This is a genomic window from Cupriavidus sp. 01L43, from assembly GCF_056399925.1.
Genome location: NZ_JBFTSH010000007.1, coordinates 111677 through 222809 on the forward strand (window position 1 = coordinate 111677; position 111133 = coordinate 222809).

At 67.4% G+C, this 111133-nt stretch carries 112 protein-coding genes, 1 pseudogene and 1 riboswitch (1 of these 114 only partly in view); of the genes and pseudogenes, 61 read left to right on the top strand and 52 right to left on the bottom strand.

Going from position 1 to position 111133, the window contains the following annotated elements; translation table 11 throughout:
* The first annotated feature begins 55 nt into the window (after positions 1-55).
* The 8 genes from flgE to flgL all read left to right on the top strand — a co-directional run bounded on the left by flgE (position 56) and on the right by flgL (position 9252).
* Complete coding sequence (flgE, locus tag AC1DP9_RS14145; protein WP_477105326.1) at positions 56-1279, top strand: flagellar hook protein FlgE; 1224 nt, start codon at positions 56-58, stop codon at positions 1277-1279.
* A gap of 31 nt (positions 1280-1310) precedes the next feature.
* Positions 1311-2054 (top strand): flagellar basal-body rod protein FlgF, encoded by a 744-nt coding sequence (gene flgF, locus AC1DP9_RS14150; protein WP_092295826.1) that lies wholly within the window; start codon positions 1311-1313, stop codon positions 2052-2054.
* A 36-nt stretch (positions 2055-2090) separates the two neighbouring features.
* Positions 2091-2876 (top strand): flagellar basal-body rod protein FlgG, encoded by a 786-nt coding sequence (gene flgG, locus AC1DP9_RS14155; protein ID WP_092295824.1) that lies wholly within the window; start codon positions 2091-2093, stop codon positions 2874-2876.
* 11 nt (positions 2877-2887) lie between these two features.
* Positions 2888-3586: a flagellar basal body L-ring protein FlgH gene (gene flgH / locus AC1DP9_RS14160; RefSeq protein WP_244844726.1), complete on the top strand. Its 699-nt coding sequence runs from the start codon at positions 2888-2890 to the stop codon at positions 3584-3586.
* 7 nt (positions 3587-3593) lie between these two features.
* The gene (locus tag AC1DP9_RS14165) at positions 3594-4787 is read left to right on the top strand and encodes a flagellar basal body P-ring protein FlgI (RefSeq protein WP_092295818.1); all 1194 of its coding nucleotides are present in this window, start codon (positions 3594-3596) and stop codon (positions 4785-4787) included.
* Positions 4787-5800 (top strand): flagellar assembly peptidoglycan hydrolase FlgJ, encoded by a 1014-nt coding sequence (gene flgJ, locus AC1DP9_RS14170; RefSeq protein WP_441592637.1) that lies wholly within the window; start codon positions 4787-4789, stop codon positions 5798-5800. Before AC1DP9_RS14165 ends, flgJ begins: the two co-directional genes overlap by 1 nt.
* Before the next feature lie 253 nt (positions 5801-6053).
* The gene (flgK, locus tag AC1DP9_RS14175) at positions 6054-7973 is read left to right on the top strand and encodes a flagellar hook-associated protein FlgK (RefSeq protein WP_477107698.1); all 1920 of its coding nucleotides are present in this window, start codon (positions 6054-6056) and stop codon (positions 7971-7973) included.
* Positions 7974-8016: 43 nt separating this feature from the next.
* Entirely contained in the window at positions 8017-9252 is a 1236-nt protein-coding gene (gene flgL, locus AC1DP9_RS14180; protein WP_092295805.1) for a flagellar hook-associated protein FlgL, read from the top strand.
* Positions 9253-9321: 69 nt separating this feature from the next.
* On the opposite strand, the gene AC1DP9_RS14185 is transcribed toward flgL, so the two are convergent.
* The 6 genes from AC1DP9_RS14185 to msuE form a co-directional block, all read right to left on the bottom strand.
* Positions 9322-9525: a hypothetical protein gene (locus AC1DP9_RS14185; protein WP_477107699.1), complete on the bottom strand. Its 204-nt coding sequence runs from the start codon at positions 9523-9525 to the stop codon at positions 9322-9324.
* Between the two features lie 65 nt (positions 9526-9590).
* Positions 9591-10358 (bottom strand): type I methionyl aminopeptidase, encoded by a 768-nt coding sequence (gene map, locus AC1DP9_RS14190; protein ID WP_477107700.1) that lies wholly within the window; start codon positions 10356-10358, stop codon positions 9591-9593.
* Positions 10355-10564, bottom strand: coding sequence for a ParD-like family protein (locus tag AC1DP9_RS14195; protein WP_477107701.1), 210 nt, complete (start codon positions 10562-10564; stop codon positions 10355-10357). Before AC1DP9_RS14195 ends, map begins: the two co-directional genes overlap by 4 nt.
* Before the next feature lie 128 nt (positions 10565-10692).
* Positions 10693-11718 carry a methionine synthase gene (locus AC1DP9_RS14200; RefSeq protein WP_092295793.1) on the bottom strand — a complete coding sequence of 342 codons (1026 nt, stop codon included), beginning with the start codon at positions 11716-11718 and terminating at the stop codon, positions 10693-10695.
* An 89-nt stretch (positions 11719-11807) separates the two neighbouring features.
* On the bottom strand, positions 11808-12791 hold the full coding sequence (locus tag AC1DP9_RS14205; protein ID WP_477107702.1) for a DUF1852 domain-containing protein: 984 nt from the start codon (positions 12789-12791) through the stop codon (positions 11808-11810).
* A 43-nt stretch (positions 12792-12834) separates the two neighbouring features.
* Positions 12835-13416, bottom strand: coding sequence for an FMN reductase (msuE, locus tag AC1DP9_RS14210; protein WP_092295787.1), 582 nt, complete (start codon positions 13414-13416; stop codon positions 12835-12837).
* 224 nt (positions 13417-13640) lie between these two features.
* Positions 13641-13891, top strand: a riboswitch (cobalamin riboswitch).
* Positions 13892-14011: 120 nt separating this feature from the next.
* On the opposite strand from msuE, the gene AC1DP9_RS14215 reads away from it, so the two are divergent.
* The 3 genes from AC1DP9_RS14215 to cobW are packed head-to-tail and all read left to right on the top strand — an operon-like array spanning position 14012 to position 18707.
* On the top strand, positions 14012-16135 hold the full coding sequence (locus AC1DP9_RS14215) for a TonB-dependent receptor (RefSeq protein WP_477107703.1): 2124 nt from the start codon (positions 14012-14014) through the stop codon (positions 16133-16135).
* 10 nt (positions 16136-16145) lie between these two features.
* Positions 16146-17594 carry a PepSY domain-containing protein gene (locus tag AC1DP9_RS14220; RefSeq protein ID WP_477107704.1) on the top strand — a complete coding sequence of 483 codons (1449 nt, stop codon included), beginning with the start codon at positions 16146-16148 and terminating at the stop codon, positions 17592-17594.
* Positions 17595-17642: 48 nt separating this feature from the next.
* Positions 17643-18707 (top strand): cobalamin biosynthesis protein CobW, encoded by a 1065-nt coding sequence (cobW, locus tag AC1DP9_RS14225; RefSeq protein ID WP_477107705.1) that lies wholly within the window; start codon positions 17643-17645, stop codon positions 18705-18707.
* A 102-nt stretch (positions 18708-18809) separates the two neighbouring features.
* Here the strand turns inward: cobW and AC1DP9_RS14230 are convergent, their stop codons facing one another.
* From AC1DP9_RS14230 to AC1DP9_RS14240, 3 genes are all read right to left on the bottom strand, one after another.
* Positions 18810-19709 (bottom strand): LysR family transcriptional regulator, encoded by a 900-nt coding sequence (locus AC1DP9_RS14230; protein ID WP_441592631.1) that lies wholly within the window; start codon positions 19707-19709, stop codon positions 18810-18812.
* A gap of 252 nt (positions 19710-19961) precedes the next feature.
* On the bottom strand, positions 19962-20699 hold the full coding sequence (locus AC1DP9_RS14235; protein ID WP_477107706.1) for a CbtA family protein: 738 nt from the start codon (positions 20697-20699) through the stop codon (positions 19962-19964).
* Between the two features lie 12 nt (positions 20700-20711).
* Positions 20712-20924: a CbtB domain-containing protein gene (locus tag AC1DP9_RS14240; RefSeq protein WP_441592629.1), complete on the bottom strand. Its 213-nt coding sequence runs from the start codon at positions 20922-20924 to the stop codon at positions 20712-20714.
* Between the two features lie 187 nt (positions 20925-21111).
* On the opposite strand from AC1DP9_RS14240, the gene AC1DP9_RS14245 reads away from it, so the two are divergent.
* Positions 21112-21687: a histidine phosphatase family protein gene (locus AC1DP9_RS14245; RefSeq protein ID WP_477107707.1), complete on the top strand. Its 576-nt coding sequence runs from the start codon at positions 21112-21114 to the stop codon at positions 21685-21687.
* Here AC1DP9_RS14245 and AC1DP9_RS14250 read toward each other — a convergent pair.
* Both AC1DP9_RS14250 and AC1DP9_RS14255 read right to left on the bottom strand, forming a co-directional pair.
* Positions 21678-23183 (bottom strand): DASS family sodium-coupled anion symporter, encoded by a 1506-nt coding sequence (locus AC1DP9_RS14250; RefSeq protein WP_477107708.1) that lies wholly within the window; start codon positions 23181-23183, stop codon positions 21678-21680. The two genes, AC1DP9_RS14245 and AC1DP9_RS14250, sit on opposite strands and share 10 nt — an antisense overlap.
* 143 nt (positions 23184-23326) lie before the next feature.
* On the bottom strand, positions 23327-24271 hold the full coding sequence (locus AC1DP9_RS14255; RefSeq protein ID WP_441592626.1) for a lactate/malate family dehydrogenase: 945 nt from the start codon (positions 24269-24271) through the stop codon (positions 23327-23329).
* Between the two features lie 189 nt (positions 24272-24460).
* Between AC1DP9_RS14255 and AC1DP9_RS14260 the strand changes: the two genes are divergently transcribed.
* The 4 genes from AC1DP9_RS14260 to AC1DP9_RS14275 all read left to right on the top strand — a co-directional run bounded on the left by AC1DP9_RS14260 (position 24461) and on the right by AC1DP9_RS14275 (position 29120).
* The gene (locus AC1DP9_RS14260) at positions 24461-25099 is read left to right on the top strand and encodes a 4Fe-4S dicluster domain-containing protein (protein WP_454758136.1); all 639 of its coding nucleotides are present in this window, start codon (positions 24461-24463) and stop codon (positions 25097-25099) included.
* A 14-nt stretch (positions 25100-25113) separates the two neighbouring features.
* Positions 25114-26763: an FAD-binding protein gene (locus tag AC1DP9_RS14265; protein WP_477107709.1), complete on the top strand. Its 1650-nt coding sequence runs from the start codon at positions 25114-25116 to the stop codon at positions 26761-26763.
* A gap of 19 nt (positions 26764-26782) precedes the next feature.
* Entirely contained in the window at positions 26783-28027 is a 1245-nt protein-coding gene (locus tag AC1DP9_RS14270) for a complex I 51 kDa subunit family protein (RefSeq protein ID WP_477107710.1), read from the top strand.
* A gap of 64 nt (positions 28028-28091) precedes the next feature.
* On the top strand, positions 28092-29120 hold the full coding sequence (locus AC1DP9_RS14275) for a hypothetical protein (protein ID WP_477107711.1): 1029 nt from the start codon (positions 28092-28094) through the stop codon (positions 29118-29120).
* A gap of 46 nt (positions 29121-29166) precedes the next feature.
* Here AC1DP9_RS14275 and AC1DP9_RS14280 read toward each other — a convergent pair whose 3' ends face one another.
* From AC1DP9_RS14280 to gcvA, 6 genes are all read right to left on the bottom strand, one after another.
* A complete protein-coding gene (locus AC1DP9_RS14280; protein ID WP_441592623.1) occupies positions 29167-30132 on the bottom strand; it encodes a Bug family tripartite tricarboxylate transporter substrate binding protein in 966 nt (321 codons plus the stop codon).
* Between the two features lie 132 nt (positions 30133-30264).
* Positions 30265-31773, bottom strand: a complete 1509-nt coding sequence (locus AC1DP9_RS14285; protein ID WP_477107712.1) for an FAD-dependent oxidoreductase — start codon at positions 31771-31773, stop codon at positions 30265-30267.
* Positions 31770-32078, bottom strand: coding sequence for a (2Fe-2S)-binding protein (locus AC1DP9_RS14290; RefSeq protein WP_218158036.1), 309 nt, complete (start codon positions 32076-32078; stop codon positions 31770-31772). Before AC1DP9_RS14290 ends, AC1DP9_RS14285 begins: the two co-directional genes overlap by 4 nt.
* Complete coding sequence (locus AC1DP9_RS14295) at positions 32062-33204, bottom strand: NAD(P)/FAD-dependent oxidoreductase (protein WP_477107713.1); 1143 nt, start codon at positions 33202-33204, stop codon at positions 32062-32064. The genes AC1DP9_RS14290 and AC1DP9_RS14295 overlap by 17 nt, the downstream gene beginning before the upstream one ends.
* 176 nt (positions 33205-33380) lie before the next feature.
* Positions 33381-34304 carry a LysR substrate-binding domain-containing protein gene (locus AC1DP9_RS14300; protein ID WP_477107714.1) on the bottom strand — a complete coding sequence of 308 codons (924 nt, stop codon included), beginning with the start codon at positions 34302-34304 and terminating at the stop codon, positions 33381-33383.
* 79 nt (positions 34305-34383) lie between these two features.
* A complete protein-coding gene (gene gcvA, locus AC1DP9_RS14305; protein WP_477107715.1) occupies positions 34384-35268 on the bottom strand; it encodes a transcriptional regulator GcvA in 885 nt (294 codons plus the stop codon).
* Between the two features lie 98 nt (positions 35269-35366).
* Here gcvA and AC1DP9_RS14310 point away from each other — a divergent pair, with 98 nt between their 5' ends.
* From AC1DP9_RS14310 to AC1DP9_RS14320, 3 genes are read left to right on the top strand one after another with little or no spacing between them, the layout of a single operon-like run.
* Positions 35367-36209: a DMT family transporter gene (locus AC1DP9_RS14310; RefSeq protein WP_092295739.1), complete on the top strand. Its 843-nt coding sequence runs from the start codon at positions 35367-35369 to the stop codon at positions 36207-36209.
* A 48-nt stretch (positions 36210-36257) separates the two neighbouring features.
* Positions 36258-37019: an SDR family oxidoreductase gene (locus tag AC1DP9_RS14315; RefSeq protein ID WP_477107789.1), complete on the top strand. Its 762-nt coding sequence runs from the start codon at positions 36258-36260 to the stop codon at positions 37017-37019.
* A gap of 54 nt (positions 37020-37073) precedes the next feature.
* A complete protein-coding gene (locus AC1DP9_RS14320) occupies positions 37074-38405 on the top strand; it encodes an aminotransferase-like domain-containing protein (protein WP_454757561.1) in 1332 nt (443 codons plus the stop codon).
* A 3-nt stretch (positions 38406-38408) separates the two neighbouring features.
* Here the strand turns inward: AC1DP9_RS14320 and AC1DP9_RS14325 are convergent, their stop codons facing one another.
* Together AC1DP9_RS14325 and AC1DP9_RS14330 are read right to left on the bottom strand one after the other, a co-directional pair.
* Entirely contained in the window at positions 38409-39167 is a 759-nt protein-coding gene (locus AC1DP9_RS14325) for a sulfite exporter TauE/SafE family protein (protein ID WP_477107716.1), read from the bottom strand.
* 112 nt (positions 39168-39279) lie between these two features.
* A complete protein-coding gene (locus AC1DP9_RS14330) occupies positions 39280-40206 on the bottom strand; it encodes a LysR family transcriptional regulator (RefSeq protein ID WP_477107717.1) in 927 nt (308 codons plus the stop codon).
* 91 nt (positions 40207-40297) lie between these two features.
* Here AC1DP9_RS14330 and AC1DP9_RS14335 point away from each other — a divergent pair, with 91 nt between their 5' ends.
* The 3 genes from AC1DP9_RS14335 to AC1DP9_RS14345 are packed head-to-tail and all read left to right on the top strand — an operon-like array spanning position 40298 to position 42997.
* Entirely contained in the window at positions 40298-41278 is a 981-nt protein-coding gene (locus AC1DP9_RS14335) for a Bug family tripartite tricarboxylate transporter substrate binding protein (RefSeq protein WP_477107718.1), read from the top strand.
* Between the two features lie 5 nt (positions 41279-41283).
* Positions 41284-42255 carry a hydroxyacid dehydrogenase gene (locus tag AC1DP9_RS14340; protein WP_477107719.1) on the top strand — a complete coding sequence of 324 codons (972 nt, stop codon included), beginning with the start codon at positions 41284-41286 and terminating at the stop codon, positions 42253-42255.
* Between the two features lie 40 nt (positions 42256-42295).
* Positions 42296-42997 (top strand): RraA family protein, encoded by a 702-nt coding sequence (locus AC1DP9_RS14345; RefSeq protein WP_255370865.1) that lies wholly within the window; start codon positions 42296-42298, stop codon positions 42995-42997.
* 19 nt (positions 42998-43016) lie between these two features.
* Here AC1DP9_RS14345 and AC1DP9_RS14350 read toward each other — a convergent pair whose 3' ends face one another.
* Entirely contained in the window at positions 43017-43484 is a 468-nt protein-coding gene (locus tag AC1DP9_RS14350; RefSeq protein WP_092295717.1) for a cupin domain-containing protein, read from the bottom strand.
* Between the two features lie 162 nt (positions 43485-43646).
* Between AC1DP9_RS14350 and ydfG the strand changes: the two genes are divergently transcribed.
* Complete coding sequence (gene ydfG / locus AC1DP9_RS14355) at positions 43647-44396, top strand: bifunctional NADP-dependent 3-hydroxy acid dehydrogenase/3-hydroxypropionate dehydrogenase YdfG (RefSeq protein ID WP_092295714.1); 750 nt, start codon at positions 43647-43649, stop codon at positions 44394-44396.
* Between the two features lie 54 nt (positions 44397-44450).
* Here the strand turns inward: ydfG and AC1DP9_RS14360 are convergent, their stop codons facing one another.
* On the bottom strand, positions 44451-45260 hold the full coding sequence (locus AC1DP9_RS14360; protein WP_477107720.1) for an IclR family transcriptional regulator domain-containing protein: 810 nt from the start codon (positions 45258-45260) through the stop codon (positions 44451-44453).
* A gap of 181 nt (positions 45261-45441) precedes the next feature.
* On the opposite strand from AC1DP9_RS14360, the gene AC1DP9_RS14365 reads away from it, so the two are divergent.
* From AC1DP9_RS14365 to AC1DP9_RS14395, 7 genes are all read left to right on the top strand, one after another.
* On the top strand, positions 45442-46434 hold the full coding sequence (locus tag AC1DP9_RS14365) for a Bug family tripartite tricarboxylate transporter substrate binding protein (RefSeq protein ID WP_477107721.1): 993 nt from the start codon (positions 45442-45444) through the stop codon (positions 46432-46434).
* Between the two features lie 59 nt (positions 46435-46493).
* The gene (locus tag AC1DP9_RS14370) at positions 46494-47396 is read left to right on the top strand and encodes an SDR family NAD(P)-dependent oxidoreductase (RefSeq protein WP_477107722.1); all 903 of its coding nucleotides are present in this window, start codon (positions 46494-46496) and stop codon (positions 47394-47396) included.
* Positions 47397-47406: 10 nt separating this feature from the next.
* A complete protein-coding gene (locus AC1DP9_RS14375) occupies positions 47407-48291 on the top strand; it encodes a MaoC family dehydratase (RefSeq protein ID WP_477107723.1) in 885 nt (294 codons plus the stop codon).
* A 23-nt stretch (positions 48292-48314) separates the two neighbouring features.
* Positions 48315-49856, top strand: a complete 1542-nt coding sequence (locus AC1DP9_RS14380; protein WP_477107724.1) for an AMP-binding protein — start codon at positions 48315-48317, stop codon at positions 49854-49856.
* 67 nt (positions 49857-49923) lie between these two features.
* The gene (locus AC1DP9_RS14385) at positions 49924-51045 is read left to right on the top strand and encodes an acyl-CoA dehydrogenase family protein (protein WP_477107725.1); all 1122 of its coding nucleotides are present in this window, start codon (positions 49924-49926) and stop codon (positions 51043-51045) included.
* Positions 51046-51067: 22 nt separating this feature from the next.
* Entirely contained in the window at positions 51068-52228 is a 1161-nt protein-coding gene (locus AC1DP9_RS14390; protein WP_477107726.1) for an acetyl-CoA acetyltransferase, read from the top strand.
* Positions 52229-52230: 2 nt separating this feature from the next.
* Positions 52231-52641: a Zn-ribbon domain-containing OB-fold protein gene (locus tag AC1DP9_RS14395; RefSeq protein ID WP_477107727.1), complete on the top strand. Its 411-nt coding sequence runs from the start codon at positions 52231-52233 to the stop codon at positions 52639-52641.
* 23 nt (positions 52642-52664) lie between these two features.
* Here the strand turns inward: AC1DP9_RS14395 and AC1DP9_RS14400 are convergent, their stop codons facing one another.
* Together AC1DP9_RS14400 and AC1DP9_RS14405 are read right to left on the bottom strand one after the other, a co-directional pair.
* The gene (locus tag AC1DP9_RS14400; RefSeq protein WP_477107728.1) at positions 52665-53033 is read right to left on the bottom strand and encodes a cupredoxin domain-containing protein; all 369 of its coding nucleotides are present in this window, start codon (positions 53031-53033) and stop codon (positions 52665-52667) included.
* Positions 53034-53037: 4 nt separating this feature from the next.
* Positions 53038-53925: a metallophosphoesterase family protein gene (locus AC1DP9_RS14405; protein WP_477107729.1), complete on the bottom strand. Its 888-nt coding sequence runs from the start codon at positions 53923-53925 to the stop codon at positions 53038-53040.
* Between the two features lie 231 nt (positions 53926-54156).
* Between AC1DP9_RS14405 and AC1DP9_RS14410 the strand changes: the two genes are divergently transcribed.
* Together AC1DP9_RS14410 and AC1DP9_RS14415 are read left to right on the top strand one after the other, a co-directional pair.
* Positions 54157-54780 (top strand): RNA polymerase sigma factor, encoded by a 624-nt coding sequence (locus tag AC1DP9_RS14410; protein WP_441592615.1) that lies wholly within the window; start codon positions 54157-54159, stop codon positions 54778-54780.
* Positions 54767-55579, top strand: a complete 813-nt coding sequence (locus tag AC1DP9_RS14415; RefSeq protein WP_441592614.1) for an anti-sigma factor family protein — start codon at positions 54767-54769, stop codon at positions 55577-55579. The genes AC1DP9_RS14410 and AC1DP9_RS14415 overlap by 14 nt, the downstream gene beginning before the upstream one ends.
* Positions 55580-55595: 16 nt before the next feature.
* Here the strand turns inward: AC1DP9_RS14415 and AC1DP9_RS14420 are convergent, their stop codons facing one another.
* Entirely contained in the window at positions 55596-56042 is a 447-nt protein-coding gene (locus AC1DP9_RS14420) for an Ohr family peroxiredoxin (RefSeq protein ID WP_477107730.1), read from the bottom strand.
* 227 nt (positions 56043-56269) lie between these two features.
* On the opposite strand from AC1DP9_RS14420, the gene AC1DP9_RS14425 reads away from it, so the two are divergent.
* Positions 56270-56731, top strand: coding sequence for a MarR family winged helix-turn-helix transcriptional regulator (locus tag AC1DP9_RS14425; RefSeq protein ID WP_092295696.1), 462 nt, complete (start codon positions 56270-56272; stop codon positions 56729-56731).
* A gap of 90 nt (positions 56732-56821) precedes the next feature.
* Complete coding sequence (locus AC1DP9_RS14430; protein ID WP_177219940.1) at positions 56822-57409, top strand: PAS domain S-box protein; 588 nt, start codon at positions 56822-56824, stop codon at positions 57407-57409.
* Positions 57410-57429: 20 nt separating this feature from the next.
* Here the strand turns inward: AC1DP9_RS14430 and AC1DP9_RS14435 are convergent, their stop codons facing one another.
* A complete protein-coding gene (locus AC1DP9_RS14435; RefSeq protein ID WP_092295693.1) occupies positions 57430-58254 on the bottom strand; it encodes an IclR family transcriptional regulator in 825 nt (274 codons plus the stop codon).
* A gap of 178 nt (positions 58255-58432) precedes the next feature.
* Here AC1DP9_RS14435 and AC1DP9_RS14440 point away from each other — a divergent pair, with 178 nt between their 5' ends.
* From AC1DP9_RS14440 to AC1DP9_RS14480, 9 genes are all read left to right on the top strand, one after another.
* Complete coding sequence (locus AC1DP9_RS14440) at positions 58433-59440, top strand: TRAP transporter substrate-binding protein (protein WP_477107731.1); 1008 nt, start codon at positions 58433-58435, stop codon at positions 59438-59440.
* 42 nt (positions 59441-59482) lie between these two features.
* Positions 59483-59926, top strand: coding sequence for a type II 3-dehydroquinate dehydratase (locus AC1DP9_RS14445; protein ID WP_092295687.1), 444 nt, complete (start codon positions 59483-59485; stop codon positions 59924-59926).
* Between the two features lie 15 nt (positions 59927-59941).
* Positions 59942-60526 carry a TRAP transporter small permease gene (locus tag AC1DP9_RS14450; RefSeq protein WP_454757569.1) on the top strand — a complete coding sequence of 195 codons (585 nt, stop codon included), beginning with the start codon at positions 59942-59944 and terminating at the stop codon, positions 60524-60526.
* Positions 60523-61803, top strand: a complete 1281-nt coding sequence (locus tag AC1DP9_RS14455; protein WP_092295681.1) for a TRAP transporter large permease subunit — start codon at positions 60523-60525, stop codon at positions 61801-61803. Before AC1DP9_RS14450 ends, AC1DP9_RS14455 begins: the two co-directional genes overlap by 4 nt.
* Before the next feature lie 78 nt (positions 61804-61881).
* A complete protein-coding gene (locus AC1DP9_RS14460) occupies positions 61882-62751 on the top strand; it encodes an IclR family transcriptional regulator (RefSeq protein WP_092295678.1) in 870 nt (289 codons plus the stop codon).
* 253 nt (positions 62752-63004) lie between these two features.
* Positions 63005-63784, top strand: a complete 780-nt coding sequence (locus tag AC1DP9_RS14465) for an enoyl-CoA hydratase/isomerase family protein (RefSeq protein WP_477107732.1) — start codon at positions 63005-63007, stop codon at positions 63782-63784.
* Between the two features lie 51 nt (positions 63785-63835).
* On the top strand, positions 63836-65425 hold the full coding sequence (locus tag AC1DP9_RS14470) for an AMP-binding protein (RefSeq protein WP_477107733.1): 1590 nt from the start codon (positions 63836-63838) through the stop codon (positions 65423-65425).
* A 63-nt stretch (positions 65426-65488) separates the two neighbouring features.
* Positions 65489-66514 carry a tripartite tricarboxylate transporter substrate binding protein gene (locus tag AC1DP9_RS14475; RefSeq protein WP_477107734.1) on the top strand — a complete coding sequence of 342 codons (1026 nt, stop codon included), beginning with the start codon at positions 65489-65491 and terminating at the stop codon, positions 66512-66514.
* 70 nt (positions 66515-66584) lie between these two features.
* Positions 66585-67394, top strand: coding sequence for an enoyl-CoA hydratase/isomerase family protein (locus AC1DP9_RS14480; protein ID WP_477107735.1), 810 nt, complete (start codon positions 66585-66587; stop codon positions 67392-67394).
* A gap of 14 nt (positions 67395-67408) precedes the next feature.
* Here AC1DP9_RS14480 and AC1DP9_RS14485 read toward each other — a convergent pair whose 3' ends face one another.
* Positions 67409-68155 carry a transporter substrate-binding domain-containing protein gene (locus AC1DP9_RS14485; RefSeq protein WP_477107736.1) on the bottom strand — a complete coding sequence of 249 codons (747 nt, stop codon included), beginning with the start codon at positions 68153-68155 and terminating at the stop codon, positions 67409-67411.
* Between the two features lie 195 nt (positions 68156-68350).
* On the opposite strand from AC1DP9_RS14485, the gene AC1DP9_RS14490 reads away from it, so the two are divergent.
* Entirely contained in the window at positions 68351-68761 is a 411-nt protein-coding gene (locus tag AC1DP9_RS14490; protein ID WP_477107737.1) for a cupin domain-containing protein, read from the top strand.
* Between the two features lie 27 nt (positions 68762-68788).
* On the opposite strand, the gene AC1DP9_RS14495 is transcribed toward AC1DP9_RS14490, so the two are convergent.
* The 4 genes from AC1DP9_RS14495 to AC1DP9_RS14510 form a co-directional block, all read right to left on the bottom strand.
* Positions 68789-69268 (bottom strand): MEKHLA domain-containing protein, encoded by a 480-nt coding sequence (locus AC1DP9_RS14495; RefSeq protein ID WP_477107738.1) that lies wholly within the window; start codon positions 69266-69268, stop codon positions 68789-68791.
* A 58-nt stretch (positions 69269-69326) separates the two neighbouring features.
* Positions 69327-69707, bottom strand: coding sequence for a VOC family protein (locus tag AC1DP9_RS14500; RefSeq protein WP_092295655.1), 381 nt, complete (start codon positions 69705-69707; stop codon positions 69327-69329).
* 56 nt (positions 69708-69763) lie between these two features.
* Positions 69764-70840, bottom strand: a complete 1077-nt coding sequence (locus AC1DP9_RS14505; protein ID WP_477107739.1) for a porin — start codon at positions 70838-70840, stop codon at positions 69764-69766.
* A gap of 333 nt (positions 70841-71173) precedes the next feature.
* The gene (locus AC1DP9_RS14510; protein WP_477107740.1) at positions 71174-72997 is read right to left on the bottom strand and encodes a cytochrome c biogenesis protein DipZ; all 1824 of its coding nucleotides are present in this window, start codon (positions 72995-72997) and stop codon (positions 71174-71176) included.
* A 483-nt stretch (positions 72998-73480) separates the two neighbouring features.
* Between AC1DP9_RS14510 and AC1DP9_RS14515 the strand changes: the two genes are divergently transcribed.
* The 4 genes from AC1DP9_RS14515 (at position 73481) to AC1DP9_RS14530 (ending at position 75718) form a co-directional block, all read left to right on the top strand.
* Positions 73481-73822 (top strand): hydroxyquinol 1,2-dioxygenase, encoded by a 342-nt coding sequence (locus AC1DP9_RS14515; protein WP_092296206.1) that lies wholly within the window; start codon positions 73481-73483, stop codon positions 73820-73822.
* An 84-nt stretch (positions 73823-73906) separates the two neighbouring features.
* Positions 73907-74326, top strand: a complete 420-nt coding sequence (locus AC1DP9_RS14520) for an organic hydroperoxide resistance protein (protein ID WP_092295645.1) — start codon at positions 73907-73909, stop codon at positions 74324-74326.
* A gap of 212 nt (positions 74327-74538) precedes the next feature.
* A complete protein-coding gene (gene ycaC, locus AC1DP9_RS14525; protein WP_092295642.1) occupies positions 74539-75165 on the top strand; it encodes an isochorismate family cysteine hydrolase YcaC in 627 nt (208 codons plus the stop codon).
* Between the two features lie 61 nt (positions 75166-75226).
* The gene (locus tag AC1DP9_RS14530) at positions 75227-75718 is read left to right on the top strand and encodes a flavodoxin family protein (protein ID WP_092295639.1); all 492 of its coding nucleotides are present in this window, start codon (positions 75227-75229) and stop codon (positions 75716-75718) included.
* An 18-nt stretch (positions 75719-75736) separates the two neighbouring features.
* Here AC1DP9_RS14530 and AC1DP9_RS14535 read toward each other — a convergent pair whose 3' ends face one another.
* Both AC1DP9_RS14535 and AC1DP9_RS14540 read right to left on the bottom strand, forming a co-directional pair.
* Positions 75737-75958: a hypothetical protein gene (locus tag AC1DP9_RS14535; RefSeq protein WP_143093907.1), complete on the bottom strand. Its 222-nt coding sequence runs from the start codon at positions 75956-75958 to the stop codon at positions 75737-75739.
* Positions 75955-76881 (bottom strand): LysR family transcriptional regulator, encoded by a 927-nt coding sequence (locus AC1DP9_RS14540; RefSeq protein WP_477107741.1) that lies wholly within the window; start codon positions 76879-76881, stop codon positions 75955-75957. The genes AC1DP9_RS14535 and AC1DP9_RS14540 overlap by 4 nt, the downstream gene beginning before the upstream one ends.
* Before the next feature lie 114 nt (positions 76882-76995).
* Here AC1DP9_RS14540 and AC1DP9_RS14545 point away from each other — a divergent pair, with 114 nt between their 5' ends.
* Positions 76996-77985 (top strand): zinc-dependent alcohol dehydrogenase family protein, encoded by a 990-nt coding sequence (locus AC1DP9_RS14545; RefSeq protein ID WP_477107742.1) that lies wholly within the window; start codon positions 76996-76998, stop codon positions 77983-77985.
* Between the two features lie 5 nt (positions 77986-77990).
* On the opposite strand, the gene AC1DP9_RS14550 is transcribed toward AC1DP9_RS14545, so the two are convergent.
* Positions 77991-78884, bottom strand: coding sequence for a LysR family transcriptional regulator (locus AC1DP9_RS14550; protein WP_477107743.1), 894 nt, complete (start codon positions 78882-78884; stop codon positions 77991-77993).
* Between the two features lie 106 nt (positions 78885-78990).
* On the opposite strand from AC1DP9_RS14550, the gene AC1DP9_RS14555 reads away from it, so the two are divergent.
* The 3 genes from AC1DP9_RS14555 (at position 78991) to AC1DP9_RS14565 (ending at position 81412) form a co-directional block, all read left to right on the top strand.
* Complete coding sequence (locus tag AC1DP9_RS14555) at positions 78991-79671, top strand: RraA family protein (protein WP_477107744.1); 681 nt, start codon at positions 78991-78993, stop codon at positions 79669-79671.
* A 61-nt stretch (positions 79672-79732) separates the two neighbouring features.
* Entirely contained in the window at positions 79733-80746 is a 1014-nt protein-coding gene (locus AC1DP9_RS14560; protein WP_441592605.1) for a Bug family tripartite tricarboxylate transporter substrate binding protein, read from the top strand.
* Positions 80747-80764: 18 nt separating this feature from the next.
* Positions 80765-81412, top strand: coding sequence for a 4-carboxy-4-hydroxy-2-oxoadipate aldolase/oxaloacetate decarboxylase (locus AC1DP9_RS14565; RefSeq protein WP_477107745.1), 648 nt, complete (start codon positions 80765-80767; stop codon positions 81410-81412).
* 3 nt (positions 81413-81415) lie between these two features.
* On the opposite strand, the gene AC1DP9_RS14570 is transcribed toward AC1DP9_RS14565, so the two are convergent.
* The gene (locus AC1DP9_RS14570; RefSeq protein WP_477107746.1) at positions 81416-82225 is read right to left on the bottom strand and encodes an SDR family NAD(P)-dependent oxidoreductase; all 810 of its coding nucleotides are present in this window, start codon (positions 82223-82225) and stop codon (positions 81416-81418) included.
* Between the two features lie 145 nt (positions 82226-82370).
* On the opposite strand from AC1DP9_RS14570, the gene AC1DP9_RS14575 reads away from it, so the two are divergent.
* Positions 82371-83312 carry a GlxA family transcriptional regulator gene (locus tag AC1DP9_RS14575; protein ID WP_477107747.1) on the top strand — a complete coding sequence of 314 codons (942 nt, stop codon included), beginning with the start codon at positions 82371-82373 and terminating at the stop codon, positions 83310-83312.
* A gap of 30 nt (positions 83313-83342) precedes the next feature.
* On the opposite strand, the pseudogene AC1DP9_RS14580 reads toward AC1DP9_RS14575, so the two are convergent.
* The 3 genes and pseudogenes from AC1DP9_RS14580 to AC1DP9_RS14590 all read right to left on the bottom strand — a co-directional run.
* Positions 83343-84140, bottom strand: a pseudogene (locus tag AC1DP9_RS14580) (YoaK family protein); the annotation flags it as partial.
* 116 nt (positions 84141-84256) lie between these two features.
* Entirely contained in the window at positions 84257-84694 is a 438-nt protein-coding gene (locus AC1DP9_RS14585) for a nuclear transport factor 2 family protein (protein ID WP_477107748.1), read from the bottom strand.
* Between the two features lie 105 nt (positions 84695-84799).
* The gene (locus AC1DP9_RS14590) at positions 84800-86005 is read right to left on the bottom strand and encodes an NnrS family protein (protein WP_092295609.1); all 1206 of its coding nucleotides are present in this window, start codon (positions 86003-86005) and stop codon (positions 84800-84802) included.
* Between the two features lie 400 nt (positions 86006-86405).
* Between AC1DP9_RS14590 and AC1DP9_RS14595 the strand changes: the two genes are divergently transcribed.
* A complete protein-coding gene (locus AC1DP9_RS14595; protein ID WP_092295606.1) occupies positions 86406-88043 on the top strand; it encodes a methyl-accepting chemotaxis protein in 1638 nt (545 codons plus the stop codon).
* On the opposite strand, the gene AC1DP9_RS14600 is transcribed toward AC1DP9_RS14595, so the two are convergent.
* A complete protein-coding gene (locus tag AC1DP9_RS14600) occupies positions 88033-89676 on the bottom strand; it encodes a hypothetical protein (RefSeq protein ID WP_477107749.1) in 1644 nt (547 codons plus the stop codon). The two genes, AC1DP9_RS14595 and AC1DP9_RS14600, sit on opposite strands and share 11 nt — an antisense overlap.
* Before the next feature lie 182 nt (positions 89677-89858).
* On the opposite strand from AC1DP9_RS14600, the gene blaOXA reads away from it, so the two are divergent.
* Positions 89859-90728 carry an OXA-1206 family carbapenem-hydrolyzing class D beta-lactamase gene (gene blaOXA / locus AC1DP9_RS14605; protein ID WP_477107750.1) on the top strand — a complete coding sequence of 290 codons (870 nt, stop codon included), beginning with the start codon at positions 89859-89861 and terminating at the stop codon, positions 90726-90728.
* Positions 90729-90742: 14 nt separating this feature from the next.
* Here blaOXA and fliR read toward each other — a convergent pair whose 3' ends face one another.
* From fliR to fliL, 7 genes are all read right to left on the bottom strand, one after another.
* Positions 90743-91528, bottom strand: a complete 786-nt coding sequence (fliR, locus tag AC1DP9_RS14610; protein ID WP_477107751.1) for a flagellar biosynthetic protein FliR — start codon at positions 91526-91528, stop codon at positions 90743-90745.
* A gap of 12 nt (positions 91529-91540) precedes the next feature.
* Entirely contained in the window at positions 91541-91810 is a 270-nt protein-coding gene (gene fliQ, locus AC1DP9_RS14615) for a flagellar biosynthesis protein FliQ (protein ID WP_149138747.1), read from the bottom strand.
* Between the two features lie 13 nt (positions 91811-91823).
* Positions 91824-92615, bottom strand: coding sequence for a flagellar type III secretion system pore protein FliP (gene fliP / locus AC1DP9_RS14620; protein ID WP_477107752.1), 792 nt, complete (start codon positions 92613-92615; stop codon positions 91824-91826).
* Entirely contained in the window at positions 92612-93130 is a 519-nt protein-coding gene (gene fliO / locus AC1DP9_RS14625; protein ID WP_092295588.1) for a flagellar biosynthetic protein FliO, read from the bottom strand. Before fliO ends, fliP begins: the two co-directional genes overlap by 4 nt.
* Entirely contained in the window at positions 93127-93615 is a 489-nt protein-coding gene (gene fliN, locus AC1DP9_RS14630) for a flagellar motor switch protein FliN (RefSeq protein ID WP_092295585.1), read from the bottom strand. Before fliN ends, fliO begins: the two co-directional genes overlap by 4 nt.
* A complete protein-coding gene (gene fliM / locus AC1DP9_RS14635; RefSeq protein WP_477107753.1) occupies positions 93608-94621 on the bottom strand; it encodes a flagellar motor switch protein FliM in 1014 nt (337 codons plus the stop codon). Before fliM ends, fliN begins: the two co-directional genes overlap by 8 nt.
* Before the next feature lie 148 nt (positions 94622-94769).
* Entirely contained in the window at positions 94770-95258 is a 489-nt protein-coding gene (gene fliL, locus AC1DP9_RS14640) for a flagellar basal body-associated protein FliL (protein ID WP_092295579.1), read from the bottom strand.
* Positions 95259-95752: 494 nt separating this feature from the next.
* On the opposite strand from fliL, the gene AC1DP9_RS14645 reads away from it, so the two are divergent.
* The gene (locus AC1DP9_RS14645) at positions 95753-98344 is read left to right on the top strand and encodes a bifunctional aconitate hydratase 2/2-methylisocitrate dehydratase (RefSeq protein WP_092295576.1); all 2592 of its coding nucleotides are present in this window, start codon (positions 95753-95755) and stop codon (positions 98342-98344) included.
* Positions 98345-98460: 116 nt separating this feature from the next.
* Here the strand turns inward: AC1DP9_RS14645 and AC1DP9_RS14650 are convergent, their stop codons facing one another.
* Both AC1DP9_RS14650 and AC1DP9_RS14655 read right to left on the bottom strand, forming a co-directional pair.
* Positions 98461-99132: a GntR family transcriptional regulator gene (locus AC1DP9_RS14650; RefSeq protein ID WP_092295573.1), complete on the bottom strand. Its 672-nt coding sequence runs from the start codon at positions 99130-99132 to the stop codon at positions 98461-98463.
* 143 nt (positions 99133-99275) lie between these two features.
* Positions 99276-100292 carry a Bug family tripartite tricarboxylate transporter substrate binding protein gene (locus AC1DP9_RS14655; protein WP_477107754.1) on the bottom strand — a complete coding sequence of 339 codons (1017 nt, stop codon included), beginning with the start codon at positions 100290-100292 and terminating at the stop codon, positions 99276-99278.
* Positions 100293-100498: 206 nt separating this feature from the next.
* Here AC1DP9_RS14655 and AC1DP9_RS14660 point away from each other — a divergent pair, with 206 nt between their 5' ends.
* The 3 genes from AC1DP9_RS14660 to AC1DP9_RS14670 are packed head-to-tail and all read left to right on the top strand — an operon-like array spanning position 100499 to position 102694.
* Complete coding sequence (locus tag AC1DP9_RS14660) at positions 100499-101485, top strand: NAD(P)-dependent oxidoreductase (protein ID WP_477107755.1); 987 nt, start codon at positions 100499-100501, stop codon at positions 101483-101485.
* 7 nt (positions 101486-101492) lie between these two features.
* On the top strand, positions 101493-101861 hold the full coding sequence (locus AC1DP9_RS14665; protein ID WP_477107756.1) for a RidA family protein: 369 nt from the start codon (positions 101493-101495) through the stop codon (positions 101859-101861).
* A 50-nt stretch (positions 101862-101911) separates the two neighbouring features.
* Positions 101912-102694, top strand: a complete 783-nt coding sequence (locus AC1DP9_RS14670; protein WP_477107757.1) for a class II aldolase/adducin family protein — start codon at positions 101912-101914, stop codon at positions 102692-102694.
* A 12-nt stretch (positions 102695-102706) separates the two neighbouring features.
* Here the strand turns inward: AC1DP9_RS14670 and AC1DP9_RS14675 are convergent, their stop codons facing one another.
* From AC1DP9_RS14675 to pcaB, 3 genes are read right to left on the bottom strand one after another with little or no spacing between them, the layout of a single operon-like run.
* Positions 102707-104101 (bottom strand): class II fumarate hydratase, encoded by a 1395-nt coding sequence (locus tag AC1DP9_RS14675; protein WP_477107758.1) that lies wholly within the window; start codon positions 104099-104101, stop codon positions 102707-102709.
* Between the two features lie 5 nt (positions 104102-104106).
* Positions 104107-105093: a tripartite tricarboxylate transporter substrate binding protein BugD gene (locus AC1DP9_RS14680; RefSeq protein ID WP_454757582.1), complete on the bottom strand. Its 987-nt coding sequence runs from the start codon at positions 105091-105093 to the stop codon at positions 104107-104109.
* A gap of 60 nt (positions 105094-105153) precedes the next feature.
* Positions 105154-106527, bottom strand: coding sequence for a 3-carboxy-cis,cis-muconate cycloisomerase (gene pcaB, locus AC1DP9_RS14685; protein ID WP_477107759.1), 1374 nt, complete (start codon positions 106525-106527; stop codon positions 105154-105156).
* A 164-nt stretch (positions 106528-106691) separates the two neighbouring features.
* Here pcaB and AC1DP9_RS14690 point away from each other — a divergent pair, with 164 nt between their 5' ends.
* On the top strand, positions 106692-107426 hold the full coding sequence (locus AC1DP9_RS14690) for a GntR family transcriptional regulator (protein WP_477107760.1): 735 nt from the start codon (positions 106692-106694) through the stop codon (positions 107424-107426).
* Positions 107427-107487: 61 nt separating this feature from the next.
* Positions 107488-107865, top strand: a complete 378-nt coding sequence (locus tag AC1DP9_RS14695; RefSeq protein ID WP_441592590.1) for a potassium channel family protein — start codon at positions 107488-107490, stop codon at positions 107863-107865.
* A 12-nt stretch (positions 107866-107877) separates the two neighbouring features.
* On the opposite strand, the gene AC1DP9_RS14700 is transcribed toward AC1DP9_RS14695, so the two are convergent.
* Both AC1DP9_RS14700 and AC1DP9_RS14705 read right to left on the bottom strand, forming a co-directional pair.
* Complete coding sequence (locus AC1DP9_RS14700; RefSeq protein ID WP_477107761.1) at positions 107878-109266, bottom strand: ATP-binding protein; 1389 nt, start codon at positions 109264-109266, stop codon at positions 107878-107880.
* Between the two features lie 2 nt (positions 109267-109268).
* Positions 109269-111133, bottom strand: partial view of an ATP-binding protein gene (locus AC1DP9_RS14705; protein WP_477107762.1) — the 3' portion only. It continues 1060 nt past the right edge of the window; only the last 1865 of its 2925 coding nucleotides appear in the window; the start codon falls outside the window, past its right edge — the gene reads right to left on this strand; the stop codon is at positions 109269-109271.

Consider the following 111133-nt stretch of genomic DNA (forward strand, 5'->3'; position numbering starts at 1 on the left):
CGGTCCGGCATACGCGCGGGCAATTCACGAACGACAGCCTTATTAGGGGAAAATCATGGGTTTTGGTCAAGGGGTAAGCGGCCTGAACGCCGCCGCGTCCAACCTGGACGTGATTGGCAACAACATCGCTAACGCCAACACGGTTGGCTTCAAGCAATCCACCGCGCAGTTCGCGGACGTGTACGCCGGTTCGAAGATCGGCCTGGGCACGCGCGTGAACGCCGTGGTGCAGTCGTTCACGAACGGCAACATCGCCTCGTCGGGCCGTAACCTGGACGTGGCCATCAGCAACGGCAACGGCTTCTTCCGCCTGACCAACACCGATGGCTCGGTGTTTTACTCGCGTAACGGCCAGATGCAACGCCTGGACGACGGCCGCCTGGTCAACGCCACGGGCCTGCAGGTCACGGGCTACCCGGCTGGCACCACCGCCGGTGGCGTGGCCCCGCAGCCGATCACCATCAGCAACGCCCAGATGCCCCCGCGCGCCACGCAGACCGTGACGGCGCAGTTCCAGCTCGACTCGCGCAGCACCGTGCCGACCACGGCCTTCGCCAGCGCCCCGGGCGCGCTGCCGACCTCGGACATGTTCAACTACAGCACGGCGATCAGCGTTTATGACTCGCTGGGCAACAAGCAGCAGGTCACCGCGTATTTCTCCAAGTCGGCTGCCGCGCCGACCGTGCCGGGCGGCACCAACTGGAACATGTACCTGACCGATTCCGCGGGTAACACGCTGGCCGGCATGCCGGTCTCGATGGCCTTCGACAGCAACGGCGTGATGCAATCGACGACGCCGGCGAACCCGACGCTCGCACTGCCGGCCGCCAACGGCGCCGCCGCGCTGACCGCCAACCTGAACCTGACCGGTTCCACGCAGTTCGGCTCGGACAACGATCCGAAGAAGATCGTGCAGGACGGTTACGCCTCGGGCGCGCTGCTGGGCTTCTCGGTGCAGGAAGACGGCACGATCCTCGGTTCCTACTCGAACGAGAAGACGCTGTCGCTGGGCCAGATCGCCATGGCGACGTTCGGCAACGTGGAAGGCCTGAAGCCGGAAGGCGACAACGTGTGGTCCTCCACCGGCGCCTCGGGCCAGGAGCTGCTCGGCACGGCTGGCGGCGCCATGGGCACGCTGAAGTCGAACGCCGTGGAAGAGTCCAACGTGGACCTGTCCGGCCAGCTGGTCAACCTGATCGTCGCGCAGCGTAACTATCAGGCCAACGCGCAGACCATCAAGGCGCAGGACACCGTCCTGCAGACCCTGGTGAACATCTGATCCACGCTGATCTCTCCGCCGGAACGCCGACATGGACCGCATGATTTACACCGCCCTCTCGGGCGCCAAGCAGATACTCGACCAACAGGCCGCGGTATCGAACAACCTGGCCAATGCCTCCACGCCGGCGTTCCGCGCGCAGATCAACCTGTATCGCGCTGTACCGGTGGTGGGGCAGGAGACGCAGACCCGCGCCTTCACGCTGGCCTCCACGCCGGGCGCCGACATGAAGGCCGGCCCGCTGACGTACACGGGCCGCGACCTCGACGTCGCCCTGCAAGGCAACGGCTGGCTGGCGGTGCAGATGCCCGACGGCTCCGAGGCGTACACCCGCGCCGGTGCGCTGCAAATTTCGGCCGACGGCCAGCTCCAGACCTCGGTCGGCCGGCCGGTGCTGGGCGATGGCGGCCCGATGGCGGTGCCGCCGGGCGCCACGGTATCCATCGGTACCGATGGCACCGTGGTGGCGCGTGGCCCGGGCGAGGCCGCCAATGGCCTGGCCCAGGTCGGCAAGCTGCGCGTGGTATCGCCGCCGCCTGAAGGGCTGGCACGCGGTGACGACGGCTACTTCCGCCTGCGTCCCGGCGTGAACGCGCTGGAGCAGGACCCCACCGTGCGCGTGATCTCCGGCGCGCTGGAGGGCAGCAACGTGAATCCGGTGGAGGCGATGGTCGACATGATCGCCAACGCGCGCCGCTTCGAAATGCAGATGAAGATGATTACCGGCGCCGATAGCAACGACCAGCGGGCCAACGCGCTGCTGTCCAACAACTGAAGCGCGTTGCGCTGACACAGAACTCGAAGGAAAACCATGATCCGCTCACTCTGGATTGCCAAGACCGGCCTCGATGCGCAGCAGACGCAGATGGACGTGATCTCGAACAACCTGGCCAACGTGTCCACCACGGGCTTCAAGCGCAGCCGCGCCGTGTTCGAGGAACTGATGTACCAGACCATCCGCCAGCCGGGCGCGCTGTCGTCGGACCAGACCGTGCTGCCCTCGGGCATGCAGCTGGGTACCGGCGTGCGCCCCGTGGCCACGGAACGTATCCACACGCAGGGCAACCCGACGCAGACCGGCAACGCGCGCGACGTGGCCATCATCGGCCAGGGCTTTTTCCAGGTGACGATGCCGGACGGCACCACCACCTACACGCGTGACGGTTCGTTCCAGGTGGACCCGAACGGCCAGCTGGTGACGTCGAGCGGCTTCGTGCTGAACCCGGCCATCACGCTGCCGGCCAACTACACCTCGGTGAACGTAGCCCGCGACGGTACCGTCACGGTGATGCAGCCGGGCCAGACCAACGCCGCCACCGTCGGCCAGATCCAGCTCGCCACGTTCCCGAACCCGGCCGGCCTGGAAAGCCTGGGCGAGAACCTCTACGCGCAGACCGATGCCTCGGGCGCACCGAACACCACCGTGCCGGGCCTGAACGGCGCGGGCACGCTGCAGAACAACTACGTTGAAGCGTCGAACGTGAACGTGGTCGAGGAACTGGTCAGCATGATCCAGACCCAGCGCGCGTACGAAATCAACAGCAAGGCAGTGCAGACGTCCGACCAGATGTTGCAACGCCTGACCCAGATGGGATGATGGGAGTGACCATGGCCGCCAAGCTGCATCGCCTCGGTGTGTTTGCCCTGTACGCCTTTGCCGGCCTGGCCGTGCTGGCGAGCGGCGGCTGCGCACTGATGCCGAAGGAGCCCCTCGTACAGACGCCCACCACGGCACGCGCCGAGCCGCGCGCCGTGGGCGCGCCCACGGGTTCCATCTTCGCCTCGTCCTACGCGGGCAATCCGCTGTTCGAGGACCGGCGGCCACGTAACGTTGGCGACATCCTGACCATCGTGATCAGCGAGAACGTCAACGCCAGCAAGAACTCCGGGACCAATGCCAGCCGCACGGGCAGCACGACGTTGTCGTTCGACGCCGTGCCGCGTGCGCTGGCCGGGCTGTTCAGCGCCAGGTCGAATGCCGATGTCAATGGCAGCAATGCCCTGAAGGCCAGCGGCGGCGCCACCGCCGCCAACACCTTCAACGGCACCATCACCGTCACGGTGCTGGAAGTGCTGGCCAACGGCAACCTGGTGGTGTCCGGAGAAAAGCAGATGGCCATCAACCAGGGGGCGGAGTTCATCCGCTTCTCCGGCGTGGTCAATCCGCGCACGATCACCGGCGACAACGCAGTGCCGTCCACCCAGGTGGCGGATGCACGGATCGAGTACACCGCCAAGGGATACATCGACGAAGTGCAGAACATGGGCTGGCTGCAGCGCTTCTTCCTCAATGTCTTACCGTTCTGATCCCGCCATGTTTCTGCCTCCGATGCCTTTCCACAAGCCAGGCTCGCTATTGGGCACCCCGCCCGGCCTTCCTACCCGCTGGGGTCGCGCGGTCTCTCTTCCGCGCCTGTTGCTCGCGCTCGCGCTGGTCTTCGGACTGGTGGGCGCCGGCACGGCGCATGCGGAACGCCTGAAGAACCTCGTCACGTTCCAGGGCGTGCGGGACAATCCGCTGATCGGCTACGGCCTGGTCGTGGGGCTGGATAACACCGGCGACCAGACCATGCAGACGCCGTTCACCACGCAGAGCATTACGAACATGCTCTCGCAGCTCGGCGTGACATTGCCCGCCGGCAAGAACATGCAGCTGAAGAACGTGGCCGCCGTGATGGTGACCGCCACGCTGGCGCCGTACGCGCAGCCCGGCAGCCAGCTCGACGTGGTGGTCTCGTCGATGGGTAACGCCAAGAGCCTGCGCGGCGGCACGCTGCTGATGACGCCGCTCAAGGGCGCCGACGGCCAGGTGTACGCCATCGCGCAGGGCAACATGCTGGTGGGCGGCGCGGGCGCGTCGGCCAACGGCAGCAAGGTCCAGATCAACCAGCTGGCCGTGGGGCGTATCGCCAACGGCGCCGTGGTGGAACGTGCCGTCGCGGCCTTCCAGCCCGAAGGCGGCTACATGAACCTGGAACTCAAGGATACGGATTTCGGCACCGCCGAGCGCGTGGTCGACGCCATCAACCGCAACCTCGGCCCCGGCACCGCCGCCGCCATGGATGGCCGCGTGGTGCAGGTGCGCGCCCCGCAGGCGCCGACCGCACGCGTGGGCTTCCTCGCACGGATCGAGAACCTCGACGTCACCCCGGCCAAGGCCGCCGCCAAGGTCATCCTGAACGCCCGCACTGGTTCCATCGTGATGAACCAGGCGGTGACGGTGGAAGACTGCGCCGTGGCGCACGGCAACCTGTCGGTGGTGATCAACACCCAACCGGTGATCAGCCAGCCGGCGCCGTTCAGCAACGGCCAGACCGTGGTGGCGCCGGTGTCGCAGATTGACCTCAAGCAGGGTGGCGGCTCGCTCCAGATCGTCAAGGCGGGCGCCTCGCTGGCCGCGGTGGTCAAGGGCCTGAACGCGCTGGGCGCCACGCCGGCCGACCTGCAGACTATCCTCGAAGCCATGCGTGCCGCCGGGGCGCTGCGCGCGGAACTGGAGATCATCTGATGTCGGGCGCCACGCTTTCCTCGCAGACGGACGTCTCGCAGCGATTCGCGCTCGATACGCAGGGCTTCGAGGCGCTCAAGAACCAGGCTCGCGCCGGCAACAACCAGAACACCCTGCAGGCGGCCGCCAAGCAGTTCGAGGCCGTCTTCACGCAGATGGTGCTCAAGAGCATGCGCGACGCCACGCCGCAGGACGGCATGTTCGACAACGAGCAGACCAAGCTCTACATGTCGATGATGGACCAGCAGCTCTCGCAGCAGCTGTCCTCGCGCGGCATTGGCCTGGCCGATGTGATGATCCGCCAGCTGGCGCGTGCCACGGGCACGCAGCTGCCGGACACCATGGCCGCGCCCGGGGTGGGCGGGCGCCCGCAGGATGGCCAGATGGCGGCCCTGCTGGACAGCCGGGGCGCCACCGACGCCGACGGCCCGCCGCCGATCGGCACGGTGCTGCCCGGCAATGCGTGGAACCCCACCGCCGGCGTGCGCCAGTACCAGGGCCAGGCGGACTGGCAGCAGAACGGCCAGTCGCAACTGGGCCAGCTCCCGGACGACTCCCCCGAACACATCAGCAACTTCGTCAACCGGCTGGCCGCGCCGGCCATGGCCGCCTCGCGCGCCTCGGGCGTGCCGGCCAAGCTGATCGTCGGTCAGGCCGCGCTCGAATCGGGCTGGGGCCGCCGCGAGATCACCAACCCGGATGGCTCCACCACCTTCAACGTGTTCGGCATCAAGGCCGGCGCGAACTGGAAGGGGCCGACCGCCGAGGTGCTGACCACCGAATATGTCGATGGCCAGCCGCAGAAGGTGCGGGCCCGCTTCCGTGCCTACGGCTCCTACGACGAAGCGTGCGCTGACTACGCGCGGCTGCTGACCACCAACTCGCGCTACGCGGGCGTGGTGGCCGCCAACAGCGCGGAAGAAGCCGCGCACGGCCTGCAGCGCGCCGGCTATGCCACCGATCCGGCCTACGGCGAGAAGCTGGTCCGGATCATGAAGAAGGTTTCGACCTGACGGATGGGCGGCATGGCAACGCATACGCCGCCCAATCTCCCGTCCCACGCTTCGCGCGGCCCGCTTTCGGTCGCGCTATTGGCGCTTCCAGACTACGTCTTCACGCAAGTGATCGCTCACAACATGCGCGCCGGCCAACACGTGGAAATGGCCGATGAGACGCTAAAGTCCCGCGTGGTTCGCGCCGTTAACTTGCTCATCCACCGCCGCCGGCCGCACGCCGAAGGCTACCAACAGATCCGGGGTCAGACACATGTCTCTCTTTAATATCGGTCTTTCGGGCCTGAACGTGGCGCAGAACGCGCTGACGACGACCGGCCACAACTTCAGCAACGCAGCTACCGCGGGCTATACGCGCCAGAACACGATCATCGCGTCGGCGGGCGGCCAGTACACCAGCTCGGGCTTCTACGGCCAGGGCTCCAACACCATTACCGTGCAGCGCGTGTACGACAGCTTCCTGACCGGGCAGCTGCGTGGCGCCACGTCGGCCAGCGCCCAGCTGGCGACGTACGCGGACCAGCTCTCGCAGATCGACAACCTACTGGCCGACCAGAAGGGTGGCCTCTCGCCGCTGATGCAGAAGTTCTTCGCCGCCGTGCAGGCCGTGTCGGACACGCCGGCAGACACCGCCGCGCGCCAGAGCCTGCTCTCGGCCTCCCAGGCGCTGGCCGGCCAGATCAAGTCCTCCAGCGACTACTTCAAGCAGCTCCAGGACGGCCTGAACACGCAGATCAAGTCGACGGTGACGCAGGTCAACGACTACACCAAGCAGATCGCGAACCTGAACAAGGAAATCACGCGCATGACCGCCGCCGGCGGTGGCCAGCCGCCGAACGATCTGCTCGACCAGCGCGACCAGGCCGTGGCGATGCTGACCGAATTGGTCGGCGCCAAGGTGGTGGTGCAGGACGGTGGCACGTACAACGTGTTCGTCGGCAACGGCCAGCCGCTGGTCATGGGCAGCGATTCGTACGACATGGTGGCGCAGCCCTCGGCCATCGACCCCGGCCGCACGACTGTGGGCTACACGCTGCTGAGCGGCAACATCATCGAAGCCCCCGAGGGCTCGGTGATGGGCGGCTCGCTCGGCGGCATCCTGAAGTTCCGCTCGGACTCCCTGGAGCCGGCGCAGAACGCCATCGGCCGTCTCTCGCTGGCCATCGGCCAGACGTTCAACGACCAGCACAAGCTGGGCATCGACCTGAACGGCGCCATCGGCACGGACATGTTCTCGCTGGGCTCGCCGGTGGTCTACGCCAACAAGAACAACACCTCGGCGGCGATCGCCTCGGCCACCATCACGAACGCCGGCAACCTGACGACCAGCGACTACGCGCTGAAGTTCGATGGCACCAACTACACGCTGACGCGCCTCTCGGACAACAAAGTGGTGGCCTCGCAGGCGGGCGCCCCGACCGCCGCCACGCCGATGGTCGTCGATGGTGTCTCGATCAGCCTCAGCGCGCCGATGAACGCCAACGACTCGTTCCAGATCCAGCCGACGCGCAACGCCGCCGCCAGCTTCGGGACGCTGATCACCGACCCTGCCAAGGTGGCCGCGGCTTCCCCGGCGCGCGCGGACGTCAACAAGAACAACACCGGCACGGGCACCGCCAAGCTCACCAATGTGGCGCAGGGCTTTGCACTGCTGGCGAATGCGCCGATCACGGCCACGTACAACAGCGGCACGGGCACCTACACGTTCACCAACGCGCTGGGCGCGGCAGTCGTGCCGACCAGCACCGCGCCCAACGGCACGGGCACCGACGTGACCTTCAACGGCATGACGTTCACGTTCAACGGCGCGCCGAATAACGGCGACACCTTCACGCTGGCCAACAACACCGGCGCCGTGGCCGACAACGGCAACGCGCTGGCGCTGGCCAAGCTGCAGACGGCCAAGACGATCAACGGCACGTCGAGCTTCAACGACGCCTACGCGCAGCTGGTCAACGACGTGGGCAGCGCGACGAAGTCGGCGACCATCGCCTCGACCTCGCAGGACAGCATCACCAACCAGATCTATGTGGCCCAGCAGTCGGTCTCGGGCGTGAACATGGACGAGGAAACCGTGAACATGCTCAAGTTCCAGCAGCTGTACCAGGCGAACGCACGCGTGATCCAGACGGCCAGCACGCTGTTCGACACCCTCATCGGCATCGGCGCGTAATCGCGGCGGCCAACGATCTCAACGGATACGAAGGAATCTCGCCATGCGCGTCGCAACCTCTACCCTGTACCATCAGGGCCTGGCCTCGATGAACGGCCAGCAATCGGCCCTGCTGCACGTGCAGCAGCAGCTCGGCACCGGCCGCCGCATCCTGACGCCGTCCGACGACCCCGTGGCCGCCACGCGCGCCCTGGGCGTGTCGCAGTCCGGTGCAGTGAACACGCAGTACACCACGTCGCGCAGACAGGCCACGGCCTCCCTCGGCCTGGAAGACAACACGCTGGCCACCGTCACCACGACGATCCAGAACATCCAGACCATGCTGGTGAACGCCGGTAACGGCACGCTGAGCGACAACGACCGCGCGTCGCTGGCCACTGCGCTGCAAGGCCAGTTCGACCAGCTGATGGGCTTGGCCAACGCCGACGACGGCAACGGCAACTACATCTTCGCCGGCCTGCAGTCGGGCACCGTGCCGTTCTCGCTCAACGCGGCGGGCGGTGCGATGTACCAGGGCGATACCGGCCACCAGCTGCTGCAGGTGGATGCCGCGCGCCAGATGGAAGCGGGCAACAACGGTTCGGAAGTGTTCATGAGCGTCACCGGCAACGCCGGCTACGTGCTCAAGGGCAATTCGGCCAATACCGGCACGGGCACCTACAGCGCGATCTCGGTCACGGACCCGACCGACCCGCTGTACGGCCACTCGCTGACGCTGACGTTCCAGACCGACGCCGGCACGGGCAAGATGCAGTACAGCATCATGGACACCACCACCGGCACCGCCGTGGGCACCCCGACGGACTACTCTGAAAACGTGGCCATCAAGGTGGCAGGCGTGTCGTTCTCGGTGAAGGGCGTCCCGGCAGACGGCGACACCATGACCGCCAAGCCGGCGCAGCAGGCCGGCGCGGACGTGTTCGCAAACCTGAAGGCCGTGATCGACGCGCTGAAGGCCCCGATCAACACCGGCCTGAACCAGGAAGCGGCGAACGCCAACCTGCAGAACGTGATCGCCACGGGCATCCGCCAGTTCAGCAACTCCCTGGACAATGTGCTGACGGTGCGCTCGTCGGTGGGCTCGCGCCTGAATGAAGTCGACGCGCTGGACACCATCGGCGAGAACCGCGCGCTGTCCAACGCGCAGACCCTGTCGGGCCTGCAGGACCTGGACTACGCGGCCGCCATCAGCGAGTTCTATCAGCGCCAGACCGCGCTGCAAGGCGCGCAGCAGTCGTTCATGCAGATCCAGGGGATGAACCTGTTCAAGTTTCTGTAAGTGGGAGCCGGGCCGCTAGTCGGCCCGGCGGAAAGCGCTTCGTTGAAAGCCAGCCATCGGCTGGCTTTTTCATTTTCCCTTATCTTTGGTCATGCGGGCCACCAGATGCCGGACCAGATGCCGGACCAGATGCCGGACCAGATGCGTCGGCCCCAGCAGCTTCGACCCTCGCATCGCGTCGATGTCGGATCGGGCGGACTCCATGAACGGCTTGAATACCAGTGAGGCGGCTGTCGTGACCAGGTGATCGATCTTGGGGATGGCGCGAGCCAAGGCTTCGACTTCGGACTCGACCCCAATATCGACACGATGCGTGGTAACCCCTGCCTCAACACGGGTCAGTTCGGCATTCTTTCATCCGCGCGTAGCGTCAGCACTCTGACGCCGTGTCGAGTTACGGCGACTGTGTGCTCGAACTGTGCGGACAGCTTTCCGTCACCCGTCACCACAGTCCAGCCGTCGGCTTCCGTATGAACCGCATGCCGCCCCTGATTGATCATTGGCTCGATGGTGAACACCATGCCTTCTCGCAGCACCAGACCCGTGTTCGGCTTTCCCCAATGCAGGACCTCAGGGGGCTCGTGCATTTCTCGACCGATGCCGTGCCCGCAGTATTCCCGCACGACTGAGTAGCCATTGCGGCGAGCATGTCGCTCAATGGCATACCCCACATCACCTAGTCTCGCGCCTGGGCGAACGGCTTTGATTCCTTTCCACATCGCTTCATACGTTACCCGCACGAGTTGTTTGGCAAGTGGAGAGACTTCGCCGACCAGATACGTCTTACTGGAATCCGCAATGTAGCCATTGTTCTCCAGCGTGATATCGAAATTCACTATGTCGCCGTCCTGGAGGACCTCCGCGGGGGACGGAACGCCGTGGCAAACGACGTTGTTACGGGAGGCATTGAGGGCGTAGGCGTACCCGTACTGCCCTTTGCTGGCTGGGCGCGCGTGGAGTTCGTCGACAATGAAGTTGTCCACCAGATCGTTGACCTGCATGGTGGACATGCCGATCAGATTCAGGCGATCCAGGCGAGAAAAAACCTCTGCCAATAGCCTGCCCGATTCGGCCATCAGGGCAATTTCCCCAGGTTCCTTGGTCACGAAGCCACCCTCAAGCTTTGCGCAACAACACCCGCAGCCCGCAGTTCGCGAGTGACGATCTCATTGAAGCTTTGCGTGGGATTCATTTCGCACAGCATGCCAATCTTCATCCAGAACGCTGCCTGAGYGTTGATAGACCGACATGACACGCCGCTTGCCTTGCGCAACTGATCATGCAGCTCGCCATCGATGTTCACGATGCCCATAGTGCCATCCATATATGAAACATATATGAATCATATAGGCAATCGCGCCGGCGACGCAAGCCCTGTGTCGCTCCACTCCTGGTCAGCCCAACAGAATCCGCGGCCAAGAGCGGACGACCATGTGGGCGTCACGCCGTGGTGAGCCGCTCCTTTGCCAGCCTCGTGCCTGCTGCCAGCGCCTCCAGCTTGCGCCACGCCACATCCCGACCCATCGGCGCCAGGCCGCAATTCGTGCACGGGAACAGCCGCTCCTTCGGCACGAACTCCAGCGCCCGGCCGATGGTGTCAGCCACTTCCTCGGGTGTCTCGACCACGTCGCTGGCCACATCGATCACGCCGACCAGCACGTCCTTACCGGCCAGCAGCCCCATCAGGTCGGGCGGCACATGGGAGTGGATGCATTCCAGGCTCACCTGGTCGATGCAGCTGCGGGCCAGCGCGGGGAACACCGTCTCATACTGGCGCCATTGGTCGCCCAGGGTGCTCTTCCAGTCCGTATTGGCCTTGATGCCGTAGCCGTAGCAGATATGCACCGCCGTCGTACAGGTCAAGCCCTGCGCCGCGCGCTCGAGCGCCTGCACGCCCCAATCGGCGGCATCCTTCATGTAGACATTGAAGGCGGGCTCGTCGAACTGGATGATGTCTACGCCGTCGGCCTGAAGCGCCAGGGCCTCCTGGTTGAGCAACTCGGCGAAGGCGAAGGCCATCTTGACCTTGTCGCCGTAGAAGCGGTCCGCCACGGTGTCGACGATGGTCATCGGGCCGGGCAGGGTGAACTTCAGTTTCTTCTTCGTGTGCGCGCGCGCCAGCTGTGCTTCGAAAGCATGCACGCGGCCCTTCAGGCGCAGGGCCGAAACCACCTGCGGCACCATCGCATCGTAGCGGTTGTCGCGGATGCCCATCTTCACCTTGTGCTCGAAGTCGATGCCCTCGACCTGCTCGAGAAAGCCGTGCACGAAGTGCTGTCGCGATTGCTCGCCGTCGCACACGATGTCCAGGCCTGCGTCTTCCTGGGCCTTGATCCACAGCAACGTCGCGTCGGCCTTGGCCTGGCGAAGCGCGTCGCCTTCAGCCTTCCACTGAGGCCAGAGTTTGTTTGTTTCAGCCAGCCAGCCTGGCTTCGGCAGGCTGCCGGCGATGGAGGTTTCAAACATCTGAGGATTCCTTTCAAGCAACGATGGGTGTGGCAAGCGTACTTCGGGACCGTTTTTCCCGAGCAGCCACGGGATGGCGTGTTATGGGGTCAGAGCGCGAAATTGGCCGACCATTGATCAAGGACGTTCTTGTACGGCTTGATGAAGTTCTCCTCCGCAAATTTCCCCTGCTGGACAGCCAGCTGGCTGCGTTCTTCCCGGTCATAGACAATCTGCGTCAACGAGTAATCCTGGTTCTTCAGGCTCGGTTGATAGCGTTTCCCTGCTGCAGAATTGGCGTTGTAAATCTCGGGGCGATAAATCTTCTGAAAGGTTTCCATTGTGCTGATGGTGCCGATCAACTCGAGATCTGTGTAGTCGCCCAGAAGATCGCCGAAAAAGTAGAAAGCCAAGGGTGCAACGCCATTCGGAGGCATGAAGAAACGAACCTGCATCCCCATCTTTGCGAAGTATCGGTCGGTCGAGGACAGTTCATTCTGTTCATACTCGACACCCAGTACGGGGTGCTGGTTTCCGGTCCGCTGATAGGTCTTGCTGGTCGAGGCACTAATGGAGATGACAGGCGGCTTGTGAAAGCGCTCCTTGTAAGTGCTTGAAGCAGCAAACTGCTTGAACAGCTTTCCATGCAAGTCACCAAAATCGTCTGGCGTGCGGAATTCCGCTCGATCAACGTTGTACCTTGGAAGCAAGACACTGAAGTCGTAATCGCGTACGTAGGAGGAGAAGTTATTCCCCACGATGCCGTCGATGCGTTTGTGCGTTTTCTTGTCGAGAATGCAGGTTTTCAGTATCTCGATCAACGGAAATGCATCGTTGCCGCGCTTGGCGTCGACACTCATCTCCACGGAGATGATCTCGAGCTCGACAGCGTAGCGATCTCCGGTCGGATTGTCCCAATGCGCCAGGTCATTGAAGCGATTGTCAATCATCCTCAACGTGTTGCGCAGATTCTGTTGCCTACTCTTTCCCCGGGCCAGGTTGGCAAAATTGGTGGTTACGCGCGTACTGTCCGATGGCTGATAGTTTTCATCGAAAAGAATGCTCTTGAGGCTAAAGACAAGTTCTTTGTTCATTGCGATCCAGTGACCTAATTTTTGAGAGAAGTCGATTCTTGTTTCAGGCCACAACCACTTCCTCGGCCAGAGCGGGCCTTGCGTGGTGCGTCAGTTCGACCAACGGCAGTGCCCGTTGGATTGCCAGCCTGGCCCGCTCGATGAGGGCCTGGTTCTGCAGGCGGTAGTCGACGAAATCCTTATCGGTCGCGTAGACACCCAGCGGCAATGTGCGCGCCTGGAAGAAGCTGAACAGCGGCCGCAACTGGTGGTCGATCACCAGGGCATGGCGCTCGCTGCCACCGGTGGCAGCCAACAACACAGGCTTGTCGATCAAGGCGTCCTGATGAATGAAGTCGAAGAAGTGCTTGAACAGTCCGGTGTAGGAGCCGCGGAACACCGGTGTTGCCACCACCAGGACGTCAGCTTGCTCAACCGCCGCAAGTTCCCGCTCCACCGTGTCGGGCAAGTGGGTGCGCCAGACCGCACCGGCAAGCCGCGGTGCGAGCTGGCCCAGTTCAACCAAGCGCTGTTCGCACGGAAGTTCGTCTGCGATCAGGTCTAGCAGGTGCTCTGCCAGGGCTGCAGACTTGGAGGGGCGTTGTAGCCCGCCGGAAACCGCTACTAGACGGAGTGGACGTGTCATTTTTGCTTTCATCTGTTGCGAGGCTCACGCGACATGCCAATCGTATGGATGTGCATCGATGAAGTAAAATGGATTTATTTCAACAATCCATGAACAGTAGTCATGTGAGTTATCGGGCGCACCCGCCGGGTCATCCCGCTCTCACGCCTTCGTGCTCCCCAGATCAGCATGTGCGCTTTGTAACCGTCCGTTACGGGTAGAATGCGCACCGCGGCACGTCCCCTGTGCCGCCCGTGATTGCAGGTGCCCGCGATGCTCGTGGGTTAAACGGGAAACAGGTACGTCGCCGAGCCGCGACCAAGCCTGTGCTGCCCCCGCAACGGTAAGCAGGTTCGGGAACTGTCATGTCGATCCATCGGATCGGCGGCCACTGCGCGATTGTCATCGTTGTCATCGCGTGGGAAGGCGACGGATTCCCGGGAGCGCACGCTCCCCGCCTGTCAGCCCGGATACCGGCCTGTTGTCATCATCGAAATCTTTCGCACGGACGGGGTCGTCCGGCTTCACGATGACATACAACTTGTTCGCGCATTCCGCTGGCCGCCCGCGCTCGGCCCAGATTTCGTCACGCCCTGCGCGTGGGCGTCGACCGCGTGTGCTGGCTGCATCACTTGGTGCCGTGGCCGGCCTCAATCTTCCCTGTGCTTTCGCGCAGGAAACCTCCGAACAGAAGGACACGTCACTGCCGCCCGTGGTCGTCAGTGAGGCCGTCGATCCCGGCCTGGCGCTCTCGAAACCCGAATACACGGGCAGCCGCATGGGCCTGACGCCGCTCGAGACGCCGGCCAGCGTCGAAGTCATCAGCGGCGAGACCATCCGCGCGCGGGGCGACCAGAGCGTGCGCGAGGCCGTGACCCGGGCAACCGGCATCACCGGCAATCCGTCGCCGGGCAACGGCGGCACCTCGCTGACCGCGCGCGGCTTCGCCGGGCAGGGCTCGGTCATGCAGCTGCTGGACGGCACGCGCATGTACGTGGCCTCCGGTACGGTGACCTTTCCGTTCGATACGTGGTCGGTAGACCGCATCGAGGTCCTGCGCGGCCCCGCATCGGTCATGTATGGCGAAGGGGCGATCGGCGGCGTGGTCAATGTGGTGCAGAAGAAGCCGATCCGAGGCCCGATCGAGAACGAACTCCAGATCACGGGCGGCACCGAGAAGACCGCGCGCGTGGCCTTCGACAGTGGCGGCAAGGTCAACGACAACCTGTCGTACCGCTTCGCCACGGCCTACAACCGGACGGCTGGCTGGGTGGATCGGGGCGATGCCAACAACCTGATGGTGTCGGCGTCCGTGCGGCTGGACGTGAATCCGGAATTCAACCTGACGCTGTCCTATGACGACGGCACCCAGCATCCGCAGCAATACCTCGGCACGCCGCTGGTCAACGGCAGCCTGGACCGCTCGCTGCGCAAGAAGAACTACAACGTTGGCGATGCCGAGATCAGCTATCGCGACCGCTGGACGCGCTTGAACGCCGAATGGACGCCGAACGACCGCGTCACCGTGCGCAACCAGTTCTACTACCTGACCAGCCACCGTCACTGGCGCGACAGCGAGACCTATACCTATCTGCCGGCCACCTCGCAGGTGCGCCGCGGGGACTACCTGGAAATCCTGCATGACCAGGAGCAGGTGGGCAACCGCGCCGACATGACGGTGCGCAGCAAGCTGTTCGGGCTCGATAACACCACGACGGTGGGCTTCGACGTCAACAAGGTCAACTTCACCCACTCGAACAACTCGCCCTATGGCGGCACCTCCACCGTACCGGCGCGTGATTTCGATCCGGGCCTGTTCTTCAGCCCGCCGGGCGTCGTTACCTCGCCGCGCTTCCGCAGCAACACCACGCAGTACGCGCTGTTCGGTGAGCACCGTATCGCCCTCACGCCGCAGTGGTCGGTCATCGGCGGGGTGCGCTTCGACCATGCTGACCTGACGCGCACCGACCTCGTGGCCGGCTCGGCCTGGGACAAGACCTTCGCCAACACCACGTGGCGCGTGGGCACCGTCTACCAGTTCACCCCGAGCCTGGCCGTCTACGCCCAGTACGCCACCGCGACCGATCCGCTCGGCGCGCTGATCACCACGTCCGACGCGCAGCGCAACTTCAACCTCGCCACCGGCAAGCAGGTGGAAGTGGGCGTGAAGCAGGCGTTCTGGGGCAATCGCGGCGAATGGACCTTCGCGGCGTACGAGATCCGCAAGAACGACCTGCTTTCGCGCGATCCGGTCAATCCGACCATCACCCAGCAGGTGGGCGAGCAGTCGTCGCGCGGGCTGGAAGCCTCGGCCAGCGTGGAAGTGCTGCGCGGGCTGCGGCTCGACGTCAACGGCACCGTGCTGCGCGCGCGCTATGACGACTTCAACGAGTCGGTCGGCGGGGTGCTGGTCTCCCGCGCCGGCAACGTGCCGACGAGCGTGCCGCAACAGGCCGCCAACGCGTGGCTGACGTGGAACTTCATCCCGCAATGGACGTTCGGCGCGGGCCTGCGCTATGTCGGCGGACGTTACGCGGACACGGCCAACCGCGTGCGCGTGCCGAGCTATACGACGGTGGATACGGCGCTGTCGTGGCGTGTCTCGAAGCAGGCGGCGCTGACGCTGCGCGTCTACAACCTGTTCAACAAGGACTACGCCGAATCGGTCTCGAACGGGGGCCAGCAATGGCTGCTGGGCCGTCCGCGTTCGGCGGAGTTGTCGGCCAACTTCTACTTCTGAGGCCCGGGCGATGTGGCGCAAGATCCGGCGCTGGCTGTACCTGATCCATCGCTGGATGGGCATCGCCGGCTGCCTGTTGATCGCGATGTGGTTCGGCTCGGGGCTGGTGATGATGTACGTCGGCTTTCCCGCGCTGACCGATGCCGAGCGGCTGGCCAGCCTGCCGCCGCTCGATGTGCGTGCCGTGGCTACGACGCCCGATGCGGCGATGGCGGCGGCGGGGCTGTCCAGCTTTCCACGCAGCCTGCGGCTTGAGATGGCGGGCAGCCTGCCCGTCTATCGCATGGTTGATGGCAAGGGTCAGCCCCATACCGTGGCGGCAACCGATGGCCGCGTCATCGAGCGCGTCGATGCAGCCACGGCGCAGGCCACTGCCCAGCAGTTCGCCGGCAAGCCTGCGCGCTGGATCGAGACCGCCGAACGGGACCAGTGGACCGTGCCGAATGGCCTCAACGCGTGGCGTCCGCTGCATCGCATCGCCGTCGATGACGGACACGGCACCGAGCTATACGTCTCGGCGAAGACCGGCGAGATCATGCGCGATACCGATCGCGCGGAGCGGTTCTGGAACTGGCTCGGCTCGGTGCCGCACTGGCTGTATTTCACGCCGATCCGCAAGGACCCGCCGCTGTGGCGGCAGGTGGTGCTGTGGACGTCCGGGCCCTGCGTGGTGGTGGCCATCACGGGAATCTGGATTGGCTGGCTGCGGCTACGCGTGCGGCGGCGCTTTGCGCACGGCAGCATGGCGGGCGTCTCGCCGTACCACGGCTGGATGGCGTGGCATCACATGGCCGGGCTCGTCGGCGCGCTGTTCCTGCTGTTCTGGCTGATCTCGGGATGGCTCTCCGTCAATCCTAACCAGTGGTTCAACGGACGCGGCTTCGACGGCGCGGCCCTGCAGCGCTACGCGGGGCATGCCGGGGCCTCGTTCCCCGCGCCGGACTGGCGTGCCACGCTGGCAGACGGCAGTGCGCGCGAGGTCCGTATGGTGTGGGTCGGCAGCACGCCCATGTTGCAGGTGACCGCCGGCAAGGGCGTTGTCACGGTGCTCGATCCGGGCAGTGGTGCGCCAGTGCGCTGGGACCCGGGCATGCTCTCGCGTATCGCCGGCACCCTGATGCCGGACGCTAAAGTCGTGGCCAGCGTCATGCAGGCCGAGGCCGACACCTACTGGTACAGTCACCACAACGCGCGCAGGCTGCCCGTGTTGCGCGTGACCTTCGACGACGCCGACAACACCTGGGCCTATGTCGATCCCTCGACGGGTCAGGTCATCGGCCGCAGTGACGACAGCCGCCGTCTCTATCGCTGGCTGTTCAACGCCGTACACAGCTATGACTTCGTTTCGCTCACGCAGCATCGCCCGTCATGGGATGTGGTGGTGTGGGTGCTGTCGCTGGTGGGTCTGGTGATGTCCGTCAGCGGGGTGGTCGTGGGCTGGCGGCGGTTGCGCCGCTGATTCTCGCCACCCCTTTCCATTTTCAACTTTCAAGCATCAGGTGATTCCATGCAAACCGCAAAAATTCCCGCCACGATCGTCACGGGCTTCCTGGGCAGCGGCAAGACCACCTTGCTGCGCCATATCCTCGAGAATGCCAACGGGCGCCGTATCGCTGTCATCGTCAACGAATTCGGCGAGCTGGGCATCGACGGGGAAATCCTGAAGGGCTGCGGCATTGGCTGCGACGAGCAGGGCGAGCCCACCGGCCAACTCTATGAACTGGCCAACGGCTGCCTGTGCTGCACCGTGCAGGAAGAGTTCTTCCCGGTCATGGAACAACTGCTCGAGCGCCGCGACCAGATCGATCACGTGCTGATCGAGACTTCGGGTCTGGCGCTGCCGAAGCCACTCGTGCAGGCATTCCACTGGCCGAGCATCCGCAACGCGTTCACGGTGGATTCGGTGGTCACGGTGGTGGACGGCCCCGCCGCCGCCGCCGGCCAGTTCGCCGCGAATCCGGTGGCGGTAGACGCGCAGCGCCGCGCCGATCCGAACCTCGATCACGAGTCGCCGCTGCACGAGCTGTTCGAAGACCAGCTCGCCAGCGCGGATCTGGTCATCCTGAACAAGACCGACCTGATGGATGCCGCCCAGATTGCCGCAGTGGAGGCGCTGGTACGGCCCGAGATTCCGGCCGAAGTGAAGATCGTGCCGGCGCAGGCGGGGTCGCTCGATGTGAACAGCCTGCTGGGACTGAACCGCGCGTCGGAAGAGACGATCCACCTGCGCGTTGATCATCATGGCAGCGCGGACGACGCCGACCACGCCGATCATCATCACGATGAATTCGATTCGGTGGTGGTGGAGGCTGGCACCGTTGACCGCGAGGCATTGGTTGGCGCGCTCCAGAAGCTGGTGGCCGACCACACGATCTATCGCGTCAAGGGTTTCGCCGAACTCCCGGGCAAGGCAATGCGACTGGTGCTGCACGGCGTGGGGCAACGATTCGACAGCTACTTCGACCGTGCCTGGCGTGCTGACGAAGCGCGGGGCACGCGCGTGGTGCTGATCGGCCAGGAACTGGATGGCGCCGCGTTGCAAGCCGCGCTGGATCAGGCGCTGGCCGGCTGAGCCAGAAAACGCTGTACTCCGATGTGGGCGGAAGCTGGGTGCTTTCACGCATGCCGGGTCGGTGACGCGCTGCGATACGCGCGCCTGATGGCGTTACGTCGTTCAGTTGGGGGCGAGGTCCGCTGAACGGCGGGCCAGTTCGATGAAGGCTTGTACGTAATCGATCTCGATGTCGCTTTCCCGCGCGCCAAGGAAGATCTGCTTGGCGACGCCATGCGGGCCCAGTCGTACCGCCGTGACATCCATCTTTTCCGCATATTCGGCCACCAGCCAGCGCGGGAGGGCCGCGATGCCACGCCCGCTGGCCACCATCTGCATCATGATGTCCGTGGTCTCGATGGTCTTGTGGCGCTTGGGCGTGACGCCCGCCGGCTGCAGGAACAGGTTGTAGATGTCCAGGCGATCGGTGGCCACGGGATAGGTGATCAGCACTTCGTTCGTCAGCGCGTCGGCGTCTACGTGGGGCAAGCCGGCGAGCCGGTGGCCGCGATTGACGACCAGCACCTGCTCGTAGTCGAACACCGGCTCGAAATGCAGGCCGGGCTTGTAGAGTGGATCCGGCGTTACCAGCATGTCGATCTCATACCCGTACAGCGCGCCGATACCGCCGAACTGGAACTTCTGCTTGACGTCGACATCCACGTCCGGCCATGTCGATAGGTAGGGCGAGACGATCTTGAGCAGCCACTGATAGCAGGGATGGCACTCCATGCCTATCCGCAGCGTGCCGCGCTCGCCCTGCGCAAACTGGTGGACCCGTTCTTCGGCCAGATCGAGCTGGGGCAGCACGCGGTTGGCCACCGCCAGCAGGTAGGAGCCCGCCTGGGTCAGCCGCAGACTGCGGCCTTCCCGCAGCCAGATGTCGGTACCCAACTGCAACTCGAGCTTTTTCATTGCATGGCTCAGTGCCGACTGCGTCAGGCACAGCACCGAAGCGGCCGCTGTCAGGGAGCCCTCACGGTCCACTTCCCGGATGATTGCCAGGTGAATGCGTTCAAGCATGATTGAGATTCATGTATTTTTGAATAACGATCATTTTACTTCATTGATTGGCCTTCCTACAATCGGACATCGACGATCTCCTCCGTGATCCAGATCGACGATGAACTGCTCGACGCGTTCGACGACTTCAAGTATCCGAACGAGATCGGGCTGCGAAGACGCTGCGCGCGCACTAGTCGGCAAGGCTGTCGCGGCCCAAAACAAACATCCCCGCCACGGCGGGGATGTTTGTTCGGGCTCGGCTATCAGACGTCAGGCATGCCTGACGCCGCGTCGCTCCTCCAGCCGCCGCTGTGCCAGCGTGGCAAACAGCAGACCAAGACCTGCCCAGAGCGTGGCCTGGATACCGAAGGCGGCCATCCTGAAGCGCCACAGCAGGACGGCTGAGAATTCGTCGGGGATCTCGTTGACCTCCGGCAGCAGCCCTTGCGCCAGCAGCACGATGACCACATAGACGGCCGCCGCGCCCAGCGTGGCGTGCCAGGTGCCGTGGCTCGCCGCAAGCTTGCGGGCAACGATGACCGCAATCACCATCGCCGCCAACGACAGGGCGATCATGGTGAAGAACAAGGCGGTGCGAAGGCCGATCGTCGAAGGATCGCCGATGGCCGGCGGATTCGGTGGGTATTTGATAAACGGGACCAGCACGGTCGCGATGTAGCCAAGCAGCGCCATCAGCACGGACGTCGGGCGCGCGCCCAGCTTGCCAATCCGGCCGTAGACAAAGGCGAACGTCAGCGCAAACAGGCCACCCACCGCGCTGCCGAATACCGCCAGCCCGACAAACAGCCCGAGCCCGGCCTGTACGTCACGGCTGACCAGTTCGGGCATCTCATGCTGGTGGCTACCGCCCATTGCCTGCTCCATCCGCGCTTCGTACGCGATGGCGCCCTCCACCTCCGGTTCTCCAACGACCTTGGCAACACCGAATGCCAGCAGGCTCGCCAGGAACCCCGCGATCATGCCGCGGACCAGAAGACTTCTCACCATGGCGGCGCGTCCTCAGTGACAGGGAAAGCCGAGCAGGTGACGTCCGTCGTGCACAAACTCATGCACATACATCGTATTGAAGATGGCCGCGGCACCTTCCTCCACGCCGACGAAGTAGATCGCCAGCAGCAGGAGCATGCTGCCAAAGATGGCCCAGGGCAGCAGTTCGGGAACCGGGATGGATACCGGCTCGATGGCCGGCGAAAGGGTGGCGCTTGCGTGCATGACAGATCTCCTTGAGGATGACGCGTCCCGTAACGGATGGATGAGGCGTTGGGGAGGTCTGACTTGGCAGCCTGCTTCGTCGAAACGACGCTTCAGATTGCGATACAGTGGCGCGACCGTGCCGGATTCCAACCGGCTTCTCCCCAGCGCATATGCGTGCATTCTAATCGACTGGACGGCCTGACACGTGACAACCCGCCTGACATTGCTCTGCGTACCGGCCACGGCAGCCCTGCGCGCCGGGCGGTTTCCGGCCGACGAATCCCTGGATCCCGGACAGGCCGACGACGTGGCCCGGCTCGCCACCGCGCTCGGGGCGCCAGACCAGGTGCTCTGCAGCCCGGCACGCTGCGCACGGGAGGCCGCCATGGCGCTGGGCCATTCGCCGATCATCGAACCCGCGCTGGGGGAGGTCGACTACGGCAGATGGTTGGGGCGCTCGCTCAAGGAAATCGGCATTGCGGAACCTGCCGCACTGTCAGCCTGGTTGTCCGATCCGGACATGGTCGCGCACGGCGGGGAATCCCTGTCCGCGTTTTGCGAACGTGTGCGGCGGTGGATGGGGCCCTATGCCAGCCCCGCCTCGCACACGCTGGTCATCACGCATGCCAGCGTCATCAAGGCCATCGTCCTCCATGCATTGGAGGCGCCGGTGAGGGCCTACTGGCAAATCGACGTTGCGCCTTTGTCCACACTGACGCTGTCAAGACAGCAAGATCGATGGCGATTGTCTTTGGGTGAATCGCTGCGGTTTCACCAGTAGCCAAGCACCTTCCACCAGACGGTGCCGACCACCGCGAAGATCAGCAGTTCGACCACGCACATCACAAAGCCAACGCGCCACCAGTTCCCCATCGTGACGTAGCCACTGCCGAAGATGATTGGCGAGGTGCCCGTCGCATAGTGGGTCAGCGTCATCATGATCGCCGAGCCGGCCGCCATCAGCAGCATGAACGGCACCACATACGCGGGCGGTATCAGATTCACGCCGACCGTCAGGAAGGCGAGCATCATCGCACTGATGTGTGCCGTCGTGCTGGCGAACAGGTAGTGCGAGAACACGAAGACCGCTACCAGGATCGCGGCCGTGCCGCCCCAACCGATGCCGCTGGCCACGATCGCGTTGCTCATGCCGGTTGAGAACCAGCCGATCACACCCTGCTTGTTCAGTTGCTCGGCCAGCATGATCAGCGCGCCGAACCATATCAGCGTGTCCCAGGCGCTCTTTTCGGACAGTACATCGTCCCAGTCGATGGTGCCCGTAATGATCAGCACGAACAGGCCGACGAAGGCGACCACCGTGGGGTCCAGCGTGAGCGCCGGGCCGAACACCATCGCCGGAATGTTGGCCCACAACAGCAGCAGGAGCGCGAAGGTGAAGATCATGACCCGTTCCTTCGGCGACACCGGGCCCATCTTCGCCATTTCGGCGTGCGCATACTCCACCGCATTGGGTGTGGCCTTGAGCTGCGGCGGCGACAAGACATAGATCACCATCGGCATCACCAGCATGCATAGCAGGCCGGGCAGCAGCATGCAGAGCGCCCAGCTCATCCAGCTCAGATGCAGTGCCTGATTGGTTGCCTTGGCGATGTAGTCCACCACTAGCGGGTTCGGTGCGGTGGCGGTCACGAACATGGCCGAGGAGATCGGGTTGGCGTGATAGTTGACCAACGCCAGGTAGGTGCCGACCTTGCCCTCGGTGCCCTTGGCCGGGTCCGAGTCGAATGCCGTGGCGATCGACTTCATGATCGGATGCACGATGCCGCCACCGCGCGCCGTATTGCTTGGCGTGAACGGCGCCAGCACCAGTTCGCAGGTGGCCAGCCCATAGCCGATGCCGATCGTGCGTTTCCCCATCAGGGCGATGAACATCAGGCCGATACGGGTGCCCAGGCCCGTCTTCTTCACGCCGCGGAAGATCAGGATGGCGACCACGATCAACCAGATCAGCGGACTGTCGAAGGCGGTCAGCGCATCGGCGATGGCCCCCTTGGACGAGGTCGAGGTCACCTGCGACAGCGAGAGGACCACGATGGCCATCATCGCCATCACGCCGATCGGCATGACCTTCAGGATGATCGCCACGATGGTTGTCAGGAAGATGGCAACCAGACCCCAGGCCTTGGGCGTGAGCCCCTCTGGCACAGGCCACAGCAGCAGGGTGACCAGCACCACCGTCGTGATCAGGGCGGGGCCGAGTCTAAAGGGGACTACGCTGTTGAAGTATTGGAACGCCGCTTTCAGTTTTGCAAGCATGGTGCGATCCTTCCCAGTCGTCTTTGCTTATGGTTTATATGACTTTTTCGGCAGAAGTGCCAGCGTGACGCCGACGCCGCCAAGCTGAGTGGAAGCCGTCAGGATCTGACATCGAACGGATTTGTCCGAAGCGTGCAATGCCCCTACCGGTGGCGCACGCTGTCGGTGGCCTCCTTGACGATGCGCGCACTGCGCTGCAGGGCTTCGCGCTCGGTGGGGTCCAGTTCCGGATAAGCCAGTAACTGCGCGCCACTGCCATTGACCACCATCGGCAGCGACAGACATACCTCCGGTACGCCTTCGACTTCCGCATGCACAATGCCGACCGTGAGAATGAGGTCCGTGTCGTGGACGATGGCCTGGCAAATTCGCCCGATCGCACTGGCGATGCCGTAATGCGTGGCGCCCTTGCCTTCCTTGATGAGCTTGGCAGCCTCGTGCACGGAGCGCAGGATCAGATCCCGGCTGGCAGGCCCAAGCTCCTTGCCGCTCTTCGCCAGGAACGTTTCCAGGGGCATGCCGGAGACCGTTGCGCCGGACCAGCCGATCAGCGCGGATTCCCCGTGTTCGCCGAGAACGTGGGCGTGAATCGCAGGCGCCACGATGCCCAGTCGCTCGGAGAGCAGCGACCGCAACCGGCCGGTGTCGAGCGAGGTGCCCGTGCTGATGACGCGCTCCGGCGCGCAGCGGAGGCGGTCAAACACGACGGCGGCCAACACATCGCAGGGATTGCTCGCGATGAGGTAGATCGCATCCGGGGCCAGCGGGGCGATGCGATCGACGATCTCCGTCGCGATGCCCGCATTGGTTTTGGCCAGGTCCAGGCGAGTTTGCCCTGGCTTCACGCCGACGCCGGCGGTGATCACGACGAGGTCCGCGTCGCGCGCGTTCTCGTAGTCGCCGGCATAGAAGCGGTTGTGTCCCCAGAATGCCGCAGCGTGGGCGAGGTCCATCGCCTGCCCTTCGGCCCGGACGCGTGCGACATCGATGATGACGATTTCCGCGCTCGGGATGGCCCCCGACGCAAACAGGGCCGCCGATCCGCCAACCAGTCCTGCTCCGACGATGACGATCTTGGGTTGCCGCATGGCGTACCTCCGTCGTGCCTGGAGAATCGAGTCTGAACCTGGGCCGGTTTCGCGCTACATCAGCGGAAAGTGAAGTGAAGGCCGCGTGGCAGTTCGTGAGCCTTTCATATGCTATGGTTTATATGACCTTTTCGATAGAAGCGCCAGGTGGCGTTGGCGCCGCGAACGACGGAGTGCAACCCGATGGGACTGGTACGCTTGAGCATCGAAGGCCATCAGGTCCAGGCGCCGGCCAACTGCTCCATCCTGCAGGCCTTCCTCTACGCAGGCGAGACGCTGGTCGAGGGCGTTGGCTGCATGGGGCAGGGGGTCTGCGGTTCGTGCCGCGTCATGGTGCGGCACAGCGGCGAGCAGGAGGTGAAGACGGCCCTCGGATGCGAGACGCTGGTCGAAGCGGGCATGCAGGTGGCCTTCCTGGATTACTTCACCGTCTCGTCTCGCCACAGGTATCGCCTGGACGAAATCGGCGACAGCTGGCAGGCGCTGCGCACCCTCTCTGAAATATTCCCGGAAGCCTCCCATTGTCGGCACTGCAGCGGCTGCGATCGCGCCTGCCCGAAGGGTCTCGACGTCCAGCGCGGCGTCAATCTCGCCGTGGCGGGCGAACTGGCTGAGTCGAGCGATGTCTTCGACGAGTGTGTCATGTGCAACCTCTGCACGCTGGCCTGCCCCGAGCATATCCGGCCCAACCATCTCGGCCTGTTCGTGCGGCGGATGATCGCGTCACAGTCGCTGCGTCCGGCGAACCTGATGCGCCGGCTGCAGCAGATCGAGCGCGGCGAAATGAAGATCGATTTCGACGCGCCTGGCGCGCAGCCGCCACGCTGATCGGAACAACAACGATGCCCGCTGGCATTCCCTTCGAAGACGCGCGCAAGCGCTACCGGCCCGGTGCGGTACCAACGGTCCGCAGCGACGACACCTCTGTCGACGAGCTTCTCAAGGGCTATCACCCCGACCATGGGCTCAATGCGCGTGTGGCGCTGAGCATCGGCGTGAACCAGGGGGACCCCTGTCAGCCGGATCTCGCACGCTATCTCCAGGCCAATGCGCTGATCGACGATATCGACATCGCCGGCGCGCAAGTGATCAGCACCGACGTCCTGATCATCGGCGGCGGCGGGGGCGGCTGCGCGGCGGCGCTCATTGCAGCAAAGCAGGGCGCGCAGGTGATCCTCGCCACCAAGCTGCGCCTGGGTGACAGCAACACCGTCATGGCCGAAGGCGGGATTCAGGCGGCCGTCGGCGAGGACGACAGTCCCCAGTTGCACTTCGAGGACACCCTGCGCGCCGGACACTTCTGCGGCGAGCCAGAACTCGTGGCGCAGATGGTGATGGATGGCCCCGACGTCATTCGCTGGCTGATCCAGCTTGGCGTGATGTTCGACCTGGAGGAAGGCCGGCCCATGGGCGGTAACCTTCTGCGCAAGAAGCCCGGTGGTGCTTCGGCGGCGCGCATCCTGTCCTACCGTGACTACACCGGCCTGGAGATGATGCGCGTGCTGCGCGAGGCGGTGGACCTCGATCCCGCAGTCGAGGTGTGGAACCGCTGCCCGGCGGTCGAACTGCTGTCCGACGAGCGGGGCCGCTGCGCCGGGGCCGTGATCTATAACCTGGAGTCGCGTACCTATGTGCTGGTGCGCGCGCGTGCCGTGATTCTCGCCACCGGCGGGGCGGGGCGGCTGCACCTGAATGCTTTTCCGACATCCAATCACTACGGCGCCACCGCGGACGGCCTGGTGCTGGCCTATCGGATCGGGGCACACCTGCGCGAACTCGACTCGTTCCAGTATCACCCCACCGGCATCGCCTATCCGGCGCACCTGGCAGGTGGACTCATTTCGGAAGCGGCGCGTTCGGCCGGTGCCAAGCTGATCAATGGCGAGGGCGAGCGCTTCGTGGACGAACTCAAGCCTCGGGACGTCGTGGCCTCGGCGATTCTGCGCGAATGCGCGCAGGGGCGTGGCATTGACCGGGACGGCCAGACTGGCGTCTTCCTCGACACGCCGACGCTGGAAATGGAGAACCCCGGCATTCTGGCCAAGCGCCTCGTGACGCTGCGCCATCTCGCGCGGAAGTGCGGTCACGATGCGGCACTGGAGCCCTTCCTCGTTTATCCGACCCTCCACTACCAGAACGGAGGCGTGGCGATCGACAAGGACGGTGCCACGAGCGTGCCCGGCCTGCTTTGCGTCGGCGAGGTCACGGGAGGCATTCACGGGCGTAACCGCCTGATGGGAAACGCGCTGCTCGACATCCTGAGCATGGGGCGGCGTGCCGGCGCCAAGGCAGCGGAGTCTGGCGCGGGTGCCATGGCCGGCCGCGCAGGCATCGGCCATGTGCACGCCTGGCAGCGGCAATTGACGCTGGCGGGGCTACCCTTGCATGTCAAGGCACCGCAACTCTTCCCCGGCTATGCCCATTTCGACTTGCGGGTCGATGCAGCGTTGCGCCGGGGCAAGTGGGGCGGCGCGAGCGGCGGCGTCCGATGAGCGACCCACGGAGCGCGCGATGCACAAGCTGAATCAGGTTCTCCTGAGGGACGATATCCGGGTCGGCGCAGACCTGGACGCCTGGCTTGCATGCGGCGGCGGAGAGGGGCTGGCCAAGGCCCTGCGCGATCCGCTCGCCATCCTCGCCGAAATCGAACAAGCGGACCTGCGTGGGATGGGCGGTGCCGGATTCGCGACGCATCGCAAATGGGCACCGGTCGCTGCCACCGCTGCAGGCGACAAATACATCATCTGCAACGGCAACGAAGACGAGCCCGGTACGTTCAAGGACCGCTATCTGCTGGAGCACACGCCGCACCAGGTCATCGAGGGGGCGCTCATCGCCGCAGCGGCGACCCATGCCAATCATGTCGTGCTGTACGTTAATCCGCATCAACCGTTGGCCCTCAATATGGTGCGGCAGGCGGTGGAGCAGTGGCGGGGGCACTCTCTGTTCTCGGAACTCGGGCGTCTGATTGGCGGCCCGCTGTCGCTTGACGTGATCCCCAGCTCTGGCTTGTACATCGGCGGGGAGGAGACGGCGGTGATCGCGAGTGTCGAGGGCGGATTCCCGTTCCCCAGACGCAAGCCGCCCTTTCCCGCCGAGCACGGTGTGCATGGCTCACCGACCATCGTGAACAACACCGAGACCCTGGCGCACGTACCGGGCATTCTGCGCAACGGTGCGCAGTGGTATCGCGGTCTTGGCATCGGGAATGCTGCCGGAACCAAGCTCTATTCGCTTTCGGGCGACGTCCTGCGTCCTGGCTTGTATGAATTGCCGATGGGCACCCGCCTGGAGGCCCTGGTGTTCGAGCATGGCGGTGGCATGCTCCAGGGCAAGGAGTTCAAGGCGGTCTTTACCGGCGGCCCGTCCAATACCTTGCTGACGAAGCGCGATCTCGATGTGGCACTCGATTTTGACTCCGTGCGTCAACGGCGTTCGCGTCTGGGTACCGGCGCCATGATCGTCGTGTCCGAAGGCACCAGCATCGTCCGCAAGGTCTCCGAGTACGTGAGCTTCTTCGCCCAGGGCTCATGCGGACAGTGTCCGCCCTGCAAGGGTGGCACCTTCCAGATGATGCGATTGCTCGGCCGGATCGACACGGGCCATGGCGTACGTGCCGATCTGGAAGCGCTGGAGAACCTGTGTCGCATCCTGCCCGGCAGCGGCCGTTGCGGTCTGATCGATGGCGCCGTGACGGTGGTGGAAAGCTCGCTGCAACAGTTTCGGGCGGAATACGAGGCGCTTCTGATTGCATGACGGTGTCGGACTCGCAACGGGTAGCGGCTGAAGGTCATATTGCGCGCCTGAACGGAGCATGGTGATGGGCATTCTGAACTGGCGCCGCCGCCGCGGCCCCGATGGGCAGGCGGACAACAGGCGGGAGGTGGCGGAACTGGCCGAGCGCATTACCCGGCTAAGTCCCCGCCTACGGCTCTTGCCCCGCTATGCCCGGCGGCTGGCCCCCTCGATCCGCATCGCGCTCGACCACGTACGCGCGGTCGTGGCCGGCATTCCCGCACCACGGGAAGCGAGTCCGGAGACGTGGGGGACGGACCCGTACATCCACGCGTGTCTTGGCACTGGTCAGGACGTCGCACTGGCTTTCAGCCGCGCCGCCGATCTGCGCGACTATTTCGATGCGTCACCTGGCACAGACGAGGCGTTTGCGGTGCTCGGCATGGAAATGGTCGAGCGGCGCACCTTGGGCGTGGCCCTGGAGGGCGACGTCATGCGCTCGGACGTGCTGCAAACCACGGTCAGCTTCAACGATCATCAGATTCGGATATGCGGTGACAGCCACGCCGGGCTGTACAGGGAGATCGAGGCGCGCATGCTGGACCAGCTTGCGCTGCAGGGCCTTGCCAGTGCGGCGGCGGGGGGCATTGGGCGAGATGAGCGCCTGCAGGAGATGGCGTTGCTCAGCGAGCGCTTGCGGCTGCTGGAACGCCAGGGGGTGGGCATGCGTTCGCTGCTTGGCGGCGATGTCTCGCCGGACCCCGAGGAACGGGAGCGCCTGCGCGCGCAGATCGCACAGATCGATGCGGCCAACGGCGACACCGCCCTGCCGGCGGGACAAGTCGATGCGCTGGAGCGCCAGATGGAAGGGCTGCAGGCAGCGCTCACCAACGCCGGCGCCTATCTCCTCATCGAGCGCCGGCGCATGCGGCTGAGCCGGATGAATGTGCTTCAACCCGATGACAGCACCGCGCCCGGCGACGACCTGGAATTCCTGACCGCAAGCATTCCAGGCGACCCCCGCCTGGTGAGAACCTTTCTGCTCGTGCGCTTTGCGCGCGCCACGATGTTGTCCCGCATGACGCTGCTGGAAGAGGCGGAGCGTCTGCTGTAGCGCTGCGCTCCGCCGACGCTCGCCCTGCCCGAATCATCGCGTGGGGTCAGTCCAGCTTGATGCCGACGGTCTTCACGACCTTGTCCCACTTCTGGGCGTCGCGGTTCACCAGTTGCGTGAACTCGACTGGGCCCAGCGCGCTCGGCTCCATGCCCTGTTTGGCGATCGAATCGCGGATCGACGGTTGCGCCACCACGGCGGCAATCTCCTGCGCGAGGCGGTTCACCGTCGGCATCGGCGTGCCGCCCGTCGTGAAAACGCCGTACCACGACACGACTTCGTACCCGGGTACGCCGGACTCGGCGATGGTCGGCACGTTCGGCATGGTTTCCACGCGCTTGGTGCTGGTCACGGCGAGGATGCGCACCTTGCCGGAATCGGCACCGGCCTTGGCCGACGGCAGGCTCGCGAACGTCATCTGCGCCTGGCCGGCCATCACGTCCTGCATCGCCGGCGCATCGCCGCGATAGGGAATGTGCGTGATGGAGACGCCAGCCATGCTCTTGAACAGTTCGGCCGACAGGTGCGAAATCGTGCCATTGCCCGGCGACGTCACATTGAGCTTGCCCGGATTGGCCTTGGCGTAGGCGAGCAGCTCCTGCACGTTCTTGACCGGCAGGTCATTGTTCACGACCAGCGCGTTGGCGGACTTGGCCACCAGCGACACCGGCTGCACGCCCTTGATGGGATCGTACGGCAGCTTGCTGTAGATGGACGGTGCGATGGCCTGGCCGCCGACGGAGCCCAGCAGCAGCACCGAGCCATCCGGCTTGGCACGCGCCATCTCGGCGGTGGCGATGGTGCTGCCGCCGCCCGGCTTGTTCTCCACCACGATGGTGACCTTGGTGTTCAGCTGAAACTGCGTGGCGACCGTGCGGGCGATGACATCGTTGCCACCGCCGGGCGCGAAGCCGACCAACATCCGCATCGGGCCCGGTGGCAAGTCCTGGGCCATGCCTTGGGCTGCGGCCAGCGCGAGGGCGAGAGCGGGGACGATCTTGGAAAACGCCATGATTGATTCTCGATAAGGGGGTTGAGGATTGCTCTCAGGATGTCGTCGCTGTGCTGGTTCGACTGGCGGGACGCGGGATGCCATGCATGACCCGGTCCGCGCTTCTGTTTTCATGTTGCTGCCTACTGCGCTTTACTTCTTGAAGCGGACCACGGCGTCCCGCGACGCCTGGGTCTGCGGCAGCGAGGCAATCTCGCCGAGCGTCACCGGCTTGGTGGGAAACCGCAGCCGGTAATAGCCCACATCACGCGGATGGCGCTGTTGTTCGTCGGCGATCAGTTCGGTCACGGTCAGCCCGCAGAGTCGTCCCTGGCATGGCCCCATGCCGCAGCGCAGGAACGCCTTCAACTGGTTCGGACCCTGACAGCCGATGCGCGCGGCGTGCCGCACCTGTTCGGCGGTGGCTTCCTCGCAGCGGCAGACGATGGTGTCGCCCACGGGGCGGCGGAACTGCGGCAGCGGGCGATAGAGCACCTCGAAGAATTCGCGGCCTCGCGTGGCGCGTGCCAGCGCGGCGTGATGCGGTGCCGCCTTGCCGTCGCGCGTGGCGATGTCGATGCGACCGAGCGCGGCAGCGGCATGCACGGCGGCGATGCGGCCCCGATGCTCGGCTGCCACGGCGCCCGCGATGCCCGCGCCATCCCCGGCAATGCTCACGTGCGGCATCGACGTTGCGCCCCATGCATCCACCTGCGGTTCCCAGCAGTCCTGGCGCTCGTTCCAGACATGCTCGGCGCCGATGGCGCGCGACAGGTTGGTATTCGGCACCACCCCCTGATGCAGCAGCAGCTGGTCGATCGCCATGCTGTGGCGCTGGCCCGCAGCCTGAAAGCGCAGCGCGGCGACCTGACCGCCCGCGCCGGCGATGGCCTCGAGCGCCGTCACGCCGCTCACGATCGGCACGGCCTTGCGAACCGCGCGCAGCAGCTTCAGCCCCTTGGCCAGATAGGGCGAGCGAAGGAAGCCCCAGGCGTGCGGCAGCGCCTTGCGCCATTGGCCGCTATCGGTCGTCTCGAGAATCGCCTCGAGCTTCACGCCGGCATTCAGGTATTGATAGGCGAGCAGGTAGAGCAGGGGGCCGCCGCCCGCCAGCACCGTGCGCCCTTCGGGCACCACGCCCGAGGTCTTCAGCAGGATCTGCGCGGCACCGGCCGTGATCACGCCCGGCAAGGTCCAGCCCGGAATCGGGAAGGGCCGCTCCTGCGCGCCGGTGGCCAGGATGAGATGGCGGCAGTGCAGCAGCGCGGCCTGCGGATCCTGACCGGGCCGGGCCACCGAATAGGCGACCTCGAAGCCGGCGGGTTGGCCATCGCCCGCCGTACCCGGCTGCGGCTCGCGCGCATTGATCGACCAGACAGTTGCCGCCGACAGATGGCGCGCACCGCTGTTGGCAAACGGCTCCAGCAGGCTCTGGCCGTGCCAGTAGTCCTCGCCGAGGATCGCGCGATTCTGTACCGGCGTGCTGCTGACGGCGCGATAGATCTGACCGCCCGGTGCAGGCTGTTCGTCGATCAGCACCGTCGACAGGCCCAGCGCGGCAGCCTCGGTTGCCGCAGCCAGCCCAGCGGGGCCGGCGCCGACCACGAGCAGGTCGCAGGTTGCGATGTCGATGTCGATGTCGATGTCGATGTCGAGGCTCATGCCGCCACCTCGCGTGCGCCGTGCTGGCGTTCCACGGTCATGCCATCGTGCACGCGCGCCATGCAGGCCTGCTGGTTGGGCCGGCCGTCGATGCGGACCAGGCAGTCGTAGCAGATGCCCATCATGCAATAGGGGCCGCGTGCGGCGCCGGACACGGCCGTGTCGCGGCAGGCCAGCACGCCGGCGGCGAACAGGGCCGCCGCCACGCTGTCGCCTTCCCGGCATTCCAGCGCGGTGCCATCCACGGTGACCCGTACTTTGCGATCCGTCGCTTGCAGGACGGCCGCGTCAATGCGTCTGAACATGGAATCTCCGGGTCGAAAAAGTGGCCAGCTCCGGTGGCAGCTCGCCTGCGGCGATCATGGGGGCGAGGTTCATCGCGTGCGTGGCGGCCAGCGTCACGCCGCTATGGCAGGTGACGATGAAGGCGCCCGGGTGCGTCGCCGATTGTTCGTAGACCGGGAAGCCGTCCTTGGCGCGCACGCGCAGGGCGGACCAGGCGCGCACCGCGCGCACGTCGCGCAGGGCGGGCAGGGTGCGCACGGCACGGTCGGCCAGCGTGGCCAGCACCGGCAGCGTGGTGACCTGTTCGGCGTAGCCCGCCTCTTCCTGGGAGTCGCCGACCAACCAGCTACCCTCGTCGTTCTGGCGCAGCGTGACCATGGGCGTGTCCAGCAGCCGGCGCGTGCGTTCGAGCACCAGGATCTGGCCGCGCTGCGGGGCCATCGGCAGGTCGATGCCCACCATGCGGCCCAGGTCGCCGTTGCGCAGGCCGCCGGCCAGCACGATCTTGCGCGCCCGCACGGTGCCGTTCGGCGTGGTCAGCACGAAGTCGCCACCGGGCTGCTGCACGATGTCCGTGACGCCGTGGTGCGGCAGGTAATGGACTCCGCTGGTGCTGAACGCGGTATGGAACGCGCGCAGCAGCTTGAGCGGATTGACGATGCCATCGTGCGGCGTCCAGATCGCCCCGGTGACATCGGGGCCCAGTCCGGGCACGAGCGAAGCGGCCTGATGGTGATCCAGCAGCTTCCATTCATAGGGCTCCACACCGGGCTGCGCCATCAGCGTGTTGACCCACGCCAGCCGCGCCTCGACCTCGTAGTCGCCCATCAGCGGCGTCAGGCCGCCTTTCTGCTCCAGGGCCACGTCGATGCCAGTTTCCTGCAGCAGGCCGGCGGCCAGTTTCGGCCACAGCCGCGTGGAGTTCAGCGTCCAGCGGCTGTAGGCGCCCATGCCGTAGCCCTTGCTCTGCAGCCAGACCAGGCCGAAATTGCCGCGCGAGGCGCGCAGGGCGATATCGCCTTCGTCGAGCACGGCGATTGTGCCCACGCTGCTGCGCAGGCCGTAGGCCACGGCCGAGCCGACCAGGCCGCCGCCAATCACGGCGACGTCGAACACGGGGAGTCGGGAGGTGGAGGCTGCGGTCATCTGCAGCACCTTCCGTGGGGGGATTGCGGGCCTTGGGCCCTGCTAGAAATCATGTCAGGTACTCGCAAGCTTCATGAAAACACCAGCCGAAGAAGCCCAAAAAAGCCCAATGGGCAGCGGTGTGTCAGTCCGAGCGAGTATGCGGAGCGCGCGCCGCGCGCGCAAATACGAGTCTGTCAGGCGTCTATACGAAAACCTGATAGCCCCGAGGGCAGGGATGCCATTTCGGCAGCGATGAGTTCCATCAGCCGCTCGATAAAGCGGTCCGCCAGCACGTTGGCAGGCCGGTTCCGGGCCAGCAGGAGGTAGCTGACGAACGGTATACGCGGCCGGAATGGCCGGACCACCACCTCGGCGGCGTGCATGCGGGCCACCAGCGGGTTCACGATGCCCACACCCAGCCCGAGTCCGACCATCTTGCAGATGGTGGCCCCGTAGGGGGTTTCGAAGTGCATCACACGCCGGTCGTCGTCGGCGAACGCGGCGTCCACGGCGGCGCGCAGGCCATCGCCGTGACTCATCGAGATAAAGGACTCGCCGGCCAGGTCGGCAGGCGTGATGACGTCCAGACTGGCCAGACGATGGCCGGGCGGCAGCACGCAACAGCCCGCGAGTTCGGCCACGGGCTGGGCATCGGTGACGGCGGCGGGGGGCAGGAACGACACCAGCCCGAGGTCGCAGTAGCGGCTGCCGACGCTGTCGGCCACCAACTGCGTGCTGCCCGTTTCCATGGCGACGTTGACGCCGGGATAGTCGGCATGGAACCGCTGGAGCACCAGCGGGAGCACGGTCATGGCGAGCGAGGGCACTGCGGCGATGCGCAGCCGGCCCTTGCCGAACTGGCGGATGTTGCGGGCGGCGTCCTTCAGCGTGTCGAGGCCCACGAAGGCGCGTTCCACCTCGCGCAGGAACGCCAGGCCCTCCTCGGTGGGAATCAGGCGGCCGGCGTTGCGCGTGAACAGCGTCAGTCCGGTGGACGATTCGAGCTGCGCGATCAGCCGGCTCACGTTCGGTTGCGACGTGTACAGCTCGGTGGCCGCCGCGGTCATCGAACCGGAGCGCATCACGGCCTGGAACGCACTGATTTCCTTGAACTTCATGCCGGGGTCTTGGGAAGGCGGGGACTAGCGGGCGATGGTATACCAGATCCGTATGGGTCCGTAGCGCATCGCCGCAGAATCACATCCCCTCCCGTTCCAGCCATGACTGGAACAGCCCGACCAGTTGATCGCCCCGTTTCTCGTCCGGCACGTAGGCGCAATAGCTGCGCGACGGCAGGCGCGGGCCGGCGAATGGGGCGACCAGCCGCCCGGCGGCGAGGTCGTCGGAGACCAGCGACGTCGGCCCCATGGCGATGCCGATGCCGTCGATGGCTGCCTGCAGGGTCAGGAAGAAGTGATCGAAGGTCAACGTGGCGGCCGGGCTCAGCCCGGGGATCTGCGCGCTCGCCAGCCAGTCCGGCCAAAGGCGCGGCAGGCTCGAGGTATGCAGCAGGGTGTGGTGGCGCAAGTCGCCCGGCACCCCGAGCGGCTGGCGCTGCAACAGCGCCGGGCTACAAACCGGCAGCCGCTCCTCGGTCAGGAATGGCCGCATCGCGTAGCCGTAGAACGTGTCCGGACCCCCTCGGATGATCAGGTCGTGGTCGTCCTTCAGGCTTTCCAGTGGCCCGTTCGAGGTCTCCACCTTGATCTCCACATCGGGATGCTCGGCGCGGAATTTGGCCAGTCTCGGCACCAGCCAGCGCAGGGTGAAGGTCGCGGGCGCGTTGACGGACAGGGTCCGGGAGACCGGCCCGGGCACCCCGTAGCGCGTGGTGGCCTGCGCGAGCTGTTCGAACAAGGGGCCGATTTCCGCCAGATAGGCTTTCGCCGCCGGCGTCAGCGTCACGCGGCGGTTATGCCGCTCGAACAGCGCGGCGCCGAGCCATTCCTCGAGCAGGCGCACCTGCTGGCTCACCGCCCCGTGCGTGACGTGCAGCGCGGCGGCGGCTTCCTTGAAGCTGCCCAGCCGGCCTGCGGCCTCGAAGGCCCGCAAGGCATTGAGCGGCGGCAATACCCGTTTCATGACAATAGATTTTCTAACGCGATGTGGCAATTTATCTGGTTTGTCGTGCCGCTTCAAGATAGATATTCTTGGGCATTTCCTGCTCCCCTCCCACCCCAATGCTCAGCTATACCGGCGGTATCGTGCTCCTCGCCGCCATGCTCCACGCGAGCTGGAACGCCATGCTGCACGGCAACCGCGACCGGTTCCTGTCGATGACGTGGATGAGCATCGCCATCGCGGCCGTCGCCACGCTCGTCGTCCTGCGCAACCCCTTGCCGGCCAGCGCCGCCTGGCCGTACATCGTCGCGTCGGGGCTCGTGCATATCGTCTACAACGTGAGTCTGGTGCGGTCCTATCGCCGCAACGACCTGGCGCTGGCCTACCCCATCGCGCGGGGCTCCTCGCCGCTGCTGGTCACGCTTGGCGCGGCGCTCTTCGCCGACGAGGCGATCGGCCCCTTGCGGGCGCTCGGCATCGCCATGGTCTCGGGCGGCATCATCGTGATCGCGCTGCAGGGGCACCGCGCGTCCCGCGCGGGTGCCTTGGCCGCGCTGACCACCGGGGCGATGATTGCGCTCTACACCGTGATCGACGGCATCGGCGTCAGGTTGTCCGGCGGGCAGGCCCTCAGCTACACCGCGTGGATGTTCCTGTTCTACTGGCTGATGCCGATCCTGTTCGTCGCGGTGCGGGGGCTGGCGCCGCTGTGGGCGCCGGTACGGTCCGAGCCGCTGGCGGTCGGTTCGTCGCTGGTCGGCGGGCTGGTGTCGATTGCCGCCTATGGCATCGTGATCTGGGCGCTGCAATCAGGCGCGATGGGCGCGGTCTCGGCGTTGCGCGAGACCAGCGTGGTGTTCGCGGTGCTGATCGGGCGGGTCTTCCTGCGGGAGTCGGTCAGCGGCACGCGCTGGCTCGCCTGCATCGTCGTCGCAGCCGGCGCGGTTTGCCTGGGGCTTTGACAGCCCCTCATAATTGTTAATCCACTATCACATCGAGATGCGCAGATGATGAACACCGTTCCGCAGGCACCGCTGATTCTGATCACGGGGGGCAGTCGTGGCGTGGGCGCGGCCACCGCGCGCCTGGCCGCCGCACAGGGCTACGATGTGGCGATCAGCTACGTCGCCAATGAATCCGCCGCGCTGGCCGTGGTGGCCGATGTGGAAGCGCTGGGCCGCCGGGCCTTGGCCGTGCGCGCCGACAGCGCGGACCCCGAGCAGGTTGCCCAGCTATTCGCCACCATCGACCGGACGTTCGGCCGGATCGACGTGCTGGTGAACAACGCCGCCATCCTCGCGCGGCAGTCCCGGCTGGAGGATCTCGATTTCGCGCGGATGCAGCGCATCTTCGCCGTCAACGCCATCGGCCCCATGCTCTGCGCCCAGCAGGCGGCCCGGCGCATGTCCCAGCGCCACAACGGACGGGGCGGCGTGATCATCAATATCTCGTCGGGCGCGGCCCGGCTCGGCAGTCCGAACGAATATGTCGACTACGCGGCGTCGAAGGGCGCCCTGGAGACCTTCACCACCGGCTTCGCCAAGGAAGTCGCGCGGGAGGGCATTCGCGTCAACTGCATCCGCCCCGGGCACATCTACACCGACATGCACGCCAGCGGCGGCGAGCCGGGACGGGTGGATCGCGTCAAGGACTCGATCCCGATGGGCCGGGGCGGCCAGCCGGAAGAGGTCGCCCGCGCGATCCTGTGGCTGGCCAGCGCCGACGCGTCCTACAGCACCGGCACCTTCCTCGATGTCACCGGCGGGCGGTGAGTCACAGGGGGGATAATCGGGACATTCCGATGATTGTCATGGACACGCGCTGTCATGCCCCAGCCCCGCTACAAGCAACTGGTCGACCGGCTTGCCGACGATATCCGCGCGGGCCGGCTGCGTCCCGGCACGCGGCTGCCCACGCACCGCGACCTCGCGGCGCGTGAAGGGCTGGCGCTGGTCACGGCCACGCGCGTCTACGCCGAACTGCAATCGATGGGGCTGGTAAGCGGGGAGGCCGGTCGCGGCACCTTCGTCAAGGAGGCGTTGCCGCGCGGGCAGGGCGTGGATCTGCTTGCCTGGATCGCCGATACGGTCGACCTGAGCTTCAACAATCCGGCGTTGCCGGGCCAGGCAGATCTGCTGCGGGCAGCGCTGCGCCAGCTCGCCGCCGCCGGCGACCTTGAGGCGCTGCTGCGCTACCAGCCCCACGGCGGCCGCGAGCACGAGCGCGCGACCGTGGCGCTCCATCTGGGCCGGCGCGGCGTGCCGGCCACCCCGGAAACCGTCTTGCTCACGAGCGGCGCGCAACACGCGCTGACGCTCACCGCCATGGCCCTGCTGGAGCCCGGCGACGTGGTGGCCGTGGATGCCCTGACCTACCCGGGCTTCAAGCTCGCCGCCGAAACTGGCCGGCTGGAACTCGTCCCGATTCCCGTCACCGCTCACGGGCCCGACCTCGACGCCCTGGAGGCGCTCTGCCGCCGCCGGCGCGTGCGTGCCGTGTACGCCATGCCGACGCTGCACAATCCGCTCGGCTGGGTGATGAGTGCCACGCGACGCCGCGAACTGGTCGCCATCGCCCGGCGGCATGGGCTGATGCTGATCGAGGATGCGGCCTACGCGTTCCTCGTCGAAGGGGCCCCCGCGCCGCTGGCCGCGCTGGCGCCGGAAGCTACCGTCTATGTGTCGAGTTTGTCGAAGAGTGTCGCCACCGGGCTGCGCATCGGTTTCGTCAGTGCGCCGCGCGAATGGGTGCCCCAGCTCGAACGGGCCATCCGCGCCACCACCTGGAATACGCCGGCCACCCTGACGGCCATCGCCTGCGGCTGGATCGAAGACGGCACCGTGGCCCGGCTCGAAGCCGACAAACGCCGGGATGCCGCGCTGCGCCAGCGCCTGGCCACGGAAGTGCTCGGCGGACTGGAGCGGGTCAGCCATCCCGCGTCGTACTTCGTCTGGCTGCCGCTGCCCCCCGAAGTGCGCGCGGATGCCATCGCGATGGCGCTGATGCAGGCGGGCATCGCCGTATCGACGGCCCATCCGTTCGCCACGTCAGCGCAGGTGCCCCACGCCATCCGGCTCGCGCTCGGCTCCGTCAGCCTGCCAACGCTCAGGCAGGCGCTGGAAACCGTGGCGCGCGTGGTGGCCGACCAGTCCTGGTGAGCGTCAGAGCAGGTAGCCGGACGCGCCATCCCACAGCAGCTTCATCGCGGTCACCACCAGCAACCCATAGCAGGCCCGGTACATCTGGCGCTGGTCCAGCCGGGCATGCAGGCGCCAGCCGAGCCAGACGCCGGCAGGTATCGCCAGCAGGCAGATCGCCATCAAGGTCCAGACGGCGCCCACCGGCCTGGCCAGGAACAGCCACGGCGCCGCCTTCATGATGTTGCCGACCGTGAAGAACATGCTGGTCGTGCCGGCATAGACCTGCTTGCTCAGGCCGAGCGGCAACAGGTACATCGCCAGCGGCGGCCCGCCGGAGTGCGCGACCATGGTGGTGATGCCCGAGGTCACGCCAGCGGCCACGGCCTTGCGCGAGGAGCGCGGCTGCACCACGACATCGCCGCCACGCAGGAACCACATGCCCACGAAGGCCAGCGTGACGGCGGCCATCACGATGGCGATCGCACGGTGATCCAGCACCCGGAACAGCCCGTAGCCGACCCCAATGCCGACCACCAGCCCCGGTACCAGCAGCCGGAGGTCAGGCTTCGACCACGTGGAGGGCTTCCAGTAGCGCAGGCCGAACAGATCCATCGCGATAAACAGCGGGGCGAGCAGTCCGCCCGCCGTCACCGGGTCCATCACCAGCGACAGCAGCGGAATGCCGACGATGGCAAAGCCGCCCCCGAAGGCCCCCTTCATGAAGCAGATCAGGAAAACCCCGGCGAAGGTGACGAGAATGGTGGTGGTGTTCAGTTCCATGGTGATGCGCGTCCTTGCGATGCCACCCGACGCCCGGAGCCGGGCTGGGAGGATGAGGCATCGTAGTCCGCTGCATCAGGACAATCAAATAATTGTCATGGATACAATTTGCTTACGGCTTGGCCGCATCCCCCGGCGCGGCGCGGAACAGTGCCTCGCCGCGCTCCTGCAGCAGCGCCATCAGCCGTAGCGCGGCGGGCGACAGGTAGCCTTGCCGCCGGTACGTCACGCCCAGGCTGCGACGCAGCGTGGCTTCCTTCAGCGGCACTTCGCGCAGGGTGTGCCTGTGCTCGTGCAGCGTATGCCGGGAGAGGAAGCTCAGGAGTTCGGTCTTGGCGATCAGCCGGGGCAGCAGCGGGATGGAATTCGCGTCGATCTGGGTGGCGGGCCGGGGCAGGTCGTGCGACTGGAAGGCCGCGTCCAGCCATTGCCGGCTGGGAATCGACGCGGCAGGCAAGACCCAGCGCCAGGCCAGCAGGGATTTGAGCGTCACGCGCGATAGCTGGAACACCGGATGCGTCCGGCTGGCGGCCACCACCACCACGTCTTCGACGATCGCATGACTGACGAGCGCGTCGTCATGCTCCGGCATCAATCCGATCAGCAGGTCGAGCGTGCCTTCCTTCAGGCGCTCGCGTAGTACCAGGCTGGGCGCCACCGTGATGTCGATGGTGGTTGCCGGCGCCTCCTCCAGCAGCAGGCTGCAAATCTCGGGCAAGACATGCTCGGCGGCGATCGGGCCGCTGCCGATCCGCACGTGCCCGGCGTTGCCCTTCGCAAAATCGCCGACTTCCCGCAGCGCCTCGTCCGTCGCGCCCCGCAGCATGCGGGCCCGCGCCAGCAGGACCTCGCCCACGGGCGTCAGCCGGATGCCGCGCCCCTTGCGCTCGAACAGTTCACTGCCGAACGCCGCCTCCAGGCGTTGCACCGCCTTGGTCAGGGCCGGCTGGGTGCGGCCCAGCTTTTCGGCTGCCTGTCCGATGTGACCGAGTTCGGCCACGACCTCGAAGTACCGCAGGTCCCTGAGCTGGATGTCCATCGATAACTCCTGGGAATGAAAACATGAACATTATCAAATAGACGGAATGTTTTTGCACGGCAAGAATGCGCCCATAACGAAAGGAGACACGATGCTGAACCTTCGCCTTCTGGCCGCCGCCGCCGTGCTGGCTATCTGCAGCGGTGCCGCGAGCGCCGCCGACACCTGGCCCGCCAAGCCGATCCGGCTCGTGGTGCCGTTTCCGCCCGGCGGCGGCACGGATGCGGTCGCGCGGTTGATCGCCGAGAAGATGGCCACCCAGGCCCACTGGACCGTGGTGATCGAGAACCGGCCCGGCGCGGGCGGCAATGTCGGCATGGACGCGGTGGCCAAGGCGCCGGCGGACGGCTACACGATCGGGCTCGGCCAGACCGCGAATCTGGCGATCAACCCGGCGCTGTACCCGAAGATGCCGTTCGATCCCCTGAAAGACCTCGCGCCGATCTCCACGGTGGCGTCGCAGCCAGTGGTGCTGCTCGTCAACGCCAGCTCGCCCTTCAAGACCCTGAAGGACGTCGTGGCCGCCGCCAAGGCCAAGCCCGAGGCGCTGCGGATGGGCACGCCCGGCAATGGCACCGTGTCCCACCTTGCCGGCGAACTGCTGGAGCGGCAGGCGGGCTTCCGCATGCTCAACGTGCCGTACAAGGGCGCCAGCCCGGCCATGATGGATCTGCTCGGCAATCAGGTGGAGTTCAACTTCGCCAATACCGCCGCCGCGATGCCCCAACTGACGAACCAGAAGGTCCGCGCGCTGGCCGTGAGTTCCGCCCAGCGCCTGCGCAACGTGCCGCAACTGGCCGGCGTGCCGACCGTGGCGGAGTCCGGCTACCCCGGCTTCGACGCCATCACCTGGACCGGCCTCGTGGCGCCGGCCGGCACGCCGCCGGCCGTGGTGGACCGCATCAACGCGGAAGTGCGCAAGGCGCTCAAGACCCAGGAGGTGCAGGACAAGCTCGCCGCCGAGGGCAGTACGCCGATGGGCAGCACGCCCCAGCAGTTTGGCGACTACCTGCGCGCCGAGCACCAGAAGTGGGGCGCGTTGATCCGCGAAGCCAATATCAAGCTCGATTGAAACCCATGCACACCATTCTCGTCACCGCTCCCAAGCTCGCCCCCGCCGGGGTGGACCTGCTGACCCGCGCCGGCGCGCGCGTGCTGTACCTGTCCGCATCAGGCGATGCCGGGGAAGTGGAGCGCATCATGGCCGCCGAGCCCGTCGATGCCGTCATCTCACGCACGGTGACGCTGTCCGCGCAGGCCATCGCCGCCTGCCCCACGCTCAAGGTCATCTCGAAGCATGGCGTGGGGGTCAGCAATATCGATGTGGAAGCGGCCACCGCGCGCGGCATTCCGGTCTACGTCACGCCCGGCGCCAACGCCCAGTCGGTCGCCGAGATGACGCTGGGCCTGATGTTCGCGGCGGCCCGGCGCATCGGCTGGATGGATGCCGAACTGCACAGCGGGCGCTGGTCGCGCGCGCAGGACGGCGTGGAGCTGCTCGGCAAGACCATCGGGCTGGTCGGGTTCGGTCAGGTCGGCCAGCGCGTGGCGAAGGTCTGCCTGGCGCTGGGCATGCAGGTGGTGGCCTTCGACCCGGCGATGGCCGGCCGTCAAAGTCCCGTCGATGGGGTGGCGTTGCTCCCGTCGATGGCCGACCTGCTGCCGCAGGCGCACGTGCTGAGCCTCCACGTCCCGCTTAACCGCCACACGCGCAACATGCTGGACGACGCCGCGTTCGACCAACTGCCGAAGGGCGCCATCCTGATTAATACGGCGCGCGGCGAAGTGGTGGATGAAACCGCGCTGGTGGCCGCGCTGCAGGACGGCCGCCTGTTTGCGGCCGGGCTCGACACCATGGCGGTCGAACCCTTGCCCGCCGGGAGTCCGCTGGCCGAGCTGAAGAACGTCGTGCTGACGCCGCATGTCGGCGGATCGACGCCGGCGGCACTGGCCGCGATGGCGAGCGCCGCCGCACAGAACGTGCTCGGCTGGCTGGATGGCAGCCCGGTGGACCGTGCCGCGTGCGTCAATCCGCAGGTCCTTGCCTGATCCCCTTTCTACCTTCCTGTTCCTGGAGTCTCCCGTGAGCCTGTCCGAATCCCCAGCACCCGTGCAGTGGCCTGCCGGCTACCGCATCAACCCCCGTGCGGATGGCCCGTCCGCCAGCATCGTTGCTGCGTTCCGCGAGATGCCCGTCGCCGCCATCGGCGATGCCATGAGCCGCAACATCGGCACGCTTGGCCTGCGCCAATACCATCGCCGGCTGGAGACTGTGCTGTGCGGCCCGGCGGTGACGGTGCGCGTGCGCCCCGGCGACAACCTGATGATCCACAAGGCGCTGATGATGGTGCAGCCCGGCGATGTGCTGGTCATCGACGGCGGCGGCGATGTCACCCAGGCCCTGGTCGGCGGCCTGATGCGCACCACGTGCGTCACGAAGCAGCTCGGTGGGCTGGTTATCGACGGTGCCGTCCGGGACTTGTGCGAGTGGGCCGAAGACGGCATGCCGATCTTCGCCCGGGGCCACACCCACCGGGGGCCCAGCAAGGATGGTCCGGGCGAGATCAACGTGCCGGTGTCCTGCGCCGGGCTGGCCGTGCTGCCGGGTGACCTGATCGTCGGCGATGCGGACGGCGTGATTGCCGTGCCGGCCGCCGAGGCCGCCCAGGTGCTCGAACGCTGCCGCGCCCATCTGGCCAAGGAAGCGAAGATCCGCGCGGAGAACGCGTCCGGCACCTCGGACCCCGAGCGCTTCGATGCCGCGCTGCGGGCCAAGGGGCTGCCGGTCTAGGTCGACCAGCCGCTGGGGATCAGGGCAGCAGGTGCGTATCCCCAGCGGCCTGCGGCGGCAGCTTGATGGCCAGCGCCTTGAATTCCCCGCTGGTGGCGATCGATCCCGCGTGCGCGGTGCCCTTCGGAATCACGATCAGGTCGCCCGGGCCGATCTCGCGCTGCTCGTTGCCCAGCCAGAGCGTGCCCTTGCCGGCGATGATGTACTGGATCTCGTCGGCGCTGGTGTGATAGTGCTTCGGCACATTGCCGGCCTGCACGGCCAGGGTCCCGTGTGGCGTGGCCACCAGTCCCTTCGTGCGCAGCGTGCCCATGTTGGGGACTTGCGGCCCGATGTCGTCCGGGGTCATCGCCGCGAGGTTGATGATCTGCGGCGCCAGCGCGGCGGGCGGGGTTTGCGCGTGGGCCGGCGGCAGCGCCGTCGGGGCGGCAAGGTAGCCGCAGCCGAAGGCGGCGGTGATGGCGGCAAGCGTGGCAAGGCGGTGCATGTTGTTCTCCCTGGGGTGGTACTGCAATCGAGGCATCGCCACGACGCCAGCTCGGCGACACGGCTGGATTGTCGCACCGCGCCCCGCGCCCAGCAGTGGGGGAAACCCGCGGGGATCCGGTGTAGTATCGGTGCCCGAACCCGTCCCAGTTTGGAGAGCAAGATGATCGTTTTCGTTACCGGTGCCACCTCAGGATTCGGCGCCGCCATTGCCCGACGTTTCGCCACGGCGGGCCATCGCGTGATTGCCGCCGGACGCCGCGCGGACCGCCTGGCCGAGCTGGCCGACGCGCTGGGCCGCGACAAGGTGCTGCCGCTGATCCTCGATGTCCGCGACCGCGAAGCCGTGGCCGCCGCCGTGGCCGCGCTGCCGCCCGAGTTCGCCGAGATCGACCTGCTGGTCAACAACGCCGGCCTGGCACTGGGCCTGGAGCCGGCGCAGAAGGCTGACCTGGACAACTGGGACACGATGGTCGACACCAACGTGAAGGGCCTKATGTATATGACGCGCGCCGTGCTGCCCGGCATGGTGTCGCGCAACCGTGGCCACGTGATCAACATCGGCTCCACGGCCGGCGCCTACGCCTATCCGGGCGGCAACGCCTACGGCGCGACCAAGGCCTTCGTGCGCCAGTTCTCGCTGAACCTGCGCGCCGACCTGCAAGGCACCCGCGTGCGCGTGACCGACGTGGCGCCGGGTCTGGTGGGCGGCACCGAGTTCTCGTCGGTGCGATTCAGCGGCGATCAGGCTCGCGTGGAGAAGGTCTACGAAGGCGCGGACGCCCTGACGCCGGACGACATCGCCGAAACCGTCTTCTGGGCCGCGACGCTACCCGCGCGCGTCAACATCAACTTCGTGGAAGTGATGCCGGTCACCCAGTCGTTCGGGCCGCTGGCGATTCATCGGGAGTAAGGCACACCCGGTGCCGGGCAGGGCGTGCAATGCGCCGTGCCCGGTCGCCCGGATTCAGGCCGCCGCGCTGCGTGCGCGGCGCGGGCCCGGCCCAAGGAAGGCCGGCGCGAGCCCCGACAACTGTTCGGCGGCCCCGCGCAGCGCGGGCAGCAGGTCACGCACGGCCCTGTCGCGGTTGATTTCCCCGGAAACCAGATTGGCGCTGATCGCGGCGACGACCTTGCGCTGCTCGTCGCGTACCGGCACGGCCAGCCCGCTCACGTGCAGGTCGAATTCGCCGTCCACCCACGCATAGCCATCTCGCGCCACAGCCTCCAGTTCGGTCGTCAGCGCCGCCGTGCCGCCCACCGTGCGCGGCGTGTACTGCCGCCATGACACCGTGTCGACGTAGTGCGCCAGGAACTCGGGCGGCTGGAAGGCCAGCATCGCGCGGCCTGGTGCCGTGGCATAGGCCGGCAGCCGGCTGCCCACGCCAAGCTGCAACGACATGATCTTGGCCGACGGAATGCGCAGCACGAAGACCACCTCCTCCCCGTCGAACACGGCCATGGCGCAAGACTCGCCGGTCTGGGCGCACAGCGTCTCCAGCACGCGCTGGGCATGGCCCCAGAACGGCAGCGACGTCAGGTAGGTCATGCCGAGATTAAGGATCTTCGGGGTGAGCCGGAAGCCTTTTTCGTCCGATTCCGCCGCGAAACCGAGTTCGCATAGCGTGAGCAAAATGCGCCGGACCACGGTCCGGGGCAGGCCGGTGGCCGCCGATACGGTCGCGACGGTGTGCGTGCCGTTGCGGCCCATCGCCTCGATGACGGCCAGCCCGCGCGCAAAGGAGCGGATGAAACCTTCGTTGTCTGTATTTGCCATGGGGCGCATTCTCCCCGATCCCCTCCTTTTTTGAAATATCCGCCGCGCGGCGGGTCGTCTCCGAAAACTCATTGACATAACAAGATTATCGGCCTTAAATAGCCGTCAGACGGTCATTAATGTCCGCTAGGCGGTCATTTAACACCCATAAGACCGTCAGATCACAAAGGAGACGACCTTGATGAGACTACGCTTGCTGCGGGCAGTCCTGCCCGCGCTCGTCCTGCCTGCCTTCGCGCTGCTGGCGCCGCTGGGCGGCCATGCCGCCGGGGCCGGATTCGAGCCGACGCGACCGCTACGCCTGATTGCGCCGAGTTCTCCCGGCGGCATCCTTGATCTGACCAGCCGGCAGCTTGGCAAGGCCCTGACCGAGCGCATCCACCAGCCCGTGGTGGTCGAAAACCTGCCCGGCGCCGGCGGGGTGATCGGCATCCAGGCCATGCTGCGCGCCGCGCCAGACGGCTACACGCTGGTCATGGGCAGCCTCGGCCCCAACGCGGCCAACTACGCGCTGCACGACAAGCTGCCCTATGCCTATGGGGACCTCGCTCCGGTGGCCCATGTGCTGTCGATGCCGGACGTGCTGGTGGTGAACCCCAAGTTGCCGGTGCGCACCGTCGCCGAACTGAAGGCGTACGCGGCCTCCCGCCCCAAGGGGCTGGCGATGGCGGTGTCGACCAGCGGCTCGTCGGGCCATCTTGCCGGCGACCTGCTCAAGCAGCGTGCTGGCATCGCCGCCGTGGACGTGGTCTACCGCGGTGCGTCGCCGGCACTGACCGACCTTGTGGCCGGTCAGGTCGACTTCATGGTGGACAACCTGATTTCCGCGCTGCCGCTGATCCGCGCCGGCAAGCTGCGCGCCATTGCCGTGACAACGCGCGAGCGCAGCCCCGAACTGCCCGATACGCCGACGGTCATCGAATCGGGCTATCCCGACTTCGACGTGTCGGTCTGGCTTGGGCTCTTTGTCTCGGCCAAGACGCCGCCAGCCGTCGTGCAGGGCCTGAACGCGGCGGTGAATCAGGCGCTCGAGGACCCGGCGCTGCGGCAGCAGCTCGCCCAGCAGGGCGGCAGGGTGGTCGGCGGCACGCCGCAGGCGTTCGACGCCTTCGTGCGTGCCGAGAAGGCGCGCTGGGCCCAGGTCATCAAGGCCGGCAACATCAAGCCGGAGTAGCCGTCCACGCACGGCGGACTGCGCGACACGCGCGACATTTCAATCAGCAGGAGGAGAACATGCAGGACAAGGTCATTATCGTCACTGGCGCCGGCAACGGGATTGGGCGCGCCATCGCCCTGATGCTGGGCCGGCAGGGCGCCCGGGTTGTGGTGAACGACCTGGGCTCGAGCGGCAGCGGCGACGGCAGCGACAGCGGCCCCGCCAGCCGGGTGGCGGAGGAGATTCGCGCCGCCGGCGGCACGGCCGTGGCGGACACGAATTCGGTGGCCACGGCGGCGAGCGCCAACGCCATCGTCGGCACGGCCATCGAGGCGTTCGGCCGCGTGGATGGCGTGATCAACAACGCCGGCATCCTGCGCGACCGCATCTTCCACAAGATGGCCGAGGCGGAATGGCAGGCGGTGCTCGACGTCCACCTGAACGGCGCCTACTACGTCAGCCGGGCCGCCGCCCCGTTCTTCAAGGAACAGCAGAGCGGCACCTTCGTCCATATGACGTCCACGGCGGGACTGATCGGCAACTTCGGGCAGGCCAACTACGCGGCCGCCAAGCTCGGCATCATGGCCTTGTCGAAGTCCATCGCGCTGGACATGGCGCGCTTCAACGTGCGTTCCAACTGCATCGCGCCGTTCGCCTGGAGCCGCCTGATCGGCACGTTGCCGAGCGAGACCGAGGCCGAGAAGCGGCGCCTCGCCCGCATGCAGGCCATGACGCCGGAGCAGGTGGCGCCGGTGGCGGTGTTCCTGTCCGATGCGGCGTCGCAGGCCGTCAACGGCCAGGTGCTGGTGGTGCGCGGCAACGAGTTGATCGTGATGAGCCAGCCGCGGCCGGTGGCCTCGGTGCATCGTGCCGAAGGCTGGACGCTGGAGACACTGGCGGAGCACGCGGTGCCCGCCGTGCAGCGCGCGTTCACGCCGCTGGAGCGCTCCCCGGACGTGTTCTCCTGGGACCCGATCTGAGGCGGCAATCATGGCGATCGACTATCACACGCTGAAGCGGTGGCGCTTCGACACCGACGTCTGCGCCTACACGGAGAACGACTGCATCCGCTACGCGCTGAGCCTGGGCATTGCCGCCGACCCGCTGGACGAGCGCGAGCTGCCCTACGTGCATGAAGCCGCTACCCGCGTGGTGCCGACCTTCCTGGCCACGGTGGGTGCGCCCGGCGCCTGGGCCACGGATCCGCGTACCGGCATCGACTGGATGCGGATCCTGCACGGCGAGCATCGGATGACGTTTCACGGCGTGCCGCCCGCCGCCGGCGCCGTGGTGAGCCAGACGCGCGTCAGCCGTGTGGTCGACAAGGGCGCAGGCAAGGGCGCGCTGGTCGTGACTGAGCGGCAAGTCAGCGACCAGGCCACCGGCGCGCTGCTGGCGACGGTCGAGCACGTGTCGTTCTGCCGTGCCGACGGTGGCTTCGCCGCCGGGGTCGATGGCGGGGCTGCCGGCGATGCCGCGCCGCTGCCGCTGCCTGCCGTGCCGGAACGCGCGCCGGACATGGTCATGTCCATGCCGACCCTGCCGGGCGCCGCGCTGCTGTACCGGCTGAACGGCGACCGCAATCCGATTCACGTGCTGCCGGCGGCGGCGCGGGAGGCCGGCTTCGATCGCCCGATCCTGCACGGCCTGTGCACCTTCGGGATGGCTGCCCGCGCGGTCCTCCGGCTGGCCTGCGACGACGTGCCGGCCCGGCTGGCCAGCATCGCCGCACGTTTCTCCGCGCCGGTGATGCCCGGCGAGACGTTGCGCGCAGAGTTGTGGCAGGAGGCGGACGCGGTGCGCTTCCGCGTGGTCGCCGCCGAGCGCGGCATCGTCGTGCTGAGCCACGGCGTGGCCGGCCTGCGCCAGTCCTGAACCAGAAACCGAGGAGTCAATGCATGTCCCCGATTGAACGCCACGCCCGCGAGACCCCCGACCGCGTGGCCTATACCATGGTCCCTTCCTGCCAGGCGGTGACCTGGCGCGAACTGGAACTGCGCTCGCGCAAGTGCGCGGCGGCGCTGCTGGCCGCCGGCCATCATGTGGGCGATGGCATCGCCGTGCTGCTCGAGAACCATATCCGGTACTTCGAGATCCTGTGGGCCGCGCATCGCATCGGGCTCTACTACACCACCATCAGCCGGCACCTCAAGACGGACGAAGTGCGCTACATCCTGGCCGATTGCGGGGCGAAGACTTTGTTCTGCTCTCCGGAGACGCTGGCCGACATGGCGCCCGGCGCGCTCGAAGCCCTGCCGATGCATCGCATCCTGGTGGGCGGCCAGCGCGCGGGGTTTGCCGACTACGACGCATGGATCGGCCAGTTTCCCGACGATGTCACGCTGCTGCAGACCGAGGAGGGGACCGACTTCTCGTACTCCTCCGGCACCACGGGCATGCCCAAGGGCATCAAGCGCCCGCTGGCTGGCGCCAACGCCTTCTTCAACGCCGACGACAATCCGCGCACGCGCTGGAAGCGCTTCGACCCCGATTCGGTCTACCTCTCCACCGCGCCCTTCTATCACACGGCCCCGGTGCGCTGGAACATGGCCGCCATGCGCGCCGGCGGCGCCTGCGTGCTGATGGAGAAGTTCGAGCCGCTGGCGGCGCTCGACGCCATCCAGCGCTACCGCGTCACGCACGCCCAGTGGGTGCCGACGATGTTCGTGCGGCTGCTGCGGCTCGACTACGCCGAGCGCGTCCGCTTCGACCTCTCCAGCCTGCGCGTGGCGATCCACGCGGCGGCGCCGTGCCCGGTGTCGGTCAAGCAGCAGATGATCCAGTGGTGGGGGCCGATCCTCTACGAGTTCTACAGCGGCACCGAACTGGTCGGGCGCACCTCGCTCGGTTCCGAGGAGTGGCTGGCGCACCCGGGCTCGGTCGGCAAGCCGGAGTTCGGCAAGGTGCATATCGTCGATGACGCCGGCAACGAACTGCCGCCGGGCAAAACCGGCGTTGTCTACTTCTCCGGCGGCGGCACCTTCACCTATCACAACGATCCGGAGAAGACGCAGCAAGCCTACAACGCGCGCGGCTGGGCGACCTATGGCGACGTCGGCCACCTGGATGCCGATGGCTACCTCTACCTGACCGACCGGCTGGCCAACACCATCGTCTCGGGCGGCGTCAACATCTACCCGCAGGAAGCCGAGAACGTCCTGCTGACGCACGCAGCGGTGGCCGACGTGGCGGTGGTCGGCGTGCCGAACGAGGAATTCGGCGAGGAGGTCAAGGCCGTGGTGCAGCTCCACGATCCGGCCCTGGCCGGCGATGGCCTGGCGCAGGAGCTGATCGCCCTGTGCCGCAGCCGCATTTCCGCGCTCAAGTGCCCGCGTAGCGTCGACTTCGTGCCCGCCTTGCCGCGCACCGAGACCGGCAAGCTGCTCAAGCGCGCCGTCAAGGCGCAGTACTGGCCCACCGACAGCCGCATCGCCCACTAGGCGGCGGCCCGCACCCGACAACCGTCCCATGACAAGACCCGAATCTTCGTTTCACATGCCGCGTCCGATGTTCACCTCCGACCACGAGCTGTACCGGTCGAGCGTGGCGCGCTTCATCGCCGAGCAGGTCATGCCGGATCACCCCAAATGGGAGGAGAGCGGCCTGGTGCCGCGCGAGCTGTGGCGCAGCGCCGGCCGCGCCGGCCTGCTGCTGCCCGGCATCCCCGATGTCTACGGGGGCGGCGGTGGCGACTTCCTGTACAGCGCAATCGTCGTCGAGGAAATCGCCCGCGCGCTGGCCACGGGCGTGACCGGCTTCACCACCCACTCGGAGAACGTGGCCCCCTATCTGCTGGAGTTCGGCACCGAGGCGCAGAAGCGCGCGTTCCTGCCGGGGATGGCCTCCGGCGAGGTGGTCGGCGCGCTGGCGATGACCGAGCCCAGCGCCGGCAGCGACCTGAAGGCCATCCGCACCAGCGCCCGCAAGGTCGATGGCGGCTATCGGCTCAACGGGCAGAAGGTGTTCATCACCAACGGCCACCACGCGGACCGTGTGCTGGTGTTCGCCAAGACCAACCCGGATGCCGGCGCGCGTGGCATCAGCCTGTTCTGGGTCGATACCACCACGGAGGGCTTCAGCCGGGGCCGGTTGCTGGACAAGATCGGCCAGAAGGCGCAGGACACGGCCGAACTGTTCTTCGATAACGTCTTCGTGCCGGACGACATGCTCGTGGGCGAGCCCGACGCCGCGTTCGGCTACGCGATGAGCGGACTGGTGCGGGAACGGCTGCTGATCGCCCTGCGCTGCGCCACGGCACTGGAAGTCGCCATCGAATGGACGCTCGACCACGTGAAGCAGCGGCGCGCGTTCGACAAGGCGCTGATCGACAACCAGTACATCCGCTTCCGGCTGGCGGACATCCGGACCCATGCCTGCGCCACGCGTGCGTTTGTCGACAGTTGCCTCGCCCAGTACCTGGCCGGCACGCTGACGCCCGATGGCGCGGCCATGGCCAAGCTCTGGGCCAGCGAGGCCACACGCCACATCGACGAGTTGCTTCAGTTCTTCGGCGGCTATGGCTATATGCGCGAGTACCCGATTGCGCGCGCCTATGCCGATGTGCGGCCGAACCGGATCTACGGCGGCTCGTCCGAAATCATGCGCGAGGTCATCGCGCGTGCGCTGTGACCCCCCCCAACGGAATGCCACGATGACAAACAACCTCTCCCGCTCCGTCGCCATTGCCGGCGTGGCGGAATCCGACCTGGGCAAGGTGCCCGGCAAGAGCGCGCTGGAGCTGCAGGCGCAGGCCACGCACCGGGCCCTCGCCGATGCCGGCCTGTCGCTTCGCGATGTGGATGCCGTGTTCGCCCACACCGATGACAAGTTCTCGGCACTGCACCTCTCGGAGTTCCTCGGCATCCGGCCCGGCTATGTGGATTCGTCCAACGTGGGCGGCATGTCCAACATCATGCATATCCGCCACGCCATGGCGGCCATTGCGGCCGGCATGTGCTCGGTGGCGCTGGTGACCTACGGCAGCACGCAGCTCTCCGACGGCTCCCGCAAGAGTGGTGCAGTGGCGGCGGACAGCCTGTCGTCGCCGCGCGGCCAATTCGTGACGCCCTATGGGCAACTCAGTCCCATCGGCTACTACGCGATGGTGGCCCAGCTCCACATGCACCGCTACGGCACTACGCCGCGCGACCTCGCCGAGGTGGCCGTGGCCGCGCGCCGGTGGGCGGCGCTGAATCCGGCGGCCTACCGGCGCGAGCCGACGAGCATCGACGAGGTGATGGCCTCGCCGGTCATCGCCGCACCGCTGCGCCAGCGCGACTGCTGCCTGGTGACCGATGGCGGCGGCGCGCTGATCATCACCTCGGCCGCCCGTGCCCGCGACCTGCGCAGCAAGCCGGTCTACGTGATGGGCGTCGCCGAAGCCCACACGCATCACTACACGCCGTTCAACACGGCGGACTGGCTCGACACCGGCGTGGCCGGCACGGCCGAGGCGGCCTTGCAGATGGCCGGCGTCACGCGTGACGACATCGACGTAGTGCAGATCTACGACCACTTCACGATTGGCGTGGTCCAGTCGCTGGAGGAACTGGGCTTCTGCAAGCGGGGCGAGGGCGGGGCTTTCGTGGCCGACGGCGCGCTGGGGCCGGGCGGCCGTTTCCCGATCAACACCTCGGGCGGCGGGCTGTCCTACGGGCATCCGGGCATGTTCGGCATGTTCGTGATCATCGAGGCCGTGCGCCAGTTGCGCGGCGAGTCTGGCGCGCGGCAGCTTCCCAACGCGGAACTGGCGCTCTGCCACGCGCCGGGCCTCGTCTTCGCCTGCAACACCACCATGATCCTCGGAGTCTGAACATGAGCGAACCCCAGCGTCCCTTGCCCCAGCCGACGTCCCTGACCGAACCGTACTGGCGTGCCGCGCACGAAGGACGGCTCGTGGTGCAAGGCTGCACGGCCTGCGGCCATCGGCAGTTCTATCCGCGCCCGTTCTGCCTGCATTGCGAGTCCGAGGATGTGGATTGGCAGGAGGTGTCCGGCAACGGCACGATCTACACCTTCACGGTCAACTACCGCGCGCCCAACGCCTTCATGAAGACGCGGCTGCCGTACGTGGTGGCCATGGTCGAACTGGACGAAGGCGTAAGGATGATGGCGAACATCCTCGATGCGGACCCCGCCGATCTCGCCATCGGCAAGCGCGTGCGCGTGGCGTTCGAGAAGGTCTCGGACGCGCTGACGCTGCCCCAGTTCAGGCTGGCGGCGTAGCGGGTGGAGGCAGGGCGGCGCCCCTACGTCACCTCGATCGTCCCTCCCATGTCCTCGTGCCCGGTGCCGCAGAAGATGTCGCACAGGAAGCGGTAGGTGCCGGGTTTGCCGGCGGTCAGGGTGACCTGCACCGTGCGGCCGGGCGGCAGGTCGGCGCGGACGTGGAAGTCCGGGGCGCCGAAGCCCATCATGATGTCTTCGGCCGTCAGCGCCAGGATCACGGTCTCGCCGGCCTTGAGGGCGATCCGGTCGGGCAGGAAGACGAAGCGGCGCGCCCGGACCGGAATCACACGCGGGGGCGCCGCGTCCCCGCGCGCGATCATCCCCGCCAGCGCGCCGGCCAGCAACCATCCCAATACCGTGCGGCGGCCGCTTGCCGGGGGGGTGTTCATCGCCTCAGGCATCGCGCTGTACCGGTTGCTCGGTCAGGCCGAACGCATCCGGCGGGCGCGTGGCCTTGACCGTGCGCCAGCCGAGCCCGCGATAGGGCTGCCCAGGGTCCCACGCCACTGGCGCGCGCTTGGGCTGCGAGCCGGCCGGCGGCAGCGGAAACATCAGCGAGCGCGCCGCGTGATGGGCGATATGCCCGGTCATGTGGTGGTGTTCCTGATGGATATGCCCGTAGAACACGGTGACGTGCCGGTACGGCATGAGCTGGGCCACCACGGCCTCGCCGTCGCGCGTGGCCCAGTCCCACTGCGGATAGAGATCGAACAGGGGCCGATGCGTGAAGACCACGATGCGTGCCTCGCGCGACTGCTTGCGCAGGTCGTCCGCCAGCCACGCGCGCTGGGTCTCGCCGACCTGGCCGGCCGGGTCCGACACGTTGTCCAGCACGATGAAGTGCACCCCCTTGTGATCGAACGTGTAGTGCGTGGGACCGAACAGCTCGCGATAGGCGGCCCCGGCGTCGAGGCTCGCGTCGTGCTCGCCCGGCATCAGCCACACCTTGCCCGCGCGCAGCGGCGCGATCAGCTCGCGGAACTCCCGCATGCGGCGCCGACGCTCGTTCGGGTCGTCGGTGGTGTGGGTCAGGTCGCCGGTGAACATGATGAAGTCGGGTGGCGTTGGCAGCGCATTGACGGCCGCCACCGCCTTGGGCAGCGTCCCGCGCGCGTCGGGATTCGGCGCCCCTTCGAACCCCCAATGCGCGTCCGATAGCTGCACGAACACGAATTCCTCGTCGCGCCCCGCCGCCCAGCCCGGCAGCGCCGATGCAAAGACGGCGCCCCCGGCTGCGCCTGCCAGGCGCAGGATGTCCCGCCGCCGCCATGTTCCGTCCATGATTGCCTCCGTCGGTGTCGCGGGCATGGCCATCGCACGCCCCACCCCTGTCATACCGGGGGGGGGCGCCAAATATTCCCGGCGCCGGCGCGCGGGAATAGAATCGGTGCAGCGCCGGTATACAGGAGACCGCCTTGCGCCATCCACCCGCTTCGTCTGATTCGCTCGATTCGCTCGACTGCCCCGATGTGACTGGATTGCCCGACCGCTCCGTCCGGACCGAGGACTGACGTGGACGCCCCTGCCACGCGCCGCCGCTTCGACGCCCTCGTGCTGCCGCACCTGGACGCCGCCTACAACCTCGCCCGGTGGCTGTGCGGCAACACGGGCGATGCGGAGGACGTGGTGCAGGAGGCGTTCCTGCGCGCGTTCCGGCTGTTCGGCAGCTTTCGGGGCGACCAGCCGCGGCCCTGGCTGCTGGCCATCGTCCGCAATACGTGGTTCACGACCTGCGAGAAGCGCCGGGGCGCGGCGGAAACGGACTATGAGGAAGGCGAGATGGACACCGCGCTGCCGGACTGGCATGGCGCCGCCACGGACCCGGAGCAATGGCTGATGCGCGAGGAGGATGTGCGGCTGGTCCATGCGGCGCTGGCGCGGCTGCCGGTGGTCTTCCGCGAAGTCATCGTCCTGCGTGAACTGGAGGAACTGCACTACCGCGATATCGCCCGCATCGCGCAAATACCGGTCGGCACGGTGATGTCCCGACTCGCGCGGGGCCGTCGCATGCTGGCCGCCACCGTCACGGCGCTGCGTGGCGAGGTGCCGGTTGCCGCCGCGCCGGCGGAGCGCCAGGACCTTGCGGACGTGCCACCCGCTCATCCCCCCGGAGATACGAAACATGGATTGCCATGACGCGCAGTTGCTCCTGCAGGCCTGCGCCGACGGGGAAGTCGGCGCGGCTGACAGTGTGCGGCTGGAACGACATCTCGAAGACTGCGACCAGTGCGTGGCCTGCCTGCGCAATCTCCAGGCGCTGCGCGCGGCGACGCGCCACGGCGCGCACTATCACCGCGCGTCCGCCGACTTGCGCGCGCGCATCGTGGCCGCGCTGCCCGGCGACGCGGCCATCGCACCGGACGCCGACGCGTCGCCCTCGCCCCCCTCGTCGGAAGGCTGGCGCCGCTGGTTCACGTGGTCGCCCGCCATCAACGCGGCCATGGCGGGCGTCACGGTGTTCGCCGTCGGCCTGGGCCTCCAGCAGCACGCCATGCGGCAGTCTCCGGCGGAAGGCATGGCCGACGCCGTGGTGACGAGCCACGTACGCGGTCTGATTTCGAACCACGCCATCGATGTGGCGTCGTCCAATATGCATGTGGTGAAGCCGTGGTTCAACGGCCGTGTCGACTACGCGCCGGAGGTCCGCGACCTGGCGAGCGCCGGGTTCCCGCTGCTGGGCGGCCGGCTCGACTATGTGGATGGCCACCGGGTGGCCGTGCTGGTCTATCGGCGCGATGGGCATCCGATCGACGTGTTCGTGCTGCCAGACGCGCAGCGTGGGCCGGGCGGCAGCGGCGAAGCCGTGCAGCAGGGCTACCAGCTACAGCGCTGGGCGGCAGGCGGCATGCAGTACTGGGCCGTCAGCGATGCCTCCGCGACGACCCTGCGTGCCTTCGTGCAGGCATGGCGCAACGCGGAAGCGGTTGCGCCATGACCCCCCTTATCCCCGGTTACGCCGTCGCGACGGTCAGCGTGACGTCGATATTGCCGCGCGTGGCCTTCGAGTACGGGCAGATGGCATCGGCGCGGTGCGCCACGGCTTCGGCCGCCTCTTGCGCCACGCCGGGCAGGTTGACGTGGATGCGGCCCTGCAGGAAGTAGTCCGTGCCAGCCATGCCCAGATCCACCTCGATCTCGACCGACAGATCGGCCGGCACCGCCACCTTCAACTCCTTGGCCGCGAGGCCCAGCGCGGCGATATAACAGGCCGACCATGCGCCGGCGAAGAGCTGTTCGGCCGTCGGGTGGGACTGCACCGCTTCATAGGCATAGGTCGGCGCCGTGTCGTTGCCCGGCGTGGTGAGATGGAGGTCGACGTTGCCGTGATGGCGGGGGCCACCCTTGCTGCCGGTGGTGTGGGTCTTGCCGGTGAACAGTACTTTTTCGATCTTGGTCATGATGTGTGAGGGTCTCTCTGAATCTAGTGTGGTTTAACAAATCGCATGCGATGTAATCGCATGCGTTGCATAATGGTTCACGGGCCCGGGCAAGTCAAGGCGTTTGTACGGCGCGCGTGAAGAAACCCGGCGGGCGGCGCGGCGGTGGGCCGGGGAAGGCGCTCAGCGCTTACGATTGCGTCGCATACGATGTATTCTTTGCCATCGGCATCACGACGAGAAAGCAGATGAAACCCATTGATGAGACAAGCGCCGCGGATACCCCGCTGTCGGACTTCCTGTGCTTCGCGGTCTACTCGACCAATCTCGCCTTCGGCAAGCTCTACCGGCCCGTGCTGGACAAGCTCGGGCTCACCTACACCCAGTACGTCACCCTGGTGGCGCTGTCGGAGGCGGACGGCCAGACCGTCAGCGGCCTCGGCGAAAAGCTTTTCCTGGAGTCGAACACGCTGACACCCATCCTCAAGAAGCTGGAAGCGATGGGCCACGTCGAACGCAAGCGCGACCCGGAGAACGAGCGGCAGGTGCGCGTGAGCCTGACGAAGAGCGGTCGACGCGTGCGCGAGAAGGCGGCGAGCACCGACTTGATGTCGGCATGCGGGCTGACGCCGCCGGCCTTCGCCAAGCTGCAGAAGGAGGTCATCGCGCTGCGCGACAACATCGTGCACGCGGTGAAGGACGAGACGTAGGGCCAGTGCCGCTGGAGTGAACGCCGATCCTCTGGCATGATCGGCCACATTGTCGCGATGGCTTTGTCGCGGCCCCGGGGATCGGTACACATGATTGAACGCTTGGCGGAAGACGCGATCCTGACGCTGGCGGACAGCTTGCCAGACACAGTGTTCCTGGTCGACAAGGCTGGGAAGATCCGCTACGCCAACGCCCGGTGCGCGGATAGCCTGGGCCTGTCCCAGGCCGCCATCATCGGCCAGACCATGATCGAACTGGTAGCGCCGCATGACCGCGACCGGACGCTCCGGGAAGCGGGCACGGTGATGGCCGGGAATCGGCGCACCGGATTCGAGAACCGCTACCAGCACCGCGACGGTAGTGACGTTCACTTCTCATGGTCCGCCCGCTGGCTGGAGACGCATCAACTGCGCTTCGGCGTCGCGCACGACGTCACCGCCTTGCGGCAGCCCACCTGCGACCACCTGATTCCCGCCGCCTTGCTGAATGTATTGGAGCCCTGCGAGCAGCAGGTGCTGATGTTGCTGCTGACGGCAGCCTCCGAGAACCAGATCGCCGGACGGCTGGGCCTGACGGCATCCACCACGCAGGCGCATGTCGCCCGGGTCTTCACCAAGCTTGGCGTGCGCGGGCGCATGGGGCTGATGAGCCTGTGCCTGCGCGGCATGGAGGCTTGAAGGAGCGGCGCCCCTGAAGGTCAGGCGGCGGCCGAGTTGTCCTCGTTGTTGCGGCCCTGTAGCGGAAAGCGTGTGCGGAACATCGGCGAGGCCAGGCTGGCCAGCGCGAGTTCGTCGGCAGCGGCCAGCAGGTCGGGGCCCAGCGCGGTCATGCGCGCCTCGGTCAGCCGCACGGCCGGTCCGGCGATGCTCAGCACGCCAATCGGATCGCGCTCCTTACGCTTGACCGGCGCGGCCATCGCCGTCATGCCGGGCGCGAACACCTCGTTGATCATCGCAAAGCCGCGCGCGCGGTTCTCGTGCAGCATCGTCAGCAGCGCGCCGATGGTGGTCGGCGCGTTCGGACCATATTCCTCAGGCGAGCCGAAGCCCTGCCGCGTGACCAGCTCGATGGCGCGCTCGTCGCTCATCGTCAGCATCCAGGCGTGGCCGGACGCGCTGCAAGACAGCCGGGCGTCCATGCCCATGTCCGGGTCGTAGCGCAAACCATGCCGGGCGCCCTGCGCCTTGGCCACCCACGTCAGGTGCTCGCCATCCACGATGGCCAGCCGCACCAGTTCCCCCGAAATCTGCGCCAGCCGGTCCACCAGCGGCTGGGCGATGTCGACGATACCCGTGGCACTCAGGTAGCTCAGGCCGATGGACGCCACGCGGGCGGTCAGCGCGTAGTCGCCATGGTCGCGGAGCTGGCGCACATAGCCGCAGCGCACCAGCTCGTTCAGCAGGCGATGCGCCGCGCTCTGCGGGATCTCCAGTTCCTGCGCGATGGATGCCAGCGGCACGCCTTCCGGCTGCGTGGCGAGGTGTTCCATCACGGCAAGTGCGCGTTCGAGTACTCCGGCCATATCGATAAAGGTGGTGTTAGGGCGATGAGGGTGGGCTAGATACTAACCCCAAGTGGAAACTGATTCCATGTGGAATAGTATTCCACTCACTGCGGGGGAGCCATCGGGATCGGCCCCAATATTGGTACCGATACTTGGCCACCACCCGCCCAGAAAAAAGACATCGAGGAGACAAGGCATGAGGAAGACCATCCTTCGGCTGGCGCTGGCCGCCGCGCTGGGTACCATCGCCGCCACGGCCATGGCGCAGGACATCCAGGAGCGCACCATCCGCTTCGGCCATCTGAACAATCCCGACCATCCGGTCAGCTTCGGCGTGAAGAAGTTCGGGGAGCTGCTGGCCGCCAAGAGCGGCGGCAAGCTGAAGGTGAAGGAATTCCCGGCCTCGCAGCTCGGCAACGAGATGCAGCAGCAATCGGCCCTGCAGGGCGGGGTGCAGGAGATGTCGGCCCCGGCGTCCACCTCGCTGGCGGGCATCGTCAAGGAGTTCGGCCTGATCGACCTGCCGTTCTCGGTGAGCAGCTTCGAGCAGGCAGACGCGCTGCTGGACGGCCCGCTCGGCAAGGCGCTGATCGCCCGGCTGCCCGAGAAAGGGCTGGTGGCGCTGGGCTTCTGGGATCTGGGCTTCCGCAACGTCACCAATTCCAAGCGACCGATAGCCCGGCCGGAGGACTTCGAGGGCCTGAAGATCCGCGTGATCCCGAACCCGGTGTTCCTGGACACCTTCAAGGCGTTCAAGGCCAACCCGGTGCCGATGCCGTTCGCCGAGCTGTATGGCGCGCTCGAATCCAAGGCGGTGGATGGCCAGGAGAACCCCTTCGCGGTGATTCTTTCGAACAAGTTCTATGAAGTGCAGAAGTACGTGAGCGCCACCAACCACGTGTACGCCGCCAACATCGTGCTCGTCAGCAAGAAGTTCTGGGACAAGCTCTCGCCGGCCGAGCAGAAGATCATGAACGAGGCCGCCGACGAAGCGCGCGTCTACCAGCGCCAGGTGAGCCGCGCCGCCGCGCAGAAGGCCGTGGGCGAGCTGCGCGCCAAGGGCATCCAGTACAACGATGTGACGCCGGCGGAACGTGCGCGCATGCAGCAGGTCGTCAAGCCGGTCACCGACCATTTCATGGCCAGCTACGACCCGGCCACCGTGAAGCTCTACAACGACGAGATCCGGCGCCTGCGCAAGTAAGCGCGCCGCCCCCGCCATCCCCGACGCCCTCGCCAATACATCATGAAAATCCTCGTTCTGCACGGCCCGAACCTGAACCTGTTCGGCCGCCGGGAGCCGCATATCTACGGCACCACCACGCTCGACCAGATCAACGAACGCCTGGCGGCGCTGGCCGCCGAACTGGGCGTGGAACTGGCCACGATCCAGTCTAACCATGAAGGTGCGCTGATCGATTTCCTGCACGCGCACATCGACGCCGCCCAGGGCGCCCTCATCAACCCCGCCGGCCTGACCCAGCACGGCGTGCCGCTGCACGATGCGATCAAGGCCATGCCGTTTCCCTCGCTGGAAATCCACATGTCGAACATCGCGGCCCGGGAAACCTGGCGCGCGCATTCGATCATCTCGCCGGCGGTGAAGGGCACCATCCAGGGCCTGGGCGTGCATTCCTACCTGGCGGGGCTGCGCGCGCTGGTCGGGCTGGTCTCCGACGCCAAGTCCTAGGCGGCGCGGGTCATCATGGGTCGCCTGATCGATGGAATCTGCCGCGTGCTGGAGGCCGGCATCGCGCTGCTGCTCGCGGTGATGGTGGTGCTGGTGTTCGGCAACGTGGTGCTGCGCTACGGCTTCAACTCGGGCATTACGGTGTCGGAGGAGGTGTCGCGCTGGATGTTCATCTGGCTCACCTTCCTGGGGGCGGTCATCGCGCTCAAGGAACGGGGGCACCTGGGGGTGGACATGCTGGTCGGCAAGCTGCCCGCCTGGGGCAAGAAGGTGTGCCTGGTGGTCAGCCAGGTGCTGATGCTCTACATCGTGGTGCTGCTGTGCAAGGGTAGCTGGGACCAGGCAGTCATCAATCTCGACGTGACGGCCCCGGTGACCGGCGCCCCGATGGCGATTGTCTACGCGGCCGGCATCGTGTTTTCGGTGCTCGCGGCCGTCATCATCGCGCTCGATCTCTGGCGCCTGCTGTCCGGCAGGCTCACCGAGGACGAGCTGGTCATGGTGCAGGAATCCGAGGAAGCGGTGCAGATGAAGCAGATTCTCGACCAGGCGGACGCGGCGGACGCCGCGGACCTCGGCAGCACCGGGAGACGCGCATGACCATCACCGTTTTTATCGGCTCGCTGCTGGGCGCCATGCTGATCGGCATGCCGATTGCCTTCGCGCTGCTGGCCAGCGGCGTGGCCCTGATGTGGCACCTGGACATGTTCGACGCCCAGATCCTGGCGCAGAACGTGATCGGCGGCGCCGACAGCTTCCCGCTGCTGGCGGTGCCGTTCTTCATGCTGGCCGGCGAGATCATGAACGTGGGCGGGCTGTCGCGCCGGATTGTCGATCTGGCGCTGGCGCTGGTCGGCCATATCAAGGGCGGGCTGGGCTACGTCACGATCATGGCCGGCTGCCTGCTCTCGGCACTCTCCGGCTCGGCCGTGGCGGACGCCGCCGCGCTGACCGCGCTGCTGCTGCCGATGATGGTCAGCGCCGGCCACAAGAAGGAAACGGCGGGCGGGCTGATTGCCGCCACGGGCGTCATCGGCCCCGTCATTCCGCCGAGCATCGGGCTGGTGATCTTCGGCGTGGCCGCCAATGTGTCGATCTCGAAGCTGTTCCTCGCCGCCATCGTGCCGGGTTTGCTGATCGGCGTGGCGCTCTGGCTCACCTGGGCCTGGCTGGCACGGCGCGAGCACCTGGAGCCGCCGCCGCGCAAGTCGCGCGCGGAGATCCTGGCGGCGTTCCGCCATGCGCTGTGGGCGCTGATGCTGCCGGTCATCATCCTGGTCGGGCTGCGCATGGGCGTGTTCACGCCCACGGAAGCCGCCGTGGTGGCGGCGGCGTATGCCCTGTTCGTGTCGATGGTGGTCTACCGCGAGCTGAGCTTCGCCCAGTTGCGCCAGATCTTCGTCACGGCGGCCAAGACCAGCGCCGTGGTCATGTTCCTGATCGCGGCGGCCATGGTCAGCGCCTGGCTGATCACCGTGGCGGACCTGCCGTCCAAGGTGGTGGACCTGCTCCAGCCCTTCATGGGCAACAAGATCCTGCTGATGGCGGCGATCATGGTGCTGGTGATGATCGTCGGCACGGCCATGGACATGACGCCGACCATCCTGATACTGACCCCGGTGCTGATGCCCGTGATCAAGGCGGCCGGCATCGATCCGGTCTACTTCGGCGTGATGTTCATCATCAACAACTCGATCGGACTGGTCACCCCGCCCGTCGGCACGGTGCTGAACGTGGTGGCCGGCGTGGGGCGCATGAAGATGGACGAGGTCACCCGGGGCGTGGTGCCGTTCATGATCGCCGAGTTCGCCATCATGTTCCTGATGGTGGTGTTCCCGGCCCTGGTRACGGTGCCCGCGAAGCTGTTCGGGGGGTGAGGCGGCGGGTGGGCGGGTGGGATCGTTACCGGACAATGCAATAATGATGTATTGCAATCCGCTAACGATTATCCTCGCATGCCAACGAACGAGCCCACCACCAAGCGAACCCGGACGAAGCGCAGCGCGGAAGCCACGCCCAGCGCGCCCGCCGCTGCCGAAGGGGCCAAGAAGGGAGACAGCGCGGGCGACGAGTCGTCGCTCTTCGTCAATTCCGTGGAGAAGGCCCTGCGCGTGCTGAGCGTGTTCGATGCACGCCGCCGCGAACTGTCGCTGACCCAGATCGCGGCGCTGGCCGAGCTGGACATGAGCGCGGCGCAGCGCTTCACCCACACGCTTACCCATCTCAATCTGCTGCGGCGCGACGCGGCGGCGAAGACCTATTCGCTGTCGCCGCGCATGCTCGACTTCGGCTACCAGTTCATCGCCGCCAACGAGCTGGTCGGGCTGGCCACGCCGTTCCTCCAGCACCTGTCGCTGGAAACCGAGGAGACGGTCAACCTGACGCTGCTCGACGGCACGGAAATCGTGTTCGTGCAGCGTTTTGTCAGCCGCCACGTGCTGACGCCCGATGTCATCGTCGGCACGCGGCTGCCAGCCTATTGCACCTCGTCCGGCCTCGCCATCCTCAGCGCGCTGCCCGATGACGAGGTGCGGGAGATCCTGGCCAAGTCCGATCTCGTGCCGTACACACAGCACACCATCTTCGCGCCGGACGCCATCCTGAAGCGGCTGGAAACCATCCGGCGCAACGGCTACGCCCATACCGAAGACGAGATGTATATCGGCGATATTGCCACCGCCGTGGTGATCGTCGGGTCCGATGGCCGGCCGCGCGGCGCGATCAATGTCGCGGTGTCGCGGGCCCGCTGGAAGGGCGCGGAAGACGAGCAGCGCGTCGCGTCGCTGCTGATTGCCGCCGGCCGCGCCATCTCCAGCCGCGCCTGAGTTCTCCCGCCTCCTCGCCCGCCTTACCCCTTCCCCTGTCATTCCCCCGCGCAGTCACTGCCCCCCGGTGACTGCGCGCCAGCTTCGCCCCCGACGTGGTCCCCCTTTTGCGTGCCGTAGCGACGCGGCACGCCCACTTTCACCCGTTTGCGCCAAATAGACGCGGGTAAACCCTTAGTCGAAAACCGGTTGCACCACCGTCGCGATGTCTTTATATTTCGATTCACTAATTTACTATTTCTATGCGATAACTATGTACCGAGACATCAAGGCAGAACGCATCGGCGCCATCGGCGTGATCACCCTCAATCGCCCGGAGCGCCTCAACGCCTGGCACACCGCCATGCGCGGCGAGATCCTGGCGGCGCTGGGCGCCTTCGCCAAGGACCCCGCTGTGGGCGCCATCGTCATGACCGGTGCCGGCGAGCGGGCTTTCTCCGCCGGCCAGGATCTCGAAGAGGCGCATGACTTCGACGCCGACCGCGCCGAAGTCTGGCTGCGTGAATGGGAAACCTTCTACGACACGCTGCGCAGCCTGCCCAAGCCGCTGGTGATGGCCCTGAACGGCACCGCCGCCGGCTCGGCGTTCCAGGTGGCGTTGCTGGGCGACATCCGCGTCGGCCACCCGGAAGTGCAGATGGGCCAGCCCGAGATCAACGCCGGCATCGCCAGCGTCACGGGACCGTGGATCATGCGCGAGATGCTCGGCCTGTCGCGCACCATCGAGCTGACGCTGACCGGCCGGATGATGGACGCGCAGGAGTGCCACGCCATCGGCCTGATCCACTATCTGGTGCCGCGCGAGGCGGTGCACGCCCGCGCCATGGAGATCGCCGCGTCGCTGGCCGGCAAGCCGCCGGTGGCCATGAAGCTCGACAAGGCCCGCCTGCAGGAAATGACCGAAGCCGGCTTCCGCGATGCCATCGAGGCCGGTATCCGCATCCACCGCGAATCCTATGCCTCGGGCGAGCCCGCGCGCATGATGGAAGCGTTCTTCGCCGAGCGCGAACGCCGCCGCGCCACCGCCGCCTGAGCCGCCCGAGTCCTTCCTGTCGATCAGATCAACGCTGTCCTGCCATCTCCCATGTCTTCGGAAACTCACATCGATATTCCCCCGGTCGCCTCGGAAACCATTTCCGCGCTGCTTGCCCGCCGCGCGCGGGAAACGCCTGACGACATCTACTGCCGCTTCCACGACGAGGTGCTGACGATTGCCGCCCTCGACCGGCGCGTGAACCAGGTGGCCAACGGCCTCGCCGCAGCCGGCCTCCAGCCGGGGGACCGCGTGGCGCTGATGCTGCCGAGCCACCCGGACCATATCGTCGCCATCCTGGCGCTGGCGCGGCTGGGGCTGGTGCGGGTCTCGGTGAACGTGCATCTGCACGGCGCCGCCCTGTCGCACCTGTTCGAGCAGTTCGAGCCGGCCGCGGTGCTGGCCGACGCGGACTATGCCGAGGCGCTCTCGCCCATCCGGCAGGACCGGCCGTCGATGTCGGTGCTGTGGCGCGGGGCAGGGCAGGGCCGGGACGACTTCGCCACCTTCGCGGCGCGCCCGGAAACGCCGCCGGCCCACGTCACCCAGCCGGACGACATCCTGGCGCTGACCCCCAGCTCCGGCACCACCGGCGCCCCGAAGGGCGTGCTGAAGTCCGACCGCACGCTGCGCGCGGGCCCGATGGGCATCCTGCGGCTGACCGGCGCGCAGGCCGGCGACGTCTTCCTGCTGTGGGAGTCGCTGCACCACGGCGCCGGGGTGGCCGTGCTGATCTCCGCGCTGATCGAGCGCACCACGCTGGCCATGGTCGATCGATTCAGCGCCTCGCAGTTCTGGGATCAGGTGCGGCGCCATGGCGTGACCCACATCCACTATCTCGGCAGCGTGGTGCCGATGCTGCTCAAGCAGCCGCCGCGTGACAACGACCGGGAGCACAAGGTGCGCGTGGCGTGGGGCGGCGGGTGTCCGCCGGAGTTGTGGAAGGCGTTCTCCGAACGCTTTGGCGTGGAGATGCGCGAGGGCTACGGCCTGAGCGAGATGATCACCTTCGTCACGGTCAATCCGGCGGGCCCGGCGGGCTCCATCGGCAAGCCGCTCGGCTACTTCGACGTGGACCTGACCGACGATGACGGGCGTACCGTGCCGGTGGGCGAGCCGGGCGAGATCGTCGTGCGCGCCAACGCGCCGGGGCTCGCCTTCCTGGGCTACTTCCGCAACCCCGAGGCCGAGGCCTCGGCCATGCGTGGCGAGTGGTTCTGCACGGGCGATCTGGCGCGGCGCGATGCGGACGGCTTCCTGACCTTCGCCGGCCGCAAGAAGGACACCGTGCGGCGGCGGGGCATCAATATTTCCGCGTGGGAGGTGGAGCGGGTGATCGCCGAGCACCCGCTGGTGGAGGAGTGCGCGCTGGTCGGCGTGCCGAGCGACCTGGGCGAGGACGAACTCAAGATCTTCATCCGCGTGCGGCAGGAGGGCGGCGGGACGCTCGACCCGCTCGCGCTGATCCAGTGGTCGGAGTCACGCATGCCGTACTTCCAGGTGCCGCGCTACGTGGCCTTTATCGACGAATTCCCGAAAACGCCCACGCAGCGCATCCAGAAGAAGCTGCTGTCCCGCGATGTGGCGGGCGTCTGGGACCTCGAACAGAGCGGCTATCGCGTCGGCAAGGCCCGCGGCTGATCTCCCCCCGGTCGGGCGAGGTTTCCCGGCCGGTGCGTCCTTTCGTCTCAGTGGAGTCTTTCCATGCTGTCAAAGTCTGGTCGCAGTACCCCGGCACGCGTCGCCACGCTGGCCACCCACATCCTCCTGGCCTGTGCGGCGGCCTGTGCTGTGGCCTTCATGGCCGCGCCGGCCACCGCGCAGGAGAAGTACCCCGAAAAACCGGTCAACCTGGTCGTTCCCTATCCCGCCGGCGGTGCCGTCGACGTGGTGGGGCGCCTGTTGGGCCAGAAGCTTGCCGAGAGCCTGGGCCGTCCCGTGGTGGTGGACAACAAGCCCGGGTTCTCCGGCAACATTGGCGCGCAGTTTGTCGCCCGGTCCGCGCCGGACGGCTACACGGTGCTGATGGCCGCGCTGACCTCCTATTCGATCAACGCCGCCCTGCTGCAGAAGGCCAACGGCTACAACCTCACCGGCGACTTCACGCCGGTGGCGATTGTCGGCAACCTGCCGATCGTGCTGCTGGTGAGCCATGACCTCCCGGCCAACAGCGTGCAGGACCTGATCCGGCTGGCCCAGGCCAAGCCCAACACGCTGGCCTTCGGGTCGTCCGGCAATGGCTCGATCGAGCACGTGGCCGGCGAGATGTTCCGCCGCCAGGCCAGCCTGGAATTGCTGCACGTGCCGTACAAGGGTGCCGCGCCGGCCGTGGCGGACCTGCTGGGCGGCCAGATTCAGATCATGTTCGCCACCGGGCCCACGGCGCTGTCCGCCATCAAGAGCGGCAAGGTGCGGGCGCTGGCGGTGGCCACGCCGCAGCGCATCGGTGCGCTGCCGGACGTGCCGACGGTGGCCGAGGCCGGGCTCAAGGACTTCGTGGTGCCGTCCACCTACGGCGTGCTGGTCCGTCAGGGCACGCCCAAGCCCATCGTCACGCGGCTCAACGCCGAGTTGCAGAAGATCCTGCAGATGCCCGACGTCAAGGCGCGCTTCGCCGCCCAGGGCATCGACGTGGTGCTGGGTAGCGCCGATGATGCCGATCACCGGCTCAAGGGCGAAGTCGCCAAATGGGCGCGCGTGATCCAGGAAACCCGCATCGCTGCACAATAGGAATAGGAATAGGAATAGGAACGGGGCGCCCCCCGGGGGGGGGCCCGCCACTTTGGACATGAATTCCGCCATGAACGCATCGAACACCCAACCCTCGGAGATCGTGACCGAGTTCCGCGACGACGGCCGCGTGGCCATCGTGACGATCAACCGCCCCCATCGGCGCAACGCCTGTGACCTCGCTGCCTGGACCGACCTGCGCGACCGCTTCCGCGCCTTCGCCGCCGAGCGGGGCGCGCTGCAACTGGTGGTGCTGACCGGTGCCGGCGGCCACTTCTGCGCGGGGGACGACATCCTCGCGTTCCGCAGCGTGCTGTCCGATCCGGTGGCCGCGGACGCCTACCGCGCGGTGATCCAGCAGGCGTACGCCGCCGTGCAGGACTGCCCGGTCCCCGTGATCGCCGCCGTGCAAGGCGCGTGCGTGGGCGGCGGCCTGAGCCTGGCCATGTGCTGCGACTTCCGCGTGGGGGATGGCAGCGTGCGGGCCGGCGTGCCGGTCGCCAAGCTGGGGTTGATGTATCCGACGATCCAGCTGGTGCGGCTGACGCACCTGATCGGGCTCAGTGCCGCCCGCCGCTGGCTCTTCTCCGGCGACTTCGTCGAGGCGGAAGAGGCCTATCAGGCCGGATTCCTCGACGCGCTATCTGCCGACGACGACCCGGTCGCCGCCGCCATGGCCTTCGGCCGTCCGATGATGGACAACGCGCCGCTCTCCATCGCCGGCATCAAGCTCCAGCTCAACGCCATCGCCGCCGGCCAACTGGACGCCGCGCGCGACGCCATTGCGGAGGCCACGCGCCGCAGCGACCAGAGCGAGGACTATCGGAACGCGGCGGCGGCCTTCGCGGAGAAGCGCAAGCCGACCTTCGTCGGCCGCTGAGGCTTGTCGATGGGTTAGCCCGCCGCCAACGGCGCCACGGTCGCGCCCTGGATGCGGTGCTTCTGCAGCGCCGCCGCCACCGCGCCGGACGCCTTGCGCTCCTCGACGAACGCCGCCAGGAAGGCCGCCGCCGCGTCGCCGCGAGACTTCGGCACGCCCATCGCCTGACGKATCACCATAAAGCGCTCGTCCARCAGGCGCAGGTTGGGCAGGCCCCGGATATCGGCCTCCAGTTGCTGGCGCACCCCGGCGGCCACGTCGAGATCCTGTTCGAGGAAGGTGCGGACCACCTCCTGCGACGACGGCGCGTACACGATCTCCGCATGCTGGAGTTCGCGGGACAGGAACAGATCGTAGGCGCTGCCCTTGCCGACCACCACCCGGGTGCCGGCGTGATCGACATCCGCGTTGGTGCGCACCGGCGAGTCGTTGTGCACGAGGTAGTAGCCCTCGATCAGCACGTAGGGCTCCGTGAAGGCGATGCTGGCGCCGCGCTTGGGGTCGATGGCGAAGAAGCCGATATCGGCCTGCTCGTTCGCCACCAGATCGACCGACTTGCCGGCGGTCTCCACCACCACCAGTTCGAGCTTCACGCCCAGCCGCTCGGCCAGCGCGCCGGCCAGGTCCACGGACACGCCGCTCGCGCCACCCGCGCCACCCGCGTCGGCGCGGTGCGCAAGAATCGGATTGCCCAGGTTGATCGAGGCACGCAGCACGCCGGTCGGGGCGAAGGCGTCTAGGAGTGGCTTGTCTACGGTCATGGGGTAGCAGTCGGAAACCTACGTTGGGGGAGGGCGCCGGCCCGCAGCGGTGCGGGCGTGGCGGACATTGTATCGCCGCGTGTCGGCGCCGGGCGTTCGTACATCGGCATACAGAACCGTTCCCGGCCCGATACATCCGCCACACACCAGCGCGATGCAATGGCGACTCTTTCCACTGCAACGCAAAGGCTTCCCATGACTTCGACCCGTACCTCCAGCCGCATCCTCGCCGCTACCGTCCTGCTGATCGGCGCCGGCCTGTTCCAGGCCGCGCACGCCCAGAACGTCGGCCTCCACCGCACGGACCTGGTGCAGAGCGACCTGAGCACGCCGGGGCGCGAAGCCGTGCAGGTGCGGGTGGACTTCGACCCGGGCGCGGTCTCGATCAAGCATGCCCATCCGGGCGAGGAAATCGCCTACGTGCTGGCGGGCGAACTCGAATACCAGCTGGAGGGCCGCGCGCCGGTGACGCTGAAGGCGGGCGAGGCGCTGTTCATCCCGGACGGCACCGCGCACGTGGCCAAGAACGTGGGGCGCGGCAAGGCCTCGGAACTGGCGACGTACGTCGTCCGGAAGGGCGTGCCGCTGGTGGCCCCGGTCAAGTAACGCTCAAGTCACGGCGGGGGCGCCTGCCTACAGGTCGCGCGTCCGGGGAATGATCACCGCCTGCCCGTGCAGCACGCCATCGGCGTCGATGAGTTGCCACAGCGTGGCTTCCTCGATCATGAAGCGCTTGCCGGTGCGCGTGATGCGCACGCCGGTGTAGCCGGTCTCGTAGCCCACGCGCTGGACGCGCGCCAGGAAGGCCTGCCGCTCCGCCTGGTTGGGCGGCTCGGCGGAGAGCCGGGACGGCAGCCGCGTGATGCCCGCCCAGTCGTACTCGAAACGCTGCTGGGCGGCCAGATTGCCGTAGACGAAGACCGGATCGGGCGCGGTGTTGTGGGCGAGCACCGCGAACGGCGCCTCCTCGTAGAGCCAGCGGGCCGCCTTGCCGGCCGGCATCGGCTCGGGCACCAGCGTGCGGCCGAGCAGCCGCTGGTAGCTATCGGCCAACAGCTGGTAGAAGGCGGTGTCGCCGGGTTCACGGGGGGAAAGAATCGAATCGGAAGACATAAGCGTGAAGCGGAAGGAAGGGAGCCAGGACAGCCATCAGGCAGCCATCAGGCAGCCATCAGGCCGGCTGGTCGATGGACTGGCCGATCCGCCACAGCACCCCGGACGGATCGTCGATCGTGAAGTCGCGCATGCCCCAGGGCCGGTCCTCCGGCGGGTTCACGCGCACGCCGTAGCGCGCGCCCAGGTCCTGGGCCACCACGTGCTGCCACCAGGCCTCCACATCCACCACCAGCAGCGACATCATCAGGTTCTCGGCGAACGGCTTCTCGTAGAAGCGCGTCAGCAGGAAGCTCGAGCGCCCCGCGTGCAGGTAGGCCATCTCGTCGCTGCCCCACGCCTCCGTAAAGCCGAGGTCGAGGTAGAAACGCTTCGACAGGTCGAAATCCTGCGCCGGCAGAAACGCCTTGATCTCGATGGTGTCCATGTTCGCGGTCATCGCGGCTCCCGGGTTTAACAGATGTAACGGATTGAGCGGGCGATGATAGCGCGGCTTCAGAAATGGTGTCGCATGCCCACCATCACGCCGATGCGGGTGGAATCGTCCACGTCCGTGGCCGGCGTACCGGCCCAGTACTCGGTCTCCCGCCCCACCGCGCCGCCGCGCGCATGCACGATATCCGCCTCCACGTAGACGCTGGTGCGCTTGGAGAGCGCGTAGTCGCCCACCAGCGCGATGCTGTCCGCGTTGCCGCCGCCCAGCCGCACCGGGGTGTCCTGGAACTGCGTGGTCACATCGCCGGACTGCTGGTAGCGGTAGTAGGCGCCCGAGACGTGGAACGCCGGCGTCAGCTGGTAGCCCAGCCCGACGAAGGAGATGGCGAAGCGCGCATCCCCAGCGGACTCGCGCCGGCCCATATGGCCGACGTAGGCGGTGGCCTTGCCGAACGCGTAGGAACCCCCCACCGAGTAGTTGCGCAGCGTGTTGGCGCCATCGTCGCTGCGGCGCTGGTCGTACGCCACGCCGAGCACCACCGGCCCCTGCTGGTACTTCACCCCGCCGCCGAGCGTGGTGCCACGCCCCATGCTGCCGGCCTGCTCGCCGGCACCGTAGTCCAGTTGGACCGAGAACGGCCCCACGGTGCGCTGGTAGACCACGCTGTTGTCGATGCGGTAGTCCTGGAAGAAGATGTCCCCGCCGATGTAGAGCGGATCGGACCAGAAATTGCCCCAGCCCTGGTCGAGCGGATCGAACGCCCAGCCGATGTTGTTGAGCGCGTTGTACTGGCGGCCGAAGGTCAGGCTGCCCCAGTCGCCGCTCAGGCCCACCCAGGCTTGCCGGCCGAACAGCGCGTTGTAGGACGCGCGGCCGTCGTCGCTGGCGAAGCCGCTTTCCACCTGGAAGATGGCGTGCTGGCCGCCGCCCAGGTCTTCATCGCCCTTCAGGCCCCAGCGGCTGCCGACCATGCCGCCCGAGACCAGCGCGGCCTGGTCGTTGTGATGACCGTCGATGTTCGACGTATAGCGCACCGCCGAGCTGACGATGCCGTACAGGGTCACGCCCGGTGCGGCGTGGGCGGCGACGGGCAGGAGCCCGGCCGCAAGCAGCCAAAGGCTGGCTGGCTTCTTCATTGCGTTGTCCTTCGGAAAACGGATCCGCCCGCGGCACACGCGCGCGTGCCCCGGGAGGGAGGGTCAGACAAACTGCCTGAGGGATTCAGTCCTGCGCGCGGTCCCGGATGGGTTCCGAATCGGTCCCGGATGGGGGGCGCAGGTCAATGACCGGGCTGCGCGCGATGGGCGGCGCAGTCCCCGGAGCGAAGGTGAAGCAGAGGGGTGTTTGCCGGGCAAATGATGCTGGGTGGGGCTGCATGCAGCGACGCCCCGGCCGGCAGAACGGGGCGTAGTTTACCGCAATCGGGAGGAAGCCCCGAAAAAGTGACGATTAACTCACGTATGCAGACATCAGCCGAAGGTGAACGCGTAAGCCTGCACGCCCGGATCGAGGAAGCGGATCTCGAACGTGTGGTCGCCGACTTCGCCCGCCTGCCGCACCAGCTGGTAGAGCCGGGTTTGCGTGACCGCGCCATTGCCGTTCTCATCGGTGTCCGCACCATGGCTGGCGCCGGGCGGCTTGCCGTCGATGGTCACCTGGAAGCGCACCGCCTGCCCATTGGCCGCCGGGCCGAGCACGAGGTGCAGGTCGCGGGCATGGAAGCGGTAGGCGATGGTGCCGTTGGCGCGGTCAAGTGTCCCTTGCTCCGCTTCCACGGTCCAGCGGCCAGACAGCCCCCAGCTATTCAGGTCCAGCTTGCCGACCGTGTAGTCGCGCGCCGCATCGGGCCGCAGGCCGCCGGGGGAGGCAAAGTTGGTGGCCTGCTGGTAGCCGACATAGGTCTCGCCCGAGCGCACATTGTTCAGGTCAGGCATGGCCTGCGCACCGCGCGCCTCCGGGGCAACCAGTCCCGTGGCCACCGACTTGTCGCCGGCCTCCGCAAGCAACGCTTGAATCACACGTTCCGAGGTCGCATAGCCACCTTCGCCGAACTGGTGATGGCGGATATTGCCGCGACCATCCACGAAATACGCCGCCGGCCAGTAGCTGTTGTCGAAGGCGCGCCAGATCTTGTAGTTGCTGTCGATGGCCACCGGGAAGCCGATGCGGAAGTCCGCCACCGCGCGGCGCACGTTCTCGGGCTGCTTCTCGAACGCGAACTCGGGCGTATGCACGCCGATCACGGTCAGGCCCTGGTCCTTGTACTTGTCAGCCCAGGCGCGCAGGTAGGGCAGGGAGCGGATGCAGTTGATGCAGGAATAGGTCCAGAAGTAGACCAGCGTGACCTTGCCCTGCAACTGCTCGCGCGTGATCGGGGCCGAGTTGAGCCATTGCACCGCGCCGTCCAGCGCGGGCAGGCGGCCTTCGACCGGCAGCGGGGGCAACGCGCCCGACACACCGCCCGGGAAGCCTACGCGGGCGTCGTTGGCGGCCAGCAGCATGCCGTTGTTGGCGTCATTGGCGTTACTGGCGTCATTGGCGTCATTGGCGTCGTTGGCGGACTGCGGCGGCATGTCGCGCGCCTTCTCCACCGCATTGAGCAGCGCCTGTTCGATGCCGGTGGTGCTGCCGGCGGACAGCCGCGCCAGCAGGCCGGTGTCCGTGCCGGTGCCGATGATCGCCACGCCAGCCAGCACCCCCACGCCCAGGCCGCGCCGCAGCCACTCGCCGGCGCCCATCGACCGCTTCATCGCCGCAAAGACCCGGCCGCCGATGCCCAGCGCCACGGCCAGCGAGCTGGCGGCGCCCGCCGCGTAGGCGGCCAGCAGCAGCGAGGTTTGCACGCTGGCGCCGTTGAGCGCCGCGCCGGTCAGCACCAGCCCAAGGATCGGGCCGGCGCAGGGCGCCCAGAGCATGCCGGTCGCCACGCCGAGCAGCAGCGAGCGCCACACCGTGGAGGTGTCGCCATCGCCGGCCAGCCGGTTGCCGAGCGCCACCACGGGGCGGGCCAGCCGGTCCGCCAGCGCGGGCAGCAGCAGGCTCGCACCGAAAATCGTCAGCAGGACCAGCGCGGCGTAGCGTCCCACCTGATTGGCCTGCACGACCCAGGCGCCGCCCACCGACGCCAGCGTGGCCACGGCGGCGAAGGTCAGCGCCATGCCGGCCAGCATCGGCAGCGTGCTGCGCACAAAGGGCTGGCCGGCGCGTGCGAACACGAACGGCAGCACCGGCAGGATGCACGGGCTCAGGATGGTGAGGGCGCCACCTATATAGGCAAGTATCAGCAGGGTCATGATTGGCATCCGGTAAGGAAGTTTGGCTTGCCTCGATCAGACCCGCTGCGCATATCGCCGATGTGTCGCCAGCGCGGCTGGGCGTATGCCACTGTGGCGAGGCCGTCGCCAGATACAGAGTGATACATGGCGGTGGCCGGCGGGCTCGCCAATCGGCCCGGTTGCGTCCGATTTGCCCGGTCTGGGTCCGATTCGGGTCCGATCTGGTCTCCTCCGGCTCCGATCCGGCCCCATCCGTCACCCGAATCCCGCCGATCGCGGTCTGCCTCCCCCCTCCGCCCCGCCCCTTTTTGTACGCCTTTGTATCTGGCTCCCGCACCGATACGTGCCCTGACAGTAAGGCCCTCAAATCGCTACGGGCGCGATACGTCCGTCGTCTTAAATGCATTCCGTGGCAGCGCGGCAAGCGAAACAAACCAGACGCACCGTAACCCGCCTCGCAATCCTTAATTGATTACCGAACCCAAACTTCAAGGAAATACGATCATGACCTCCATCGCCAAGCGCCTCGTTCTCGCCGTCGCCCTCGTTGCCGCCGCTGCCGGCGCCCAAGCCGCCGTCACCGGCTCCCGTGATGTCTACACCGACGGCGCCCGCTCGGTGCAAGAACCCCGCAACCCGTACAGCGACGGTGCCCGCTCGGTGCAGGACGCCCGCAGCCCGTACAGCGACGGCGCCCGCAACGTCGACCCGTTCACCGATGGCGCCCGCAATGTCGATCCGTACACGGACGGCGCCCGCATCGTGGCCGGCATGGACCGCACCGGCGTCTCGGCCGACCCGGCACGCACGGTCGATCCGTACCTCGACGGCGCCTACGCCTGAGTCACCTGCGTCACCTGCGTCACCTGATTCGCCCGATTGGATCCACGCTCTTCAACCCGCAACCTCGAAACACTGGAAATCGACATGACCCGTATCGAAAACGTGCTGTACACCGGCAAAGTCCACATCACCTCCGGCGGCCGTGACGGCTCGGCACGCAGCGATGACGGCCGGCTGGACATCAAGCTGTCCTCGCCGGGCACCAGCGGCATCGGCACCAACCCGGAGCAGCTGCTGGCTGCGGGCTGGTCCGCGTGCTTCATCGGCGCCATGGGCATCGCGGCCAAGGCCCGCAAGGTGCAACTGCCGGGCGATACCGCCGTGGACGCCGAAGTGGACCTCGGCAAGGGCGGCGATGGCTACCTGCTGCAGGCACGCCTGAACGTGAGCCTGCCGGGCGTGCCGCGCGATGTGGCGCAGGCGCTGGTGGAGACCGCGCACCAGACCTGCCCGTACTCGAAGGCCCTCACCGGCAACATCCATATCGAGATCAATCTCGTCTGACCGGGTCGGATCTGGTCCGATTTTTCCGATGGCAGTCCCGCGCAGCGCGCCTTCACCGGCCCGCTGCGCGTTGCATTTCACGACTGCCGCGCTGCCGATGGATCGCCTACAGTGGACTTCACTCCGCCGTTCGCAGCGGAGTCTGGCCCGCCGGGCCACCCCCGCCGGGCGGATGCCCGTCCGCTCGCCCAAGGCTTCCTTTGGAGCGCATGATGACCCAAAAGTACAACCGCCTAGACAAGTCCCAAGCCGCCGTGCTGCTGGTGGACCATCAGGCCGGCCTGATGTCGCTGGTGCGTGATATCGAACCCGACAAGTTCAAGAACAACGTGCTGGCGCTGGCCGATTGCGCCAAATATTTCGGCCTGCCCACCGTGCTGACCACGAGCTTCGAGGATGGCCCGAACGGCCCGCTCGCCCCGGAACTGAAGACGATGTTTCCCGAGGCGCCGTTCATTCCGCGCCCCGGCCAGATCAACGCCTGGGACAACGCCGACTTCGTCGCCGCCGTGAAAGCCACCGGCAAGAAACAGCTGCTGATTGCCGGCGTGGTCACCGAGGTCTGCGTCGCCTTCCCGGCACTGTCCGCCATCGAGGAAGGCTATGACGTCTTCGTCGTGACCGATGCCTCCGGCACCTTCAACCCGATCACGCGGGACGCGGCCTGGAACCGCATGGCCCAGGCCGGCGCGCAGATGATGAGCTGGTTCGGCGTGGCGTGCGAGCTGCACCGCGACTGGCGCAACGACATCGAGGGGCTCGGCACGCTGTTCTCGAACCACATTCCCGACTACCGCAACCTGATCACGAGCTACACCACGGTCAAGGGCAGCAAGTAGGCCGATTCGGTACCCCGGGTGCGCCGGTGCCGCCCGTGCCACATGGTAGAGTCGGCGCACCATGAAGACCTTACTGATCGTCTATCACACGATGACCGGCGGCACCGCGCAGATGGCCGAGGCGGCGGCCACGGCGGCGCGCGGGCAGGAGGGCGTGGATGTCCGCCTGCTGCGCGCCACCGAGGCCGGCGCGGCCGATGTGCTGGCCGCCGACGGCTACCTGTTCGCCACCCCGGAGAACCTGGCCGCGATGTCCGGCCTGATGAAGGACTTCTTCGACCGCTGCTACTACCCGGTGCTGGACCGCGTGAACGGCCGCCCCTACGCGGCGATGATCTGCGCCGGCAGTGACGGCCAGAACGCGCAGCGGCAGGTCGAGCGCATCGCCACGGGCTGGCGCCTCAACCGCGTGGCGCCGACGCTGATTGTCTGCACGCACGCACAGACGCCCGAAGCCATCCTTGCCACGAAGCAGATCGACCAGGACGACCTGGACCAATGCGCCGAGCTGGGCGCCGGCCTGGCGGCCGGCATCGCGCTCGGCGTGTTCTAGCGCCTGCGCGGCGCTGCGCTACGCGGTCACGGTGGCCACGTAGTCGATGTTGGCGGCGAGCACGGCGGCGTTGCGGATCGTGCCGTCGGTGCCGTCGGTGGCGTCGCCGGGCACGCCGGTCCAGTCCGAGGCCACCACGGCCGGGAAGCTGCCGCTGGCCGGTGCGGTGGTGCCGGCATCGACGATCAGCGAGCGGGGCTGCCACAGGTCGAGGAAGCCACCCAGCACTCGTGGTTTCACGCCATCATGCGCGGCAGTTCGGCCGCCAGCGCATCCACGGCGACGCGCACCTTGCGTGGCAGGTGGGGCGTGTGGGGCGTGTGCGGCCACAGTGCGTAGGCATCGTAGGGAAAACCGGGCCGCTCGGGCAGCAGGTGGACCAGCGTGCCCGCCTGAATCCGGTCCCGGACCAGCCAGTACGGCAGCCATGCCAGCCCGAGGCCCATCGCGGCGGCGTCAGCGAGGGCGTCGAGATCGTCCATCCGCACCTGATGGGCGGGCAGGACCGGCACCGGCGCGCCATCGTCGCCCGGCAGCTGCCACGGACGGATGCGCCCCGAGCGCCGGTAGACCACGGCGCGATGTCCCGCCAGGTCATCGATCCCCAGCGGCGTGCCGGCCTCGGCCAGATAGCCGGGCGACGCGCACACGATCATGATCTGCCGCGCCACGCGGCGCGCCACCACACCGGCCTTGTCGTCCGGCTCCCCGGTGCGGATGGCCAGGTCGAAGCCGTCTTCGATCAAGTCCGAGAAACGGTCGCTGAACGACAGGTCGAGTTCGAGCCCGGGATATTGCCGCGTCAGCGCCAGCAGCACCGGCGCCACGCAGCACCGGCCGAAGTGCACCGGTACGGTCACGCGCAGCCGGCCACGCGGCGCGGCCGATTGCTCGCCTTTGTCGGCATGGTCGGCGGCCAGCGCATCGGCGGCGTCCACCTCGGCCAGCACCACGCGGCAGCGGTCGTAATACTCGCGGCCGAACTCGGTCAGGCTCTGGCGCCGCGTGGTGCGGGTGATCAACGGCATGCCCAGCCGCTCTTCCAGGAACCGGACATGCTTGCCGACCATCGGGCCCGATAGCTCGAGCGCGTCGGCGGCCGCCGAAAACGAGCCGAGATCCACCGCCTTCACAAACACGGCCATGCTAGTCAGCCGGTCCATATTGGAAACTCCTGGTTATCAGTGTTCTGGAAAACCGGCCATTTATCGCCGATGGGCGGCCTGCCATAGTGTATTCGTTCCCAATCAAGACGAATGAGGCGAGTGATGGTATCGATGGCACGCGTAATCCGTTTCCACGCACATGGCGGCCCGGAGGTGCTCCGGATCGAAGACGTCGAGGTGCCGCCGCCCGCGCGCGGCGAGGTGCAGATCCGGGTCAAGGCGCTCGGGCTGAACCGGGCCGAGGCGCTGATGCGCGCGGGCATCTATATAGAAACGCCGCTGCTGCCGTCCGGGCTGGGGCTGGAGGCGGCCGGCATTGTCGCGGCGGTGGGGGAGGGGGTGAGCGAGGTGGCCGTCGGTGATGCGGTCAGCGTGATCCCGCCCATCTCGATGGCGCGCTGGCCGACCTACGGGGAGATCATTACGATGCCGGCCGCAGCGGTGGTCCGGCACCCGGCGGCGCTGGACTGGGCCCAGGCCGCCGCCCTGTGGATGCCGACCCTGACCGCCTACGGTGCGCTGATCGATATCGCCGCGCTGGGCCGGGGCGACTTCGTCGTGGTGACGGCCGCGTCGAGCAGCGTCGGCCTGGCTGCCATCCAGATCGCCAACCGGGTCGGCGCCACGCCGATTGCCGTCACGCGCCGCGCCACCAAGGGCGACGCGCTGCGGGCGCAGGGCGCCGCCCACGTCGTGGCATCGGAAGACGAGGATCTGGCCGCGCGCATCGACGCCATCACTGGCGGCCGGGGCGCGCGCGTGGTGTTCGATCCGATCGGCGGCCCGCTGTTCACGCCGCTCACCGCCGCCATGGCGCCGGGCGGCATCCTGGTCGAATACGGCGGGCTGGACCCCGCGCCCACGCCGTTCCCGCTGGCCACCGTCCTCGGCAAGCGGCTGACGCTGCGCGGTTACCTCGTCCACGAGGTCATCGGCAACCCGGCGAAGCTGGCGGCGGCCAAGGCGTTCATCCTCGACGGCGTGCGTGATGGCTCGCTGGCGCCGGTCATCGCCCGCCGCTTCGCCTTCGACGACATTGTCGCCGCGCATCGCTACCTGGAGTCCAACGCCCAGTTCGGCAAGATCGTGGTGACGGTCTAGGCGGGCTAGGCGGGGCGGGAGGCGGCGAGGGCGGCCACGAAGGCGTCGATCACCGGGCTCGATGTCCCGGCGCGGGTCACGGCCACCAGCGTGGCGCGCACGCGGAGATCGTCGATCGGCACGAAGGCGACGTCGGTGCGGTTCGGCGCCGCCACCGACGCGCCCACCAGCGTGAAGCCGAGCCCGGCCGCCACCAGTCCCAGCGCGGTATGGATCTCGATGGCCTCATGCCCCGGGGTGGGATGGGCACCGGCGTCGCGCAGCGCCGCCACCATATGGCTGGCGAACACGCTCTGGGGGTCCTTCGGATACTGGATCAGCGGCAGCGCGTCCAGCTCCCGCGCGGCGATGGCGCTGCGCTGCGCCAGCGGGCTCTGCAACGGCACGGCGGCCACGAAGGGGTCTTCGAACAGCGTGGTGTAGCGCAGGTCCGCCGGCCGCTCGAACTCGCCCACATAGCGCGAGATGCCCACGTCGATACGCCCGCGCCGCAGTTGCGCTGGCTGGTGCTCGGACAGCAGTTCGAGTGGATCGAGATGCACATCCGGATACTGCTCCCGAAAACGCTGCACCGCCGCCGGCAGGATCGAGAAGATGGCCGAACGCGTAAAGCCGATGCCGAGCCAGCCGAGGTTACCGGCGGCGATGGCGCGCGCCTCCTCGTCCAGCCGGCGCATCTGCGCGAGCAGGTCCTTGGCGCGCGGGTAGAGAAACTGGCCGGTCGCGGTCAGCGTCATCGGGCGGCGGGACCGGTCGAACACGGGCGCGCCGAGCAGGGATTCCAGCTGCCCAAGCTGCATGCTGATGGCCGTGGGCGCCACGAACAGCCGATTGGCGGCTTCCGCCGCGCTGCCCGCATCGACCACTTCGCAGAAATAGCGTAGCTGCCGCAAGTTCATTTTTATTGAAGTCGAGTCCATTTTTCGATGTTTGATCTCGATGGGACTTTACTTGAAACTGCGTTCATCGGTAGGAAAACAGAGAAGCAGCAGGAGACGCAGCACGATGAGCGACACCCCCAATCCCACCCACACCGGCGACTGGCTGGCCCGCGCCCGCCAACTCTCGACCGCCGAGATCTCGGACGCCCTCGACTATTTCCGCCTGCCCGGCAGCGCGCTGGGCATCCAGCACATCGCCGGCCAGCCGCAGGTGTTCGGCCCGGCCTTCACCGTGGCCTTCGTGCCGGTGGACCTGGCCACGCCGGGCACGGTGGGCGACTTTCTCGATGACATTCCGCAGGGCGCCGTGGCCGTGCTCGACAACGCGGGCCGCGTGGACTGCACGGTCTGGGGCGGCATCATGAGCCGGCTGGCCGCGCATCGCGGCGTGGGCGGCACGGTGATCCACGGCGTCTGCCGGGACACCGCCGAGGCCGACGCGGCCGGCTATCCGCTCTATGCGCGCGGCCGGTTCATGCGCACCGGCAAGGACCGGGTGCAGGTGCGGGCCGTGGAGCAGCCGGTGAGCCTGGGCGATGTGCGCGTGGCCAGCGGTGACTTCATCGTGGCGGACCCGGACGGCGTGGTGGTGGTGCCGCAGGCCCGCGCGCAGGAAGTATTCGAACGCGCGCTGCGCACGCGTGACGTGGAGGACCAGATTCTCGGCGCCGCGCTGGAGGGCATGGCGCTGCGCGACGCCCGTCGCCAGTTCGGCTATCACACGCTGCAACGCGCCGGCCACTGAGCCCGGCGCCGCGAAGGGGCTCCCGGCCCCTCGCACACTATAAATAGAGATGGAGACAGACATGGCATTCCCCTCCCACCCGCGCCGGCGCGCGGCTGCCGGTTTCGTGCTGGCCGCGACCGTTATCGCAATCTTTGCCGGCGTGAATTCCACCGCCCTCGCCGCTGCCGATACCCCCGCTTACCCCTGCGCCACGCTGCGCATCGTCTCGCCCTATCCGCCGGGCGGCACGACGGACATCCTCGCGCGCATCGTCGCGCCGGGCTTGTCGAAGCGGCTGGGCGTGCCAGTCATCGTCGACAACCGGGGCGGCGCCAGCAGCAATATCGGCACCGAGTTCGTGGGCCGCGCCAAGGGCGATGGCTGCACGGCGCTGCTCGGCAACAACACCGGCATCGTCATCAATCGCACCCTGTACAAGCTCAAGCTGGACCCCACCCGCGCGCTGGCCCCGGTGGGCGAGGTGGCGTCCGTGCCGCTGGTGCTTTACGTCAACACGGCGCTGCCGGCCAATAACGTGGGGCAGTTGGTGGATCTGGTCAAGGCGTCGCCGGGCAAGTACAGCTACGCGTCCGGCGGCAGCGGCAGCCCGCAGCATCTGGCTGGCGAACTGCTGAAGCTGGAGCGCCATCTGGACCTGATCCACGTGCCGTATCGCGGACAGGGGCCGGCGCTGAGTGATGTGCTGGCGGGGCAGGTGCCGATTGCGTTCGAGACCACCACGGCGCTGGCGCCGCAGCTCAAGTCGGGCCGCGTCCGGCCGCTGGCCACTACCGGCGCCAAGCGCGCCCGCGCGCTGCCTGATCTGCCGACCATGCAGGAGGCCGGCTTCCCGGGCTTCGTGATCGAGAACTGGTACGGCCTGTTCGTGCCGGCGGAGACGCCCGCGCCGCTGGTGCAGCGCCTCAACGACGACCTCAACGCCGTGCTCGGCGAGCCGGACGTCGCCGCCAAGCTGGCCGAGATGGGCTCGGGCGATGTGCGCGGCACGCCGGCCCAGTTCCGCGCCTTTATCGGCAAGGAACTGCCGTATTGGGAATCGCTGGTCAAGCGCTCCGGCGCGACCGTTGACTGATCTTCATCGAACTTCGCCATGACCACTTCGATTACCGCCGCCCAGCTCGACCAGCTCAAGCGCCTGGGCACCGCCACGATTCACGAGGCGCAGGGCCAGCGCGGCGCCGTGGACCCACGCATCGCGCCGCTGGACCCATCCATGCGGCTGGCCGGCCCGGCGCTGACCGTGGACATCCGTCCCGGCGACAACCTGATGATCCACTACGCGCTGACCAAGGCGCGCCCGGGCGATGTACTCGTGGTGGACGCGAAAGCGTTCGTCGATGCCGGCCCGTGGGGCGATGTGCTGACCTTCGCGGCGCAGCAGATCGGCATTGCCGGACTGGTGATCGACGGCGCGGTGCGCGATGCCTCGCAAATCGTCGAGATGGGCTTTCCGGTGTTCTGCCGGGGGCTGAGCATTCGCGGCACCAACAAGCACCAGCCGGGCAAGCTGAACCTGCCGCTGATCCTGGGCGGGGCGGCGGTGCGGCCCGGCGACATCGTGGTGGGGGACCGCGACGGCCTCGTCATCGTGGCCGCCGACGAGGTGCCCGAAGTCATCGCCGCGAGCGCGGCGCGCGAGCAGAAGGAGGCCCAGATGCGCGAGCGGCTGGCCCAGGGCGCGACCATGGTCGAGCTGCTGGGCCTGCGGGAGACGCTTGACTCGCTTGGGCTGCGATAAAACTCAGCCCGCCGTGGCGTAGCGCGGGGCCGGCGCGTTGCGGGACAGCTGGCCCATCATCGACTGGCGGGCGCTTTCATAGGCCTGCCATGTGTCGAGGGCGTGCAGCGACGGAATCGTGATCAGTTCGCCCTGGTCGAAGCCGGCCAGCGCCGCATCGACCATGGCCGCCGCCGGCATCACGATGTTCTGGTCGAGGTGCTCCACCGGCAGGCCGCCAATCGCCCAGAAATCGGTGGCGGTGGCGCCCGGCAGCACCGCCTGCACGCGCACGCCCTGATCCTTCAGCTCGTGATGGAGCGACTGGCTGAGCGCCAGCACGTAGGCCTTGCTCGCCCCATAGACCCCGTTGAGGATCTCCGGCGCCACGGCCACGATCGACGCGATATTGATGATCGACCCCTGCCCGCGCGCCACGAAACCGGGCACGGCGGCGTAGGTCAGGCGCGTCAGCGCGGTCACGTTCAGGTCGACCATCCGCGTCATGTTGTCCACATCGCTCTCCAGCAGCGGCGTGTGCGTGCCGACCCCGGCGTTGTTCACCAGCAGCGTGATGCTGGCGTCCTCGCGCAGCTTGGCTTCCACCGTGGCCAACGAGGCGCGGTCGTTCAGGTCCGCCACCAGCACTTCCACTTCGCGGCGCGTTTCGTCCGTGATGCGCGCGGCCAGCGCGTTCAGCTTCTCGCGGTTGCGTGCCACCAGGATCAGGTTGTAGCCGCGCCGTGCCAGCCGCTCCGCGTAGAGCGCGCCGATGCCGGTGGAGGCGCCCGTGATCAGGGCCGTGCCGAGGGGAGGGGTCGGGGTGATTGCCATGGTGATGCTCCTTTGAATCGGTTCGTGTCGTCGGATCGGATTCGTCGAATCCATGGATGTCATCGTAGGGTCGTTTGACGATGGCCGAAATGACGTTTATGGTACGGATTCAGGACATGGGCCACGGCGTGGCGCGGAGTGATCAATGCATCGCATCGGATTTCTGTTGATCGATGGTTTCCAGGTGATGGCGCTGGCCACGCAGAGCGTGTTCGAGTACGCCAACATGGTGGCGGGGGAGCCGTTCTATGCCATCGACAACTACTCGGTAGCCGGTGGGCCGGTGCGCTCGTCGCTGGGCATGCACGTGGAGACGCGCGCCGTCGGGCCGCGCACGGCGGTGGATACGTGGATCATCGTTGGCGTGGGGGATCCGGTCGCCACGCCAACGCCGGCGGCGCATCTGGACTTCGTGCGCCGCGCAGCGCCGCGCGCCCGGCGGGCGGCGTCGATCTGCACGGGCGCCTTCGTGCTGGCCGAGGCGGGGCTGCTCGAAGGCCGGCGCGTCACCACGCACTGGGCGTACGCGCGCGCGATGCAGCAGCAGCACCCGGGCATCCGCGTGGAGGACGACCGTATCTATATCGTCGATGGCCCGATCTGGACCTCGGCGGGCATGACGGCCGGGTTTGACCTCGCGCTGGCGATGGTCGAGAAGGATCTTGGCGCGGACGCGGCACGGTCCCTCGCGCACAAGCTGGTGATGGTGCAGCGGCGCGCGGGCGGGCAGTCGCAGCACTCGGAGCTGCTGGACATGGCGCCGAAGTCAGACCGCATCCAGCGCGCCATCGACCATGCGCGCAAAAATCTGAGCCAGGCGCTGACGGTGGAGGAACTCGCGCAGTCGGTGCACCTGAGTCCGCGCCAGTTCAGCCGGATCTTTACCGCGGAGACCGGGCAGTCGCCGGCAAAGGCCATCGAAAGCCTGCGGCTGGAGGCGGCGCGGTTGATGATCGAACAGAGCCGCCACCCGCTGGACGTGGTGGCGCGCGAAACCGGCTTTCGGGACCGCCGGCATATGCGCGAGGCCTTCGTGCGTGGCTTCGGCCTCCCGCCGCAGGCGGTGCGGCGCGCGGCGCGGGCCTAGGCTGGCGGGCTGGCCGGGCGACTAACGCCGGCGGCCCCAGCGGCGGCTGCGCCGCGCCAGCCGGCGTGCGCGCAGCAGCAGGAAGAGGCGCGGTAGTAGATCGTCGAGCACAGGCACCAGCGCCACCAGCAGTAGCAGGGCCGCCAGCGGAATCGTGGCCGTGTAGCCGATGCCGTTGAACGCCAGCGCCCCCACCACACCCCCGCCGAAGAACAGTCCCACCAGCAGGGCGAGCATGCGCAGCTTGTCGTGGTTGGCCGTCACCGGCCGCCGGTTGCCCAGTGGCGGCGCCCAGTTCCAGTAGCACAGCTTGCCCAGTTCGATACCGATGTCCGTGACCATGCCGGTGACGTGCGTGGTGCGGATCTCGGCGTTGGAAACCTTGGTGATCATCGCGTTCTGCAGGCCCATCATGAAGCACAGCAGCATCACCGTGGCTGGCACGAACAGCCACTGCTTCAGGCCCAGTTGCGCGCCCATCAGGCCAAAGCAGAGCAGCAGGGCGGCTTCCAGCACCAGCGGCAGCGCGTATTCGCTGCGCAGGCCGGTGCGCCGGGCCCAATTGATGGTGATGGCGGAACAGGCGGCGCCGAGCAGGAAGGAGAGGAAGGCGCCCAGGCCCTGGAGCAGCAGGGCGAAGTTGCCGAGCACGAGATCGTCGGCCATCGCCGAGACGATGCCGGACATATGCGAGGTGTACTGCTTGACCGCGAGGAACCCGCCGGCGTTGGCCGCGCCCGCCACGAAGCACAGGAAACCGGCTAGCTGCCGGTTCGAATAGGCAGTGCGCTGGCGCGCCGTGAGACTGCGCAGATAGGCGATAGGCATGGTCAACCTCGCGGGATCACGACCGGGAAGCCGTCATCATACGACGCGCCAAAACGAAAATGCCTCCCGAAGGAGGCATTCGAAACATAGGACGTCATATAACGTCCGGGGGCGCGTCAGGCCTTGACCGCCTGCCGCGCCAGCAGCTTCCAGGCGCCGCCCTGCTTCTGCCAGACCTGAAGCACCTTCAGGTTCACCGTGCCGGCTTTGCCGCTATCCAGCGTCTCGCCGGACAGCGTGTGGCGCACCACGGCCACATCGCCCGAGACGGACACGGTCTGGTCGGTGATGGCGATCGACACGAAATCGGACTTCTTATCGAGCAGGTCGCCGATGAAGCTGGCCTTGGTGTCGAGGCGGCCGCCCGAGTGGCCGTAGCTCAGCGACTCGGCAACCAGTGCGGAGAGCGCGGCCTGGTTGGGATCGACCATGGCGACGCGGAGCTTTTCGGCGGTGGTGGTGACGGACTGGACGTCCGCGGACTGGGCCATGGCAGGCACGCTGGCCGATGCAAACAGCACGGCGGCGCCAAGGGCTGCGGCGAATTTGAACATCGATGTCTCCCGTTTTTTGTTGGAGGAACGGTGATGGATTGACTGGGGCATCGAAGTAACGCCCCAGTTGTCGGTCATCGTATCACGTCCATCGGGAGCCCCGCATCAGCCGTCCTTGCCGTCGATGCGCACCCGCAACAGGTAGGGGGTGTATTTGACGAGGTAGAGCAGGAAGGCCGCCACCCACAGCGCGCCGGCCCCGGCCACCGCCTGCGCCTTGAGCGCCGGCAGCCAGATCGGCAGCGCCACGCGGACCAGCGCGGACAGCACGATGCAGGCGTAGGCCAGGTGTTCCAGATGGCCGGTTTCCAGCCGCCGGCCAGTGTGGCCAAGCGCGGTGCGGGTAATCATGGCGACGATGGCGCAGCCGATCACGCCCACGGTCAGCGCGTGGAGCGCGGTGGAGCGGTCCACCCAGCCCTGCGCGGCGCCGGCAATCAGCAGGAAGCCGATCGGCAGGAAGGCATAGGCGAAGTGGAGGATGGCGACGATGGGCTTGCGCCAGGTGCGCAGCGGGTCCCAGCCGGCCAGCCGGATGCCGTGCGCCGCCGCCGCGCCGAGCGCCAGCAGCGTGGTGGCCAGCGGCGACAGCATCGAGGCATGGGCGACGATGGCGAGCAGGGTCAGCGCGATAACGGCGCGCTCGACCATCTCCACCCGGCGGATGCGCGTGCCCGGCACGCCGTTGGTGGTGAACATCGGAATCACCCGGCCGCCGATCACTGTGACGAAGACGACGACCAGCCCGGTGGCTGCGTCGGCCATCTGGAAAGCCAGCCCGAGATGGCCGCTGGCGACGGCGAGGTCGAAGGCCAGGCTCAGCGCGCCCAGCACCCCCATGGCGATGGCGAGGCCCATGTTGCGCTTGTTCTTGGCCCGGCGCAGCAGGCGGTAGAAGCTGAAGCTGCACAGCGGCAGGAACACCGCATCCACGGCGATGGCCGCCCAGGCCGGCCCGGCCCACATCAGGATGCGCGCCGCCAGCCAGGTGCCGGCCAGCGCGGCCAGCCAGGGGCCTTGCGGTGTCTGGAGGCCGGTCCAGGCCTTGCCGGCGGTGAACAGGAAGCCCACCACCACCGCCGCCGCGAAGCCGAACACCATCTCGTGCGCGTGCCAGGCCATGGTGCCCATCCACGGCTGCGCGGCCGGCTGCCACCAGCCGAGGTAGAGCGCGACCCAGGCCGGCACGGCCAGTGCGCCGAAGGCGGCGGCGAGCAAATAGAACGGACGGAAGCCGAGCGCGAAGACGGGCAGGCCGCGATAGCCGGCGTCGGGACGGGAGGGGGGAGAGATCGGCAGCAGGACGGACATCGTTGCTCGCTTGAATTCACGGCCGAACGCCGCGACGAATCGATTCTATAAAATATGCATTACAAATGCAACTTTAGAATGCGACCCCGTCCCAAGCCGGATTGACGGGGGAAACCGGCGGTCCCGTCACTTCTCACGGGTTAACCATTCCCCCCTTACGGATACCCCTCCCGCAGGAGGGGTAAAGCTTTCCACGGCCTGCCGTTAGCCCACGCACTAGACAGAGCACGGCGCGTACGCGCGCCAAATCGCGAGCGCGCCCGCAAGGGCAGAGCCAGCCATATCGCGATGTGCCAGCGAGTGGGGAACGGGCTCTCAGCGATTCGGCCGTCACGCGTGCGTGTGACATGCATCCGGCATGCCTATCGGACAGGCATGCCTTCGGGAAAAGGGGATCACTGTGAGCTTTCGCAATCTTTCCATCAAGACCAAGCTCGTGGCCGGTTTTGGCACGCTGGCGCTGGTCGTGCTGCTGGTGTCGGGGCTGTCGTTGTACGCGCTGAACCGTGCCACCAGCGGCTTCAAGGCCTATGTCGATGGCCTCAACGCGCGGGCCGAGGTGGCCGCGCAACTGCGCTCCGCCGTGGACCGCCGCGCGATTGCCGCGCGCAATCTGGTGCTGGTGACCACGCAGGCGGACCTCGACGTGGAAAAGGCCGAGGTGCTGCGCGCGCATGACGACGTGGCGGCGCGCATGACCAAGCTCAGGGAGATGGTGTCCCGCGAGGGCGTCAGCGAAACCGCGCGCGGCCTCGTGGCCGGCATGGCCAGTGTGGAAGCGCGTTACGGCCCGGTGGCGACGGCCATCGTCGGCCTCGCGCTGGACAAGAAGCAGGAGGCGGCCATCGCCAAGATGAATGCGGAGTGCCGTCCGCTGCTGGCCGAGCTGGTCAAGGCCACCGACGCCTACGCCGGCTTCACGCGCGAGCGCCAGCACGAGATGGTGGCGGCGCTGGAGGCCGACTACGGCACGCAGCGCAACCTGCTGGTCGTGGTGTCGCTGGCCGCTGTGGTCTTCGGGCTGATGGGCGGCCTGCTGCTGACGCGCGCCATCACCGGCCCGATCCAGCGCGCCGTGGACGTGGCGCGCACCGTGGCGCGGGGCGAGCTGGGCATGCACATCGACGTGAATTCGGACGACGAGACTGGCCGCCTGCTGGGCGCGCTGCGCGACATGAACGACCGCCTGACCGAAACCGTGGCGCGCGTGCGTCAGGGCAGCGCCAGCATCGTCGATGCCACGGGCGAGATCGCCAACGGCAACGCGGACCTGTCCGCACGCACCGAGGAGCAGGCGGCGTCACTGGAGCAGACCGCCGCGAGCATGGAGGAGCTGACCGCCACGGTGCGCCACAACACCGAGAACGCCCGCCAGGCCAGCGAGCTGGCCCGCAACGCCGCGTCGGTGGCGCAGCAGGGCAGCGGCACGGTGGGGCGCGTGATGGACACCATGAACGGCATCAGCGCCAGTTCGGCCAAGATTGCCGATATCACCGGCATCATCGAGGGCATCGCCTTCCAGACCAACATCCTCGCGCTCAACGCGGCCGTGGAAGCGGCGCGCGCCGGGGAACAGGGGCGCGGTTTCGCGGTGGTGGCCAGCGAGGTGCGCGGGCTGGCGCAGCGCTCGTCCAGCGCGGCGAAGGAGATCAAGGCGCTGATCGAGGTCTCCGTGGCGCAGGTGAGCGAGGGCGCGGTGCTGGCCGGGGAGGCCGGCAAGACAATGGGCGAGGTGACCCAGGCGGTGGCCCGCGTGACCGGCATCGTCGACGAGATCGCGGCAGCGTCCGCCGAGCAGAACCGGGGCATCGAACAGGTCAACCAGGCCATCGTCCAGATCGATCAGGTCACGCAGCAGAACGCCACCCTCGTGCACGAGGCCGCCACGGCGTCCCGCTCGCTCGACGAACAGGGCCGCATGCTCAATGAGGCGGTGGCGTTCTTCCGGCTTCCGGGCCGGGCGGGGGATGTGGCGGGGGTGGCTGACGCTCGGCGCCGCCGCGCGCTGCCGGTTGGGGCCGTGCAGTTCAGCGGCTGAGGCTCGGGCGGCGCATGGCTTCGGCTGCCGCCGCCCGCAACTCCGGCGGAAACGCGCGCAGGCCGGCGCGGAAGAAGCCGCGCTCGGCGGGCCTGAGCGTGCCGATCTGCTGCGCCAGTCGCTCCATCGCGGTATAGGCGATGGCCGTGGCGCCCTGCTCGTGGGTGAGGTACCAGGCCGATTCCATCAGCAGGTTGGCGAGCTGCAGCGCGTTATAGCGCACGTGGCCAGCGTCGTGCTCCTCAAGCGCGAAGGCGGCCACCGACGACCAGCGCACGAAGCCCTTGGCCGGCGCGAACGGGGCGTGGAAGGGGCGCAGGGCGTCGATGGCGGCGGCCACGGTGAGGGGGCGCTGGCTGCGGAACGCGGCCACGCTGTCGGGGGCTTCCACGTCGGCGGTGCCGCGCGCCACGCGCAGCAGGAAGATCGTGTTCCAGGCCGAGCCGCCGCCCACGCCGAAGCGGTCGCAGATCCATTCGGACAGGCCCAGCCAGCGCATGGCCTGCCGCTGCACGTCGCCGGCGGCCAGCGCGCGGCCTTCATCGACCAGCCCGTGCTGCCAGAACAGCCACAGCGACCAGCCGATATTGGCGGCGGCGTGTTGCACGGCGTCGACCGAATCGGCCTCGTAGCCGGCCTGCAGCGCGCCGGAGAACGCCTGGAGGGCGTCGCGCGCGGCGGTGGGGCGATCGACCTTGCCGGGTTTGGCCTTGGGATCGTCCGGCCGCAGCGCCAGGCTCTTGCGCACCAGTGCGCCCAGGTTCAGCGTCTCGAAGCGGACGCGCGGGTTGTAGCGCACCACCGGGCGTAGCTCGGCATCGGCGTTGAGGCGCGCCAGCTCGCCCTGCGCGGTGTCCAGGTCGCCGCGCGCGTAGTGCTCCCACGCGCGCACCACGTGGCCCATCGCCGCAAAGGTGGGCAGGGCCGCGCTGACGCCGCCCCGCGCGACGACGCGGTGGAAGCGGCGCAGCGCCGCGCGGCTCTGGTCGAGGCGGTCGCTGCGGCGCCACGCCAGGCTCTCCTTGAGCAGCGACAGCGCCTGCTGGAAGTCGTCCGCCGCGCTGCGCTGGGCGGCGCGGAACAACTCGGCCACGCCCGCATCGACCGTGCCCGGCACGCCGTCCTGCGCGCCGCGCATGGCCTGAGTGAGGTGGCTCCAGAACGCCATGTCGCGCATCACGTAGCCGAGGCCATCGTCGGCGGCGGGCGGCGCCGCATCGGCGCCATCGGTGCTATCGGCGGCGGACTGGCCCAGCCAGCGCGCCACGGCGGTGGCGCCCAGCGCCTTGCCGCCGGCTGCGAAGCGCAGGCGCCGTGCGCTGGCGGGCGGCATCCAGAACGGGCCCCGGCTGCGTCGGGCCGGGCTCAGATGGTCGATGGGCGCCGAGGTGTCGCCGCCCCAGCCCACCGGCACGCTCCAGCGCGCGAAATCGGCAAACGCGCGCGACACCATCATCCGCACATCGGCAGCCTCCGCAAAGCGCGCGCGCACGGCGGCGGCGGGCAGGTCTTCATGGTCGCGGGCGGTGGCCAGCCAGATGCGCGCCAGCAGCCAGACGGACTGGTAGCGCGCGGGCTGGCCGTTCACGCGGTAGGGCGCGGACAGGTCGATATGGACGAGCGGGGCGGGCATGGGGGGCGGGGGCGGGGGCGATTGGGGCGATTGGGGGGCGATTGTGGGGCCCCGCCATGTTACGCGTGTTACAGCTGGCCGGGTTGGCGCCCCGGCGATCAGCGCCTATGCTCCGCACCACGATCCGGGCCTGGATTGTCATCCCATGACATTTCGATCCTCCCCTCAGAAAGGTGCAGAACATGCCAAACAGATTGCCCAGTCTTGCCCGCCGCCTTTGCCTCGCCTCGCTGTCCGCCGCGCTGATGCTGGCCGCGCCGGTCCACGCGCAGACCGCCAAGGAAGCCCCCAAGGAAACCCCGCTCAACCTCAAGCCGCTCTTCGATGCCGCCGGCACGCAGGGCACGATGCTGATCTACGACGTGCGCGCCGCCCGCCTGTACGCCTACAACCCGCAGCGTGCCCGCGAGGCCTACTCGCCGGCCTCGACGTTCAAGATCTTCAATTCGCTGATCGGGCTGGAGACCGGCGCCGTGGCTGACGTGGACAACGACAAGATCCCCTGGGACGGCAAGGTCTGGACCCACCACGGCAAGCCGATCCTGCCGGCCGTGTGCAATGGCGATGTGTCGCTGCGGCTGGCGTTGAAGAACTCGTGCGTGCCGGCCTATCAGGCGCTGGCGCGGCGCGTGGGGACGGCGCAGTACCGCCGCTTCCTCGGCGCAGCCCACTTCGGCAATGCGGATGTGAGCGGCCCGGTGGACATGTTCTGGCTCAACAACCACCTGAAGATCACCACCTACCAGCAGATCGACTTCATGCGGGCCGTGGTGGCGCGCACGCTGCCGGGCATCTCGGCGCGCAGCTATGACGCGCTGGATGACATCCTGACCATCGAGCAGACCCCGGCGTACACGCTGCGGGCCAAGACCGGCTGGTCCGCGCGGGATGGTGTCGATGTGGGCTGGTGGGTTGGCTCGCTCACGCGCGGCGAGGACCGCTACGTGTTCGCCATGAACATGGACATGCCGAAGATGGATCAGGGGCCGAAGCGGCTCGAGATTGGCCGCGCCGCGCTGCAGCAGGCTGGCGCGCTGCCGCAGGCGAACTAGTCGGCTTGGGCGCCCTAGGGCGCCAGCTGGTCGAGGACGGCGCCCATGGTGGCCAGGCCGGCCTCGACCATGTGCTGCATGTAGGCGCCCATCTGCGGCATGACCAGGGTCATCACCAGCATGCCGCCGAGCAGCGTCACGGGGAAGCCCACCGCGAAGATCGAGAGCTGCGGCGAGGCGCGGTTCAGGATACCCATCGCCAGGTTCAGCGTGAGCAGCGTGGCGATCATCGGCAGCGAGAGCAGCGTGCCGGCCGAGAACACCATCGACCCGGCCTTGGCCACCGTGCCCCAGCCGTGGCCGGAGAGCGGCGTGGCGGCGATGGGCACCGCGCCAAAGCTGTCCACCAGCACGGCCAGCATCATCAGGTGGCCGTCCAGGACGATGAACAGCAGCATCGCCACGATGTTCAGGAAACGGGACAGCACCATGGTCTGCCCGCCCGACGAGCGGTCGTAGAACGAGGCGAACGAGAGACCCATCTGCAGGCCGATCACCTCGCCGGCGGTCTGCACCGCCGCGAAGACCAGCCGCATGGTGAAGCCCATGGCCACGCCGATGCCGACCTCGTTGAGGATGATCAGGAAGCCGTCGAAGGAATAGACCGTGGCGCTCGGGATATTGCCGAGCGTGGGCGAGACGATGACCGACAGCGCACTGGCCAGCAGGACCTTGGCGCGGCGCGGAATCGTCGATTCACTGAACAGCGGCGCGGTGGCGATCAGCCCGAGCAGGCGGAACATCGGCCACAGGAAGGCGGCGATCCAGCCGTAGAGCTGGGCCGTGGAGACGTCGATCACGGCAGGCGGGCGTCAGTGCGCCAGCGCGGGAATGCCCTGGAACACCTCGCGCATGTAGTCGACGAAGGTGTTGATCATCCACGGGCCAACCAGCACCATCGTCACGAACAGGGCGACCAGCTTGGGGATGAACGTCAGGGTCATTTCGTTGATCTGGGTGGCGGCCTGGAACAGGCTCACCACCAGACCGGCCGCCAGCGCCACCAGCAGCAGCGGGGCGGACAGCATCAGGGTCATCTTCATCGCCTGCGTGGCGATGGTCATGACTGTTTCGGGCGTCATGGCAGGCTCCTTGTCAGGTCATGAAGCTCTGCGCCAGGGAGCCCAGCAGCAGTTGCCAGCCATCCACGAGCACGAACAGCATCAGCTTGAATGGCAATGAAATCGTCGCCGGCGGCACCATCATCATGCCCATCGCCATCAGCACGCTGGCCACGACCAGGTCGATGATCAGGAAAGGGATGAAGATCGTGAAGCCGATCTGGAACGCGGTCTTCAGCTCGCTGGTGACGAACGCCGGCACCAGCACCGAGAACGGCACGTCTTCCGGGCCGTTCATCTCGGGCGTCTTGGCCATCTGGGCGAACATCGCCAGGTCCTTCTCGCGGGTCTGGCGCAGCATGAACGTGCGCATCGGCACGGCGGCGCGGGACGCGGCGGTCTCCAGGCTGATCTTGTTTTCCGAGAGCGGCTTGTAGGCGTCCGTGTACACGCGGTCGAACACCGGGGACATGACGAAGAAGGTCAGGAACAGCGACAGGCCCACCAGCACCTGGTTCGGTGGCGAGGAGGCCGTGCCCAGCGCGCTGCGCAGCAGGCCCAGCACGATGACGATGCGGGTGAAGCCCGTCATCATCAGCATGGCAGCCGGCAGGAACGACAGCGAGGTCAGCAGGACCAGCGTCTGGATCGAGAGCGACCAGGTCTGGCCACCGCCGGCGGCCGGCTTGCTGGTCACGCCCGGGAGCGCCTGGGCCAGGGCCGATTCGGGCAGGGCCGACAGCGCCAGCCCGACCGCTACCGGCAGCAGCGCGAGCCAGGCCCCGCGGGCGGAATGCCGCCCGATGGCGGCACGCAACGTGTTCATTTCTTGAGGTTTTCCTGCATCGCGCGCATCAGGCGCTCGCCAAAGCCGCCCTGCAAGGGCTGCGGCGCGGTGGTGCCGGCCGGGACCATGGCATCCGGCTGGGCCGGGAGGGTGTGGAGCGGACGGATCTCGCCGGCGGAAACACCCAGCACGAGCCAGGTATCGCCAACTTCGACCATGACCACCTTCTGGCGCGCGCCCAGCATCAGGCTGCCCACGACTTTCATCGTGGCGCCGCCGCTGCCGTGGCGCACCAGGCCCACGCGGCGCGCGAGCCAGGCCATGCCGAGGATCAGGGCGATGACGGCAAACAGGCCGAGCCCGGCCTGCGCGAGGCTGGCCCCGCCGCTGATCACCGGCGCGGACTGCGCCACCGGGGCAGCCGGTGCACTGGCTGCCTGGGCGGTACTCAATACAACATCTGCAGCCTGCGCACCGGCCGTGGCCAGACCCGTGAGGATCAGGCCCGCGGCAAAGCGTCCGGCAGACCGCAGCCGGCGCGACACGGCTGTCATTTGTTCAGCTTCCGGATACGTTCGGACGGCGTGATGATGTCCGTCAGGCGGATGCCGAACTTGTCGTTCACGACCACCACCTCGCCCTGGGCGATCAGGTAGCCGTTGACCAGCACGTCCATCGGTTCGCCAGCCAGGCCGTCGAGTTCCACCACCGAGCCCTGCGCCAGTTGCAGCAGGTTCTTGATGGGTACCTTGGTGCGGCCCAGTTCCACGGTCAGCTGCACCGGGATATCGAGAATCATCCCGATATCGTTGTGGAAGCCGGCCGGCGCTTCCTGCGCCAGCGGCGGGAACACCGTGGAGGCTGCCGGGGTGGCGGTAGCCATGGCCTGCGAAGGCGCCGCCGTAGCGGGTGCCGTAGCGGAGGGGGTCGTGGCGGCCGGGGCGGCAGCCGGTGCCGGCTCGGCGCTGGTCTGCTCCGCCAGGGCGCTGGCCCAGTCGTCCATCGGATCGACCGGCTTGTCCTGAGTGCCGTCAGTCATGATCGGTTTCCTTGTTGGAATCGCTGTCTTGGTAATTGATCATTCGCTCCACGCGCAGCGCGTACTGGCCGTTCATGGTGCCGAAGCCGCATTGCATGACGGGCACGCCGTCCACCTTGCCGAAGAGCTTCTCGGGCAGGTCGATCGGCAGCACGTCGCCGGCACGCAGGGCCAGTACCTCGGCCACGGTGCTCTGGAGGTGCGTGAATTCGGCCACCAGTTCCACTTCGGCGGCACGCAGCTGGGTGGAGAGCTGGCCGAGCCAGCGCTTGTCCACCTCGACCTCGTCCTGCAGCGGGTTCATCAGCAGATCCCGCAGCGGTTCGATCATCGAGAAGGGAATGCAGATATGCAGTTGCCCGCCCACGGCGCCCAGTTCGATATGGAACGCGGTGGTCACCACGGCGTCGTTGGCGCCGGCGATGTTGGCAAATTTGGTGTGCATCTCCGAGCGGACATAGTCGAACTCGATGGGATGCACGGTGCGCCAGGCCTGGCCGTAGCTGTTCAGCGTCAGGTCCAGCATGCGGCGGATGATGCGTTGCTCGGTCTGCGTGAAGTCGCGGCCTTCCACACGGGTGTGGAAGCGGCCATCGCCGMCGAACAGGTTGTCCACCACCAGGAACACGAGGTTCGGGTCGTACACGAACAGCGCGGTGCCCCGCAGCGGCTTCATGTGGACCAGGTTCAGGTTGGTCGGCACCGGCAGGTTGCGCACGAAATCGCCGTATTTTTCGATCCTTACCGAACCGACCGAGATGTCGGCGCCGCGGCGGATGAAGTTGAACAGCGCCGTGCGCAGCGCCCGCGCGAAGCGCTCGTTGATGATTTCGAGCGTGTGCAGGCGGCCACGGATGATCCGTTCCTGGGTAGCCAGGTTGTACGGCCGCACCCCGCCTTCATCAATAGCGGGCGCGCTGCTGGCTGCGGGCGCATCGGATTCGCCCGATACGCCTTTCAGTAGCTCGTCTACCTCGTCCTGCGAGAGGAACTTGTCGTAGGCCATCTAGTGTCCTGCCCCGTGAACAGCTGTAAGGATGAAACGGTCCATGGCCGGCTTCAGTCGGCGCGCCAGGCGCGTCGGCAGGAAGGAAGGTCGGCGGACAGTTTCATGTCGGTTATGCAGTTGGGTTCGGGAGCAGGGCGCCAGGGGCTTACTGCACCACGAACGATGTAAACAAGACATCCAGGATCTTCTGGGGCGGCAGGCCGGGCGCGAACGGCTGGCTGATGGCAGCCTGCACGTCCTGGGCCAGCTTGCGCTTGCCCTCCACCGTGGCCAGGTCCGCCGGCTGGCGGGCCGAAAGCAGCAGCAGGATGCGGCTGCGCGCTTCCGGCTGGTACTGGGCCAGACGGCCCTGGGTGTCGGCGTCCGCCACCTTGAGCGACAGGCCGGTGTGCAGGAAGCGATCACCGTCCTCGCCCTTCAGGTTCACCGTGAACGCGTCAAGCGGCACGAAGATCGGCGCGGGGATTACGGGTGCTGCCGGCGCCGCTGCCTGGCGATTACCGCCGAGCACGCTGCCGAGCACGAAGCCGCCAACGCCCAGCACCACCACCAGCACGCCGCCGCCAATCAGCAGCAGTCGACCGCGCTTGCTTGAATTGCCGCCAGTCTGGGAGGGGGAAAGCGTGTTCGCCATGAGATGCCTGTGTCGGAATGCCTGCCATTCTTCCCGAATCGCAGGCAAGCAAAGGGCCGATAAAAAGGGGGAAACCCACTCAGCTTGGCCGTTTGAGCTGGGCGGGCATCGGACGCGGAGGCGCATGGGCGCGCCATTAGCGCCTGCACCATGGTTAACGAATGGGCGCGCCGGAACTTAAGACGCACGTCTTGCATGACGTGTAAATGTGATCTATGAATATCTTATAAGGCCGGCGCCACGGCCCGGCTCGCGTGGCTGCCGGCAGGGCGGGTGGCGACCTCCAGACACCTTTCATGTCAGTTCCGCGAGTCTTATGTGCCGCCAACCGTTGTGGAGCCGCGGGTGTTGCGATTTAAGTCTTATATAAGATATAAGACATTTGATCTGGGCCGGACTTCGGATTACAATCACGCGGCAACCAGCGGTGTGCTGTGCCGCTGGACCCACAGAGACAAAGCTGTACGTTACAACCCTATTACCAGCAGGTTCCCATGCTTGATATCTATCGCGCCCATGTTGCCGAACGCGCCGCGCTTGGCATTCCCCCTCTGCCGCTGACCGCCAAGCAGACCGCCGAGCTGATCGAACTGATCAAGAACCCGCCGGCGGGCGAGGAACAGACCCTGCTGGACCTGATCACCTACCGTGTGCCGGCCGGCGTGGACGATGCCGCCAAGGTCAAGGCTTCCTACCTGGCCGCCGTGGCCCTGGGTTCGGAGAAGACCGCGCTGATTTCGCGCGCCCGCGCCACCGAACTGCTGGGCACCATGCTCGGCGGCTACAACATCTCCCCGCTGATCGAGCTGCTCGACGACGCCGAAGTCGGCGCCGTGGCCGGCAACGCGCTGAAGACCACGCTGCTGATGTTCGACGCCTTCCACGATGTGAAGGAAAAGGCCGACAAGGGCAACGCCAACGCCAAGTCCGTGCTGCAAAGCTGGGCCGACGCCGAGTGGTTCACGAACCGTCCGGAAGTGCCGGCGTCGATGACCATCACCGTGTTCAAGGTGCCGGGCGAGACCAACACCGACGACCTGTCGCCGGCCCCCGACGCCACCACGCGCCCGGACATCCCGATGCACGCGCTGGCCATGCTGAAGAACAAGCGTGAAGGCACCGCGTTCGAGCCCGAGGAAGACGGCAAGCGCGGCCCGGTGAAGTTCATCGAGTCGCTGAAGGAGAAGGGCAACCTCGTGGCCTACGTGGGCGACGTGGTCGGCACGGGCTCCAGCCGCAAGTCGGCCACCAACTCGGTGCTGTGGTTCACCGGCGAAGACATCCCCTACGTGCCGAACAAGCGCTTCGGCGGCGTGTGCCTGGGCAGCAAGATCGCCCCGATCTTCTACAACACGATGGAAGACGCCGGCGCGCTGCCGATCGAACTCGACGTGTCGCAGATGGACACCGGCGACGTGGTCGAACTGCGCCCGTACGAAGGCAAGGCGCTCAAGAACGGCGCCGTGATCGCCGAATTCAAGGTCAAGTCGGACGTGCTGTTCGATGAAGTGCGCGCCGGCGGCCGGATTCCGCTGATCGTCGGCCGTGGCCTGACCGCCAAGGCCCGCGAGGCACTGGGCCTGGCCCCGTCCACGCTGTTCCGCCTGCCGCAGAACCCGGCCGACACCGGCAAGGGTTACACGCTGGCCCAGAAGATGGTTGGCCGCGCCTGCGGCCTGACCGACGGCACGGGCATCCGCCCGGGCACGTACTGCGAACCGAAGATGACCTCGGTGGGCTCGCAGGACACCACCGGCCCGATGACGCGCGACGAGCTGAAGGACCTGGCCTGCCTGGGCTTCTCGGCCGATCTGGTGATGCAGTCGTTCTGCCACACCGCCGCCTATCCGAAGCCCGTGGACGTGAAGACGCACCACACGCTGCCCCAGTTCATCAGCACGCGCGGCGGTATCTCGCTGCGCCCGGGCGACGGTGTGATCCACTCGTGGCTCAACCGCATGCTGCTGCCGGATACCGTGGGTACCGGCGGTGACTCGCACACCCGTTTCCCGATCGGCATCAGCTTCCCGGCCGGCTCCGGTCTGGTGGCGTTTGCCGCTGCCACCGGCGTGATGCCGCTGGACATGCCGGAATCGGTGCTGGTCCGCTTCAAGGGCAAGATGCAGCCCGGCGTCACGCTGCGCGACCTGGTCAACGCGATTCCGCTGTACGCGATCAAGTCGGGCCTGCTGACCGTGGCCAAGCAAGGCAAGAAGAACATCTTCTCGGGCCGTATCCTGGAAATCGAAGGTCTGCCCGAACTGAAGGTGGAACAGGCTTTCGAGCTGTCCGACGCCTCCGCCGAGCGTTCGGCCGCCGGTTGCACGGTGCGCCTGAACAAGGAACCGATCATCGAGTACATCAACAGCAACATCACGCTGCTGAAGTGGATGATCGCCGAGGGCTACCAGGACCCGCGCAGCCTGCAGCGCCGTATCAAGGCCATGGAAGCATGGCTGGCCGATCCGAAGCTGCTGGAGCCGGACGCTGACGCCGAGTACGCCGCCGTGATCGAGATCGATCTGGCCGACGTGCATGAGCCGATCGTCGCCTGCCCGAACGACCCGGACGACGTGAAGACGCTGGGCGACGTGGCCGGCGCCAAGATCGACGAAGTGTTCATCGGCTCGTGCATGACGAACATCGGTCACTTCCGCGCAGCCTCGAAGCTGCTGGAAGGCAAGCGCGACATCCCCGTGAAGCTGTGGGTGGCCCCGCCGACCAAGATGGACCAGAAGCAGCTGACCGAGGAAGGCCACTACGGCGTGTTCGGCACGGCCGGTGCACGCACCGAAATGCCGGGCTGCTCGCTGTGCATGGGTAACCAGGCACAGGTGCGCGAAGGCGCCACGGTGATGTCCACCAGCACGCGTAACTTCCCGAACCGTCTGGGCAAGAACACCAACGTGTACCTGGGCTCGGCCGAACTGGCCGCCATCTGCTCGCGCCTTGGCCGTATCCCGAACAAGGAAGAGTACATGGCCGACATGGGCGTGCTGACCGCCAACAGCGACAAGATCTACCAGTACATGAACTTCGACCAGATCGAAGACTTCAAGGAAGTGGCCGATACCGTGAACGTGTAAGCGTTTCCGGGCACAGCCGGCCCTGCCGTTCGCGGCAGGGCATCGAACCCCGCGTTGCCGATGGCATCGCGGGGTTTTTTCTTTGGGGGAAGGCGGGAGGTAGGGCGGGCCGGCCGTCAGCCCATGTAGATCTGCGCCAGCCCTTCCTTCAGGGCGGTCGCGATCTGGTCGTGGCGGCGGTCGATATGGCGGGTGAGGATGGGGATGCAGCGCTCGGGGTCGCGCGCCTTGAGGCCCAGCAGGATCTCGCGGTGGTCGTTCTGGCTGACGCGGCGGTCGCAGCGCTCCATGTCGATCCAGCGCACGAAGCGGATGCGCGCGTTGATGTTCTTCAGCACCCGCAGCATCTCCAGGTTGCCGGACATCGCCATCAGGCCTTCATGGAAGGTCTCGTCGAGCTTCACGAGTTCCTCCACCGTACGGTCGCCCGGCTCCGGGCCGGTGTTCTCCAGGAAGGACAGCAGGGCGTCGATGTCCTCTTCCTTGGCACGCACGATGGCCAGCCGCAGCGCCTCGGTTTCCACCACCTTGCGCAGCTCGTAGAGGGAAAACACTTCCTGGGCATCCAGATCGCGGCAGAAGAAGCCCTTGCCCGGCGAGAAGCGCAGCAGCCCTTCGGTCGTCAGGCGGGTCAGCGCCTCGCGCAGCGGGGTGCGGCTGACGCCCAGCGCACTGGCCAGCACGCCTTCGTTGAGCCGTTCGCCGGGTTTGAAGTCATAGCCCACGCTCATTTGCTTGAGCTTGTCATAGACCTGCTCGACGATGCTGTCACTTGCCACGGTTGCCACGGTATTGAGTCCTGTCTTCGGTCATCAGCCTTTCGCCGGTGCTGGCGAAAGGCTGGAATATACCTGAATTCGATTCTGTGCACGGCGGTGTATACACCTCGCGGCAACCAGCACCCCGCCGTGCGAATCGGTCTAAATCAGCGTTAATCGATATGGGCGCCGGAATCCTTGACGATTTTGGCCCAGGTTTTCATATCGGCAAGCTGCGTGCGCTTGAACGCGGCCGGGCCGCCATCGGCGATGGGCTGGATCGCCTGGCTCACCAGCCATTGGCGGAAGCTCTCCGTGCCGATGGCCTTGAGCACGGCCTGCGACATCCGGGTCTGGATGTCCGCCGGCAACTCGGCCGGGCCGAACAGGCCGTACCAGGTGGTGCTTTCGAAGCCGGGCAGGCTGCACGCCTCGGCGACGGTCGGCACATTCGGCAGCACACTCACGCGCTGCGACGAAGTGACCGCTAACGCACGCACCTTGCCAGACTGGATGGCGCCCAGGCTCGGCGAACTCTGGTTGAAGAAGAAATCGACCTCGCCCGAGAGCAGCGCGGTCATGGCCGGCCCCTGGCCCTTGTACGGGATGTGCACGTAGCTGGTCTTCGAGGCCGTGGCGAACTGCGTGCCGGCCAGATGGCCGGAGGCGCCGTTGCCGGTCGAGGCGTAGTTCAGCGTGCCCGGCGCCTTCTTCGCGGCGGCGATCAGATCCTGGCAGGTCTTGATCTCCGGATGCTTCTCGGGATTCACGAGCAGAATATTCGGCAGCGTGCCCAATAATGCAATGCGCGAGAAATCATTCACCACGTCAAATGACAGTTTCGAATATAGCGCGGGATTAATCGCATGCGTGCCGGCCGTGCCGAGCAGGAAAGTATAACCATCCGGCTTGGCCTGCGCGACGAGACTCGACGCGATATTCCCGCCCGCACCGGGGCGATTATCGGAGATAAACGAGACGCCGAATTCCTTGTTCAGCTCCACGCCAAGCCGGCGCGCGTAGATGTCGGTGGCGGCGCCCCCGGGGAAGCCGCTGACGATGGCAATCGTGTTGTTGGGCCACGACTTGGTGTCCTGGGACGAGGCGGGGCTGGCCAGCCCCATCAACGTGACAGCAAGCAGGGAGGCGGGAAGCAAGGCAAATCGCGGGGCAAGTCGGCGCATCGTCATGGGAACGCTCCAAGGGCAGGGTGGTGGGGGCAACGTGCGGGCCGGGTGGCTCCCGGCCCTGCACTCCGTCCTGTATACAGACTTTAATTATTGATCTGTATTCTGTAAAGCGTTATGCTGCGCTTCACCGTTGCGGCCTCATCGAGCCCCGTTTTGGTTCATCGGCACCGTAATGGTTCACCCCTATTTATTGCCGAGTAAAAACAATGACTTCTTCTCTTTCCGCCACGCCTGCCCGCCCCGCTGCCCATAATCCCGCGTCCGATGCTGGTGCATGGCGCGCCGTCTTCGTCGATGCCAATCCCACACTGTCGGAAGTGGCTTCCCGCCTGCACCGGGCCGATGACCTGCCGCTGACGATCAACCGCCAGCCCGAGATCAAGCCCGAGCAACTGCCCGCGACGCTGGCCGGCGCGCCGATCGCGATCATCGACCACACTCATCTGCCGACCGAGATCGCCCGCCAGTGCACCGGCCTCAAGCACGTGGTGTTTCTGGGCACCGGCCCGCGCAGCTATATGAACCCGGAGGAGTTGGCCGAGATCGGCATCACGGTGCACACCATCAAGGGCTACGGGGATACCGCCGTGGCCGAGTGCGCCTTCGCGCTGATGTGGGCGGCCGCGCGCAACTTCGCGCGCATGGACCGCGAGATGCGCGCCGGCAACTGGCTGCGCTCGGACGCCGTGCAGCTGACGGGCAAGACACTCGGGCTGGTCGGGTTTGGCGGCATCGCCCAGGAACTGGCGCGGCTGGCGCGGGGCATCGGCATGCGCGTGCTGGCCTGGAACCGCACGCCGAAGACGCACGAGGGCGTGGAATTCGTCGATCTGGACACGCTGCTGGCGCAGAGCGACGTGGTGTCGCTGCACCTGCTGCTGACCGACGAGACGCGCGGCCTGATCACGGCGGAACGCATCCAGTCGATGCGCGACGGCGCGATCCTGGTCAACACGGCGCGTGGCGCGCTGGTGGATGAAGACGCCATGATTGCGGCGCTGCGCAGCGGCAAGCTGGCCCACGCCGGGCTGGACGTGTTCACGGTGGAGCCGATGCCCGCCGGCCACGTGCTGACCACGCTGCCCAACGTCACGCTGTCCGCCCATTCGGCCTTCCGCACGCCGGAGGCCAATAACAACCTGATCGGCGCCGCGCTGGAGCACTGCCGCCGCATCGTCAAGACCCACGCCTGAGCCCGCCATGTCGACATCTTCCGCATCGCCCATCGTCCGTCTGGACCAGAACCACCGCCGCAGCCGGGCCGTTATCGCCAACGGCATGGTCTTCCTGGCCGGCCAGGTGGCCGACAACAAGTCCGGCGATATCGCCAGCCAGGCCCGCGAGGCGCTGGCCAAGGTAGACGCCCTGCTGGCCGAGGCCGGCACCGACCGCCGCCGCGCGCTGACCGCCCAGATCTGGCTGGCCGACATGGCCGATTTCGACGGCTTCAACGCGGTCTGGGACGCCTGGGTGGCCCCCGGCGAAACGCCCACGCGCTGCTGCGGCAAGGTCGAGCTGGCCGACCCGGCCTACCGCGTCGAGATCGTCATCACCGCCTTGCTCGCCTGATTTCCGCCGATTTCCGTCGACTTCCGCCGATTTCCCCAGAGGACGCCACCATGATTTCCACCACGGACCCGCACCGCAACCGCAAGCCGCGCAACATCAGCGAGGAAGAATGGGCGGTGCGCGTGCAACTGGCCGCCGCCTACCGGCTGGCCGCGAAGTACCAGCTCACCGACCTGATCTACACCCACATCTCCGTGCGCGTGCCGGGCACGCAGGACCAGTTCCTGATCAATCCGCACGGCTGGTTTTTCGACGAGATTACGGCGTCGTGCCTCGTGAAGATCGATACCGAAGGCCGGCCGATCGGCGATAACCGCTTCGAGGTCAACGCCGCCGGCTTCACGATCCACAGCGCCCTGCACCAGAGCCGCCACGACGTGGAGTGCGTGGTCCATCTGCACACGGACGCCGGCATGGCCGTCGCCGCGCTGGAGTGCGGCCTGCTGCCGCTGAACCAGATCAGCATGCAGTTTTACAACCGCGTGAACTACCACGACTACGAAGGTATTTCGCTGGATCTGGACGAGCGCTCGCGCATCGTGAAATCGATGCGGGACGCCAACTACCTGATCCTGCGCAACCACGGCCTGCTGACCACCGGCCGCTCGGTGGCGGAGGCGTTCACGCGCATGTTCTACCTGAATCGCGCCTGCGAGATCCAGGTGCAGACGCTGTCGATGGGCCAGAAGGTCACCCTGCCGTCGCCCGAGGTCTGCGAGCACGCCGCCAAGCAGCACGACGACTACGCCTACCTCGACACGGTGCACCTGGACCGCGAGTGGACGGCGCTGCTGCGCCTGCTGGATCGCGATGGCGGGGACTATCGCTGCTGAGGCACCCCGGGGCTACGCCACGCCGCGCGCCATGCGTTCGAGATCGACCAGCCGGTCGTATTCCTCGCCACGCAGGATACCCAGTGCGATGGCGGCCTCGCGCGGCGCCATGCCGTACGCCATGGCGTGGCGCACGATGCGTGCCGCCTGGTCGTAGCCGATCACCGGGTTCAGCGCGGTGGCCGCCAGCAGCGGGCTGTCGAGCTGGCGCGCCAGCCGCGCGCGGTCCGGCGCCAGCCCGGGAATGACCCGCTCGGCCACGGTGTTCGCACTGTCGGCCAGCAGGCGGATGGACTGGAGGACGTTGTAGATCAGCACCGGCTTGGCCACGTTCAGCTCGAAGCTGCCCGAGGCGCCGGCCATGGTCACCGTCACATGGTTGCCGGCTACCTGCATGCCGGCCTGCACCATGACTTCGGCGATGGTCGGATTGCGCTTGCCCGGCATGATCGACGAGGTGAGCCCGTCCTCGGGCATCACCAGCTCGCCGAGGCCGCAGTTCGGCCCGGAACTCATCCAGCGCAGGTCGTTGGCGATCTTGATGCACGACGCCGCAATCACGTTCAGCACGCCGGACAACTCCAGCAGGGCGTCGTGCGCGGCCATGCCTTCCACCTTGCAGGGATTGGGCTGGAACGGCAGGCCGGTCAGGCGGCTTACCTCCGCACAGAACGCCTCCGCGAAGCCGGGCGGGGCGTTGAGCCCGGTGCCCGCCGCCGTGCCGCCCTGCGGCAGCATCAGCAGGCGCGGCAGGGTCCCCTCGATACGCGCGATGCCGTGCCCGATCTGCGCGGCGAACCCCTCGAAGGCGCGGCCCAGCGTGGTCGGCACGGCATCCATCAGGTGGGTGCGGGCCAGCTTCAGGATGTCCGCGAAGTCCGTCGCGCGCGCCTGAAGGCTGTCGCGCAGCGCGGCCATCGCCGGCAGCAGCCGGTCTTCGAGTTCCAGCACCGCGCTCAGGTGCATCACCGTGGGAAAGCTGTCGTTCGATGACTGCGAGCGGTTGACGTGATCGTTCGGATGGATCGGCTGCTTCGTCCCCAGCGGCTGGCCCAGCTGCTCGTTGGCCCGGTTGGCGATCACCTCGTTCGCATTCATATTGGTCTGCGTGCCGGAGCCGGTCTGCCAGACCGTGAGCGGGAAATGCGCATCGAACGCGCCGCTGCGCACTTCGGCCGCCGCGGCGACGATGGCCGCCGCCATCTCCGCCTCCAGCGCCCCGCACTGCTGGTTGGCAACGGCCGCCGCCATCTTGTGCAGGCCGAAGGCGTGGATCAGGCAGTCCGGAAAGCGCTCGCTGCCGATGCCGAAGACGGCCAGCGCGCGCTGGGTCTGGGCGCCCCAGTAGCGGTCCGCCGGGATATCGACGGGGCCGAAGGCGTCATGCTCCACCCGGGACGTTGTCATGGCGCTCAGTCCAGCGAAATATTGGCCTTGGCGGCGAGCACCTTCCAGCGCGCCACTTCCGCCTCGGTGTGCTTGCCCAGCGCGCTGGCCGTGTACTTGTCAGCCGGCAGCATCTGGATGGCCTGCGCCGACAGGCGGTCAGTGAACGCCTTGTCGTGCATCACCTTCAGGTAGGCGGCCTGCATCTTGTCGATGACCGGCTGCGGCGTGCCCTTCGGCGCGTAGATGCCGTACCACGTCGCGGCCTCGAAGCCGGGTATCACGGTTTCGGCCAGCGTCGGCACGTCCTTGAGCTGGCCCACCCGCGATGCCGAGGTCACCGCCAGCGCACGTACTTTCGATTCCGTGATCTGCGGCAGCGCCGTGTTGGTCTGGTCGAACATGCCATCGACCTGCCCGCCAATCACATCGATCAGCGCCGGGCCGGCGCCCTTGTAGGGCACCAGCGATACCTTGATCCCCGCCGCCGAGGCAAACATCGCCGCAATCAGGTGCGAGGTGGAGCCCATGCCGGCATTGCTGATGAACAGCTTGCCCGGATGCTGCTTGCCATATTCGACGAACGCCTTCACGTCCTTGGCCGGATGGTCCTTGCGCACCATCAGCACCATCGGCGTGTCCGGGAAGCGGAACACCGGCGCGAAGTCCTTGACCGGGTCGTACGGCAGCTTCTTGTAGAGCGCCGGCGCGGCGCCCATGTAGCCCATATGCCCCACCAGCATGGTGTAGCCGTCCGCCGGCGCGCGGGCCGCCTTGGCCGCACCGACCGTGCCGCCGGCACCGGGCGAGTTGTCGATGATGATCGACTGGCCGACTTCGCGCCCCACGCGCTCGGCGATGTTGCGGGCCAGCGCGTCGGTGGGGCCGCCGGCCGCGAACGGCACGATCCACGTGATCGGCTTGGTGGGCCAGTTCTGGGCCTGGGCGGATACGGCGGTGAGCAGGGCGGCGGCGGCGAGCGCGCCGCGCACGAAGGTGGGGAAGCGGTGCATGGTTGTCTCCTGAATCAGTCTTATCGTGTGGAAAGCAGTGCGTGGCGCCGGCCGGAGGGCTCAGGCCACTTCGCCGGACAGCGCGATGGCCCGGTCGACCATCTGCGGCGCCAGGCCGAGGTAATTGGCGGGGTCCACCATGTGTGCGATGGCGGCGCGGTCGAAGTGCTCGGTCACGGCCGGCAGCGCCAGCAGGGCCTCGGCCAGCGTGCCGCCCTGCTCGTTGACGGTGCGGCAGGCGTCGTAGACCACGTCGTGCGCCTGCTGGCGGCCGATGTGGGGCGCCATGCGCATCATCACGGCCTCGGCGACGATCAGCCCCTTGGTGATGCCGAGGTTGTGGGCCATGCGCGGCACGTCGACGATCAGCCCGCCCAGCGCGAACTTCGCCTGGTGCAGCGCGCCGGCCGTCAGGATGAAACTCTCGGGAATGGCGATCCACTCGGCGTGCCACGGGCCGGTGGCGCGTTCGAAGTCCTGCACCATCGCATCGACCATCAGCCCGGCGTGCTGGCGCACTGCCTTCGAGGCGGCGAGCATCAGTTCGCTCGAAATCGGGTTGCGCTTCTGCGGCATGGTGCTGCTGGCGCCGCGCCCCTTGACGAAGGGCTCGTAGACCTCGGCGAACTCGGTGGACGCCATGATCATGATGTCGAGCGCAATCTTGCCCAGCGAGCCGGTGACCAGCGCCAGCAGGTTCACCGCCTCGGCAAAGCCGTCGCGCGCCACGTGCCAGGTGGTGGCAGGCACACCCAGGCCCAGTTCCTCGGCCAGTGCCTGCTGCACCGCGAAGCCCTTGTCGCCCAGCGACGCCAGCGTGCCGGCGGCCCCGGCGAACTCCACCACGGCCACGCGCGGACGCAGCTCGGCCAGGCGCTGCTGGTGGCGGTCGAACATCGCCAGCCAGATCGCCACCTTGTAGCCGAAGGTCACCGGCAGGGCCTGCTGCAAGTGGGTGCGGCCGGCCATCGGGGTGTCGCGGTGCCGGGCGGCCAGGTCGGCCAGGATGCCGCGCAGGGTGCGGATATCGGCGTCGATGCTGTCCAGCGCGTCGCGCACCTGGAGGGCCACGGCGGTGTCCATGATGTCCTGCGTGGTGGCGCCCCAGTGGACGTACCGGCCGGCATCGCCGCACATTTCCACGAGCTGGTGCACCAGCGGGAGGATCGGATAGCCGACAATGTCGGTTTCCTCGCGCATGTGGTCGAAGTCGATGCGATCGAGGCGCGAGGCGCTGGCGATGGTCTCGGCGGCATCGGCCGGAATCACGCCGACGCGGGCTTCGGCCCGGGCGAGGGCGATCTCGACGTCGATGTAGCGCTGGACCAGCGCGCCATCGGAGAAGATCTCGCGCATGGCCGCCGTGCCGAAGGCGTCGCGGAACAGCGCGGAGTCGACAACGGTACTGGCGGCGGGAATCGAAATGTTGGGCATGGTGCGACCTTGTGGCATGCTGATGGGATCTCAGATATGTTCGAACATATTGACTATTAAATATGTTCGAACATATTTGCGAAATAGACGTAAACCCGGGGCGTCAACCCCATGTGCCGTCAGCCATGCCGCACCGCGCCAATCAAGTGATGTAACGGGCCTTTATGAGTAAAACAAACGCAGCGGAGATCACCCGCCAACTGCTGGATGGCATCACCACGGGCCAATTCCCCGTGGGCACGCTGCTGCCGACCGAATTCGCGCTGTGCGAGCAGTTCCAGGCCAGCCGCTACACCATCCGGGCGGTGCTGCAGTCCCTGCAGGACATGGGGCTGGTGTCGCGCCGCAAGAACGTGGGCACCCGCGTGGAGGCCGCGCGGCCCCGGGCCGTGTTCAAACCGACGCTGGCCTCGGTGGAAGACCTCATGCAGTTCGGCGAGGCGCACCGGCGCGTGGTGCAGTCGGTGGAGACCGTGGCGGCGCCGCCAGAAGTGGCGGCCGACCTGGGCGGCGCGCCGGACACCCGCTGGCTGCGCATCTCCAGCGTGCGGCTGGACGACGGCGCCAGCGCCGCGCCCATGGCCTGGACCGATATCTATATAGATAGCGCCTACGCGGACATCGGCCCGATCGTGCGCGACACGCCCGACGTGCTGGTCAGCGCCCTGATCGAGTCGCGCCATGGGCGGCCGATTGCCGAGATCGAGCAGGACGTGCGCGCCACCACGCTGGCGGACCCGCGCATCGGCCGCGCGCTGGGGCTGGAGCCGGGGGCGGCGGTGCTGAAGATCGTGCGCCGCTATATCGACGAGGCCGGCGACACCTTCGAGGTGTCCGTGACCATCCATCCGGCGGAAACCTTTTCGGTCACGACACGACTGAAGCGCACGGCGGGCTGATCCGGGACCTAACATGGACTAGCGCGGCCTTCGCCGCACCTTGCCAGGGAGTCCACCGCTTATGGCCACCATCCGCAACGAATCCGGGCAGCTACCCATCCGCCCCCGCCACGCCATTGCCGAATTCACCGCCGTGCTGTGGCAATTGCGCTCGATCCTGATTTTCCTCAGCGTGCTGTTCGTCCTGCTGTCGCTGGCGATGTACTACGTCGGCGGCCCGGTCGACGCGGGCAGCCGGTCGCCGGCGTCGCTCGGCGGCACCTTGTATTTCTGTGCGATTACGTCGCTGACGATCGGCTTCGGCGACGTCGTCCCGACCACCCCCCTGGGCCGCTTCCTCGCCGTGGCCCTCGGCGCGCTAGGCGTATTGGCGATGGGCGTCATGACAGCCGCCGCCGTGCAGGCGATCCAGGCTGCGGCGAGGCGAACGTTGGGGTGAGGGGCGGGCTGGTTATCGAGGCGAAGTAACGGCCCGCAGCCGCTCGCGCGCGTAGGCGCGGACCATGGCGGATAGGCGGAAGCGCGGGCCGTCATCGGTGGCTTCCGGCGATACGAGCGACTGCGCCACCAGCGCTTCCAGCAGGTCCGCTGCTGCCGCGTTGTCGATGCCATCCGCGCCGATGGCTGCCTCGGCGGATGCCAGCGTGAACGGGCCGTCGAGCGTCGACAGCCGTTGCAGCGCGGTCTGCGCTGGGGCGGACAGCCGGGTGTAACTCCAATCCAGCGACGCGCGCAGCGAGCGCTGGCGTTCCTGCGGGCTGCGGCGGCGGGCTTCGAGCAGGTTGAATCGATCGTCGGCCTGGTCGAGCAGGCCGAGCACGCCGAACGCGTCGACGCAGCCGGCGGCCAGTTCGATGGCCAGCGGCAGGCCGTCGAGTCGCCGGCAGAGCGCGGCTACGACCGGGGCGTCGCGGTCGGTCAGCGTGTAGCCGGCGCCGCTGGCCTGCGCGCGGGAGGCGAATAGCTGCACCGCGCCGAAGGTCAGCGCCCGGGGCGCGTCGATCTCGATCTCTCCCTCAGGAGGCAGGTCCAGCGGCGGCAGCCGCAGGCGGTGTTCGGCGGCGGCGCCGAGCGGGTGGCGGCTCGTGGCCAGTACCGCCACGCCGGGCGCCTGCGCCAGTTGCGCGAGCAGGGCGGCCACGGCTTCCGGTGCGTAGTCGCAGCCGTCCAGCACCACCAGCAGCCGATGGCCGGCCATGGCGTGGCCGAGCGCGTCCATCCGCGCCGCGCCGAACGCGGCGGCGAGACCCTGTACGGGGTCGGGCAGCGTGCCGAGGTCCAGGTAGCAGATCCCATCGGCATAGTCCCCCGCCAGCCGCTCGGTGGCGGCCAGCGCCACGGTGGTCTTGCCGATGCCGCCGATGCCGACCAGGGTGACAACTCGCCCCGGCTGGACCGCCGCCTGCACGCGGGCCACCTCGGCATCGCGCCCGATGATGGCGGTGAGGCGGCGCGGCAGCACGCGCGCGGCCGGTATGACCTGCGCCGCTGGCGTGGCCCCCTCGTCCACGAGCTGCACCACGCCGTCGAAGCGGTAGCCCTGACCCGGCATCGTGACGATGCCCGGCCCCTCCGGGCCCAGCACGCGCCGCAAATGGGCGATCTGCACGCGCAGGCTGCTGTCCTCCACGACCATGCGCGGCCACGCCACCGCGGTCAGCGCATCGCGGGAAACGACCTGCCCGGCGTGCTCGACCAGCGCGGCGAGGAGGTCGAAGGCGCGGCTGCCCAGCGTCACCGGCACGCCGTCCGCCAGCAGCTCGCGCCGTGCCGGCCGTAGCAGGAAGGCGCCAAAGCGGTACGCGCGCCCGGCCGCGCTGTCAGGGTCGGTCTTCGCCATGATCATGCGCGTGCCTGCGTGGTCGCCGCGTCGGCTTCGGGTGCGATGGCCGGCATCGCGGCGCAATCCGCCAGCGCAGCCTGCGCGGTCCGGAAGTCGCGCGTGGCGCGTCCTTCGGGCATGCGTGCGCAGATCGACGCGAGCAACTCAGCCGCGCGCGTGCTGTCGTCAGCATCGCCCAGTTCATGGCGCACCCGGGCGAGGCTGGTGGCGGCGCGCAGCGCCCAGGCGCGTGCGCCCTGGGCGTGGGCCACGTCCAACGCGTCCTCGAACGCCGATGCGGCGGCCAGCCGGCCCGCGTGCGTGTGCCGATGCGGGTGCGCCTCGGCGGCCACGCGGCGCACTTCGGCCATGCACCAGCCGGACTTGCCCGCCGTCGCACGCGTGATCGCCAGCGGCGTCACGAAGCGGGCGCCGAAGGTGGCGTAGAGATCGGCCTGCTTGCCGCCGGTGTGCGTGATCCGGGCTTGCAGGCGATGGTGCGCGTCGGTGTCGACGGCACCCGGCGCATCGTCGCGCAGCGCGAGCGCGCCGTCGAGCATCTCCACCCAGCCGTGCCATGCCACCAGCGCGTGGCGCAACGAGTGCTCGCGCAGCCGGTTGGCGTAGTCGGCCAGTGCGGTCTCGTCGCCGCGCCACAGCGCGATCGGGCAGGCCGCGAAAGCCAGCGCCTGCGCCAGTGCCAGCGGCATGTCGGTCAGCGCGTCTTCCACGCACTGGGCGACCAGCGACGCGGCGCTGTCCGCGTAGCCCTCGATCCACAGCGTGCGCGCCTCGACGATGCGCATGCAGACGCGGCGGTCCACCAGCGCGGTGAGGTTGTCCACGGGCCGCACCAGCGGGCTCGGATGGGTGCGCACATGCCGCGCCAGATGCCGCGCCGTGGCGTGGTCGCCCAGATAGTGGTGGGCCAGCGCCAGCGTGTGTTCGGCCCACAGCCGGGCCATCGCATCGCCGTCCTGATCGGCCAGTGCGCACATGGTCTCGGCGTGGCGCCGCCCGGCGGCGTAGTCGCCAGACGCCAGCGCGATCATGCCGATGCCGGCCAGCGCCTGCTGTTGCGGGCCCGATTGCGCCCCCGATTGCGGCCCCGATTGCGCCAGCGCGGTGGCGTCGCGCAGCGCGCGCTGGTAGGCGTCTTCGGCGCCGGCGGCCACGCCGCGCGTGTGATAGATCAGCGTGCCCAGCGCCACGCGCAGCCGCGTGGTCAGCGTGGGGTCGAGCGGGGCGGCGCCCTCGTCGGCCAGCGCCAGCGCGCGCGCCGCGTAGCCGCAAAATTCGTCGAGACGGGAGAGGAAGTAGCCCAGCGGCAGCGCGGCGATGATCAGCGTGGCGCCCAGGGCGGCGTCGCCGTCCGGGGAGAGCGCCCAGCCGATGGCGGCCCGCACGTCGTCGATGGCGTTGCCGTAGCGCGCGGCCCATTCGGCCTGCGTCAGCGTCGGCTCGTCGGTCCAGGTCGCGCGCAGCGCATCGCGCCAGTGCAGCGCGTGGCGGGCCTGCAGCTCATGGAGCGCGCCGTCCCGGGCCAGCCGTTCCAGCGCATAGGCGCGCGTGGTGGCGAGCAGCCGGTAGCGCACCACGCCTTCACTGGCATCCACGCTGACCAGCGACTTGGCGACCATCGACGCGATGCCGGTGTCCACATCGCCCCGGCTGACCTCGGCGTCCACCAGTACCGCGCGCGCCCAGGCCAGCGTGAATTCGCCGGTGAACACGGCCAGCCGCGTCAGCACGACGCGCTCGGTGGCGGGCAGCACGTCGTAGCTCCAGTCCAGCAGCGCGCGCAGGGTGCGGTGGCGCGGCTGCACGATGTCGCTGTTGTACGCCGACATCTGGAAGCGGTCGTCCAGCAGCCGGCGCAGATGGG

Bases quoted from the DNA above. Each gene is read 5' to 3' on its own strand.
- AC1DP9_RS14575 (WP_477107747.1), top strand. From the start codon at position 82,371: ATGCATCGCATCGGATTTCTGTTGATCGATGGTTTCCAGGTGATGGCG.
- pcaB (WP_477107759.1), bottom strand. From the start codon at position 106,527: ATGCCCAACATTTCGATTCCCGCCGCCAGTACCGTTGTCGACTCCGCG.
- AC1DP9_RS14270 (WP_477107710.1), top strand. From the start codon at position 26,783: ATGCACAAGCTGAATCAGGTTCTCCTGAGGGACGATATCCGGGTCGGC.
- AC1DP9_RS14565 (WP_477107745.1), top strand. From the start codon at position 80,765: ATGACCACTTCGATTACCGCCGCCCAGCTCGACCAGCTCAAGCGCCTG.
- AC1DP9_RS14695 (WP_441592590.1), top strand. From the start codon at position 107,488: ATGGCCACCATCCGCAACGAATCCGGGCAGCTACCCATCCGCCCCCGC.
- flgF (WP_092295826.1), top strand. From the start codon at position 1,311: ATGGACCGCATGATTTACACCGCCCTCTCGGGCGCCAAGCAGATACTC.
- AC1DP9_RS14590 (WP_092295609.1), bottom strand. From the start codon at position 86,005: ATGTCCGTCCTGCTGCCGATCTCTCCCCCCTCCCGTCCCGACGCCGGC.
- AC1DP9_RS14470 (WP_477107733.1), top strand. From the start codon at position 63,836: ATGTCTTCGGAAACTCACATCGATATTCCCCCGGTCGCCTCGGAAACC.
- AC1DP9_RS14690 (WP_477107760.1), top strand. From the start codon at position 106,692: ATGAGTAAAACAAACGCAGCGGAGATCACCCGCCAACTGCTGGATGGC.
- AC1DP9_RS14275 (WP_477107711.1), top strand. From the start codon at position 28,092: ATGGGCATTCTGAACTGGCGCCGCCGCCGCGGCCCCGATGGGCAGGCG.
- fliP (WP_477107752.1), bottom strand. From the start codon at position 92,615: ATGAACACGTTGCGTGCCGCCATCGGGCGGCATTCCGCCCGCGGGGCC.
- AC1DP9_RS14370 (WP_477107722.1), top strand. From the start codon at position 46,494: ATGCAGGACAAGGTCATTATCGTCACTGGCGCCGGCAACGGGATTGGG.
- msuE (WP_092295787.1), bottom strand. From the start codon at position 13,416: ATGACACGTCCACTCCGTCTAGTAGCGGTTTCCGGCGGGCTACAACGC.
- AC1DP9_RS14300 (WP_477107714.1), bottom strand. From the start codon at position 34,304: ATGAAGTTCAAGGAAATCAGTGCGTTCCAGGCCGTGATGCGCTCCGGT.
- AC1DP9_RS14265 (WP_477107709.1), top strand. From the start codon at position 25,114: ATGCCCGCTGGCATTCCCTTCGAAGACGCGCGCAAGCGCTACCGGCCC.
- AC1DP9_RS14165 (WP_092295818.1), top strand. From the start codon at position 3,594: ATGTTTCTGCCTCCGATGCCTTTCCACAAGCCAGGCTCGCTATTGGGC.
- AC1DP9_RS14460 (WP_092295678.1), top strand. From the start codon at position 61,882: ATGCCAACGAACGAGCCCACCACCAAGCGAACCCGGACGAAGCGCAGC.
- AC1DP9_RS14445 (WP_092295687.1), top strand. From the start codon at position 59,483: ATGAAAATCCTCGTTCTGCACGGCCCGAACCTGAACCTGTTCGGCCGC.
- AC1DP9_RS14350 (WP_092295717.1), bottom strand. From the start codon at position 43,484: ATGCACCGCCTTGCCACGCTTGCCGCCATCACCGCCGCCTTCGGCTGC.
- flgG (WP_092295824.1), top strand. From the start codon at position 2,091: ATGATCCGCTCACTCTGGATTGCCAAGACCGGCCTCGATGCGCAGCAG.
- ycaC (WP_092295642.1), top strand. From the start codon at position 74,539: ATGACCCAAAAGTACAACCGCCTAGACAAGTCCCAAGCCGCCGTGCTG.
- AC1DP9_RS14330 (WP_477107717.1), bottom strand. From the start codon at position 40,206: ATGGACATCCAGCTCAGGGACCTGCGGTACTTCGAGGTCGTGGCCGAA.
- AC1DP9_RS14230 (WP_441592631.1), bottom strand. From the start codon at position 19,709: ATGCTTGAACGCATTCACCTGGCAATCATCCGGGAAGTGGACCGTGAG.
- AC1DP9_RS14670 (WP_477107757.1), top strand. From the start codon at position 101,912: ATGATTTCCACCACGGACCCGCACCGCAACCGCAAGCCGCGCAACATC.
- AC1DP9_RS14320 (WP_454757561.1), top strand. From the start codon at position 37,074: ATGCCCCAGCCCCGCTACAAGCAACTGGTCGACCGGCTTGCCGACGAT.
- AC1DP9_RS14490 (WP_477107737.1), top strand. From the start codon at position 68,351: ATGACTTCGACCCGTACCTCCAGCCGCATCCTCGCCGCTACCGTCCTG.
- AC1DP9_RS14290 (WP_218158036.1), bottom strand. From the start codon at position 32,078: ATGTTCAGACGCATTGACGCGGCCGTCCTGCAAGCGACGGATCGCAAA.
- AC1DP9_RS14680 (WP_454757582.1), bottom strand. From the start codon at position 105,093: ATGCACCGCTTCCCCACCTTCGTGCGCGGCGCGCTCGCCGCCGCCGCC.
- AC1DP9_RS14430 (WP_177219940.1), top strand. From the start codon at position 56,822: ATGATTGAACGCTTGGCGGAAGACGCGATCCTGACGCTGGCGGACAGC.
- AC1DP9_RS14540 (WP_477107741.1), bottom strand. From the start codon at position 76,881: ATGGACCGGCTGACTAGCATGGCCGTGTTTGTGAAGGCGGTGGATCTC.
- AC1DP9_RS14665 (WP_477107756.1), top strand. From the start codon at position 101,493: ATGTCGACATCTTCCGCATCGCCCATCGTCCGTCTGGACCAGAACCAC.
- AC1DP9_RS14205 (WP_477107702.1), bottom strand. From the start codon at position 12,791: ATGAACAAAGAACTTGTCTTTAGCCTCAAGAGCATTCTTTTCGATGAA.
- fliQ (WP_149138747.1), bottom strand. From the start codon at position 91,810: ATGACGCCCGAAACAGTCATGACCATCGCCACGCAGGCGATGAAGATG.
- AC1DP9_RS14505 (WP_477107739.1), bottom strand. From the start codon at position 70,840: ATGAAGAAGCCAGCCAGCCTTTGGCTGCTTGCGGCCGGGCTCCTGCCC.
- AC1DP9_RS14550 (WP_477107743.1), bottom strand. From the start codon at position 78,884: ATGAACTTGCGGCAGCTACGCTATTTCTGCGAAGTGGTCGATGCGGGC.
- AC1DP9_RS14465 (WP_477107732.1), top strand. From the start codon at position 63,005: ATGTACCGAGACATCAAGGCAGAACGCATCGGCGCCATCGGCGTGATC.
- AC1DP9_RS14600 (WP_477107749.1), bottom strand. From the start codon at position 89,676: ATGCCCGCCCCGCTCGTCCATATCGACCTGTCCGCGCCCTACCGCGTG.
- AC1DP9_RS14405 (WP_477107729.1), bottom strand. From the start codon at position 53,925: ATGGACGGAACATGGCGGCGGCGGGACATCCTGCGCCTGGCAGGCGCA.
- AC1DP9_RS14585 (WP_477107748.1), bottom strand. From the start codon at position 84,694: ATGTTCAAATTCGCCGCAGCCCTTGGCGCCGCCGTGCTGTTTGCATCG.
- AC1DP9_RS14520 (WP_092295645.1), top strand. From the start codon at position 73,907: ATGACCCGTATCGAAAACGTGCTGTACACCGGCAAAGTCCACATCACC.
- AC1DP9_RS14280 (WP_441592623.1), bottom strand. From the start codon at position 30,132: ATGGCGTTTTCCAAGATCGTCCCCGCTCTCGCCCTCGCGCTGGCCGCA.
- fliN (WP_092295585.1), bottom strand. From the start codon at position 93,615: ATGACTGACGGCACTCAGGACAAGCCGGTCGATCCGATGGACGACTGG.
- AC1DP9_RS14660 (WP_477107755.1), top strand. From the start codon at position 100,499: ATGACTTCTTCTCTTTCCGCCACGCCTGCCCGCCCCGCTGCCCATAAT.
- AC1DP9_RS14235 (WP_477107706.1), bottom strand. From the start codon at position 20,699: ATGGTGAGAAGTCTTCTGGTCCGCGGCATGATCGCGGGGTTCCTGGCG.
- AC1DP9_RS14545 (WP_477107742.1), top strand. From the start codon at position 76,996: ATGGCACGCGTAATCCGTTTCCACGCACATGGCGGCCCGGAGGTGCTC.
- AC1DP9_RS14365 (WP_477107721.1), top strand. From the start codon at position 45,442: ATGAGACTACGCTTGCTGCGGGCAGTCCTGCCCGCGCTCGTCCTGCCT.
- AC1DP9_RS14220 (WP_477107704.1), top strand. From the start codon at position 16,146: ATGTGGCGCAAGATCCGGCGCTGGCTGTACCTGATCCATCGCTGGATG.
- AC1DP9_RS14395 (WP_477107727.1), top strand. From the start codon at position 52,231: ATGAGCGAACCCCAGCGTCCCTTGCCCCAGCCGACGTCCCTGACCGAA.
- cobW (WP_477107705.1), top strand. From the start codon at position 17,643: ATGCAAACCGCAAAAATTCCCGCCACGATCGTCACGGGCTTCCTGGGC.
- AC1DP9_RS14360 (WP_477107720.1), bottom strand. From the start codon at position 45,260: ATGGCAAATACAGACAACGAAGGTTTCATCCGCTCCTTTGCGCGCGGG.
- AC1DP9_RS14560 (WP_441592605.1), top strand. From the start codon at position 79,733: ATGGCATTCCCCTCCCACCCGCGCCGGCGCGCGGCTGCCGGTTTCGTG.
- AC1DP9_RS14510 (WP_477107740.1), bottom strand. From the start codon at position 72,997: ATGACCCTGCTGATACTTGCCTATATAGGTGGCGCCCTCACCATCCTG.
- AC1DP9_RS14415 (WP_441592614.1), top strand. From the start codon at position 54,767: ATGGATTGCCATGACGCGCAGTTGCTCCTGCAGGCCTGCGCCGACGGG.
- AC1DP9_RS14475 (WP_477107734.1), top strand. From the start codon at position 65,489: ATGCTGTCAAAGTCTGGTCGCAGTACCCCGGCACGCGTCGCCACGCTG.
- blaOXA (WP_477107750.1), top strand. From the start codon at position 89,859: ATGCCAAACAGATTGCCCAGTCTTGCCCGCCGCCTTTGCCTCGCCTCG.
- AC1DP9_RS14700 (WP_477107761.1), bottom strand. From the start codon at position 109,266: ATGGCGAAGACCGACCCTGACAGCGCGGCCGGGCGCGCGTACCGCTTT.
- AC1DP9_RS14390 (WP_477107726.1), top strand. From the start codon at position 51,068: ATGACAAACAACCTCTCCCGCTCCGTCGCCATTGCCGGCGTGGCGGAA.
- AC1DP9_RS14310 (WP_092295739.1), top strand. From the start codon at position 35,367: ATGCTCAGCTATACCGGCGGTATCGTGCTCCTCGCCGCCATGCTCCAC.
- AC1DP9_RS14200 (WP_092295793.1), bottom strand. From the start codon at position 11,718: ATGTTTGAAACCTCCATCGCCGGCAGCCTGCCGAAGCCAGGCTGGCTG.
- AC1DP9_RS14340 (WP_477107719.1), top strand. From the start codon at position 41,284: ATGCACACCATTCTCGTCACCGCTCCCAAGCTCGCCCCCGCCGGGGTG.
- AC1DP9_RS14570 (WP_477107746.1), bottom strand. From the start codon at position 82,225: ATGGCAATCACCCCGACCCCTCCCCTCGGCACGGCCCTGATCACGGGC.
- AC1DP9_RS14435 (WP_092295693.1), bottom strand. From the start codon at position 58,254: ATGGCCGGAGTACTCGAACGCGCACTTGCCGTGATGGAACACCTCGCC.
- AC1DP9_RS14285 (WP_477107712.1), bottom strand. From the start codon at position 31,773: ATGAGCCTCGACATCGACATCGACATCGACATCGACATCGCAACCTGC.
- flgK (WP_477107698.1), top strand. From the start codon at position 6,054: ATGTCTCTCTTTAATATCGGTCTTTCGGGCCTGAACGTGGCGCAGAAC.
- AC1DP9_RS14440 (WP_477107731.1), top strand. From the start codon at position 58,433: ATGAGGAAGACCATCCTTCGGCTGGCGCTGGCCGCCGCGCTGGGTACC.
- fliL (WP_092295579.1), bottom strand. From the start codon at position 95,258: ATGGCGAACACGCTTTCCCCCTCCCAGACTGGCGGCAATTCAAGCAAG.
- AC1DP9_RS14480 (WP_477107735.1), top strand. From the start codon at position 66,585: ATGAACGCATCGAACACCCAACCCTCGGAGATCGTGACCGAGTTCCGC.
- AC1DP9_RS14250 (WP_477107708.1), bottom strand. From the start codon at position 23,183: ATGCTTGCAAAACTGAAAGCGGCGTTCCAATACTTCAACAGCGTAGTC.
- AC1DP9_RS14255 (WP_441592626.1), bottom strand. From the start codon at position 24,271: ATGCGGCAACCCAAGATCGTCATCGTCGGAGCAGGACTGGTTGGCGGA.
- AC1DP9_RS14530 (WP_092295639.1), top strand. From the start codon at position 75,227: ATGAAGACCTTACTGATCGTCTATCACACGATGACCGGCGGCACCGCG.
- flgJ (WP_441592637.1), top strand. From the start codon at position 4,787: ATGTCGGGCGCCACGCTTTCCTCGCAGACGGACGTCTCGCAGCGATTC.
- AC1DP9_RS14295 (WP_477107713.1), bottom strand. From the start codon at position 33,204: ATGACCGCAGCCTCCACCTCCCGACTCCCCGTGTTCGACGTCGCCGTG.
- AC1DP9_RS14555 (WP_477107744.1), top strand. From the start codon at position 78,991: ATGAGCGACACCCCCAATCCCACCCACACCGGCGACTGGCTGGCCCGC.
- AC1DP9_RS14315 (WP_477107789.1), top strand. From the start codon at position 36,258: ATGAACACCGTTCCGCAGGCACCGCTGATTCTGATCACGGGGGGCAGT.
- AC1DP9_RS14400 (WP_477107728.1), bottom strand. From the start codon at position 53,033: ATGAACACCCCCCCGGCAAGCGGCCGCCGCACGGTATTGGGATGGTTG.
- flgL (WP_092295805.1), top strand. From the start codon at position 8,017: ATGCGCGTCGCAACCTCTACCCTGTACCATCAGGGCCTGGCCTCGATG.
- AC1DP9_RS14500 (WP_092295655.1), bottom strand. From the start codon at position 69,707: ATGACCGCGAACATGGACACCATCGAGATCAAGGCGTTTCTGCCGGCG.
- AC1DP9_RS14655 (WP_477107754.1), bottom strand. From the start codon at position 100,292: ATGACGATGCGCCGACTTGCCCCGCGATTTGCCTTGCTTCCCGCCTCC.
- AC1DP9_RS14375 (WP_477107723.1), top strand. From the start codon at position 47,407: ATGGCGATCGACTATCACACGCTGAAGCGGTGGCGCTTCGACACCGAC.
- flgH (WP_244844726.1), top strand. From the start codon at position 2,888: ATGGCCGCCAAGCTGCATCGCCTCGGTGTGTTTGCCCTGTACGCCTTT.
- AC1DP9_RS14385 (WP_477107725.1), top strand. From the start codon at position 49,924: ATGTTCACCTCCGACCACGAGCTGTACCGGTCGAGCGTGGCGCGCTTC.
- AC1DP9_RS14675 (WP_477107758.1), bottom strand. From the start codon at position 104,101: ATGACAACGTCCCGGGTGGAGCATGACGCCTTCGGCCCCGTCGATATC.
- gcvA (WP_477107715.1), bottom strand. From the start codon at position 35,268: ATGAAACGGGTATTGCCGCCGCTCAATGCCTTGCGGGCCTTCGAGGCC.
- AC1DP9_RS14495 (WP_477107738.1), bottom strand. From the start codon at position 69,268: ATGTCTTCCGATTCGATTCTTTCCCCCCGTGAACCCGGCGACACCGCC.
- AC1DP9_RS14240 (WP_441592629.1), bottom strand. From the start codon at position 20,924: ATGCACGCAAGCGCCACCCTTTCGCCGGCCATCGAGCCGGTATCCATC.
- AC1DP9_RS14450 (WP_454757569.1), top strand. From the start codon at position 59,942: ATGGGTCGCCTGATCGATGGAATCTGCCGCGTGCTGGAGGCCGGCATC.
- flgE (WP_477105326.1), top strand. From the start codon at position 56: ATGGGTTTTGGTCAAGGGGTAAGCGGCCTGAACGCCGCCGCGTCCAAC.
- AC1DP9_RS14380 (WP_477107724.1), top strand. From the start codon at position 48,315: ATGTCCCCGATTGAACGCCACGCCCGCGAGACCCCCGACCGCGTGGCC.
- AC1DP9_RS14425 (WP_092295696.1), top strand. From the start codon at position 56,270: ATGAAACCCATTGATGAGACAAGCGCCGCGGATACCCCGCTGTCGGAC.
- AC1DP9_RS14645 (WP_092295576.1), top strand. From the start codon at position 95,753: ATGCTTGATATCTATCGCGCCCATGTTGCCGAACGCGCCGCGCTTGGC.
- AC1DP9_RS14420 (WP_477107730.1), bottom strand. From the start codon at position 56,042: ATGACCAAGATCGAAAAAGTACTGTTCACCGGCAAGACCCACACCACC.
- fliO (WP_092295588.1), bottom strand. From the start codon at position 93,130: ATGACAGCCGTGTCGCGCCGGCTGCGGTCTGCCGGACGCTTTGCCGCG.
- AC1DP9_RS14325 (WP_477107716.1), bottom strand. From the start codon at position 39,167: ATGGAACTGAACACCACCACCATTCTCGTCACCTTCGCCGGGGTTTTC.
- AC1DP9_RS14335 (WP_477107718.1), top strand. From the start codon at position 40,298: ATGCTGAACCTTCGCCTTCTGGCCGCCGCCGCCGTGCTGGCTATCTGC.